Source organism: Frankia torreyi (assembly GCF_000948395.1).
Taxonomy (GTDB): domain Bacteria; phylum Actinomycetota; class Actinomycetes; order Frankiales; family Frankiaceae; genus Frankia; species Frankia torreyi.
This window is the reverse complement of record NZ_JYFN01000031.1, coordinates 1-88848: the sequence shown is the minus strand read 5'-3', so window position 1 is coordinate 88848 and position 88848 is coordinate 1. Positions and strand designations below refer to the sequence as shown.

At 72.4% G+C, this 88848-nt stretch carries 77 protein-coding genes and 11 pseudogenes; 38 read left to right on the top strand and 50 right to left on the bottom strand.

Features of this window, described 5'->3' with window-relative positions; translation table 11 throughout:
* From FF36_RS19095 to FF36_RS19085, 3 genes and pseudogenes are all read right to left on the bottom strand, one after another.
* Positions 1 to 296: pseudogene (locus FF36_RS19095) on the bottom strand (helix-turn-helix domain-containing protein); the annotation flags it as partial.
* A gap of 83 nt (positions 297 to 379) precedes the next feature.
* Positions 380 to 2458 (bottom strand): tannase/feruloyl esterase family alpha/beta hydrolase, encoded by a 2079-nt coding sequence (locus FF36_RS19090; RefSeq protein ID WP_044886469.1) that lies wholly within the window; start codon positions 2456 to 2458, stop codon positions 380 to 382.
* Between the two features lie 120 nt (positions 2459 to 2578).
* Complete coding sequence (locus tag FF36_RS19085; protein ID WP_242419147.1) at positions 2579 to 3640, bottom strand: Lrp/AsnC family transcriptional regulator; 1062 nt, start codon at positions 3638 to 3640, stop codon at positions 2579 to 2581.
* Between the two features lie 222 nt (positions 3641 to 3862).
* Here FF36_RS19085 and FF36_RS19080 point away from each other — a divergent pair, with 222 nt between their 5' ends.
* The gene (locus tag FF36_RS19080) at positions 3863 to 5308 is read left to right on the top strand and encodes an MFS transporter (RefSeq protein ID WP_044886486.1); all 1446 of its coding nucleotides are present in this window, start codon (positions 3863 to 3865) and stop codon (positions 5306 to 5308) included.
* A 114-nt stretch (positions 5309 to 5422) separates the two neighbouring features.
* Here the strand turns inward: FF36_RS19080 and FF36_RS19075 are convergent, their stop codons facing one another.
* On the bottom strand, positions 5423 to 6025 hold the full coding sequence (locus FF36_RS19075; protein ID WP_044886467.1) for a Maf family protein: 603 nt from the start codon (positions 6023 to 6025) through the stop codon (positions 5423 to 5425).
* Positions 6026 to 6380: 355 nt separating this feature from the next.
* Here FF36_RS19075 and hpnH point away from each other — a divergent pair.
* A pseudogene (gene hpnH / locus FF36_RS19070) lies at positions 6381 to 7311 on the top strand (adenosyl-hopene transferase HpnH); the annotation flags it as partial.
* 1 nt (position 7312) lies between these two features.
* Here hpnH and FF36_RS36400 read toward each other — a convergent pair.
* A partial coding sequence (locus FF36_RS36400; RefSeq protein WP_206778464.1) for a hypothetical protein occupies positions 7313 to 7525 on the bottom strand: 213 nt, incomplete at its 3' end.
* 299 nt (positions 7526 to 7824) lie between these two features.
* Between FF36_RS36400 and FF36_RS19065 the strand changes: the two genes are divergently transcribed.
* The 8 genes and pseudogenes from FF36_RS19065 (at position 7825) to FF36_RS19035 (ending at position 16977) form a co-directional block, all read left to right on the top strand.
* Positions 7825 to 10734: a branched-chain amino acid ABC transporter permease/ATP-binding protein gene (locus tag FF36_RS19065; RefSeq protein ID WP_044886485.1), complete on the top strand. Its 2910-nt coding sequence runs from the start codon at positions 7825 to 7827 to the stop codon at positions 10732 to 10734.
* Positions 10731 to 11495, top strand: coding sequence for an ABC transporter ATP-binding protein (locus tag FF36_RS19060; protein WP_044886465.1), 765 nt, complete (start codon positions 10731 to 10733; stop codon positions 11493 to 11495). Before FF36_RS19065 ends, FF36_RS19060 begins: the two co-directional genes overlap by 4 nt.
* A gap of 150 nt (positions 11496 to 11645) precedes the next feature.
* Positions 11646 to 12456, top strand: a pseudogene (locus FF36_RS38385) (AMP-binding protein); the annotation flags it as partial.
* A gap of 1 nt (position 12457) precedes the next feature.
* Positions 12458 to 13146 (top strand): class I adenylate-forming enzyme family protein (locus FF36_RS38380; protein WP_242422620.1); only part of this gene is annotated, 689 nt, incomplete at its 5' end.
* A gap of 194 nt (positions 13147 to 13340) precedes the next feature.
* The gene (locus FF36_RS19050) at positions 13341 to 14135 is read left to right on the top strand and encodes an SDR family oxidoreductase (RefSeq protein ID WP_044886463.1); all 795 of its coding nucleotides are present in this window, start codon (positions 13341 to 13343) and stop codon (positions 14133 to 14135) included.
* 60 nt (positions 14136 to 14195) lie between these two features.
* Entirely contained in the window at positions 14196 to 15383 is a 1188-nt protein-coding gene (locus tag FF36_RS19045; RefSeq protein ID WP_044886462.1) for a cytochrome P450, read from the top strand.
* The gene (locus FF36_RS19040; protein ID WP_044886461.1) at positions 15380 to 15604 is read left to right on the top strand and encodes a ferredoxin; all 225 of its coding nucleotides are present in this window, start codon (positions 15380 to 15382) and stop codon (positions 15602 to 15604) included. The genes FF36_RS19045 and FF36_RS19040 overlap by 4 nt, the downstream gene beginning before the upstream one ends.
* Before the next feature lie 161 nt (positions 15605 to 15765).
* Entirely contained in the window at positions 15766 to 16977 is a 1212-nt protein-coding gene (locus tag FF36_RS19035) for an ABC transporter substrate-binding protein (protein WP_236705780.1), read from the top strand.
* Between the two features lie 481 nt (positions 16978 to 17458).
* On the opposite strand, the gene FF36_RS19030 is transcribed toward FF36_RS19035, so the two are convergent.
* The 3 genes from FF36_RS19030 to FF36_RS19020 form a co-directional block, all read right to left on the bottom strand.
* Positions 17459 to 17869, bottom strand: coding sequence for an arsenate reductase ArsC (locus FF36_RS19030; protein WP_044886459.1), 411 nt, complete (start codon positions 17867 to 17869; stop codon positions 17459 to 17461).
* The gene (locus FF36_RS19025) at positions 17866 to 18564 is read right to left on the bottom strand and encodes an aquaporin (protein ID WP_236705801.1); all 699 of its coding nucleotides are present in this window, start codon (positions 18562 to 18564) and stop codon (positions 17866 to 17868) included. The genes FF36_RS19030 and FF36_RS19025 overlap by 4 nt, the downstream gene beginning before the upstream one ends.
* 74 nt (positions 18565 to 18638) lie before the next feature.
* Positions 18639 to 19166 carry an ArsI/CadI family heavy metal resistance metalloenzyme gene (locus FF36_RS19020; RefSeq protein ID WP_044886484.1) on the bottom strand — a complete coding sequence of 176 codons (528 nt, stop codon included), beginning with the start codon at positions 19164 to 19166 and terminating at the stop codon, positions 18639 to 18641.
* A 100-nt stretch (positions 19167 to 19266) separates the two neighbouring features.
* Here FF36_RS19020 and FF36_RS19015 point away from each other — a divergent pair, with 100 nt between their 5' ends.
* Positions 19267 to 19707: an ArsR/SmtB family transcription factor gene (locus tag FF36_RS19015; RefSeq protein ID WP_044886483.1), complete on the top strand. Its 441-nt coding sequence runs from the start codon at positions 19267 to 19269 to the stop codon at positions 19705 to 19707.
* A gap of 691 nt (positions 19708 to 20398) precedes the next feature.
* On the opposite strand, the gene FF36_RS19010 is transcribed toward FF36_RS19015, so the two are convergent.
* The 3 genes from FF36_RS19010 to FF36_RS19000 form a co-directional block, all read right to left on the bottom strand.
* Positions 20399 to 20827, bottom strand: a complete 429-nt coding sequence (locus FF36_RS19010; RefSeq protein WP_044886457.1) for a MaoC/PaaZ C-terminal domain-containing protein — start codon at positions 20825 to 20827, stop codon at positions 20399 to 20401.
* A complete protein-coding gene (locus FF36_RS19005; RefSeq protein WP_044886456.1) occupies positions 20824 to 21336 on the bottom strand; it encodes an FAS1-like dehydratase domain-containing protein in 513 nt (170 codons plus the stop codon). Before FF36_RS19005 ends, FF36_RS19010 begins: the two co-directional genes overlap by 4 nt.
* A 202-nt stretch (positions 21337 to 21538) precedes the next feature.
* Complete coding sequence (locus FF36_RS19000) at positions 21539 to 22615, bottom strand: phosphotransferase family protein (protein WP_044886455.1); 1077 nt, start codon at positions 22613 to 22615, stop codon at positions 21539 to 21541.
* An 89-nt stretch (positions 22616 to 22704) separates the two neighbouring features.
* Here FF36_RS19000 and FF36_RS18995 point away from each other — a divergent pair.
* From FF36_RS18995 to FF36_RS18975, 6 genes and pseudogenes are all read left to right on the top strand, one after another.
* A pseudogene (locus FF36_RS18995) lies at positions 22705 to 23613 on the top strand (TIGR03857 family LLM class F420-dependent oxidoreductase); the annotation flags it as partial.
* A 1-nt stretch (position 23614) separates the two neighbouring features.
* Positions 23615 to 23802, top strand: a pseudogene (locus FF36_RS38375) (TIGR03857 family LLM class F420-dependent oxidoreductase); the annotation flags it as partial.
* 149 nt (positions 23803 to 23951) lie between these two features.
* A complete protein-coding gene (locus tag FF36_RS18990; RefSeq protein ID WP_044886482.1) occupies positions 23952 to 25397 on the top strand; it encodes an aldehyde dehydrogenase in 1446 nt (481 codons plus the stop codon).
* Positions 25398 to 25539: 142 nt separating this feature from the next.
* Positions 25540 to 26667, top strand: a complete 1128-nt coding sequence (locus tag FF36_RS18985; protein ID WP_044886453.1) for an NDMA-dependent alcohol dehydrogenase — start codon at positions 25540 to 25542, stop codon at positions 26665 to 26667.
* A 157-nt stretch (positions 26668 to 26824) separates the two neighbouring features.
* A complete protein-coding gene (locus tag FF36_RS18980) occupies positions 26825 to 28087 on the top strand; it encodes a cytochrome P450 (RefSeq protein WP_044886452.1) in 1263 nt (420 codons plus the stop codon).
* Positions 28088 to 28133: 46 nt separating this feature from the next.
* Positions 28134 to 28742: a nuclear transport factor 2-like protein gene (locus FF36_RS18975; protein WP_044886451.1), complete on the top strand. Its 609-nt coding sequence runs from the start codon at positions 28134 to 28136 to the stop codon at positions 28740 to 28742.
* Between the two features lie 153 nt (positions 28743 to 28895).
* Here FF36_RS18975 and FF36_RS18970 read toward each other — a convergent pair whose 3' ends face one another.
* From FF36_RS18970 to FF36_RS18935, 8 genes are all read right to left on the bottom strand, one after another.
* Positions 28896 to 29363 carry a cupin domain-containing protein gene (locus tag FF36_RS18970; protein WP_044886450.1) on the bottom strand — a complete coding sequence of 156 codons (468 nt, stop codon included), beginning with the start codon at positions 29361 to 29363 and terminating at the stop codon, positions 28896 to 28898.
* A gap of 400 nt (positions 29364 to 29763) precedes the next feature.
* Positions 29764 to 30510, bottom strand: coding sequence for a class I SAM-dependent methyltransferase (locus FF36_RS18965; protein ID WP_044886449.1), 747 nt, complete (start codon positions 30508 to 30510; stop codon positions 29764 to 29766).
* Positions 30511 to 30632: 122 nt separating this feature from the next.
* The gene (locus FF36_RS18960) at positions 30633 to 31562 is read right to left on the bottom strand and encodes a PaaI family thioesterase (protein WP_044886448.1); all 930 of its coding nucleotides are present in this window, start codon (positions 31560 to 31562) and stop codon (positions 30633 to 30635) included.
* A 7-nt stretch (positions 31563 to 31569) separates the two neighbouring features.
* A complete protein-coding gene (locus FF36_RS18955; protein ID WP_044886447.1) occupies positions 31570 to 32769 on the bottom strand; it encodes an acyl-CoA dehydrogenase family protein in 1200 nt (399 codons plus the stop codon).
* Positions 32770 to 32846: 77 nt separating this feature from the next.
* Positions 32847 to 33953, bottom strand: coding sequence for a CaiB/BaiF CoA transferase family protein (locus tag FF36_RS18950; protein WP_044886446.1), 1107 nt, complete (start codon positions 33951 to 33953; stop codon positions 32847 to 32849).
* Between the two features lie 313 nt (positions 33954 to 34266).
* Complete coding sequence (locus tag FF36_RS18945; RefSeq protein ID WP_082122044.1) at positions 34267 to 35874, bottom strand: flavin-containing monooxygenase; 1608 nt, start codon at positions 35872 to 35874, stop codon at positions 34267 to 34269.
* A 217-nt stretch (positions 35875 to 36091) separates the two neighbouring features.
* On the bottom strand, positions 36092 to 36502 hold the full coding sequence (locus FF36_RS18940; RefSeq protein ID WP_044886445.1) for a VOC family protein: 411 nt from the start codon (positions 36500 to 36502) through the stop codon (positions 36092 to 36094).
* 5 nt (positions 36503 to 36507) lie between these two features.
* Entirely contained in the window at positions 36508 to 36975 is a 468-nt protein-coding gene (locus FF36_RS18935; RefSeq protein WP_044886444.1) for a helix-turn-helix transcriptional regulator, read from the bottom strand.
* A 340-nt stretch (positions 36976 to 37315) separates the two neighbouring features.
* Here FF36_RS18935 and FF36_RS18930 point away from each other — a divergent pair, with 340 nt between their 5' ends.
* Both FF36_RS18930 and FF36_RS18925 read left to right on the top strand, forming a co-directional pair.
* The gene (locus tag FF36_RS18930) at positions 37316 to 37765 is read left to right on the top strand and encodes a nuclear transport factor 2 family protein (protein ID WP_044886443.1); all 450 of its coding nucleotides are present in this window, start codon (positions 37316 to 37318) and stop codon (positions 37763 to 37765) included.
* Between the two features lie 222 nt (positions 37766 to 37987).
* Positions 37988 to 39403, top strand: coding sequence for an FAD-dependent oxidoreductase (locus tag FF36_RS18925; protein WP_044886442.1), 1416 nt, complete (start codon positions 37988 to 37990; stop codon positions 39401 to 39403).
* Positions 39404 to 39516: 113 nt separating this feature from the next.
* Here FF36_RS18925 and FF36_RS18920 read toward each other — a convergent pair whose 3' ends face one another.
* Positions 39517 to 40740 (bottom strand): ABC transporter substrate-binding protein, encoded by a 1224-nt coding sequence (locus FF36_RS18920; RefSeq protein WP_044886441.1) that lies wholly within the window; start codon positions 40738 to 40740, stop codon positions 39517 to 39519.
* Positions 40741 to 41603: 863 nt separating this feature from the next.
* Between FF36_RS18920 and FF36_RS18915 the strand changes: the two genes are divergently transcribed.
* Positions 41604 to 43250 carry a class I adenylate-forming enzyme family protein gene (locus tag FF36_RS18915; protein ID WP_044886440.1) on the top strand — a complete coding sequence of 549 codons (1647 nt, stop codon included), beginning with the start codon at positions 41604 to 41606 and terminating at the stop codon, positions 43248 to 43250.
* 293 nt (positions 43251 to 43543) lie between these two features.
* Here the strand turns inward: FF36_RS18915 and FF36_RS18910 are convergent, their stop codons facing one another.
* The 12 genes and pseudogenes from FF36_RS18910 to FF36_RS18860 all read right to left on the bottom strand — a co-directional run bounded on the left by FF36_RS18910 (position 43544) and on the right by FF36_RS18860 (position 54371).
* Positions 43544 to 45253, bottom strand: a complete 1710-nt coding sequence (locus FF36_RS18910; protein ID WP_044886439.1) for a bifunctional 3-(3-hydroxy-phenyl)propionate/3-hydroxycinnamic acid hydroxylase — start codon at positions 45251 to 45253, stop codon at positions 43544 to 43546.
* A gap of 108 nt (positions 45254 to 45361) precedes the next feature.
* Positions 45362 to 45559: a ferredoxin gene (locus FF36_RS18905; RefSeq protein WP_011604543.1), complete on the bottom strand. Its 198-nt coding sequence runs from the start codon at positions 45557 to 45559 to the stop codon at positions 45362 to 45364.
* Positions 45560 to 45632: 73 nt separating this feature from the next.
* A pseudogene (locus tag FF36_RS18900) lies at positions 45633 to 46324 on the bottom strand (enoyl-CoA hydratase/isomerase family protein); the annotation flags it as partial.
* Position 46325: 1 nt separating this feature from the next.
* Positions 46326 to 46412, bottom strand: a pseudogene (locus FF36_RS40050) (enoyl-CoA hydratase/isomerase family protein); the annotation flags it as partial.
* 68 nt (positions 46413 to 46480) lie between these two features.
* Positions 46481 to 47110, bottom strand: a complete 630-nt coding sequence (locus tag FF36_RS18895) for a cysteine hydrolase family protein (protein ID WP_044886437.1) — start codon at positions 47108 to 47110, stop codon at positions 46481 to 46483.
* Between the two features lie 31 nt (positions 47111 to 47141).
* Positions 47142 to 48740 carry a class I adenylate-forming enzyme family protein gene (locus FF36_RS18890; RefSeq protein ID WP_242419136.1) on the bottom strand — a complete coding sequence of 533 codons (1599 nt, stop codon included), beginning with the start codon at positions 48738 to 48740 and terminating at the stop codon, positions 47142 to 47144.
* Entirely contained in the window at positions 48737 to 50281 is a 1545-nt protein-coding gene (locus tag FF36_RS18885; protein ID WP_044886436.1) for a class I adenylate-forming enzyme family protein, read from the bottom strand. Before FF36_RS18885 ends, FF36_RS18890 begins: the two co-directional genes overlap by 4 nt.
* Before the next feature lie 149 nt (positions 50282 to 50430).
* On the bottom strand, positions 50431 to 50955 hold the full coding sequence (locus tag FF36_RS18880; protein WP_044886435.1) for an aromatic-ring-hydroxylating dioxygenase subunit beta: 525 nt from the start codon (positions 50953 to 50955) through the stop codon (positions 50431 to 50433).
* A gap of 59 nt (positions 50956 to 51014) precedes the next feature.
* Entirely contained in the window at positions 51015 to 52325 is a 1311-nt protein-coding gene (locus tag FF36_RS18875) for an aromatic ring-hydroxylating oxygenase subunit alpha (protein ID WP_044886434.1), read from the bottom strand.
* A complete protein-coding gene (locus tag FF36_RS18870; RefSeq protein WP_052681217.1) occupies positions 52322 to 52933 on the bottom strand; it encodes a Zn-ribbon domain-containing OB-fold protein in 612 nt (203 codons plus the stop codon). The genes FF36_RS18875 and FF36_RS18870 overlap by 4 nt, the downstream gene beginning before the upstream one ends.
* Positions 52930 to 54048, bottom strand: coding sequence for a thiolase family protein (locus tag FF36_RS18865; protein WP_236705783.1), 1119 nt, complete (start codon positions 54046 to 54048; stop codon positions 52930 to 52932). The genes FF36_RS18870 and FF36_RS18865 overlap by 4 nt, the downstream gene beginning before the upstream one ends.
* Before the next feature lie 47 nt (positions 54049 to 54095).
* Positions 54096 to 54371, bottom strand: coding sequence for a hypothetical protein (locus tag FF36_RS18860; RefSeq protein ID WP_044886432.1), 276 nt, complete (start codon positions 54369 to 54371; stop codon positions 54096 to 54098).
* Positions 54372 to 54620: 249 nt separating this feature from the next.
* Here FF36_RS18860 and FF36_RS18855 point away from each other — a divergent pair, with 249 nt between their 5' ends.
* The 7 genes from FF36_RS18855 (at position 54621) to FF36_RS18825 (ending at position 63162) form a co-directional block, all read left to right on the top strand.
* A complete protein-coding gene (locus FF36_RS18855) occupies positions 54621 to 55181 on the top strand; it encodes a VOC family protein (protein WP_044886431.1) in 561 nt (186 codons plus the stop codon).
* 56 nt (positions 55182 to 55237) lie between these two features.
* Positions 55238 to 56131: an alpha/beta fold hydrolase gene (locus FF36_RS18850; RefSeq protein ID WP_044886430.1), complete on the top strand. Its 894-nt coding sequence runs from the start codon at positions 55238 to 55240 to the stop codon at positions 56129 to 56131.
* Positions 56128 to 56934, top strand: coding sequence for a 2-oxo-hept-4-ene-1,7-dioate hydratase (gene hpaH / locus FF36_RS18845; protein ID WP_044886429.1), 807 nt, complete (start codon positions 56128 to 56130; stop codon positions 56932 to 56934). Before FF36_RS18850 ends, hpaH begins: the two co-directional genes overlap by 4 nt.
* Positions 56935 to 56979: 45 nt before the next feature.
* A complete protein-coding gene (locus FF36_RS18840) occupies positions 56980 to 57915 on the top strand; it encodes an aldolase/citrate lyase family protein (protein ID WP_052681216.1) in 936 nt (311 codons plus the stop codon).
* Complete coding sequence (locus FF36_RS18835) at positions 57912 to 59375, top strand: aldehyde dehydrogenase (protein WP_044886428.1); 1464 nt, start codon at positions 57912 to 57914, stop codon at positions 59373 to 59375. The genes FF36_RS18840 and FF36_RS18835 overlap by 4 nt, the downstream gene beginning before the upstream one ends.
* A 12-nt stretch (positions 59376 to 59387) precedes the next feature.
* Complete coding sequence (locus FF36_RS18830; RefSeq protein WP_044886427.1) at positions 59388 to 60677, top strand: CaiB/BaiF CoA transferase family protein; 1290 nt, start codon at positions 59388 to 59390, stop codon at positions 60675 to 60677.
* A gap of 1012 nt (positions 60678 to 61689) precedes the next feature.
* Positions 61690 to 63162: an HNH endonuclease signature motif containing protein gene (locus tag FF36_RS18825; RefSeq protein ID WP_044886426.1), complete on the top strand. Its 1473-nt coding sequence runs from the start codon at positions 61690 to 61692 to the stop codon at positions 63160 to 63162.
* Between the two features lie 143 nt (positions 63163 to 63305).
* Here FF36_RS18825 and FF36_RS18820 read toward each other — a convergent pair.
* The 3 genes and pseudogenes from FF36_RS18820 to FF36_RS18815 form a co-directional block, all read right to left on the bottom strand.
* A pseudogene (locus FF36_RS18820) lies at positions 63306 to 64262 on the bottom strand (acyl-CoA dehydrogenase family protein); the annotation flags it as partial.
* A 1-nt stretch (position 64263) separates the two neighbouring features.
* Positions 64264 to 64475: acyl-CoA dehydrogenase family protein (locus FF36_RS38370; RefSeq protein WP_242422618.1), on the bottom strand; the 212-nt coding region annotated here is incomplete at its 3' end.
* Positions 64476 to 64565: 90 nt separating this feature from the next.
* Complete coding sequence (locus tag FF36_RS18815) at positions 64566 to 65204, bottom strand: MaoC family dehydratase (protein ID WP_082122038.1); 639 nt, start codon at positions 65202 to 65204, stop codon at positions 64566 to 64568.
* A 146-nt stretch (positions 65205 to 65350) separates the two neighbouring features.
* On the opposite strand from FF36_RS18815, the pseudogene FF36_RS18810 reads away from it, so the two are divergent.
* The 5 genes and pseudogenes from FF36_RS18810 to FF36_RS18795 all read left to right on the top strand — a co-directional run.
* Positions 65351 to 66466: pseudogene (locus FF36_RS18810) on the top strand (acyl-CoA dehydrogenase family protein); the annotation flags it as partial.
* A 1-nt stretch (position 66467) separates the two neighbouring features.
* On the top strand, positions 66468 to 66523 hold a 56-nt coding region (locus tag FF36_RS40045; RefSeq protein ID WP_277912951.1), incomplete at its 5' end, for a hypothetical protein.
* Positions 66524 to 66571: 48 nt separating this feature from the next.
* A complete protein-coding gene (locus FF36_RS18805; protein ID WP_044886423.1) occupies positions 66572 to 67612 on the top strand; it encodes an acyl-CoA dehydrogenase family protein in 1041 nt (346 codons plus the stop codon).
* Positions 67613 to 67706: 94 nt separating this feature from the next.
* Entirely contained in the window at positions 67707 to 68852 is a 1146-nt protein-coding gene (locus tag FF36_RS18800; protein WP_044886422.1) for an acetyl-CoA acetyltransferase, read from the top strand.
* A 6-nt stretch (positions 68853 to 68858) separates the two neighbouring features.
* Entirely contained in the window at positions 68859 to 70379 is a 1521-nt protein-coding gene (locus FF36_RS18795; protein ID WP_173667268.1) for a class I adenylate-forming enzyme family protein, read from the top strand.
* 11 nt (positions 70380 to 70390) lie between these two features.
* Here the strand turns inward: FF36_RS18795 and FF36_RS18790 are convergent.
* The 5 genes and pseudogenes from FF36_RS18790 to FF36_RS18775 all read right to left on the bottom strand — a co-directional run.
* Positions 70391 to 71023: pseudogene (locus FF36_RS18790) on the bottom strand (SDR family NAD(P)-dependent oxidoreductase); the annotation flags it as partial.
* Position 71024: 1 nt separating this feature from the next.
* The coding region (locus tag FF36_RS38365; RefSeq protein ID WP_242422616.1) for an SDR family NAD(P)-dependent oxidoreductase at positions 71025 to 71317 on the bottom strand (293 nt) is incomplete at its 3' end.
* A gap of 54 nt (positions 71318 to 71371) precedes the next feature.
* Positions 71372 to 71803: a Zn-ribbon domain-containing OB-fold protein gene (locus FF36_RS18785; protein ID WP_044886420.1), complete on the bottom strand. Its 432-nt coding sequence runs from the start codon at positions 71801 to 71803 to the stop codon at positions 71372 to 71374.
* Positions 71804 to 71848: 45 nt separating this feature from the next.
* Positions 71849 to 72766: an enoyl-CoA hydratase/isomerase family protein gene (locus FF36_RS18780; RefSeq protein WP_242422614.1), complete on the bottom strand. Its 918-nt coding sequence runs from the start codon at positions 72764 to 72766 to the stop codon at positions 71849 to 71851.
* 235 nt (positions 72767 to 73001) lie between these two features.
* A complete protein-coding gene (locus tag FF36_RS18775; RefSeq protein WP_044886419.1) occupies positions 73002 to 73775 on the bottom strand; it encodes an SDR family NAD(P)-dependent oxidoreductase in 774 nt (257 codons plus the stop codon).
* Positions 73776 to 74324: 549 nt separating this feature from the next.
* Between FF36_RS18775 and FF36_RS18770 the strand changes: the two genes are divergently transcribed.
* Positions 74325 to 75242 (top strand): LLM class F420-dependent oxidoreductase, encoded by a 918-nt coding sequence (locus FF36_RS18770; protein WP_044886418.1) that lies wholly within the window; start codon positions 74325 to 74327, stop codon positions 75240 to 75242.
* Positions 75243 to 75528: 286 nt separating this feature from the next.
* Entirely contained in the window at positions 75529 to 76281 is a 753-nt protein-coding gene (locus FF36_RS18765; protein ID WP_044886417.1) for a TetR/AcrR family transcriptional regulator, read from the top strand.
* A gap of 114 nt (positions 76282 to 76395) precedes the next feature.
* On the opposite strand, the gene FF36_RS18760 is transcribed toward FF36_RS18765, so the two are convergent.
* Together FF36_RS18760 and FF36_RS18755 are read right to left on the bottom strand one after the other, a co-directional pair.
* Positions 76396 to 76779, bottom strand: coding sequence for a limonene-1,2-epoxide hydrolase family protein (locus FF36_RS18760; protein ID WP_044886416.1), 384 nt, complete (start codon positions 76777 to 76779; stop codon positions 76396 to 76398).
* A gap of 62 nt (positions 76780 to 76841) precedes the next feature.
* Positions 76842 to 77429: a flavin reductase family protein gene (locus FF36_RS18755; RefSeq protein WP_044886415.1), complete on the bottom strand. Its 588-nt coding sequence runs from the start codon at positions 77427 to 77429 to the stop codon at positions 76842 to 76844.
* Between the two features lie 376 nt (positions 77430 to 77805).
* Between FF36_RS18755 and FF36_RS18750 the strand changes: the two genes are divergently transcribed.
* On the top strand, positions 77806 to 78825 hold the full coding sequence (locus tag FF36_RS18750; RefSeq protein WP_242419131.1) for an HpcH/HpaI aldolase/citrate lyase family protein: 1020 nt from the start codon (positions 77806 to 77808) through the stop codon (positions 78823 to 78825).
* A gap of 75 nt (positions 78826 to 78900) precedes the next feature.
* Here FF36_RS18750 and FF36_RS18745 read toward each other — a convergent pair whose 3' ends face one another.
* Positions 78901 to 80268, bottom strand: coding sequence for a TetR/AcrR family transcriptional regulator (locus FF36_RS18745; protein ID WP_044886414.1), 1368 nt, complete (start codon positions 80266 to 80268; stop codon positions 78901 to 78903).
* A gap of 370 nt (positions 80269 to 80638) precedes the next feature.
* On the opposite strand from FF36_RS18745, the gene FF36_RS18740 reads away from it, so the two are divergent.
* Both FF36_RS18740 and FF36_RS18735 read left to right on the top strand, forming a co-directional pair.
* Positions 80639 to 81613, top strand: a complete 975-nt coding sequence (locus tag FF36_RS18740) for an NADP-dependent oxidoreductase (protein ID WP_044886413.1) — start codon at positions 80639 to 80641, stop codon at positions 81611 to 81613.
* Between the two features lie 235 nt (positions 81614 to 81848).
* Positions 81849 to 82721, top strand: coding sequence for an LLM class F420-dependent oxidoreductase (locus tag FF36_RS18735; RefSeq protein WP_044886412.1), 873 nt, complete (start codon positions 81849 to 81851; stop codon positions 82719 to 82721).
* 26 nt (positions 82722 to 82747) lie between these two features.
* Here the strand turns inward: FF36_RS18735 and FF36_RS18730 are convergent, their stop codons facing one another.
* On the bottom strand, positions 82748 to 83701 hold the full coding sequence (locus FF36_RS18730; RefSeq protein WP_044886411.1) for an NAD(P)H-dependent flavin oxidoreductase: 954 nt from the start codon (positions 83699 to 83701) through the stop codon (positions 82748 to 82750).
* Positions 83702 to 83836: 135 nt separating this feature from the next.
* On the opposite strand from FF36_RS18730, the gene FF36_RS18725 reads away from it, so the two are divergent.
* Positions 83837 to 84085, top strand: coding sequence for a hypothetical protein (locus FF36_RS18725; protein WP_044886410.1), 249 nt, complete (start codon positions 83837 to 83839; stop codon positions 84083 to 84085).
* 74 nt (positions 84086 to 84159) lie between these two features.
* Here FF36_RS18725 and FF36_RS18720 read toward each other — a convergent pair whose 3' ends face one another.
* The 6 genes and pseudogenes from FF36_RS18720 to FF36_RS38355 form a co-directional block, all read right to left on the bottom strand.
* A complete protein-coding gene (locus FF36_RS18720) occupies positions 84160 to 85230 on the bottom strand; it encodes an NAD(+)/NADH kinase (protein ID WP_242422613.1) in 1071 nt (356 codons plus the stop codon).
* 83 nt (positions 85231 to 85313) lie between these two features.
* A partial coding sequence (locus FF36_RS18715) for a GNAT family N-acetyltransferase (protein ID WP_242419130.1) occupies positions 85314 to 85806 on the bottom strand: 493 nt, incomplete at its 3' end.
* A 275-nt stretch (positions 85807 to 86081) separates the two neighbouring features.
* The gene (locus FF36_RS18705) at positions 86082 to 86588 is read right to left on the bottom strand and encodes a glutamine amidotransferase-related protein (protein ID WP_242419148.1); all 507 of its coding nucleotides are present in this window, start codon (positions 86586 to 86588) and stop codon (positions 86082 to 86084) included.
* A 202-nt stretch (positions 86589 to 86790) separates the two neighbouring features.
* A pseudogene (locus FF36_RS40925) lies at positions 86791 to 87075 on the bottom strand (transposase); the annotation flags it as partial.
* A gap of 1 nt (position 87076) precedes the next feature.
* Positions 87077 to 87855, bottom strand: a 779-nt coding sequence (locus FF36_RS38360) for a transposase (RefSeq protein ID WP_242422623.1), incomplete at its 3' end; no start/stop codon positions are given.
* Between the two features lie 40 nt (positions 87856 to 87895).
* The coding region (locus FF36_RS38355) for a transposase (protein WP_277912950.1) at positions 87896 to 88755 on the bottom strand (860 nt) is incomplete at its 3' end.
* Positions 88756 to 88848 lie beyond the last annotated feature (93 nt).

Genomic DNA, 88848 nt, shown 5'->3' with positions numbered 1-88848 from the left:
GTCACCGGCGAGGGCACCGGGGGCTGTTCCCGCTGCCTGCGCCCGACCGTGGCCCAGATGTCGCCGCTGGTCTCGGCGAACCGCTTGGCGACCAGCCGCAGCGTCTCACCCGAGACACCCAGCCGTGCCGCGATCACCTCGACAGGATCAACCTCGCCGGTCGAGGTGTCCAACGCGAGCAGCACCTGCGCCCGCCTGATCATCGAGGCCGGATGCACACCCGTGGTGGTGACCCGAACCAACGCTTCACGATCGGCCGCGGTCAAGGTGACCGGCCGCTTCTTCTGTGACGGCATGACTTGTCCTGACCGGCAGAGGGGACGAGGAAGATCTGCCAACACCAGCCTGCCACACCCCAGAACTAAACAGCGACGGTCTACTAGCGCACGATGATGCGGGCCGAGGCCAGATTGGGGATGCGGCGCGAGGTGGCGGCGACGTCACCGTCGCGGTGGGATTCGACGAGGGCGGTGGCGAAGTAGGTGCCGGGCGCGTCGTAGGCGTGCGTCGTGGTCACGGTCACCTCGGCCTGTGAGCCGTCGAGGTCCTCCGTGCGCGGGAAGCTGCCCTGCCCGTCGAAGTCCCACCGGAGGCCGATGATCGTGCCGGCGCCGGGCGGCGTCTCGGCGTGGGCGGACAGCGTGACCGCCTCGCCCACCGCGACCTCGGCGCGGGAGCCGCCGTTCGCCGTCACCGACACGACCGGCTGGATGCCGCGGCGCTCCTTGGCCGTCGCCGGCAGGACGATCGCGCCGTCGCGGTAGTCGTACTCGGTGTCCACCGGTTCGACGCCGTTCTCCACCCAGTCGATCAGGTCCGCCAGGGACTGCTCGATGATCGGCTGGTAGTCCACCAGGTAGGTGGTGTTCGCCCGGCCCGGCACCGAGGCGGCCATGTTCGGCGGCACGTGCTCGGCGTTCTCGGTCCAGCGCAGCCGGAACTTCGTGCGGGCCAGCTCGACGCCGTACTCGCGTTCGATGTTCGCCTTGAAGCCCAGGCCCTGCGGCGGCCAGAGCGACGAATCGTGCGTGTGGTGGACCCACAGCAGCTTGCCCTCGATGCGGCCGGTGTGCTTGACGCCCATGAACGGCGACATCTCCGGTAGTTCGTACTGCTGGTAGAGGGGCTGGCCGTCGACCCGCAGGAAGTCGTATTCCGGTTCCCACGGGAGGAGGTGGTGGCGGTAGTAGTAGCAGTAGGCGAGGAAGGCGTGGTTGTCGACCCGGATCCGGTCGCCCGGCTCGACCCCGGTGAAACGCAGGTTCGCGGCCTCGCCGTCGCTGTCGACGAGCAGGACGTCCCGGTGCCCGTTGAGGACGTAGAGCTTGCGTCCGGCGGCTGCGCCGCTGGTCAGTTCGACGCCGGCCCCGAGGATGTAGCCGGTGGGAACCTCGTCGAGCTGCACCGCCATCGGGATGTGCCACATGTTGTTCATGGCCGCGAACAGCGCCGCCAGCGCGCGCACCTGGCCCAGCTCCGCCGTCTGCAGCGTCGGGTCCTCGAGCAGGTCCTTCGCGTACAGGACGCGCCTGACGGTCGTGTCCAGCTCGATCAGGTCGTCGCGCACGAGCTCGGGCTGGTCGAACCCGACATGACCGGGCCTGGTCCAGAAGTTCTCCCAGTATTCCGGATAGTCGGCCTGCAGGCGCGTGGCCATCGACGACCACAGCCACATCTGTCCCATCGGCTGGGCGATGAAGGACTCGTCGCCGCGCGGATAGCCGATCCGGTAGACGTTCGCGAGTTCCTCGCGCTGATGGGTGTTCAGGCCGGCGAACGGATCGCCGCTGCCGCCCGGCCACATCGCGTCGATCACGTCGTGGATCTTGTCTCCGAGGACGCGCTGGACGTTGAACATGGAGCTGAAATTGGGCGTGCCGTTGCGCAGTAGTCGCAGGTCGCCGTAGTCGCCGTCCTGGGCGTCGCCCATGTAGGGCAGGGCCGCGTCCCACACGTCGGGCGCGTAGGCCAGGCACAGCGGCGAGCGCCGCGCGCCCCCGCTGCCGCCGTACACGTAGGCGTAGGCGGTCGGCGCGCCGTAGATCTGGGCGGCCACGAACTTGGCGAACCGGGCCGACTCGGCGGCGGCCCGGTAACCGTAGATCGTCGGATCGGGGCCGGCCTTCGGATCCATGACGTCGCCGATGTGACCCATGTTGGACTCGACGGCGTAGCCGCCCATCCGGAAAATCATCTCCAGCCCGCCGGTGACCTGGCCCAGCGGGCCGGTGTTGACATTCTCGTGGCCGGCGTTGGCGCCTTCCAGCGGCTGGAAAAGGCGGCCCTGCCATCTCGCTGCGGGCGGATAGCACAAGGCGAACCGGGTGCTCGTTCCCTCGAAACCGCCGTGGATATAACGATGCTCGACGGGCTCGCTGCGCTGCTCGTCCTCGTCGATGTACGGCACCCCGAAGAAGCTGTCGGTCACAACGTAGGAATCGAGTCCAAGGGACGTCATCGAACTTCCTTTCACGCCTGAGTCACCCACATCGGCGAAGCTGACCAGGGGTTGACAGTAGAGTGACGCAGACCACAAGTCAACGGCGTTCACCGTGGGGCTGGTTGGCAGGACGAGCGCTCAGGCGGGCGAGTCGGTGCGGCGGGCGTCGCGGTGGGTGCCGCGGTGGGGGCCCGCGCCCTTGAGGGTGCGGTGGATGGGGGCGGTCTCGAGGCGGCGGATGCCGGGGATCGCGGCGACCGGGCCCGTCAGGTAACGGTAGAGGGCGCCGGCGTCGCGGCAGACGACCGCCGCGTACAGGTTCGCCGTGCCCGTGGTCGCCCCGGCGAACGCCACCTCCTCGTGCTCGGCGAGCGCGGCACCGACCTCGGCGAGCCGGGCCGGCTCGACCTCCAGCCACAACGATGCCTGCAGGTGCCCCAGCAGCGTGGCGTGATCGAAGTCCAGGTCGTAGTAGAGCGCGCCGGACGACCGCAGCTCCGCCAGCCTGCGCCGCACCGTCGTCTGTGACCACCCGGTGGCCGTGGCCAGCTCGGCCGCCGAGGTCCGGCCGTCCATGGCGAGCGCGTCGAACAGCCGCTGATCGTCGCGGCTGAGCCGGACGGGGGCCTCGGTGATCTCGGTGATCTCGGTGGTCTCGGTGGTCTCGGTCGAGCGGCGCGCTGGCGCGTCGGGCGGGGCGAGCGCCGCGGTCTCGGCCGGCCCGAGTGGCCCGGTACGGGTCAGCGGGCTGAGGTCGCGGCCGAAGAAGACGTGCAGCAGCGCGTGCGCGGACACCTGCACGACCCGGGGGGTGCGCGGGAGCTGCTGCAACAGCAGCGTGTCGTCCTGGCCGGGGGCGGCGCCCTGCACGATGCAGGAGATCTCCGTGCCGCCGGAGATCAGGCTCACCCACCGGGTGTCGGTGCGCCGGGCCAGCGCCTCCCCGACGGACGCCGCCGCGTCCGGGGTGCACCGCACCCGCACGAGCCACGCGGTCAGCCCGACGCGCAACGGGTCGACCAGGCCCAGCACGCGCAGCGTCCCCGCGCCGCGCAGCCGGGCGTAGCGGCGGGCCACCGTCTGGTCGGAGACGCCCAGCACCTCGCCGATCCGCGCGAACGGTGCCCGGCCGTCGATCTGGAGGGCATGCATGATCCGCCGGTCGAGCCGGTCCAGATCGTCTCCCGAAGACCACGACACGTCGGATTCCACCCATGGAGGCTAGCCGCTGTCGGATTCCGCCGCACCGGCGCCGATGGCTGGGGTTCGGGCCCGGCCCGGTGGACGGTGGCACCACGGATCGACCGGCTGTCCGGCCGCCGCTGCTCGACCGGCTGTCCGGCCGCCGGTGCTCGGCGCCCCGCGGTCGGACGACGTCACGGCCGCCACCCGGCCCTCGCCCCCGGAACGGAGTTCCCCGACATGCGCAAATGGCTGCCCCTCACGGCGATCTGCCTGGGCGCCTTCATCCTGCTGGTCGACGTCACCATCGTGAACGTCGCCCTGCCCCGGATGGCGGACGACCTGCACGCGTCCTTCACCTCCCTGCAATGGGTGATCGACATCTACGCCCTCGCCCTGGCCGCCCTGCTGCTGGCCGTCGGCTCGCTGGCCGACCTGTTCGGCCACCGCCGGCTGTATGTGGCCGGGCTCGTCGTCTTCGCGGCCGCGTCCCTGGCGTGCTCGCTCGCACCGAACGCCGCCGTGCTCATCACCGCCCGCGCGGTGCAGGGCGTCGGCGGTGCCGCGATGTTCGCGACCTCCGCCGCGCTGGTCGCCGCCACCTACCACGGTCGGGACCGCGGGGTGGCCTTCGGCGTGTGGGGCGCGGTCAACGGCGCCGCCGCCGCGGCCGGGCCGATCGCCGGCGGACTGCTCACCGAGGGCCTCGGCTGGCAGGCGATCTTCCTGGTGAACCTGCCGATCGCGGTCGTCGCGATGATCCTGACCCTGCGGGTGCTGCCGGCCGGGTCCCGCAAAGCCGGCCGCCTCGACCTGCCCGGTGCGATCGCCTTCACCCTGGCTGCGGCTGCTGTGACGTACGCGCTGATCCGAGGCGGCGAACAGGGCTGGGACGACCGGCTGGCCGTGGCCGCGTTCGTCGTCGCCGGGCTCGCCGCCGTCGGCTTCCTCGTCGCCGAACGGCTGACCGCCCGCCCCATGCTGGACCTGGCGCTGCTGCGGCGGCCGTCCTTCGCGGGTCTGCTGACCGGGGCGTTGCTGTTCCAGCTGGCGGCGTTCGGCGGCCTGGTCTACGTCTCGCTGTGGCTGCAGAACGTCCTCGGCCTCAGCCCCGTGCGCGGCGGCCTGGCGCTGATGCCGCTGGCCGGGACGGCATTCGTGGTCGCCGCCGTCGCGGGTCGCCACACCCACCGGTTCGCGCCGCGCCTGCCGATCGGGGTAGGGCTGCTCTGCGTCGCCGCGGGCTCGGCGCTGCTGCGGCTGTTCGTGGGGACCGGCTCCGGCCAGTCCGCGCTGTTCGCGGGCCTCGCCGTGGTGGGCGTCGGCGTCGGCCTGACCACGCCGGTGCTGGTCTCCGCCGCGGTCGAGTCGGTGCCGCCGCGGCAGGCAGGCATGGCCGGCGGTGCCGTCAACACCTTCCGCCAGCTCGGCATGACCCTGGGCATCGCGCTGTTCGGAGCCGTCTTCTCGGCGCGGCTGCGGGCGGCACCGTCGGTCCGGGCGGGCTACGCCGCCGGCATCGACCGGGTCGCACTGTGGGCGGCGGTCGCGGCCCTGGTCGGCGCCGTGGTCGTCCTGACCTCCGTCCGCCGCGGTCCGCACGCCGAGCCCGACCCGGCGCCGGGCGCGACTGCGAGCGCGGATGCGGCCGGCAGCGCGGCGACGGCCGTGAGCGCGCGCACGTAGAACGCCGCATGGCGTGGCGTGGCGCGGTTCCGCGGAACATCCATCGCCGGTCCCGGTCCCGGTGCCTGCCCGCGCAACGCTGTGCTCGCGCAACGCTGTGCTCGGCGGTGGGGCTCAGGGACGGTTGGCGGCAGGGGCGGGGACGGCGGTGCCGGCGGCGGTGAGCAGGTCACGGACGACGGCGGTCGGCAGGCCGATAACGGTGTCGAGGGCGCCGTCGACGGTGGTGACGAACGCGGCGGCGCCGCCCTGGATGGCGTAGGCGCCGGCGGCGTCCATCGGCTCGCCGGTGGCGACGTAGGCGGCGAGCTCGGCGTCGGGGACGTCGCGCATCGTCACCGCGGTGACGGCCGCGCGGCCGCGGATGGTGCCACTCGCCGCGTCGAGGACGACGACGCCGGTGACGACCCGGTGGGTCCGCCCGCGCAGGCTGCGCAGCATGGCGAGGGCCTCGGCGGGGGAGGCGGGCTTGCCGAGGATCCGGCCGTCGACCTCGACGACGGTGTCGCTGCCGAGGATGAGGTCCTCGGGGCGCAGCGCGGCGACGGCGCGGGCCTTGCGCTCGGCGAGCTCGACGGTCAGCTCGGGGGCCGTCGCGGTCGTCGTGGACTCGTCGACGCCGCTGACGACCACCTCGAAGGACACGCCGAGCCGGGCCAGCAGCTCGCGCCGCCGCGGTGACCCGGAAGCGAGCACGATGCGCCGGTTCGCCGTCATGTGGGCAGCGTAGCCAGCGCGGGCCACGGCCGGACCAGGCCCGGCGAGTTTGCGTTCCGGCGCGCCGGCGTCGTCCTGCGGCGAGCTTTCAGGGTGCGGTGGACAAGCACATTCGACCAGGCGTCGAACGCGGAGCCGAACGAGCACCCGGCGGCCCGGCGGACCTCCTGACCGGGCTATTCGTCGATTGACCCTTTCGGGTGTGGGCGGGCTGGGTTGGGTCGTACCTCGTCGGTTACATAACTCTCACCGGTACTCGGCCGCGAACCGGATGGATTGTGGACCTAGACTGGTCCCGGCAGGGCACTGCTCCACCCACCCGGCGAGATCGAGATCAACCACCAGGAGGGTGAAAATGGCCATTCCAGCGCGTCAGGCGATCAGAGTCGGAGCCTATCTCGCGAAGCAGAAGATTCTGCGGCGCGAGAAGTTCCCCATCACCCTTGAACTGGAACCGCTGTTCGCGTGCAACCTGGCCTGTGAGGGCTGCGGCAAGATCCAGCATCCGGCGGACGTGCTGAAACAGCGCATGCCGGTCGAGCAGGCGCTGGCCGCGGTCGACGAGTGCGGCGCCCCCGTGGTGTGCCTGGCGGGCGGTGAACCGCTGATGCACCCGCAGGTCGAGAAGATCGTCGAGGGCCTGGTCAAGCGCAAGAAGTTCGTCTACCTGTGCACGAACGCGCTGCTCATCCCGAAGAAGATCGACAAGCTCACCCCGTCGCCGTACCTGTCCTTCGCGGTGCACATCGACGGCCTGGAGGAACGTCACGACGAGATCGTGGCGAAGAAGGGTGTGTTCGCCCAGGCCGTGGACAACATCAAGGAGGCCCAGCGGCGGGGTTTCCGGGTGACCACCAACACGACCTTCTTCAACACCGACACGCCGCAGAACGTCATCGACGTCCTGAACTTCCTCAACAACGACCTCAACGTCGACGGGATGATGCTCTCCCCGGCGTACGCCTACGAGAAGGCCCCCGACCAGGAGAACTTCCTGGGTGTCCAGGAAACCCGGGAGCTTTTCCGGAAGGCGTTCGCGGAAGGCCGCCGGAAGGGCTGGCGACTCAACCACTCGCCGCTCTACCTGGACTTCCTCGAGGGCAAGCTGGACTTCCCGTGCACCGCGTGGGGAATCCCGTCCTACTCCCTGTACGGCTGGCAGAAGCCCTGCTACCTGATGGGCGACGGCTACGCCGAGTCCTACCAGGAGCTGCTCGACACCACCGACTGGGACTCCTACGGCCGCGGCAAGGACCCGCGCTGCGCGAACTGCATGGCGCACTGCGNCCACGAGCCGACGGCCCTCGCGGCGACGTTGGGCTCCCTGCGCGAGACGATCCGCGCCGCCGCGCGCTGATCGCCGCCGGACGCGGACGGCCCGGTATCCCGCCCCGGGCGGCTCCCTGTCCGCACCCCCGACGGCTCGGCATCCCGGGCCGTCGGGGCCTGGCCGGTCACGCGGCGGCGCCGAACGACCGGCCGTTCTAACTCTTCCGTCACCTGCTCCGCCGCACCCGACGCGTCGCCGTCGCGCCGCCCTCGCCGGGGGCCTCGATGCCCCTGCGAGCAGGTCGGACACCCGCTGCAACAGAAGAACGCGCCAAGCCTCTGGTCGACAGACAATCTGACGGTATGATTCCGGCCACACGATCGAGTGGGCGGTCTGGTCGTTCGGGTGGGCATCCGACCGGGCGGGCCGTCCGGCCCCTGTGGTGGGTTCGGTCTGAGGCAGAATCTGACGGGAGTGTCGGAATGATCTTCCGAGGTGTGCGTTCCCGGTCGGCAGGGTGGCCGATCGCATGAACGACCTCTTACCCTTTGTGATCATCGGCCTGGTTTCCGGTTCCGTCTACGGGCTGGCGGCCACGGGCCTGGTGCTCACCTACAAGACATCCGGGATCTTCAACCTTGCGCACGGGGCGGTCGCCACGACCGCCGCCTACACCTTCTACTTCTTACGGGTCCAACACGACCTCCCCTGGGGATTCGCCGCACTGCTGAGCGTCGGCGTCGTAGGACCCGCCCTCGGACTTCTGCTCGAGTTGATGGCACGCCGCCTCGCCGAAGTCCGGGTCGTCTACAAGATCGTTGCAACCATCGGCATCATCCTGGCCGTCCAGGGCTTCTTCACCGCCCGCTACGGCGCCCAGAGCCAGACCTTCCCGACGTTCCTGCCGACCGGCTCGGCGTTCACGCTGTCCGGGACGGTCGTCACCTGGGACCAGATCATCATCACGGCCATCGCGCTGGTCGCCACCGCGGGGCTGTACCTGTTCTTCCGCTTCGCCCGCCTGGGCCTGGCGATGCGCGGCGTCGTCGACGATCCGGAGCTGCTCGACTCCGCCGGCACCAACCCGGTGGCGGTGCGCCGCTGGTCGTGGGTGATCGGCAGCACGTTCGCCTGCCTCGCCGGCGTTCTGCTCGCCCCCAGCCTGAGCCTGGACGCCCTGCTGCTGACGCTGCTCGTCGTGCAGGCGTTCGGCGCCGCCGCGCTCGGCTACTTCTCCAGCCTGCCGCTGACCTACGGCGGCGGCCTCGTGGTCGGCGTGCTCGCCTCCATCCTCACCAAGTACGGCGCGGTCACCCACCCGAACGCGCTGCTGACCGGGCTGCCGCCGAGCACCCCGTTCCTCGTGCTGTTCGCGGTCCTGCTCCTCACCCCGCGCCGGCGGCTGGTCGACCGGCGCCTGTCGGCCCGGCTGCTGGTCACCGACACCTGGCGGGCGCCGGCCCGCATCCAGGCCAGCGGTGCCGTCGTGCTCGCGGCGCTCGCCGTCGCCGTGCCGTTCCTCGTCGGCAGCGCGCGCGTCCCGACCTACACCGACGCGCTGCTGAAGGTCATCCTCTTCCTCTCCCTCGGCCTGCTGGTGCGCACCTCGGGCCAGGTGTCGCTGGCCCATGCCGCGTTCGCCGCGATCGGCGCCGCCGCCATGGGGCACTTCACCACCGGCCTCGGCCTGCCCTGGCTGGTCGCGCTGCTGCTCGCGGGCCTCGTCGCCATCCCGGTCGGCGCGATCATCGCGATCCCGGCGATCCGGCTGTCCGGGGTGTTCCTGGCCCTGGCCACCTTCGGCTTCGGCATCGCGCTGGAGCAGATGGGCTACCCGCTGAAGATCCTGTTCGGGTCCAGCACGTCGGGCGTGCGGGTGCCCCGCCCCGGCCTGTCGGCCTTCGAGAGCGACCGCGGGTACTACTACCTTGTCCTGATCTTCGTCGTACTGGTCGCGGCCCTGGTGGTGGGCGTGCACCGCAGCCGGCTCGGGCGCCTGCTGCGCGGCCTGAGCGACTCGCCGACGGCGCTGGCCACCCACGGCGCGAGCGTGAACACCACCCGGGTGCTCGTGTTCTGCCTGTCCGCCTTCGTCGCCGCGATCTACGGCGGCCTCTACGGCGGGTCGGTCTCGGCCGTCACCGGGTCGTCGTTCTCCTCGTTCTCTTCGCTGGTGATCCTCGCCGTCCTGGTGATCAGCCTCGGCGGGGAGCCGTGGTACGCCTTCCTCGCCGCGGCGGGCATGGTTCTGCCCAGCGCCTACATCACCAACGAGAACACCACCAACTGGCTGAACTTCCTGTTCGGCGTCTCCGCCATCGCGGTGTCGCTGAGCGGGGGGCCGCCGCGCAACGTCGCGCTGCGCCGGCTGGCCGACCGCCTCGGCGGCCGGCCAGCCGAGGCCGCGACGGCCACGGCGGCCGGGAGCGCACCGGCCGGCGAGCCGGGCGCCACGCCGCCGGTCGGCGCGGACGAGCTGCCCGTCGACGTGCTGCCCCTCGACGCGACCGCGGCGGCCGAGGTGGCGGCGATCTCCATCGAGCGGCCCGAGGCGGTCGCCGCCGCGCCGGACAGCGGCATCCAGGTGGAGAAGGTCAGCGTCCGCTTCGGTGGCAACCTCGCCGTCGACAGCTTCTCGCTGATCGCCCCCCAGGGCCGGGTCACCGGGCTGATCGGGCCCAACGGCGCCGGCAAGACCACGACGTTCAACGCCTGCTCCGGACTGGTCCGCCCCAGCAGCGGGCGGGTACGGCTGCACGGCTCGGACGTGTCGCGCCTCGCCCCGTCGGCGCGGGCCCGCGGCGGCCTCGGCCGGACGTTCCAACGGATGGAACTGTTCGACTCGATGTCGGTGCGGGAGAACATCGTGCTCGGCCGGGAGGCGTCCATGGCCGGGGTCCGGCCCTGGCGGCACCTCGCCGGGACCCGCTCGCAGCGCAAGGTCGTCGCCGACGCGGTCGAACGCGCCGCGGCCACCTGCGGGATCACCGATCTGCTGGACCGGCCCGTCGGCATCCTGTCGACCGGGGAGCGCCGGCTGGTCGAGCTCGCCCGCTGCCTGGCCGGCCCGTTCGACATGCTCCTGCTCGACGAGCCGTCGTCCGGCCTGAACCGGCTGGAGACCGCCCGCTTCGGTGAGGTGCTCGCCGAGGTGATCCGCCAGGGCGACGTCGGCGTCCTGCTCATCGAGCACGACATGGCGCTGGTGATGGAGGTCTGCCACTACATCTACGTCCTCGACTTCGGCGTCCCGATCTTCGAGGGGACACCCGCCGAGGTCGCCGCGAGCGACGCCGTGCGCGCCGCCTACCTCGGCTCCGAGGCGCCCTCCGGCGACCAGTCCGACCAGTCCGACCAGTCCGAGCCGGCCGGCCAGTCCGAGCCGGCCGAGCCGGCGGCGGCGTCGCGCCAGACCGTGTCCCAGGAGGTGAGCTCATGACCGTCACCGAGACCCGCCCGGAGGGCGAGGGTGCCGCCGCCCCGTCGGCGACTCCGGTGCTGGAGGTCCGCGGGCTGGACGCCGGCTACGGCTCGTCGGCCGTGCTGCACGACGTCTCGCTGACCGTGCCGCGCGGCAGCGTGGTCGCGCTGCTCGGGCCGAACGGCGCGGGCAAGACGACGCTGCTGCGGGTGGCCTCGGGCCTGCTGCGCCCGACCCGCGGCGAGGTGATCCTCGACGGGCGGGACGTCACCCGGGCCCGGCCCTACCAGCGGGCCCGGGGCGGGCTGTGCCACATCCCGGAAGGCCGGGGCGTCTACCCGTCGCTCACCGTGCGGGAGAACCTCGTCCTGCACACCTGGAAACGCAACGTCGACGACGCGGTCGAGCGCGCGGTCGCGAACTTCCCGATCCTCGGCAGCAAGCTGTCCCAGCCGGCCGGCGAACTCTCCGGCGGCCAGCAGCAGATGCTCGCGGTGATGCGCGCCTACCTCGACGAACCCGCCGTCGTGCTGGTCGACGAGGTGTCGATGGGGCTCGCCCCGGTCATCGTCGACCAGATCTACGAGTTCCTCGACCGGATCGCCCAGGCCGGAACGTCGCTGCTGCTCGTCGAGCAGTACGTCCACCGCGCCCTCGCCGCGGCCGACCGGGTCTGCGTGCTGACCAAGGGGCGGATCGTGTTCGACGGACGCCCCGAGGACGTCGCCGAGGAGGTCTTCGAGCACTACCTGGGCGTCGCCCCGAACCACGGCGGATGACGAGCGACACCGGCACCGATCGGGAAGCCGGCACCGACCGGGGAGCCGGCACCGATCGCAGAGAGGAGTGGCAGCCGTGACGACGTCCGCAGCGGCCGTGATACCCATCGACGACCTCACCTTCTGGGAGGTGTGCGACCGGCGGGCCCNGCTCACCCCGGACCGGTTGATGATTGTTGACGAGCGGGATCGCCGGATCACCTTCGGCGAGTTCCGCGACCGGGCCGAACGGGTGGCCGCCGGTCTGCACCAGCTCGGGATCGGCCCGGGATCCCGGGTGACCTGGCAGTTGCCGACCAGGATCGAGACCCTGCTGGTGTGCCTGGCGCTCGCCCGCCTCGGCGCCCACCAGAACCCGGTGATCCCGGCGGTGCGGGGCCGGGAGGTCGGCTTCGCGCTGCGCCAGACCGGCGCCGAGTGGGTCGTGCTGCCCGGCACCTGGAACGGGTTCGACTACGTCGAGATGGTCTCCGGGCTCGACTGGTCGGACGCCCCCCGGCCGCGGATCGTCGTCGTCGGTGTCGACGACCTGCCCGACGGCGACCCGGCGATCCTGCCGGCGGCGCCGACCGATCCGCGCGAGGCCCGCTGGACCTTCTACACCAGCGGTACGACGTCCGAGCCCAAGGGCGTGCTGCACTCGGACGAGTCGTTGATGTGGGGCGGGCGGGGCTACGCCGAGCGGATGCGGCTCGACGCCGACACGGTGTTCGCGATGCAGTTCGCCATCGCGCACATCGGCGGGCCGAACCTGTTCTGCTTCATGTTCTCCGTCGGGATCCGCACCCTGTCCGTCGAGCGGTTCGACCCGTCGTCGCTGGCGGAGCTGTTCCGCCGGCACCGGGTGAACCTGTGCGGCGGCAGCGTCGCGTTCGGGGAGCTGCTGCTGCGCGAGCAGCGCCGGCGCGGGGCCGGCCGCCTGCTGCCGGACCTGCGCCAGCTCGGCGGCGGCGCCGGCCCCNCCCCCCCGGCGATGTTCGACCAGATCACCGCCGAGCTCGAGGTGACCTACATCCCCGCCTACGGGATGACCGAGGTCCCGATGATCGCCGTCGGCTACCCCGACGACGACGTCGAGCTGCGCCGGGGGACCGACGGGGCGCCCGTGCGCGGCATCGAGATCCGGGCCGCCCGTCTCGACGGCACCGTCGCCGACCCGGGGGAGGAGGGCGAGCTGCAGATCCGCGGACCCCAGGTCTGCGCCGGCTACCGGGATCCGGCGCAGACCGCGGAGGCGTTCGTCGACGGCTGGTTACGCACCGGAGACCTGGGGCTGGTCCGCCCGGACGGCCGGATCAAGCTCACCGGCCGGATCAAGGACATCATCATCCGCAAGGGCGAGAACATCTCCGCGCGGGAGGTCGAGGACCTGCTGGGCACGCACCCGCTGGTCGCCCGGGTCGCCGTGGTCGGCCTGCCCGACGACGAACGCGGCGAGCGGGTCTGCGCGGTGGTGGAGCGGGTGCCCGGCCAGCCCGACCTGGACTTCGCCGAGATGCAACGCCACCTGCTCGCCGCGGGGCTGGGCCGCTACAAGCTGCCCGAGCAGCTCGAGCTCACCGACGAGCTGCCCACCCAGGGCTCGATGCTCAAGATCTCCAAAGCGGCGGTCCGTCGCGAGCTGCTCGCCCGCGCCGGGGCCGGTACCTGAGAGACGCGCGGCGCCGGCCTGTACGCGGGCCGGCGCCGCGTTGCTGTGCACCTGGCCGGATAGTGCGGGTCATCTGACGAATACGTCACCTGAAAAGGGCACTCAAATGCGCTTCTCCGTATAAGTTTCCTCACCCGGAGAGATGTGGCATGCTTCACGAATCTGGCAGCGTGTAGACGTCCGGGGAGGTCGCTGTGGATCTCGGGATCGCGGATCGGGTCGCGGTGGTGTCCGGCGGCAGCCGCGGCATCGGGCGCGCGGTCGCCGAACTGCTGGCGGCCGAGGGGGTGCGGGTCGTCGTGACCGCCCGCGGCGCCGAGGCGGTCGGCGAGGTCGTGGAGACGATCCGCAAGAACGGCGGCGTCGCGCACGGCGTGGCGGCGGACATGACGGTCGCCGAGGAGATCGAGCGGGTCGTGGCCGAGGCCCGGGAGCACTTCGGGCCGCCGGACATCGCGGTCAGCAACGTCCACGGCCCCGGCCCCGGCGACTTCTTCGACCTCACCGGGGACGACTTCGCCCGCGCCTTCCGGGAGATGACCCTCAGCGTCATCCACCTCACCCGGCTGGTCGCGCCCGCGATGCGGGAACGCGGCTGGGGGCGGCTGGTCAACATCGGCTCAGGCGCGGCCAAGGAGCCGCCGCCCGAGCTCAAGCACATCCTCGCCAACACCGTGCGGGCCTCGGTGGTGACGCTCAACCGCTCGCTGGCCAACGAGTTCGGCCGCGACGGCGTCACCGTCAACACCATCGGCACCGGCTTCATCGCCACCGACCGCATGTGGGACTACGTCGGCGGCGTCGGGGCGCAGCGCGGCCTCGCGCCCGCCGACATGATGACCCAGTTCAGCACCGGCATCCCCGTCGGCCGCCCGGGCCGCCCGGAGGAGATCGCCGCCGTCGTGGCCTTCCTCTGCTCGGCCTGGGCCGGCTACGTCACCGGGCAGCTCATCCCGGTCGACGGCGGAGCGCTGCGCTCGGCGTTCTGAGCGGCCCCGGCGGACCAGCGGACCAGCGGACCAATGGATCAACGGACCCAGGGAGGCCACATGTCGGCCGGCGAAGCCCAGCCCTTCACCTTCGAGGACCTGCCCGTCCGCGACGACCGGGACGCCGCGTGGCGGCTCATCCGCGAACGCGGGGGAATCGTCCAGCTCGAACCCGACATCGCGCTCACCGATCACGCCCTCGTCGAGGCCGCGTTCCGCAATCCGGCGGTGTTCTCCTCCCGGCAGGCCTTCGACAGCCTCGGCAGCCCGCTCCCGCTGGTCCCGATCGCGTTCGACCCGCCGGAGCACGCCCGTTACCGGCACATCCTGCAGCCCTTCTTCAGCCCGCGCAGCATCAGGCCGTTGGAACCGGAGTTACGCCGCCAGCTCGCCGAGCTCATCGCGCCGCTGCCGGCGCGCCGCGAATGCGACTTCGTGGCCGACGTCGCGTCGGTCTTCCCGGTGCAGGCCTTCCTGACCTTCTTCGGTCTCCCGCTGGACATGCGCGACCAGTTCGTCGCCTGGAAGGACGCGATCCTCGCATTGAGCGACCCGTCCGGGGCGATCAGCACCGACGAGGCCGACCTGCGCCACGCCGGCGAGCTGTTCACCTACCTGTCCGAGCTGGTGGCCGCCCGCCGCGGCGTTCCCGGCCCGGACGTGCTCAGCGAGCTGCTCTGCCTCGACGGTGACGACGCGCTCACCGACGCCGAGGTGATCGGCCTGTGCTTCCTGTTCGTCCTCGCCGGCCTCGACACGGTGACCGACGCCCTGGGCTTCGGGATGGAACGCCTCGCCCGCAACCCCGACCGCCGCCAGGAGATCGTCGACGATCCCGCCCTCGTCCCCGCCGCCGTGGAGGAGCTGCTCCGCCTCGACCCGCCGGCGCCGTTCGTGCCGCGGATCACCACCGCGGCGACCGAACTCGGCGGGCGCACGCTGCCCGCCGGCACCCGGGTCACCGCCTACATCGCCGCGTGCAACCGCGACGAGGCGCGCTACCCCGATCCGTACGGGATCGACTTCCACCGCGGCGACAACCCGCACGCCAGCTTCGGCGTCGGCGTGCACCGCTGCCTCGGCTCCCACCTCGCCCGCCTCGAGATGCGCCTGGTCTACGAGGAGTGGCACCGTCTCATCCCGCACTACGACATCGCGCCCGGGTTCGCGCCGACGGTGAAGTTTCCCCGCGGCACCGTCGGCCTGGAGGCCCTTCCCCTCGTCCTCACCCCGGGCGCGGCGCGGTGAGGGTCACGATCGACCGCGACCTGTGCGTCGGGCACGGGTTGTGCTACATGCTCGCCCCCGACGTCTTCCACGACGACGACGAGGGCTACGGCCAGGTGACGGACGACGGCCCGGTCGCCGCCGACCGCGTCGAGGGCGCCCGGCGCGCCGCCGGATCGTGCCCCGAACGCGCGATCACCCTCATCACCGCCACCGCCACCGCCACCGCCACCGCCGACTGACCGCGTCGCGACCGGCTGCGGCGCCCGCGGACCGTCGACGTTCCCGTCCGCGGCATCCCTGTTTCTTCCCTCATGCCCATGGCGTGGGGGGAGGTGCTGGATACGACAACCCGTTGAAGAAGAAGGGCACCTGTGTGAAGCGCCAGATATTACGACCGGCCGTGTGTCTCGTGGCCCTGGTCCTCGCGGTCGCCGCGTGCGGCAGCTCCGGCAGCTCCGGTGGCAGCTCGGGCGGGTCCGGGGGCGGCGCCTCGGCGGCTCCGGCGGCCCCGAAGTCGCCGGCACCGACCGGCAGCCCGCTGGTCATCGGCACGGTGGGCCAGTTCAGCGGCTTCGCCGGCGTGATCTCCAAGGCGACGGCGGACGCCGTGCAGGCCTGGGCGCAGTGGACCAACGACCGGGGCGGGATCAACGGGCACCCGGTCAAGGTCGTCGTCCGCGACGACGCCAACGACCCGGCCAAGTCCCTGGCCGCCGTCAAGGGCATGGTCGAGAACGACCACGTGATCGCGCTCGTCGGCACGCACGAGTCCGGGCTGGAGTCGTCCTGGCAGAAGTACATCGACGACAAGAAGATTCCGGTGATCGGCGGCTCGGCCACCGCGGCGCTGTGGCTGACCGATCCGAACTTCTTCCCGACCTCCGACACTGCCGTCAACTACGTCGTGTCCGAGGTGAACGCCGCCAAGATCGCCGGTAAGAAGAAGCTCGGCATGGTCGTCTGCGCCGAGGTCCCCGCCTGCGCGCAGGGACTCACGCTCGCCGGCGGCATCGCTACGAAGCTCGGGCTGCAGTTCGCCTCCGGCCTGGCGATCTCGTCGTCGTCGCCCAACTACACCTCCCAGTGCCTCAACATGCGCTCGGCCGGGGTGGACTCGATCATCCTCAACAGCTCGGGTGAGGTCAGCGAGCGCTTCGTCGCGGACTGCGCGAAGCAGAACTACCGGCCGCAGCTGATCTCCCCGGGGCAGAGCTTCCTCGACAAGCTGCTGGACAACGCCAACTACAACGGCGCCTACATCGCGAACGACTCGTTCAACTGGTTCGGTGGCGCGCCGGAGTCGGCGGACTTCCTGCAGGCGATGAAGACCTACAAGTCGAGCACCCCGCTGAACGCCAGCGCCAGCGCCGGCTGGGCCGCGGGGGTCACCTTCGGCAAGGCAGCCGCGAAGATCGGGCCCAGCCCGACCTCCGCCGACATCTACACCGGGCTCTACGCCCTGCCCGCGAACAACACCCTCGGTGGTCTGATCCCGCCGACGACCTACACCAAGGACAAGCCGGCGACCTCCACCCCGTGCGGCTGGTACGGCGTGATCAAGAACGGCAAGCTCACCGCTCCCCACGGCGCAAGCGCCATCTGCGTCGGGTAGCGGCTGTGTCGGGTAGCGGCTGCGACAAGTAGCGGCTGTGTCGAGTAGCGGCTGTGTCGAGTAGCGGCCGCGACGAGCCCGTGCCGGCGGGAGTGCCCCGCCGGCACGGGCTCTCGTTCGTCAGCCCCCTCCCGGCGGCGCGTGCCGGACGCTGCATAGTCGTTGTGTCAGATTTGTTGCCGCTAGGCGGCAGGGGTCGAGGGACGTCGGCCCGCTCCGCCGGCCGCGGAAGGCGACGGCTCCCGGCCCGTTCGCCCGCCGAGGCATCACGGTGGTAGCGGGATCGCGCTGGCGCGGCGGGCGCCCTGGCGGGGCCGGCTTCGCAGGGTGACGGCGTCGGTGGAAATGTGAGATGAGCCGGCGCGGCTCGGAATCTGGTGACAGATCTGTTAGAAATGGAAGGGGTCGGTGGCTAATCGGCCCGCGGGCCGCGGCTGCCATCCGGGTACAGCGCCGCGGCCCGCTCATCGCTTCGCCTCGGTCAGGTGCCGGCGGGGAGCAACTCGGCCAGGAGTCGGTCGACGCGGGCGCGGATCTCGTCGCGGATGGGGCGCACGGCGTCGATGCCCTGGCCGGCGGGGTCGTCGAGTTTCCAGTCCTCGTAGCGCTTGCCCGGGAAGATCGGGCAGGCGTCGCCGCAGCCCATGGTGATGACGACGTCGGAGGCCTCGACCGCGTCGACGGTGAGGATCTTCGGGGCCTGCTCGGTGAGGTCGATGCCGACCTCGGCCATGGCCGCGACGGCGGCGGGGTTGATCTGGTCGGCGGGCGCGGAGCCGGCCGAGCGGACCTCGACGCGGTCGCCGGCGAGGTGGGTGAGCCAGCCGGCGGCCATCTGGGAGCGGCCGGCGTTGTGGACGCAGACGAACAACACCGACGGTCTCGCGGTCATCGAAGTGTGCTCCGTTCGCGGGATGGGTGTGGCGCGTCGGCCTGCCGACGCGGGTCGCTCACGAGGCGCCCCGGCGCGACCGTGGGCGGGTAGAACAGCCGGACCAGCCCGTAGCCGACCGCCCCGCCGACCACCTGGACGGCGATGAACGCCGGGGCGGAGGCGGGGGCGATGCCGGCGAAGCTGTCGGAGAACATCCGCCCGACGGTGATCGCCGGGTTCGCGAAGCTCGTCGAGCTGGTGAACCAGTACGCCGCGCCGATGTAGGCGCCGACCGCCGCCGGGGCCCGCTCGGCCCGGTCGGACCGGGCCAGCGCGAAGATCAGCAGGATCAGTCCGGCGGTGGCCACGACCTCGGCAAGCAGATGCGCCCCCGACGCCCGGTGGTGCGAGGCGATCGACACCGCCGACCGGTCGAACATCAGGTTCGCCAGCACCGCCCCCGCGACACAGCCGGCGACCTGCGCGGGCAGGTAGGCGGCGGCGTCGCGCCACGACAGGCCGCCGAACGCGGCGTCGACGAGGCTGACCACCGGGTTGAAGTGCGCCCCGGACACCGGGCCGACCATGAGGATGATCGCGAACAGGCCGGCGGCGGTCGCCGCGGCGTTCTCCACCAGCTCCAACCCGACCTGGTCGGGGCTGAGCTGGACCGCGGCGATCCCCGACCCGACGACCAGGGCGGCCAGCAGCATGCTGCCCACCGCCTCGGCGGCCAGCCGCCGCGCCAGCGCCGGCCGACCACCCGACTCACTGTCCGCCACGGGGTTCAGCGGGCGCCGGCGGGCGCCGGTTCGGCGCCCTCGACGCCGGCGGGGTCCGACGTCGGGCCGCAGTCCACCCCCGGTCCGCAGGCGCAGGCCGACCCCGGGCCGCCGCCCGGTTCCACCATCCGCAGCGTCGGCATCGACCCATCGACGACGTCGGAGAGCACCGTGTAGACCTCCCACGGCGCACCGTCGGGATCATCGACCCACACCTTGTCCTGTACCGCGTAGCAGCAGGCGGTGTTCTCCTCGACCGCGGTCTCCAGCCCGGCCCCCGCCAGCCGGGTCGTCGCGGCGGTGACCTCCTCGGTGGATTCGACCTCGACGCCGAGATGGTTCAGTGCTCCCGCGACCCCGCTGCCGCGGGCGTCCGGGTTCTCGATCAGCACCAGCTTCAACGGCGGCACGTCGACCGCGAAGTTCGCATACCCCGGCCGACGCTTCGCCGGCGCCACCCCGAACAGCTTCGAGTAGAACTCCACCGCCGCGTCCACATCGGACACGTTCAACGCCAACTGCACCCGCGCCATCCCGACCACCTCGCTTACATCGACACTCGTCTATGCCTGCCGGACGGAGCATGCCCACGGACATAGACCACTGTCAATCTCTCGTGGCATGCTGGTCCCCATGGCCACGACCTCGATGCCCGCCCCCGCCACGGCGTCCACCGGCCGGCCCGACGAGGCCGGCGGCGACCCGGCCGGTGCGCTCGGGGCCTGCTGCACCCCGCTGGCCGCCGCGCCCCTGTCCGCGCACGACGCCGACCAGCTCGCCGCCGTGCTGAAGGCCATCGCGGTCCCCGCCCGGCTGCGACTGCTGTCGATGATCTACGCCCGCGACGGCGGCGAAGCCTGCGTCTGCGAACTCACCGAGCCCCTCGGACTGACCCAGCCGACCGTCAGCCACCATCTGAAGGTCCTCGTCGACGCCGGCCTGATCAGCCGGGACAAGCGCGGCGTCTGGGCCTACTACCGGCCGGTGCCCGGCGCCCTCGCCGCTCTCGGCACCCTGTTCAACCCGCGGCCGCCCGCCGCCGGCCCGCCCGCCGAGAGCTGCGCGCAGTGCTAGCCGATCAGACGCGGTCCCGACCCGACGAGGCACGTAACTGGTCTGTAGCTCGGCGCGCCCGGTCCGAGCGGATCCCGTCCGGTTCCGGCTCCGCGGAATCTGCATGACCGTGTCACCTGCTCGCGGCGGCGGCGGCGATCGCGGAGCGTGGCGGCGACGGATGGGTGTTCGGGGTGGATGCGTGGGAGAGCGACCACCGTGGTCCCTGTGGCCGGTTTGGCGTCCGCTATGTCCATAGCAAATATGTCCATAGCAAAGAACCACGGGACGCCGGCCCCTCGCACACCCCCGCTCTCACCCCCCTCGATCGTCACCGTCAGTAACTAGGCGGCTGGGGCTCGGCCCGGGCTCCGGCGAACAGCCGCGCGGGCGGGGGACTGGGGCGCGGTTCCGCGGAACACCATGATCCAAAAGCCGAAGCCGAAGGTCGGGGTCCGGGTGCGTGGTGCGGTTCGGGGGAACATCTTGATCGTCAGTGGGGGTCGCGGGTGGAAGGTGGATCCGCGGTCCGGCTGTCGCCCTGATGCCGGACCGCGGATCCCCGGCCGCGCCCGTCGCCGAGGTCGGCTGACTCTCGGAGCAGGCGCCACCGAGTCTTGGGGTAACGCCACCCGGCTGATCCCGGCCGATCCCGGCCGGGATGGGAGCGGCCCAGCGTCGAGCGGTCGATCCTGCGGGCCGGCGTCCGCCGTCAGTGCGGGAGCAGGAACTCCGCGGCGCCGGCGATGGCCACGCCGCCGGTCTGACGCGCGCAGCTCAGGTCCACCGAGACCAGCCGGCCCTCGGGCTGCTCCTCGATGGCCGTGACCACCCCGGAGCAGGTCAGCACGTCGTCCGGCCAGACCTGCTCGCGGAAGCGGACGTGGAAACGGCGCACGTTCTCCGCGCCCAGCCAGTCGGTGGCGAAGGTGGCCAGCAGGGCCGCCTGGTGCATCCCCTGGGAGAACACCGACGGGTAGCCGGCGCGCTGGGCGAACGTGTCGTCGTAGTGCATCGGGTTGAGGTCGCCCGACGCCCCCGAGTAGCGCACGAACATCTGCCGGGTGAGCGGGCCGAACGCGCGCGGCTCGGGGGAGGAACCCACCGCGAGGTCGGCGAGGGTGGTGCCAGGGGCCGTCATGCCTTCTCCTCGGTAACCGGCGCCGGCTGCGCGGCCGCCGCCGACTCCGCGGTCTTGGCTGGTTCCGCGGACTTGGCCGGTTCCGCGGACTTGGTGGCCTTCGCGGTCTCGATGTAGGTCGCGCGGCCCTCGGCGACCAGGGTGCCCGCCTCGTCGCGGAACTCGGTGACGATGACGGCGAACTTCATGGTGCCCCCGCGCCGGCCCGGCTTCTCGTAGCGCTCGGCGAGGCGCTCGGCGGCGTAGAGGGTCTGCCCGGCGCGTGGCGGCGGCCCGTGGAAGATGTACTCCTGCTCGCCGTGCAGCAGCCGGCGGCGGTCGAACCCGTGCGGCACGCGGGCACCCTCGGGCGCCCAGCGGTTGGCGTTGATCAGAAACGTCGGCGGGACCACGGCGTCCGGGTGCTGGTATTCCGGCGCCTCGGACTGCATGGCGAGGGCGAACTCACGGATCTTGCCGCGTTCGATCGGGAACTCCCACGCGGCGCCCGCCTCGCTGGGTGCGCTCATCACTGCTCCGTCGGGTCGTCGGTCGAGGTGGTCAGGCGGTGCGCCCGGGGTCGCGATCTGGTCGGCCCGTCGCCGGGCGGCGGCGCCGTGCTGCGTGCTGCCTGCCGCGCCACCGTGACGTGCTGCACGCTAGCAGGAGGCAGAGCAACTTTCTAACGCTGCTGTCATGTCTCTGCGGGCGGCCGTCCCCGGGTGGCGCTGCTCAGGCGGCGACGCGGTCGAGGCCGCGACGGATCATCCTGATGGTGCGGCGGGCGTAGGCGGAGGCGACCCGTTCCGGCAGCCCGCCGCTCGTCATCAGCAGCACGCCGAGGCGGCTGTTGATCAGCGTCATCACGGTGGCGGCGAGCAGTTCGTAGTAGTCGATGTGCTCCACCGGCCGGCCGGACAGCTCCTGGTAGCGGGCGATGATCGCGGCCCGGTCGGGCACGCCCTCCAGGCGGGTCAGCCGCTGTGCCTCGCAGAGGAAGTCCTCGAACATCAGCCACCAGCCGAGGTCGATGCCGGGCGGGCCGACGGTGGCCGTCTCCCAGTCGAACATCGCCCGCACGGACAGGTCGGCACCGAAGCTGATGTTGCCGACCCGGGCGTCGCCCCACACGATGCCGGCGGACGGATCGTCGGGGCGCTCGCGCAGCAGGTGGTCCACGGCGGCGGCGACGGTCTCGGGCTCCCAGCGCAGGCTCGGCCCCGCCCAGGTGTGCCAGTCGCGCAGCGCCGCCAGGTAGCGGTCGAGCGCGGTGCCGGTGCCCGCGGGCGTCAGGAACTCGAAGCCGTCGCGCACGTCGATGCGGTGCAGCGCGACCAGGGAGGCCAGCGCGTTGTCGTGCATCAGGGTCCGCTGCGCCGGGCTGAGATCGACCGTCCAGCCCTCGGCGTGCCAGCTCGGGACGTCGCCGGGCACCCGGCCGTCGACCCGGCCCATCAGGTAGAACGGCGAGCCCAGCACGGTGGGATCCGACTCGATGTACCAGATGGTCGGCACCGGCACGCCCGGGTGGGGGGCGAGCGCCTGCATGATCCGCGCCTGGCGGACCGCGTCGGGGGTCACGAAGAGCTGGTGGCCGGTGGGCTCGATGCGCAGCACGAGGTCCTCGCCGCGGCGCGGGCCGTCCGGCGGGGTCCAGGCCAGGTGCAGGTAGAGGGTCTCGTTGGAATAGCCGGCCTTCGGCGAGGTCAGGGGCGAGATCTCCACGTCGGTGGCACCGTGCCGGTCCCGCAGCCACCCCCGCAGGACCTCCCGGGTCGCCTCGAGATCCCGTCGTGCCGTGGTGGCCATCCTGACTCCTTCCGCCCGCGTGCCCCGGTTGCCGACCGCCCGGACCGGCTGATCGCCCAAATACTAGACACGGATGTCAGAATAGGGGCATGACGACGAACAGGGACCGCGATCTGACCGGTGCTGCCCGGGTGGCGGACCGCCTCGGCGCCTACGTCCTGCCCGGCCGGGTCGCGGATCCGCGGCCCGCGATCGGCCAGGCGCAGACCGCCGAGCACCTCGGGCTCGGCACCGTGTGGCTCAGCGAGCGGTGGGGGACGAAGGACTTCGGCGTGCTCGCGGGCGCCATCGGCCAGGCCACCAGCCGGGTGCGCATCGCCTCGGGCATCACCCACTTCCTCGTGCGCCACCCCGTCGTGCTGGCCTCCACCGCGATGACGGCCCAGGCGCTCAGCGGCGGGCGCCTGACGCTGGGCTTCGGGCGTTCGGTCGGCCCGATGTGGAAGGCCGTGGGCCTGCCGGCGATGACCAACCAGGTGCTCGTCGACTCCGCCGACATGCTGCGCCGGCTGTGCCGGGGGGAGAAGGTCTCCTACGACGGTCCCGCCGGGCGCTTCCCGGTCATGCGCCTGGGTGACCTGCCCGACGTCGCGCCGCCGGAGCTGGTGTTCGCCGCGATCGGCCCGAAGAGCCTCGCGCTCGCCGGGGCGCACTTCGACGGCGCGCTGCTGCACCCCTTCCTCACCCCGGAGGCCGTCGCCCGCTCGGTGGCGATCGTGCGCAAGTCCGCGGCCGAGGCGGGGCGCGATCCGTCGACAGTGAAGGTCTACGCCACCGTCGTGGTCGCCCCCGACCTCACGCCCGAGGAGGAGACGGCCGTGGTCGGTGCCCGCGCGGTGACCTACTTCCAGATCCCGGGCTTCGGCGAGCGGCTGGCCGGGGTGAACGAGTGGGGCGTCGAGCCGCTGGCGGCGCTGCGCTCCCACCCGCTGATGGCCGGCCTGCGCGGGTCCGCCGACAACGTCTTCACCCGCCACCAGCTCCTCGACGTCGCCGGCNCCCTGCCCCCGTCGTGGCTGACCGACGCCGCCGCGGTGGGCTCCGCGGGCGAGTGCGCCGCCCGCCTCGACGACTACCTCGACGCCGGCGCCGACGAGTTGGTCCTGCACGGGTCCACCCCGGAGCTGCTCGGCCCGGTCCTGCAGCACTTCGCCGCGCGAACCCCGGCGAACACGGCCGGTGCGTAGTCCGCGCGGGTACTGTTTGCACATCGGTGACATGAACGCCAGAATTAAGTGATCATACGGTCGGGCGGGAGCCCGGGCGTCGTCCTCCTCGGGCCGGTCCGGTCGTGGCCCGGCCGCCCGACCTGATCATCAGTGGGAAAGAGACCTCCTTGTACACCCACGAGAATCTCTTCATCGGTGGCTGGGTGCCGCCGGCCTCGTCCCGGGTGATCGACGTGTTCTCCCCGGCGACCGAGGAGCCGATCGGGCGCGTGCCGAGCGCCTCGATCGCCGACGTCGACGCGGCGGTGGCCGCCGCCCGCGGCGCCTTCGACGCCGGCCCCTGGCCGGCTCTCGACCCGGCCGAGCGCGCGCAGATCGTCGGCCGGCTCGGCAAGGCGATCCGGGCGCGCGCGGAGGAGTTCGCCGATCTCATCTCCGCGGAGGTCGGCTCGCCGCGGGCGTGGTCGACCATCGGTCAGGTCGGGATCGCCACCGCCGTGTTCGCCACCTACAGCGGCATCGGGCGCAGCCACGAGTGGGAGACGACCCGCAAGGGCGGCTTCGGCGGCCCGGTGCGGGTGCGGCAGGTGCCCGTCGGCGTGGTCGGCGCGATCGTGCCGTGGAACGCGCCGCTGTTCGTCGCCGCGCTCAAGCTCGCCCCGGCCCTGCTGGCCGGCTGCACCGTCGTGCTCAAGCCGGCCCCCCAGACCCCCCTGCACACCTACCTGCTCGCCGAGGCGGCCGAGGCGGCGGGCCTGCCCCCGGGCGTGCTGTCCATCGTTCCCGGCGAGGCCGCGGCCAGCGAGCATCTCGTTCGCCACCCCGGCGTCGACAAGATCAGCTTCACCGGGTCGACGGCCATCGGCCGCCACATCGGCGAGCTGTGCGCGCGCGACCTGCGCCGCTGCACACTGGAGCTCGGCGGCAAGTCGGCGGCGATCCTGCTGCCCGACGTCGACCTCGGCGCGGGCACGGTCGAGGCGATCGTCGGCGGGGCGATGTCCAACGGCGGGCAGATCTGCGTCTCCCAGACCCGCGTGCTCGCCCCCCGCGACCGCTACGACGAGGTCGTCGACGCGCTCGGCACCCGCATCGGTGCGCTGCGGGTCGGCGACCCGAGCGACCCCGCCACCGAGGTCGGCCCGCTGATCTCCAGCCAGGCCCGCGAGCGGGTCGAGGGCTATCTGAGCTCCGCCGAGGCCGACGGCGCCCGCCTGGTCACCGGCGGCGGCCGGCCCAAGGGCCTCGACCGCGGCTGGTACGTCGAGCCGACCCTGTTCGCCGGCGTGGACAACGGCATGCGCGTCGCCCGCGAGGAGATCTTCGGCCCGGTCATGGTCGTGATTCCCTACGACGGCGTCGACGACGCGGTGCGCATCGCCAACGACTCCGACTACGGCCTGGCGGGCGCGGTGTGGACGACCGACATCGCCGCGGGGGAGGCGGTCGCCGGCCGCATCCGCGCCGGCGGCGTCGGGGTGAACTCCAGCGCCGGCATGGACCTCGGCAGCCCGTTCGGCGGGTTCAAGCAGTCCGGCATCGGCCGCGAGGGCGGTCCGGAGGGACTGGCGGCCTACACCGAGTACCAGTCGATCATCCTGCCGGCGGGGTGACCCCCCGGCGGCCCGACCGGCCGCCCCCCAGCACCGAACCACCGGCCAGCACCGAACCACCGGCCAGCACCGGACCACCGACCAGTACCGGACCCACCGACCAGCATCGGACTGCCGGTAGCGACGAGAGGACCACACGACAGTGCAGACCAAGGCCGCGGTGCTCTGGGAGCCGAACGCCCCGTGGGCGGTCGAGACGATCGAGCTCGACCCGCCCAAGCACGACGAGGTGCTGGTCGAACTCCACGCCTCGGGCATCTGCCACTCCGACGAGCACCTCGTCACCCGCGACATGCCGTTCCGCATCCCGTGCATCGGCGGGCACGAGGGCGCCGGGGTCGTGCGCGAGGTCGGTGCGCACGTGTCCTGGCTGAAGCCCGGTGACCACGTCGTGTTCGGGTTCATGCCGTCGTGCGGGCGCTGCCCGTCCTGCTCGACCGGCCACCAGAGCCTGTGCGACCTCGGCGCCAAGCTCTACAGCGGGCGGCACATCTCCGACGACGGCTACCGCCACCACGCCAAGGGCGAGGACATCTCCACCGCCTGCCTGATCGGGTCGTTCGCCCACCACACGGTGGTCAACGAGGCCAGCGTCATCAAGATCGACAACCACTACCCGCTGGACCGGGCCTGCCTGCTGGGCTGCGGGTTCGTCACCGGCTGGGGCTCGGCGGTCTACGCCGCCCAGGTCCGCCCCGGCGACGCCGTGGTCGTCGCCGGGGTCGGCGGCATCGGCGGCGCGGCCATCCAGGGCGCGAAGCTCGCCGGTGCCAAGGTGATCGTCGCGATCGAGCCGGTCGAGACGAAGAAGGACAAGGTCCTCGAGCTCGGCGCCACCCACGTCGCGACCTCCTGGCAGGAGGCCCCCGCCGTCGTCGCGGAGGCGACCTGGGACCGCGGCGCCGACGTGTTCATCTGCGCGATGGGCGTCGGGGACGGCAAGCTGGTCAAGAAGGCCCTGCGGATGACGGCCAAGCGGGGCACGCTTGTCGTCACCAACATCCACCCGGCGACGGAGACGTCCATCGACGTGAACCTGATGGACCTGACGCTGACCGAGAAGCGCATCATCGGCACGCTCTACGGCTCGGGCAACCCGCGCGCCGACATCCCCAAGCTGCTGGAGCTGTCCAGCGTCGGCCAGGTCGACCTCGACGTGATGGTGTCGCGGACCTACCCCCTCGACGACATCAACGACGCGTTCGACGACCTGCGCGCGGGCACGAACCTGCGGGGCGTGCTGCGCTACCCGGCCGCCGACGCCGCCTGATCCGGCACCCGCCTCACCGCCCCCTCGAGCTCGCCGCCCCCCCAGCTCGCCGCCACTCAAGCTCGCCGCCCCAGCTCGCCGCCACCCGTCCGAACGACCACCGGAGCGCGCCGCATCCGTCCCGCGGTGCCGCCGCACAGCACGAGGAGAACCGGCCATGAGCCTGATCGCTGACGTCGACCTGGACGATCTCGACTGGTGGACCCGGCCCGCGGCCGAACGCGACGCCTACTTCGCGAGCGTGCGCGCGTCCGGGGAACGCCCGTACTTCCCCGAACTCGACCTCGCCGGCAACGTCCGGGGCCGCGGCTTCTACGCGGTGACCCGCTACGCCGACGTGATGGAGGTCAGCCGCCGGCCGGAGGACTTCTGCTCCGGGCAGGGCACCAACATCTTCGACCAGCCGTTGGACCTGCGGGAGTTCTTCGGCTCCATCATCGCGATGGACAACCCGCAGCACGCCCGGCAGCGTCGGATCATCTCCCGCGGGTTCACCGCGAAGAACCTGGAGGCGCTGCGCGCCAACGTCGGCGAGGTGACCCGGGAGGTCCTCGGGACGGTGGCGGAGAAGGGCGAGTGTGACTTCGTCACCGAGGTCGCCGCGCTGATCCCGCTGCGCATCGTCAACGACATGATGGGCATCCCGCGCAGCCAGGAGCAGTTCATCTTCGAGTCGACGAACAAGCTGCTCGGCGCCAGCGACCCCGAGTACGTCCCGGACCAGAGCCCGCGTGGGGTCGCGAAGAACCTGTCCCGGGTCGGCGACGACTTCGCCGAACTGCTGCGCGAGCTCGCCGCCGACCGGCTGAAGAACCCCGGCGACGACCTCATCAGCCTCCTCGTCGCCGCCGAGGGCGACAACCTCACGGCGCAGGAGCTCGCCTCCTTCTTCATCCTGCTGGTCGGCGCCGGCAACGAGACCACCCGCAACGCCATCGCGCACGGCCTGCTCGCGCTCACCCAGAACCCCGACCAGCGGGCGCTGTGGGCCGCCGACATCGACGGCGTCACGCCGACGGCCGTCGACGAGGTCGTCCGCTGGGCGTCGCCGGTGCTGCACATGCGCCGCACCGTCACCGCCGACGGGGTGCGCCTCGGCGACCAGGAGTTCCGCGAGGGCGACAAGCTCGTGCTGTGGTACCGCTCGGCGAACCAGGACGAGTCGGTGTTCCCCGACGGCACCCGGTTCGACGTGCGCCGCGACCTCACCCCGCCGCACCTCGGTTTCGGCGCCCCCGGCCCGCACTTCTGCCTGGGCGCGCACCTCGCCCGCCTCGAACTGGCCGTGGTGTTCAAGGCGCTGTTCGAGTACCTTCCTGACATTCACGCCGTCGAGGAGCCGCAGTTCCTGCGGACGAACTTCCTCCACGGCATCAAGCACCTCAAGGCCGCCTACACCCCGACCACGGTCCGCGCCTGACCGCCCTCGAGGCGCCTGCAATGCCACCCACACCCCTGGAGGCCGCGTGAGCCATTCCCGCGAAGAAGTGGAAGCAGCATTCAAGAACTACTACTTACTCGGGCCGGTCGCCGAGGATTGGAAGCGCTGGGCACACGAGTGCTTCACCGAGGACGCCTGGTACAAGGACCACTACTGGGGCACCTTCAACGGCCAGGACGAGATCGAGGAGTACCTCGACGTCACCATGTCCTGGTCGCCGGGCACCTACACGCCGATGATCTGGTACAAGATCGACGGTGACACGGTGGTCTGGAAGGGCATCAACTGGGCCGACAACTACAAGGTGCCCGGCGGCCCCAAGGTCGGCGCCGAGTCGATCCAGATTCTGGAGTACGCCGGCAACGGGCAGTTCAAGTCCGAGGAGGACTACTGGATTGCCTACGAGATGAAGCGTTTCGGCAAGTGGTACGCCGAGTTCGGCCAGCCGTACACGCCCGGCGACATCAAGCTGACCCGCGACGACTGGGGCACCTGGGTCGACTGGGCCCGCCCCGAGCCCGGCCACGTGCCGCGCCCGTCGTGGGTGGACCGCCCGGGCCTGAAGCCGACGTTCAACGTCAAGGAGATCGGCTTCGGCGTGCGTAACCCGACGATCGACGACCCGATCGAATAGCCCGCCCCCGGCCGGGGCACCGTCCTGCGGTGCCCCGGCCGTCGCGCGGGCGGACCAGGGCATCGCGGTCTGGGCCATGGCCGGCCGGGGCACGGCGAACCGTCCGGGTCACGGCATGGCGCGCGGGCGGGACTGTCCGCGGCGCGGGTCCGGTCAGTCCGCGGGGAGCACGCTCAGCCCGGCCGACCACAGCGGCAGCGGCGGCGGCGGGCAGGGATGCTCGACGATCCCACGTTCGGCGAGGTACATGCGCCAGGCGGCCTTGTCCAGGAACGGGTGCCCGACGCCCATGATCACCCCGTACATCTCGCAGCCCTCGGGCCCGGCCTCCCAGGGGCCGAAGGTGTCGCCGTACTCCAGCATGATGTGCGAACCGGGGCCGCAGACATGCGTGCCGTCCGAGACCTGCCCGCGGGTGACGAAAATCGAGTGATCCCCATGATGTCCGTGCCGAGGCGTGATCGCGCCGGGATCCCACTTGTTGTAGAAACACACGTAGCGCGGCGAAAGCTGGATCCATGCCTCCTGGATCCGCGCGATCCGCCCGTCCGGATACTCCAACCGGGTCACGTCGAACCAGTGCGCGTCATCCAGGAATTTGACAATCGGTCCACCGTGCATCGCCCGACCCCGCTTTCCGCGGCAACAATGTCGAATGTGTTCGCATATTAGCGCGTGGTATTGTTCGCGACCAGGGATCCGGTCATCCGCCCGCCTGTCCGTGCCGTAGTCGGGCGCAGCGCGTCATGACCGCCGCTCCGACGGGGAGGGGCCCGTAGCAGTGACAGGCCGGCGGGTCAGGGCCGTCCCCGAGGTCGTCGTCGAGAACCATGGGTCGACGGTAGAACAACACATCCCGGATGTCGAACACATGTTCGTACGCTGTGAGCGGAGACGACACAGGAACCACGGCGGTGGAAGCCGGCGGGATAGGCGGACGTGGCCGGGACATGGCCGGGATGTGGCCGTCCGTCATGCGGCCGTAGGAGGGGTCGGTGTCCGGGTCGCGGCCGGGCAACGGTCAGGTGCCGGCTCGGGTGGCGCGGACCTGGAGACGGACGTAGTCGACGACGGGTTCCGGGAGGCGGGCGGTGATCGCGTCGACGAAGGCCACCCGCTCATCCTCGGGGAGGAAGTCGAGGTGTGCGCCCAGCATCACCGTCGCCAGGAAGCTGCTGAGCTGCTCGCCCTGTTCGAGTCGGGCGGGATCTGGCGTCAGGGTCACCTCGAGGTCGGTGAATTCCGCGGCGAGCAGGCGGCGTGTGGTGTCCTCGACGCCGGCGAAGTTCCAGATCCGGGGCGCGTCCGGCAGCACCTCGTTGATGGCGTGGACGATGCTCGCGACGTTGCCCTGGCCGCCGCATTCGAAGGCGAGCTGGGCCCCGGGCCGCATGACCGCGGCCAGATTCCTGAAGACCGTGTCGTGATCGGGCAGCCAGTGGAAGGCGGCGACGCTGACGACGGCGTCGACCGAGGTGTGGACGGGCAGCGGCTTCAGCAGATCGGCCTGGATCACCTCGACGCGGTCGAGGCGGTCGGCGAGACGGGCCCGTAGCTGGCCGAGCATGGCGGCGGAGCCGTCCAGGGCGATCACGCGCCCGTCGGGCAGCAGGTCGAGCAGGGCGCTGGTGTCGCGCCCGGTGCCGCAACCGGCATCGAGGACCGTCTCGGCGCCGGTCAGGGTGAGTCGGCCGAGCGTCTTCTTACCCCAGAACAGGTGGGGGAGAGGCAACGAATCGTAGGTGCGGGCGTCCCACTCGCGAGGCATGGCCCAACAGTAGCCAGAACGTCACGAACGGTCGACGTGCCGCAGCGTCGGGCATGGCCACAGCAGCCCCGCCGCGCCGCGCCCGGCGCCGATGGATGCACCGGGCGGCGGCGAGGTCGGGGTCAGAACACCGGGGTGCCGCGCTCGCGGGTGATGGTGGCCAGGGTCGCGGGTTTGCCGGACGGACCCGCCGTCGTCACCCGGTAGAGCGAGACCGTGCGGCCGCGGTGGACGAGCTCGGCGGTGGCGGTGACCTCGGCGGCGAGGTCGGCCGGGCGCAGGTAGTTCACCCGGATCGCCGTCGTGCGCTCCGGCACCGCCGGGTCGGCGAGCGCCTCGGTGGCGAGCTCGGCGGCGCAGAACAGTATGCCGCCGTGCACCGTGCCGCCGCCGTTCTCGAACGCCGGGTTGGCGGGCAGGAGGAACCGGCCCAGGTCACCGTCGCGCACGGGGCCGGCGATGGCCGCGTCCCCGGCGTCGGCCCGGGTGAGGGCCGCCAGCAGCGAGTGGTGCGCGGCCGGCGGCAGCATCTGCGGCTCGCCGTCGAGGTAACCCGCGGCCGTGCCCGGGATGCTGACGAAGCGGCAGCGGCCGATGCCGACGGCGATCAGCCGGCCGGCGTCGTCGCGGACCTCGCAGCGGGCCGTCCCGCCGGCGGGATCCCGTCCGAGCAGCTCGGCGCTGGCCGTCAGCAGCCCGCCGGACCACGGCGGGGGGCCGACGACGTCGACGGAGAGCTCGGCGGTGACCGAGTGGGAGTTCTCCGGCCGGGCGTCGTAGACCTCCATCCCGATCGCGGAGTCCACCAGGACGCCGAGCGAACCGATCGTCGCGACGCCGTCGGGCCCGTCGAGCCACGGGCCAAGCTGCATCGTGACGCGCACGCCGCGCTCGTCGCGGATCACCTGGCTCAGCCGGAAGCGGCTTTCGGCGTACTCCCGTGCCGGCAGGGCGACCCCGACCGGGGCGAGCTGCGCGGATTCGGCGCGGGCCGCCGGGACGAGGCCGCCCGCGGACGCGTCGGCGGGCAGCGAGGTTCCGGTCTCGGTCATGCGCGCGTCACCGGAGCAGCTCGCGGGCAATGATCATCTTCTGGACCTCGGAGGCGCCCTCGCCGAGGCGCTTGACCCGCAGGTCGCGGAACCAGCGCTCCAGCGGCATCTCCTTGGACAGGCCGAGCGCGCCGAACATCTGCACGCAGCGGTCCAGGACCCGGTAGGCGGCCTCGGTGCCGTACATCTTGCACACCGACGCGTCGACCCGCACATCCTTGCCGAGGTCGGCGTTCCAGGCCGCCTGGTACATCAGCAGACGGGCGGCGCGCAGCTCCACCTCGCTGTCGGCGATCATCCACTGGATGCCCTGCTTGTCGGCCAGCCGGGAGCCGAAGACCTCGCGCTGCTTGACCCAGTCGATCGCCATCCCCAGCGCCTGCTGGGCGATGCCGATCGGGCCGGCGGCGTAGGCGATGCGCCCGGAGACCAGGAACTGCGAGGCGAGCCGGAAGCCCTGCCCCTCCTCGCCGATCCGGTTGGCCACCGGGATCCGGACGTTGTCGAAGTGCAGCTCGTACGGCGCGTAGGAGGTCATCACGTCGATCGGGAACTTGGTCAGCCCCTCGACGTCGTTGGGCAGGATGAAGCAGGTGATCCCGTCGCGGCGGCCCGGCTCGCCGGTGCGCGCGTAGAGCACCCCCCAGGCCGCGGAACCGGCGTGGGTCGTCCACATCTTGGTGCCGTTGATGACGTAGTGGTCGCCGTCGCGCTCGGCGCGGCAGCGGATCGCCCGCGCCGGGTCGGAGCCGCCGGACGGCTCGCTGATCGCGGTGAACGCCCGGCCCGCCTTACCCTCGATGATGGGACGGGCGTACGTCTCGAACTGCTCCTGGGTCGCGGAGAACATCACCGTCGGCGGATTGCCGCCGAACGCCCCGCAGGCCGGGAAGAACGCGCCCATCCGGCACTTCGCCGCCTCTTCGGCGACGACGACCTGGCCGAGCACGCTCAGCCCGGCACCGCCGAACTCCGCCGGCGTCTGCAGCGCCCACAGGTCAGCCGCGCGGGCCTTGGCCTGCAGTGGCTTCAGCAGCTCGGGCGGCAGGCCGGCCGCGTCGTGGGGGAGCGTGTCCTCCAGCGGGCGGACCTCGGTCTCCATGAACCGGCGCACCGTGTCGGCGAGCATCCGGAACTCGTCCGGGAGCTCCCAGGCGCCGGTGGGGAACGTGTCGGAGCCGCTGGACGGCGCTGCCGTTACGGACACGGCGCCTCCTTCGTTGTCTGGTCGAGATCGAGGTCTGAGGTCGAGATCGAGATCGGGCTCGGGGGCGTGGCGGGGGATCAGGTCCACCCGGCCAGGACCTCGGCCACGGTGACCGCGGCGCGCGGCGGAACCCGTGGCGCGGCGGGGACGCTGCGCGAGAACCGCGGCGCGGGGGCGGGTTGGGTCACGCCGGCCACGTCGATCAGGATCTCCCGGGCGGCCATGTGCGGGTGCGCGGTGGCCTCGTCGAAGTCCAGCACCGGGGTGACGCAGGCGTCGAGGGGATCGAACACAGCCGCCCACTCGTCGCGGGTGCGCCCGGCGAAGGCCTTGGTGAACGCCTCGCGCAGCTCCGGCCAGCGGGCCCGGTCGTCCTGGCCGGGCAGCGCGGCCGGGTCGAGGCCGAGGCCGGTGACGAACGTGGTGTAGAAGCGGGGTTCGAGCGCGCCGACGGCCATGTAGCGCCCGTCGGCGGTCTCGTAGACATCGTAGAACGGCGCGCCGGTGTCGAGGCGGTTGGAGCCGCGCTCGTCGTTCCAGCGGCCACGCCCGCGCAGCCCCCAGACCATGTGCGCGAGCAGGCTCGCGCCGTCGACGATGGCGGCGTCGATGACCTGGCCGCGCCCGGAGCGTTCCCGCTCGACCAGCGCGGCGAGGACACCCACCACCAGGTAGGTGGAGCCGCCGCCGAAGTCACCGACCAGGTTCAGCGGCGGCACCGGCGGCTCGCCGGCGCGGCCGACCGCGTTGAGCACGCCGGTGATCGACAGGTAGTTGATGTCGTGGCCGACCCGGTCCGCCAGCGGTCCCTGCTGGCCCCAGCCGGTCATCCGCCCGTAGACCAGCCGCGGGTTGCGCCGCGCGCAGTCCTCCGGGCCGAGGCCGAGGCGCTCGGTGACGCCGGGGCGGAAGCCTTCGATCAGCACGTCGGCGCCGGCGATCAGGTCCAGCACGCCGTCGCGGGCGACGGGGTCGCCCAGGTCGGCTTCGACGAGGCGGCGCCCGCGCTGCACCGGCTCGGCCGGCACCCCCGGCGCCGGCACGGAACCCGGCCGGGCCACCCGGACCACGTCCGCGCCCAGGTCGGCGAGCATCATCGCCGCGTGCGGGCCGGGGCCGATCCCGGCGAGCTCGACAACCCGGATGCCGGCGAGTGGGCCCGCGGCGCTCGTCCCTTCGGGCAACGCCCGTCCCTCCTCCTGGTTCCCGCCGTGCGCGACTGGCGGGATCGTCGCCGGCGGCCTTCGCCGGCCAGCTGGGTGTCCAGAGCGGCTCGACAGAGCTCATCTGACACTCTGTTTATAGCATCAGCGGCCCGCTGCAGGCATTTTATGATCTTCAATGGGGTGTGGTTCTGGCATCGCCGTCGACGACCAGGGCGCAGCCGGTTCCGGCTCGCTACGCGCGGTCCGAGGCTCATGCGTCGGCGGCGCCTGTGCAGGGGAGAACACCCGGCCGGGTCCTGTCCGGGTCCTGTCCGGGTCCTGAGCGGCCGCGCTAGGCGCTGAGCGTGAACCCGGTGTAGCCGTCGGCGGCGACGGCGGCGCAGCGCTTGTGGTAACGGCCGACCCCGCCGACGTACGGCATGAACACCCGTGGCCGGCCCGGGATGTTGGCTCCCAGGTACCAGGAGTTCGCCTGCGGGTAGAGCGTGCGCGCGGCGGCGGCGTTGACGTCGGCCACCCAGTCGTCCTCGGCGGCGGGGTCCGCCTCGATCGTGGTCAGGCGGTGGGCGTCGAGGTAGGCCAGGCAGTCGCCGATCCAGTCGACGTGCTGCTCCAGGGAGACGAACGCGTTGGAGATCACCGAGGGGCTCCCGGGGCCTGCCACGACGAACAGGTTCGGGAACCCGCTCATCCCCAGCCCCAGGTAGGTGCGCGGCCCGTGGGCCCAGTGGTCGGCGAGGCGGCGCCCGCCGCGGCCGCGGACGTCCATCGCCAGCAGCGCCCCGGTCATCGCGTGGAAGCCGGTGGCGTAGACGAGGATGTCCAGCTCGTGCACCCGCCCGCCGGCCCGCACCCCGGTCTCGGTGATCTCGGTGATCGGGTCGCGGCGGACGTCGACGAGGGTGACGTTGTCGCGGTTGAACGTGTCGTAGTAGTCGGTGTCGACGCAGATCCGCTTGGTGCCGATCGGGTGGTCCGTCGGCGTCAGCGTCGCGGCGACCTCGGGATCGCGCACGATCTGGCGGATCTTGTCCCGGACGTAGTCCGCGGCGAGGTCGTTGGCCGCCGGGTCGAAGATGAGATCGTCGAAGGCGGCCATGTACTCGAAGCCGCCCAGCCCCCAGCGCGCCGAGAACTCCCGGTCGCGTTCCTCCGCCGAGGCGGTGAGGGCATGGACGCGGTTCTGGCGCAGGAGCATCCCGCCGAACGACCGCCGGGCCCGTTCGCGGTACTCGCCGTAGTGCGCCTTGCGCTCGCGGGCCAGCTCCGGGTCCAGCGGCACGTTCAGCCCCTGGACGCTGAAGTTCGCGCTGCGCTGGAACACGGTCAGGTGGTCCGCGACCTGGGCGATGAGCGGGATGCACTGGATGCCCGAGGCGCCGGTGCCGACGACCCCCACCCGCTGGCCGGCCAGGTCGACGTCCTCGGCCGGCCAGGTCGCGGTGTGCAGGACACGCCCGGCGAAGCGGTCGGCCCCCGGGAGGTCGGGGACGTTCGGCACGGACAGGCAGCCGGTCGCCATCACGCAGAACCGGGCGCGCACCCGCTGGCCCCGGTCGGTCGTGACCAGCCAGCGCCCGTCGCCCTCGTCGAACGTCACCGACGTGATCCGGGTGGCGAACACGATGTCGCGGCGCAGGTCGAACCGGTCGGCCACGTGCCGGGCGTAGGCGAGCATCTCCGGCTGTTCGGGGAAGCGCCGGCTCCACTCCCAGTCCTGCTGGAGCTCCTCGGAGAACGAGTAGGAGTACTCCAGGCTCTCGATGTCGCAGCGGGCGCCCGGGTAACGGTTCCAGTACCACGTGCCGCCGACGTCGTCGGCCGCGTCGTAGGCCCGCACCCGCAGCCCCTGCCCGCGCAGGCGGTGCACCGCGTACATGCCGGCGAAGCCCGCGCCGACGATCAGGACATCGAGATCCTCGAGGTCGCCGGTGAGCATGAGCCGCACGCTAGCCCGAATCTGACGCTCGCGTCAACATGCTCCACCCGCGTCAGCCGCAGGGAAAAGGGCCAGGATGGGCGCCTTCCGGTTGTGGTCGACTACGGAGCATCTGACCTCCTGTTCATGGATCTGGTGCCGACGTGGGTCGCGAGATGCTCGCCGGTGCGGGTGGAGCGGGCATCGCCGTTCGCGACGGCGGGGGGCCGCGGGTCGCTCAGCGGACCTCGTTGATGCGGATCAGGTTGCCGGCGGGGTCGCGCAGGGCGCAGTCGCGAACCCCGAACGGCTGCACGGTCGGTTCCTGGACGATCTCGGCGCCGCTGGCCTGCAGCCGGGTGAAGGTGTCGTCGAGGTCGGCGGTGGCCAGGATGATGCGGGCGTAACTACCCTTCGCCATCATCTCGACGATGGTGCGGCGCTCGTCGTCGGTGATGCCGGGGTCGGCGGCCGGCGGCTCCAGGACGATGCACATGTCGGGCTGCTTGGCGGGGCCGACCGTGATCCAGCGCCTTCCCCCGTAGCCGACGTCGTTGCGGACCTCGAAATCGAGGGTGTCGCGGTAGAAGGCCAGCGAGGCGTCCGCGTCGGTGTGCGGGAGGAAGGTCGTATGAATGGTGAGATCCATGGTGGTCAGGCTAGGCGCGGCTCGGTGACCTGCGCTTCTCGATTCCTGACGGGTCTGGTGACCTGTTTCGCCACGCACGACGGCATTCCCGCCGTGGTGTGCCCCGCCGCACGCCGGTACACGCTCGGCGCCACCCCGACCAGCTCGGTGAAGCGGCTGCTGAAGGTGCCCAGCGACGAGCAGCCGACCGCGAAGCAGACCTCGGTGACGCTGAGGTCGCCGCAGCGCAGCAGCGCCATCGCCCGCTCGATCCGCCGCGTCATCAGGTAGCCGTACGGCGACTCTCCATAGGCAAGTCGGAACTCGCGGCTGAGGTGCCCGGCCGACATGTGCACGCCGCGGGCGAGCGCCTCGACGCTCAGCGGACGGGCGTACTCCCGGTCGATCCGGTCGCGAACACGGCGCAGCCGCGCAAGGTGGCGCAGCCGCGCACGGTCGCGCGGCTGCTGTGCCGTGGCGGTTCTGCTGGTCACCTGCGAGATCGTCTCATGTCACATCGGGCCCGCCCGGCCCCGGCGCACCCGCCCCGCCGGCGGCCACCGCGTCATCAATAAGCACATACAGGTAGACGTAGCCAGTGCTCTGTTGGCAACATGAGCAGCGTCTCAGCGTCTCAGCGGCCGAACGGACCTCAGTACCCGGCCCGATGCCGCAGAGGCGCGCTCCTGACCAAGCAGGCACGCCGAGGCCCACAACTCGCCTCTGGTCGCGGCGCCGGCGGCACCCTCGGTTCCGCGGCGGTCTTCGGCCACCTCACCGACCGGCCGGGCCTGACCCGCGTCCCTGCTCCCGCCAGTCCGATCGGAGATCCACATGGACAATGCTGAGCTGCGGACCCGCGTCGGCGCCGCCCACCTGCTGGCGTCCTACACGTACTTCGCCGACTCCGGCCGGCTCGGGCCGCTGGTGGACCTCTTCCTGCCCGACGCGGTGTTCCGGATCGACGACGACACCAACGTCGGCCGGGACGCGATCGAAGCCTACTTCCGCAGCGCGGGGGAGAGCTTCCGCTCCGTCGACATCCTCCCGGGCCGCCACCACCTCAGCTCGGTCTACATCGACCCCCACCCGGAGGGCGGCGCCGCCACGTACGCCTGCTTCCAGTTCGTCGGCGTCCGCGGGGCGGACCACTGGGGCACCTACCGCGACGAGGTCGTCGAGGTCGACGGCACGTGGCGGTTCGCCCGCCGCCGTGTGACGGTCGAGGGCTTCGCCGTGGACTCGCCGCTGGTGCCCGCCGGCCGCCGGGCGCCGGGTGCGTGACCCCGACGCGCCGACACCCGATGCGCCGACACCCGATGCGCCGACATCCGACGCGCCGACACTCGGCGGTTCGAGCCGATCGGTCGACCCGCCGGGCGGTGTCATCGGAGGATCGTGCCTGTGATCCCGTCCAGTGGGACGCGTCGGCCGGTCGAGGGCGTGTCCGTGCGGTCGCCCGGTAGGGATCCGGCCGGGTAGCCGTCCGTCAGAAGGAGTCGCCGTATGGCCGATGATGCCGTGAACGCCCCCCTGACCGTCGCCGTGATCGGCTCCGGTCCGGCGGGCTTCTACACCGCGGGGGCGTTGCTGGAGCAGTCCGCCGTTCCGGTCCGCGTGGACCTCTACGAGCGGCTGGCCACGCCGTGGGGCCTGGTGCGGGCCGGGGTGGCGCCGGACCATCCGAAGATCAAGGCGGTGTCGTCGGTGTACGCGGCGACTGCGGCCGACACACGCTTCCGCTTCTTCGGCAACGTCGAGGTGGGTCGGCACGTCTCCCGTGAGGAGCTGGTCGAGCGCTACGACGCGGTGGTGTACACGGTCGGCGCGCAGGGCGAGCGGCGGCTGGGGATTCCGGGCGAGGACCTGCCGGGCAGCGTGTCCGCGGTGGACGTGGTGGGCTGGTACAACGGTCATCCCGACTTCGCCGACCGGGCGCCCGACCTGTCCGGCCGGCGCGCGGTGGTGATCGGGGCGGGCAACGTCGCGCTCGACGTGGCGCGGATCCTGTGCTCCCCGGTCGAGCGGCTGGCCGCGACCGACATCGCCGACCACGCCCTCGACGCCCTGCGCGCCAGCGCCATCGAACAGGTCGTGGTGGTGGGTCGCCGCGGGCCGGCGCAGGCGGCGTTCACCACCGCCGAGCTGCGCGAGCTGCCGGAGTTCACCGGGGCGCCGGTGGACGTCGACCCCGCGGAGGTCGCCGAGCAGCCCGGCGAGGAGAAGCTGTCCCGGCTGATCCGACGCAACCTGGCCGTGCTGCGCGACTACGCCGCGGCCCTGCCGTCGCAGCCGTCGCCGACGTCGCAGCCGGCGCCGGCGGGGACGCGGCGGATGGCGCTGCGGTTCCTGCGCTCCCCGGTGGAGATCCGCGGGGAGGGCAGGGTGGCCGAGGTGGTGTTCGCCCGCAACCGGCTGGAGGTGGACGCCGAGGGCTGGGTCAGCGCCGTCGACACCGGCGAGCGGGAGGTGTTCCCGGCCGACCTGGTGGTGCGGGCGGTGGGCTACAAGGGCCTGCCACTGGCCGGCCTGCCGTTCGACGAGCGCCGCGGGATCATCCCCAACGACGCCGGGCGGGTCGCCGGGGCGGACCGTGAGTACGTGGCCGGCTGGATCAAGCGCGGTCCGACCGGGATCATCGGGACGAACCGCAAGTGTGCCGTCGAGACGGTCGCCACGCTGCTCGCCGACGTCGCCGAGGGCCGGCTGGCGCGCCACCCGCGGGCCGGCGGCGTCGACCCGGTCGGCGAGGGCGAGTCCTGGCTGCGCGAGCGCCAGCCCGACCTGGTGACGGAGGCCGGCTGGCGGCTCATCGACGCGGCGGAGCGGGCGTCCGGCGAGCCGGCGGGCCGGCCGCGGGTGAAGCTGACCACGCTCGACGCGCTCGTCGACACCGCGCTCACCCGCACCCTGACCGTCTGATCGTCTGATCGTCTGATCGGCGACCGGGTGACCTGGCACCCGGCTCCGGTCCCGCGGTACGGCGGCGGGACCGGAGCCGGGGCGGAGCGGTCAGCGGCGGATCGCCGCCGGGATCAGTTCTCCACGCAGACGGGCTTGTCCCCCTTGGGGGTCGTCAGCTTGCCGCCCACGACCTTGGCGTACCAGTTGCAGGCGCCGACCTTGTTGGGCTGGCCCTTCGCGAACGTCAGCGGCGGCGACCACTCGCCGAGGGACTGGCCGTTCAGCGCGTACAGCCCGTCGAGGATCTCGGCGCTGGTGGGCGTCGCCGAGACGTTCTTCGCCGCGGCGGCGAAGAACAGCCCCGCCTGCCACCCGCGGCTGGCGAAGCCGTCCGGGTCGTTCTTGGTGTACTGCTTCAGTGCGGCGGTGAAGTCGGCCAGGTAGGGCTTGTCCCCGAACCACAGCGGGGCCCCGGAGGTCAGCCATGCGCCCTCGCTGGCCGGCTGGATGAGGTTCGGCTGGAACACGCCGCCGGAGAAGACGTACGTCGGCTGGTAGCGCTGCGTCGAGCAGTCCTTGATGAGCCGCGCGGTGACCTGCGCGGGCACGTTCGTGATGACGGCCTTCACGCCCGCGCTGCGCAGCGACAGGCACTGCGAGGTGTAGTTCGGCGCCGAGGCCGACGCGGTCTGCACACCCGCCGAGGAGATCCCGAGGCGGGCGGAGATGCCGGAGATCAGACCGTTCGCCTCCGCGCACGCGGCCTGCTCGGCGCAGACGATGGTGCCGAACTTCGGCGAGCCGGCGAGCTTCACGCTGTACACCTCACCGGTGAGGTACTCGAGCGAGTTGGACGTCGCGGCGAAGAACATCGGCGACTTGCCGTACTGGGCCGTCGTGGTGATCCCGCCGATGACGGGGATGTTGTGCTGCTCGACGTAGCTGCGCCAGGAGCCGTCGGTGGCGCCGGCGAAGTTGCCGACGAGGGCGAGGACCTTGTCCTGCTCGACGAGCTGGTGGACGGCGGCGATCGACTTCGTCGGGTCGCCCTGGTCGTCCCGGCTGATCACCTCGACCGGGTGGCCGGCGATGCCGCCGTGCGCGTTGACCCACTTCGACCAGGCGACGAGGGCGTCGAGCCCGCGCTGGTTCTGCGGGCCGAAGGCGCCGCTGTACAGGCCGACGTTACCGATCTTCAACGGTGTTCCGGTGGGTGCCGCCGTGGCGGCGGCGGCGGGTGGGGCATCGGCCTTCGCCCCGCCATCGCTGCTGCCCCCGCAGGCCGACACGGTGAGTAATAAAGCGGCGAAGGCTGCGATACAGCCGGACAGGGTCCGTCGTCGCCTCGATGCCATCGGTGTATCCCCTTGTCAGGTGTGCTCGACCGGCGGAGCCGACGCAAGGTCGTCAGTGCGGCCGGTCGATCGCCGTGATGATTTGTCAATGCGGGCGGGATGGCGGTTGCCAGTTCGTGTGGAGACCCGGAATCCCGCCGATCCGCCCGCAGGAGCCGCATCTTCCCGCTTGGATGTTCTGACGTCAATGTCACATCCGGGAGGGGTCACGGCGGCGTCCTGGCCGGGGCGCCGCCGTGCGTACGGGGTCTGCCGGGCGGCGGCCGGTGGAACGCACGCGCCCGGCTAACCAGGGGGACAGGTGCCGTCACCAGGCATATCGAACGCCGGGCCGGCATCGGCCCGGGCGGCTCACCCGACCGTGCGGCGCGTCGGACCGCACGACTGCGCGGCGACGCCGGAAGGCGGCCCGGGGCCGGGAATGACTGCGTATAATCTTTCCGTTCTGGCGGCGGTGTTTCGCATTTCGCGACGCGCTAATCCCGGTAGCGGGTATCGTGAGCCGCTTCCTCGGTCCGGTGGCGCTGCTTGGCGCGGCTCGGCGTGGGGCGCCCTCGGCGCGAAGGCGGCAGGCGAATCGTCGTCGCGGAACGGAAATCGGCCGGAGCCCGGAAATATGCCCCTTTCGGCCCTTCGTGCCCCCGAACACCGCCATCTTTCGATCACTGAGAGTGACTTTCGCGGTGGCGGTGCGGGCGGCGTCGGCAGGCCCGGCGGCCGCCGGGGTGTCGAGCGGGTCCGCGACGGTTCCGGAACTTCCCTGATTCTTCTGATTGCTGTAGACACAGTGTCAGATGCTGCGGTGGTGCGGCGTCTCGCGGGCTGTGCCGCGAGGGGTCCGGACGGGTGGGGAGGCCAGGTCGATGAGCTCTGCTGACGCGTCGCTGCGGCAGTGGTGGGAGCTGGTGGAGTGGCGGGCCGCGGCAACGCCCGACCTGCCGATGCTGGTGGACAACCACGACCGCCGGATCAGCTTCGGCGAGTTCCGCGAGCTGGCCCTGCGGGTGGCCGCAGGCTTGGCCGCGACCGGGGTCGGCGCCGGCACCCAGGTGAGCTGGCAGTTGCCGACCACCATCGAGAGCGCGGTGCTGATGAGCGCGCTGTCCCGCCTGGGCGCGGTGCAGAACCCGATCATCCCGCTGCTGCGCGAGGCCGAGGTCGACTTCATCGTCGAGCAGCTCGGCACGACCCTGCTGATCGTCCCGGCGGTGTTCCGCGGCTACGACTACCGGCCGATGGCCGAGGCCATCGCGGCCCGGCGCGGCCTGCGCACGATGGTCTGCGATCCCTACCTGCCGCCGGACCCGGCGACGGCGCGGCTGACCGGCCCGCCGGTGGACACGGACTGGTTCGCCGACTTCCCGCTGCCGCTCGGGGACCCCGCGACCCTGCCGCCGCCGCCACCCCCGCCCACCGGCGACGCCGACGCCGACGTGCGCTGGGTGTTCTACTCGTCGGGCACCACGGGCTTCCCCAAGGGGGCGCGCCACACCGACGCCTCCGTCATCGCCGGGTCGAACTCGATGGTGTCCCAGCTCGGGTTCGACGAGACCGACGTCGCCTCGATCGCCTTCCCGATCGCCCACATCGGCGGGTCGAGCGTGCTGTCGCTGGGCCTGCGGACGGCCTGCAAGGTCGTGCTCGTCGACATCTTCGACCCCCGCACGGCCCCGCTGGCGCTGGCGCGGCACGGCTCGACGATGCTCGGCAGCGCCGCGCCGCACTTCCACGCCTACTTCAACGCGCAGGCCGCCTTCAACGCCCAGCGCGCCGACGGCCCGGAGCCGCTGTTCGCCCGGCTGCGGTTCTTCATGGCCGGCGGGGCGCCGAGCGAGCCCGGCATGCACGACCGCGCCATCGCGGAGCTCGGCGGCGACGGCCTGATGAACGGCTGGGGCCTGACCGAGTTCCCGATGGCCGGCTACCCGTCGCCCGGCGATCCGCCCGAGCGGCTGCGCACCGCAGCGGGCCGCCCGGGCCCCGGCGTGCGGATCAGCGTCCGCGACCCCGACGGCACGGAGGTTCCGCGGGGCCAGGAGGGCGAGCTGTGCATCGCCGGCCCGCAACTGTTCGCCGGCTACGTCGACGCCTCCCTCGACGCCGAGGCCTTCACCCCCGACGGCTACTTCCACACCGGTGACCTGGGCATCCACCATCCCGAGGGCTGGATCTATATCACCGGGCGGCTCAAGGACGTCATCGTCCGCAACGCCGAGAACATCTCCGCGCTGGAGGTGGAGAACGTCCTGCTGACCCATCCCGGCATCGCCGAGGTGGCCGTCGTCGGGCTGCCCGACCCGCGCACCGGCGAGCGGTGCGCCGCGTTCGTGGTGCAGGCCGAGGGCGCGGGCCCGCTCACCCTGCCCGACCTGGCCGCCTTCTGCCGCGAGAAGGGCCTGGCCGTCTACAAGACGCCCGAGCGGCTGGAGCTCCTCGACACCATCCCCCGCAACGCGATGGGCAAGGCGCTGAAGAAGCAGCTACGCGAGTCCGTCACCGCCAGCGCCTGACCTCTCGGATCCGCGTCCCGCCCGCGGATTCCGCTGCGAAGGTGCGGGCGGTGACCCGGGTCGCCGAACCCGCCACCGAGGAGCTGTGGCTGACCCGTGCCCGACGCTGCTCGGCCGGTCAGGTGGAACGGCTCGTCCGCCCCACCAGCAGCGCCACTCCGGCCGGTAGCGGCACCTCGGCCGGCGACGCTACGGATACCCAGGAGCGATCGGCTCGGTCGTCGGTCATGGTCGTCGACGGTTCGGCCGCGGTCGCCTCGTGGGGAGGTGACCGCGGCCGGAAGGCGTCCGGGTCAGGAACGCGGGCTGGCCGTGGGTGGGGAGACCGGGCCCGTGGCGTCGCCGAGGGCGGCGGGCGGCACTCCCAGCAGAGAACGAAGCCGCCGCGTCGTGGCCTCCAACTCCGCGGCCGGGCAGACCGCCAGCACGTACCGGTCCGGGCGCAGGATGATGATCTCGTCGGCGGGGCGGCCCAGGCGCAGGTCCCGGAACGCTCCGTCGATGTCGCGGACCAGCAGTGTCCCGGTCGCCGGCTCCGCGTTCGCGGTGGCGGCGGTCGCCGTCGCGGCGCTGTCCTCCGCGGGTGCGCCGCGCCGGGCGGTGCGGGCCGGATCGACCCGGATGGTCAGCGCGCCCAACGCCCGCCAGAACGCCAGACCCTCCGCGGACAGCGTGGCCGCCGGGTCGCGCCCGATGCCGATGACGGCGAAGGACGGCCCGACGACATCGTCGAGCTTCATCCGCAGCCGGTCGGCGGTCTCCACCGACGGCTGGCCGAACATGCGGCCCACCGGGGAGTTCTTGTCCGGGGCGGCCGGGGCCAGGACCGCGCCCTCGGTGTAGCGGGGCAGCGGCTTGTACTTCATCTGCAGGATGTAGTCCCGAGCCCCGGGGATGCGCTGGACGCCGACGAAGAACGCGTCGCGCACCCGTTCGGTGAACCGGTTGCGCGGCTCGTACATCGCGCCGACCCGGGTGGCGAAGGAGACCATGGTCTCGGCGTGGGCGCGCCGCTCGGCGTCGTAGCTGTCGAGGAGGCGTTCGTCGGCGCGGCCGGCGAGCACCGCGGCGAGCTTCCAGCCGAGGTTCGTCGCGTCCCGGATCCCGGAGTTCATCCCCTGGCCGAAGAACGGCGGCTGCAGGTGGGCGGCGTCGCCGGCGAGGAACACCGGGCCGACCCGGAAGGTGGTGGCGATGCGGGAGTGGTGCCAGTAGATCCGCCGCCGGGAGATCCGCGGCATCGGCGTGTCCTGGTAGTGCCGCGCGAGCAGACCGAGCACGACCTCGTCGGTCACCATCCGCTCGTCGGTCTCGTCGGGCAGCAGCTTGAACTCGAAGCGGCGGTGCCCGTAGGGCAGCGGGATCGTCATCGACGGGCGGACCGGGTCGCAGTGCACCGCCGAGTAGGGCGCGTCGAGCTGGTCGTCGGAGACGTCGACCACGAGCCACTTCGACGGGTTCGTCTCGCCCACGAGCTCGACGCCCACACTGCGGCGCACGAAGCTGCGCCCGCCGTCGGCGCCGACGAGGTAGCGGGCGCTGACCGTGACGTCCTCGCCGTCGCGGGTGCCGGTCAGCACGACACCGTCGGCGGTGCGCTCCAGCCCGGTCACCTCAGTGTCGGTGAACAGCCGCACGCCGGGGAAGCGGTCGAGCCCACGGCGCAGCGTCGCCTCCATCAGCGGCTGGAAGAACAGGTTGCGCCGCGGCCAGCCGAACGGCTGCCCGCTCGGCCCCACGTGCGCGAGGACCTTGCCCTGCGAGTTGTGGTAGCGGATCGGCGCGTTCTGGATGCAGTCGGCGAGCACCTCGTGGACCAGGCCGACGGCCTGGAACGTCCTTAACGACTCGTCGTCCACGGCGACGGCCCGCGGATAGTCGATGACCCCGGACTCCCGGTCGAGCACCACGGTGCTGACCCCGTAGGTACCCAGCAGGTTGGCGAGCGTCACCCCGCACGGTCCCGCGCCGACGATCGCCACATCGGCCGATTCGCTGATCATTACCGTCTCCTCGTTCCCGCCCGGAGCCGATCGCGGTCGCGTGCGCCGTGGCGGCTCGGTCGCTGTCCTGCGGTGCTGTCCTGTGCTGTCCTGCCGCCCGTCGTAGCCTCAGTCGGCCAGGACGGAGATGGCCTGCTGGGGGCAGGCGGCGACGCCGCGGCGGGCGTCATCCTCGGCGCCCGCGGGCACGGCGACGTCGCCGTTGAGCGCGGTGAAGCCGTCGTCGTCGAGCGGATACAGCTCCGGGTTCACCAGGTAGCACTGGCCGTGGCCGGAGCACTCCTGCTGCTCCATGTGGATACGCATGCGTTGGTCGTCCTCGTCGGCTGGGATGGGAGGTCGTGCTGGGATGGGAGGTCGTGCCGGGGGATGGGGGCGGTCAGCGGAACCGGGGCTTGCGCTTCACGTTGGGCGGCACGGGGCTGCCGCCGCGGTTGCCGCGCTGGGTGTACGACAGCCCGGCGCGCTGGGCCAGCGACGGGGTCATGTCCAGGGACTCCCAGATCGCGCGGATGGTGCCCTGGATGGCCTCCGGGCGGCGCGCGGCGATCTCGGCGGCGAGCTGCGCGGCCCGCGGCCAGAGCTGCTCGCGGGGCACCACCTCGGTGACGATACCCAGCCGCAGGGCCGTCTCGGCGGTGAGTCGCTCGTCGTTGCCGAGCAGCGCCCAGCGCAGCACGTCGCCGAGGGGGATGTTGCGGGCCAGCATCCCGATCGGCTCCAGCGCGGAGACGAGGCCGCCGTTGGCGTGCGGGTCGAAGAAGGTGGCGTCCTCGGAGCAGATGATGATGTCCGACTCGTTCAGGAAGTACATGGCGCCGCCGGCGGCGATGCCGTGCACCGCGGTGATCACCGGCTTCCAGACGAACTGCTTGCGCGGGCCGAGGCGGACCCCGGGGTCCTCCTGGTTCCACAGGTTCTGGTCGTTCCACCAGGGGCCCTCCTGGATGTCCAGCCCGGTGCAGAACGCGCGCTCGCCGGCGGCGCGCAGGACGGCGACGCGCACGTCGTCGTCGTCGCGGACCTCGTGCCAGACCGCCTCCATCTCCAGCGTCATCGTCTCCGTGAAGGNGTTGAGCCGTTCGGGGCGGTTGAGGGTGATGGTCGCGACGTGGTCGTCGACCTCGTAGAGGACGGTCGTGAGGTCCTTGAGCGGCATGAATGTTCCTCGGGAGTGGGCGAGCCGGCTGGGCGGGGCTGGATCTGGTGGGGGAGTGGTCCGGGGGATCAGGCGCTGGCGTCCCAGACGCCGGCGCCCGCCTTCAGCTCGGCCACGACGTCGTCGACGGTCGTGATCCTCGTGACCATGGCCAGGAAGTTGTCGAGCATGAACCGGTGGGTCTCGGCGGAGGCGCCCGCGGTGGCATCCTCGGGCAGCACCACGTGGTAGCCGCGGTTGACCGCCTCCAGCGCGAGCCCCGGGATCGCGACGTTCGTCGACACGCCCGCGACGACCACGACCCGGGTGTCGGTCAGTCGCAGCATCGCGTCGAGGTCGGTGCCGTAGAACGCGGTGAGTCCCGTTGCGCGACTGCTGACCAGGTCGCCCTCGCGGGGGGTCACCGGTTCGGGGACCTCGACGTCCACGCTGCCGGCGATCATCGTCCGGCGCTTGATGGCCATCGCGGACAGCGCCGAGTTCGCACGCAGGCCGACCAGGTCGGGCCGGTGTTCGATGATGGCGTGCACCACCGGCAGGCCGGCGGCGCGGAACGCCTCCGCGAGCGCGCCGATGCGGGCGCCGACGCCCCGCGACTCGGCCTGCTCGGCGAGCGCGGGTAGCCGGCTCACCGCCGGATCCACGATGCCGCGTTGGAACTCGCTGATGACCAGCGCCGGCCGGCCGATGATGAGCATGCTGATCGTCCTCTGCTGTCAGACTCTGTTGTCAGACGCCGATGCGCCGGCGCAGGTCGGGCAGGGCGACCTTGCCCATCGCGTTGCGCGGCAACGCCTCGACGATCTCGAGCCGCTCCGGGAGCTTGCGCTTGTTCAGGCCGCCGGCGAGCAGGTGCTCGCAGAGCTGGGACAGCGTCGGCGGCGCGGCGGCGTCCGCGGGTACGACCACGGCGCAGACCCGTTCGCCCGTCACCGGATCCGGCACGCCGAGCACCGCCACGTCGGCGACCCCGGGATGCCCGGCCAGCGGCTCGGCGACCTCCCGGGCGGAGATGTTCTCCATGTTCCGGATGATCACCTCCTTGAGTCGGCCGGTGACGGTGAGGTAGGACCGCTCGTCGACGAAGCCGAGATCGCCGGTGCGGAAGAAGCCGTCGGCGTCGAACGCGTCGGCGTCGAGGGCGGCGTCGACGTAGCCGAGCATGAGCTGCGGGCCGCGGACCCGGATCTCTCCGGACTCCCCGGGGTCGGCGCGCGATCCGTCGGGGCGCACGACGACGACCTCGGCGCCCTCGCCGGGCGGACCCTCGGTGCTCGCGTGGTCGGCGTCGGCGTCGTCCGCCCGCCCCCAGCAGACGTAGGGGCATTCGGTCATCCCGTAGCCCGAGACGACGCCCACCCCGCCGAGGGTGTCGCGGACCTCGGCGTGCAGGCTCGCCGGGCGCGGGGAGCCGCCGCAGAGGAACACCCGCGCCCGGGGGAACAGCCGCGCGTCCGGGGTGGCGGCCTGGCGGGCCAGGTAGGCCCGGATGAACGGCACCCCGGACCCGACGATCGTCACGCCGTGGGCGGCCAGCAGGTCCGGCGTGCTCGCCGGGTCGAACACCTCCGCGGTCACCAGCGAGCTGCCGCAGCGCAGCGCCGTGAGGAGGTGGGCGAGCCCGCCGATGTGGGCGATCGGCGCCAGCACCGCGACCCGGTCGTCGGCCGTGACCGCCAGCGCGTCGCTGAACGTGGTGGACGCGGCGAGCAGCGCCCGGTCGGTGTGCCGGGCGCCCTTGGGGGCCGAGGTGGTGCCCGAGGTGTAGAGCAGCCAGCGCACCGGCGCCGCCGACGGCTGCCCGGACCCGTCCGCCGGGTCCGCCGGGTCCGGGGGGTCCGGGGGGAGACCGGCCGGGTCGGCGTCGGTCAGCTCGGCCACGTCGGTCAGCTCGGCCACGTCAACCACGTCGAGGCCCGGCACCTCGGCGGCGACGGCGCGGGCCATGGCGAGGTGGTCGAACCCGCGGAAGCTCGCCGGGACGATGAGCAGCCGGGTGCCGGCCTGCCGGGTGATGAACCCGACCTCGCGCTCCCGCAGCATCGTCACCAGCGGGTTCTGGACCGCGCCGAGCCGGCTGAGCGCCGCGGCGAGCACCATCGTCGAGATCCGGTTCGGCACCTGCCAGGAGACGACGTCGCCGCGGCCGATGCCGCGGGCCGCCAGCCCCGCGGCGAGCCGCTCGGCCCGGTCGCGGAACTGCGCGAACGTGACCCGATCTCCGCCCGCGTCCACCGCGAGCAGAGCGTCGGGTGTCAGCGCCGCCCGCGTCCGGGCGAGCTCCCACAGCGACGCCACCCCGGACGCGACCCCCGACGCCGGGCTCACGGGGATTCGGGCGCGGCGAGTTCCGCCCGTAGCTCCCGCTTGAGGATCTTGCCGGCCGGACCGAGGGGCATCTGGGTGCGGAACGCGAAGCCGCGTGGCTGCTTGTAGCCGGCGAGCTGCTCGCGGGAGAGGGTGCGTAGCTGCGCCTCCAGGTCCTCGGTGGTGATGTCGCCCTTGGGCACCACGACCGCGATCGGGGTCTCGCCCCACTCCGGGTGCGGGATGCCGACGACGGCCACCAGGTCGACGTTCGGGTGCGCGCCGAGCACCCGCTCGATCTCGGCCGGGTAGACGTTGAACCCGCCAGAAATGATCATGTCGGTCTTGCGGCCGGCGATGTGCAGGTAACCGCGTTCGTCGAGGCGGCCCAGGTCACCGGTCCACAGGCCGTCGGGCCGGAAGGTCTCGGCGTTGGCCTCGGGCCGGTTCCAGTAGCCGCGGGCGACCGAGTCGGCCTTGACGACGATCTCGCCGACCTCGCCCCGGGGCAGCTCCACGCCGTCTTCGCCGACGATGCGGATCTCCGCGTGCGGCGTCTCCCTGCCACACGAGCTGCGCAGCGCGTCGTCCCCGGCGAAGATCGCCCGGTGATCCTCGGGAGTGAGGATCGTGACCTGCCCGCCGGCCTCGGTGGAGCCGTAGCGCTGCTGCAGGTCGCAGCCGAGCTTGCGGGCCGCCTCCTCGGCGAGGCCGGGCGGGGCGGGCGCCGAGCCGTAGCTGATCCGTCGCAGACTGGACACGTCGATGCCGGGTCGGTTGTCGAGCTCGCGCAGCGTGCGGATCAGCATGGTGGGGATGAAGGTCGTCATCGTGACCTTCCACCGCTCGATCGTCTCCAGCACGGCGACGGGGTCGAAGCGGGGATGGATGACCATCGTCTGGCCCAGGTACATCCACGACAGCGTCCGGATCATCCCGCCCGCGGTGAAGAACGGGGTGGTCGCCAGGAACACGTCGTCATGGCGGGACTCGGTGGAGATCGTGGTGTCGAGCACCTGGGAGAGCAGGGTGCGGTGCTCGTGCACCACGGCCTTGGGACGACCGGTCGTCCCGCTGGTGTAGAGCAGCAGGTGGATGTCGCTGTCGGTGAGGTCCGCCGGGGTGGGGTCGGCGTCGCGGCCGGCGGCGAGTGCCTTGGCGTAGTTCACCCCGACCGAGTCCCCGCCGATCTCGATGACGGTGTCCAGGGCGGCCAGCGGCGCCCCCGGCCCGTCGACGTGGTCGGTGTGCACGATGGCCGCCCGCGCCCCGCTGTCGGACAGGACGTAGTCGACCTCCGGCCCGGAGAGCCGGATGTTGATCGGCACGAGCACCAGGCCCGCCTTGGCGAGCCCGTAGGTGATCTCCGGCCACTCCGGGGTGTTGCGCGCGCAGACGGCGACCCGGTCACCCTTGACCAGCCCCCGCCCGAGCAGGTAGGTCGCGATGCGGTTGGCGCGCTGGTCCAGCGACCGCCAGGACAGCTCCTCGTCCTCGTACACCACCGCGGCCTTGTCGGGGTAGCGGCGGGCATTGCGCCGGGCTATGTCGCCGATCAGCATCGTTCCTCGCAACTCGGGCGGGCGGAGCCGACCGGCGCCGACGCGAGGTCGGGCCGGCGGCGCCGGAATTCGGATCAGGAAGGGCGGCCCGGGATCGAACGGGCCGCCTCAGACCAAGGAGGGCCGTCTCAGATCAAGGACGGGCCGCCTCAGACCAGGAAGGACATCGTGGAGACGGGGCCGCCGGCGTTGACCAGGTGGACGGTCTTGGCGGCCAGCTTGAGGTCCCCGCCACGCGCCCGGATCCGGTACTCGTAGCGGCCGGCCCAGACGGTCAGATCGAACCGGTACTCGTAGATCACGAAGTTGCCGGCCACGGTCGTCGTGTCGGCGTCCTGGGCGACGACTTCCAGGTTCGTGATCAGCCGGCGCAGCACCGACGGCGGGGTCTGGGAGTGCCGGTTGCCGGAGTTGAGCTGCGCGATCCGGCTGCGGATCCGGCGGCGGTTGTCGTAGATGTAGGAGACGTTGACCTTCGGGTCGTGGTCGGGGTGCATCGGCACCCAGTACTTGGCGTCGTCGTCCCACAGCGCCTCCCACTCCGAGTACCGCGCCTCGTCGGCGAGGCGGGCCTCGGTGTAGATGAAGGAGGCCAGAGCTGGGTCGACGCCGGCGGCGGGCACGGCGCCGGCGGGCGCCGCGGCGGCGGCGCCGAGGCTGGTGAGGTCAGACATGGTGGGCGGGCTCCCTGCTGCGATGGCGGACGGCTGCCTGGGGCGGTGGACGTCCCCGGTCAGGCGTCGGGGGCGGTGGTGGTCCCGGTGAGCACCTGCGACCAGTGCTTCCACCAGCCGCGCTGCGGCGTCTCGGCCGACTTGTCGTGGTTGACGATGCCGGTCTCGTCGGTGATGTCGGACTCCTCGCCGCGGCGCAGCACGACCCACTCGGGCGAGCCCGCCGCGAGGCCGAGCTGGTTGCGGGCGCCGATCTCGCCGTCGTCGGCGATGAGGAACCCGGCCGGCCCCATGGCACCCTCGCTGCGGCGCAGGGTCTTCTCGTTGACCTCGTCCGCGCCCGGGATGAGGGCGGGCGTGGTGTAGGCGATCGCCCGGCCCGGTCCCAGCGGCTCCACCGTCATGATGTTCATCTCGGCGAGGAACAGGTTCGGGAAGATCAGCGTGTGCGGGGGGCCGACGACGAACGCCCGGTGGGTGTCCTCGGCTCCGCGCGCCTCCTCCATGGCGGCCACGTAGTTCGGCAGCTTCTCCCGGCGGATCCGGCCGAACCAGATGAACTCCTCGTCGAGGCGGCTGTACTCCTTGGCGTAGTCGATCTCGGAGTGGCCGTTGCCGAGGTCGCGGACGTACACCTCGACCTTGGACGGGACGTGGGAGACCTTCGCCGGCTTCACCGCGTCGTACACGGAGGCGTGGGTGAACAGCGCGTGGTAGCCGTCCACGTTGTTCTCCATGACCATCTTCCAGTTGCAGCGCATGTCGTGCTTCATCCAGCCGGCGCGCAGGTTCAGCTCGCCGGTGGGGGACAGCGCCAGCAGCCGGTCGAGGGCGACCGTCGAGTTGCCCAGATGCTCGCGCAGGGTGATCGCCGGCGGGTTCAGCGAGGCGAAGACGAAGCCGCCGTAGCTGTCGACGGCCGCGGCCGGCGCGAGCCCCATGGCGTCGCGCACCTCATGGAAACTCGACCCGTAGCCGTCGCGCATCGGCACGCCGGTGAGGTGGCCGTCGTTGCTGAACGTCCAGCCGTGGTACGGGCAGCGGAACGACGAGCTGTTGCCGGCGTCGGCGTTGCACAGCCGGTTGCCGCGGTGCGTGCAGCGGTTGGCCAGGACCCGGACCTCGCCGTCCTTGCCCCGCACGACGATCCACGGCTCGCCGGCGATGCGGCGGGTGACGTAGTCGCCCGGCTCGGGGACCTCGCTGTCGTGGGCGACGAACACCCAGCCGTTGCGGAAGATTCGGTCCATCTCCTGGTCGTACACCTCCTGGGAGGTGTACACGGAGCCGTGAACGCGGTCCGGTTCGACGAGCGCGGCGACGTCCACCTTGCCGACACCGACAGGCGCCGACGTGTCCAACTCGGTCATTGTGAGACCTCCGTCTCGGATGGAACTGGTGCGGGGGCGGTGCCGGTTGCCCTGGGCGAGTCGGGGGTGGCGGCGTCGGAGGGTTCGGAGGGGTCGGAGGGGTCGGGGAGTTCGGAGGGTTCGGAGGTACTGAGGGCTGCGGCAGGCACCGCCACCCCGCCGACGATCCGAAAGCCGACGGTGACGGGCCGGCCGATCGCGGGCGCGGACCCGGTGGCGGTCAGCGTGGTCATGATCAGTCGATGCCCGCTGGTGAGCTCGACATCCAGGACGGGGTAGGGCTCGGTGACCCGGACCAGGCCCGGCTCCCGCCGGTGCACGAGGGTCACCGCATGCACGGTGCCGGCGCGCTCGACCGGGCGCCAGCGGATGTCGGTGGCACCACAGCCGTCGCAGGCCCGCTGCTCCAGTTCGAGGGCCAGCCCGCAGGCCGCGCAGAACGGCAGCGTCAGCTCGCCCGCGGCGGCGCCGGCGTAGAGCGGGGCGAGCGACCCGCCGGCCAGCGGCGCCAGCGCCGCGTCGACCAGCCAGTCCCCGGCGTCCGGCGCATCCGGCGCGTCCGGCGCGGCGAGCGCGGCGGGGAGGGCGGCGTCGGTGCTCGGGTTCATCGGGACGGCTCCAGGTCGAGGATCAGGCAGGCGTGGTGGTCGACCCGGCCGCCGATGCCGCCGACGAGGGCGGTGCTCGCCCCGGGCACCTGGCGTGCCCCGCCGGCGCCGCGCAACTGGACCACGGCCTCGGCCAGCGGCGTCATCCCCTGCAGGTAGAACCCGGAGAGCTGGCCGCCGCCGGTGTTGACCGGCAGGTCGCCGCCGGGGGCGGTGGCGCCGGAACGGACCACCTTGCCCGCCTGCCCGGGCTCGACCAGGCCGTACTCCTCCAGCAGCAGCAGGGTCACCACGCTGAACGGGTCGTAGAGCTCGATGACGTCAAGGTCGGCGCGGGTGAGCCCGGCCATCGCCAGCGCGCCGTCGACGGCGGCCCGGCCGCCGCCGAACCATGACTCGCCCGGGGCACGTCGCCGGCGCATCGGGTGGGCCTGGCCCATCCCGCGTACGTGGATGCGCGGGGCCGGGCCGGGCGTGGCCGCGCCGCTGACGACGAGGGCGACCGCGCCGTTGACCGGCCGGGCGCAGTCGAGCACGCGCAGCGGGGTGGAGATCATCCGGCTGGCGAAGTAGCCCTCGGCGTCCAGCGGCTTGCGCACCACCGCGTCCGGGTTGCCCAGCGCCCAGGCGCGGGTCGACACGGCCACGGCGCACAGGTCCTCGGGGTCGCCGCCGGACACCGCGAAGTAGCGCGAGGCGAGCAGGGCGTAGGTGGGGACCGAGCCGAGCACGCCGCTGGCCCGCTCCAGCCCGCGGGCCCCGTCATTGCCGCCGCTGTGGGCGTAGGTCGACCCCGACGTGCCGCCCGCGCGCAGCGGCGCGTCGGCGAAGACGCAGACGACGGTGCTGGCCAGGCCCGCCCGGATGGCGAGCACCGCCCGCTGGATCATCGCGACCGCGGTGGCGCCCTTGATCTCCACGTGCTCGAGCAGGCGCAGGTCGCCCAGGCCGCCCTGGCGGGCCAGCGCGACCCCCAGCCGGTCGGGGCGGACCCCCTGGCTGGAGTTGACGAGCAGGCCGTCGACGTCACGGGCGGTGAGCCCCGCGTCGGCGAGCGCACTCGCGACGGCCTCGATGGCGAGATCGACGGGCACGCCGCCGGCCGAAAGCGACATGGATGTCAGACCGAGGCCGACAACCGCGGGCTCGAGGGGCGGGGCCATCAGCTCTGGGCTCCCGGGCCCGCCAGCGCGGAGTGCCGCACGGGACTGCGCTCCTCCCGGTAGGCGCCCACCCGGAGCCAGTCCAGGCGATCTTCGGGCGCGGCCAGGCACAGGCTCGCCAGCTCGATCGGAGACAGCAGGATCGACGCGCCGGTCTCGACGTCCTCGACCAGCAGGCGGGGGGAGTTTCCGCGGCGGTCCACCGAAACCCGCACGGCGGCGAACTCGTTGGCCAGCTCGGCGGACTCCAGGCCGTCGTGGCGCGGCCGGCTCACCGGTGCCCCTCTCGGTCCGGCCGCCCGCCGGTGGCGGCACCGGTGACGGACGGACGCGCTCCGGGGGATCTGGTGGAGGCGGGACGGTTCATGGCCCTAGGGTATACTCACTGTCAGAAACGGTGCTGGACTCACGCTCGATCCCGCCGCCCGCGGCCTGGGTGTCCGCCGGACCGGGTCGTGGCCCCGCTGCGGGATCCTGCCTGCCCGCCGAGGACAAGCGTTCCCGTCGACCCCGAGGGATGGATCATGGCTGCTCCCCCGCCCGCTCAGCTCACCCACGTCGGTCTGTACGTCAACGACGTCGACCGCATGGTCAACTTCTACTCGGAGCTACTCGGCCTGCTCGTCATCGACCAGGGCGACTTCCTGGGCCGCCGGCTGACCTTCCTCAGCCGCCGCGCCGACGAGCACCACCAGCTCGTGCTCGTCTCCGGCCGTAAGGTCCCCGAGGGTGAGATCGCGCTGCTCAGCCAGGTCTCCTTCCGCCTCACCGACGACGACCTCACCTCGCTGCGCTGGTTCCACGACAAGGCCCTGGAACTCGGCGCGACCGGCATGGAGGGTCGTAACCACGGCAACAGTTGGAGCATCTACTTCCTGGACCCGGAAGGGAACCGGTTGGAGCTCTATACCCCGACGCCGTGGTACGTCAGCCAGCCCTGGCGGGTGGCGCTGGACCTGGCCGACACCGACGAGGTGATCCGGGAGAAGACCCAGGCTCTCATCGAGGAGACGGCGACCTGGTCGCCGGTGGAGACGTGGAGCGCGTCGGTGGCGCAGCGCCTGCGCGCCGCCGAGAACGACTGATCGCTCAGCGCCCGACGAGTCATCCCGACCCGACCAACGAGGATCGTGAGCAGCGCATGACCGACGAGGTCCCGTACCGCAGCATCTGGACCTACCTGCGGGACGTGCCGTTCCGCCAGGACTGGATCGACATCGACGGGGTGTCCACCCGCTACGTCGAGGCCGGTTCCCCCGACGCCCCGGCCGTGCTCATGCTGCACGGCACCGGGGGGCACTGGGAGACCTTCGCGCCGACCATCGGCCCGCTGAGCAAGCACTTCCGCTGCATCGCGGTGGACATGGTCGGCAACGGCTTCTCCAGCAAGCCGGACTACGACTACGAGATCGCCGTCTACGAGCGCCACCTGCTCGGCCTGCTCGACGCGCTCGGCGTGCAGACCACGTACATCATCGGCATGTCGCTGGGCGCGTGGGTCGCCGCCCGGCTCGCCATCGACGAGCCGGACCGGGTCCGCAAGCTGATCCTGATGTCGCCCGCGGGTCTCATCGCGACCGCGTCGAACATGGCCCGCATCCGGGCCGAGCGCACCGCCGCGGTGGACAACCCCACCTGGGAGTCCACCAAGGCGATGTTCAACCACCTGATCGCCGACGAGGCCAACCGGCTGCCCGACGTCATCGCCCTGCGCCAGGCGATCTACCGGCTGCCGGAGACGCGCAAGGTCATCGACCACGTGCTGATCCTGCAGGACCCCGACGCCCGCGAGCGCAACCTCATCCCGCCGGACCAGTGGTCGCGCATCGCCGCCCCGACGCTCGTCGTCGCCTCCGGCAAGGACTTCGGCGAGTACCAGAACACCGCCCGCCAGGTCGCCCGGCTGATCCCGGACTCGCAGGTCCTGGAGATGCCCGAGGTCAAGCACTGGCCGCACTTCGAGGACCCGGAGCTGTTCAACCCGGCGGCGCTGGCGTTCCTGCTGGGCGGGCAGAACGAGTCCGAGAACGCATGACGCTCGATCCCGAACTCGTCGAGGACGCCGCCGCGCGCCTCGACGAGGCCGAGCGCACGCTGACCCCGATCCCGCAGTTGTCCCTGCAGTACCCGGACATGACGATCGAGGACGCCTACGCCGTCCAGCGCGCCTGGACCGAACGCAAGCTGGCCGCCGGCCGCGAGCTGCGCGGGCGCAAGATCGGCCTGACGTCGCGGGCGATGCAGCAGGCCGTCTCGATCACCGAGCCGGACTACGGCGCGATCTACGACGACATGTTCTTCGACGACTCCGGGGTCGTGCCCGCGGGCCGGTTCATCCGCCCGCGGGTCGAGGTCGAGCTCGCCTTCGTGCTCGCCGAGCCGCTGTCCGGTCCGGGGGTCACGATCTACGACGTGCTCGACGCCACCCGTTACGTCACCCCGGCGCTGGAGATCCTCGATGCCCGGGTGCAGATGAGCGACCCGGCGACCGGGCACCTGCGCACCATCGTCGACACCATCTCCGACAATGCCGCCGACGCGGGGATCGTGCTCGGCGGACGCGCTGTGCGTCCCGACGAGGTGGACCTACGCTGGGTGTCGGCGCTGCTGTACCGCAACGAGACGATCGAGGAGTCCGGGGTTGCCGCGGCGGTGCTGAACCATCCGGCGAACGGCGTCGCGTGGCTGGCGAACAAGCTCGCCCCGTACAAGGTGGGTCTCGACCCGGGCCAGGTGATTCTGGCAGGCTCGTTCACCCGGCCGGTGTTCGCCCGCTCGGGCGACACCTTCCACGCCGACTACGGCCCGCTGGGCGCGATCACCTGCCGCTTCGCCTGAGCGGGCGGGGCGAGGAGAGGTTCTGCTGATGTGTGGAGCACTGCGATGACGGCCGGCGCGGCGGGGACCGCGGGCGTGACCAGCGGGGCCTTCCGGCGCCGGCTGCGCGACCCCCGGCCGGCGATCGGCATGTGGGTGGCCACCGGCAATCCCTACAACGCCGAGATCTGCGCCGGGGGCGGCCTGGACTGGCTGCTCATCGACGGTGAGCACGCCCCGAACGACGTGCGCAGCTTCCTCGCCCAGCTCCAGGCGGTCGCGCCGTACCCGGTCGCCCCGGTCGTGCGCCCCCCGACCGACGACCCTGTGATCATCAAGCAGCTCCTCGACATCGGCGCCGAGAACCTGCTGCTGCCGATGGTGGAGTCCGCCGAGCAGGCCGCGGCGATCGTCGCGGCCACTCGCTACCCACCCGCCGGCATCCGCGGCGTCGGCAGCGCGTTCGCCCGGGTGTCCCGGTGGACCCGGGTCGAGGGCTACCTGCACCACGCCAACGACGAGATCTGCGTGATGGTCCAGATCGAGTCCGCGGCCGGGCTCGCCGAGTGCGCGGCGATCGCCGCCGTCGACGGTGTCGACGGGGTCTTCTTCGGCCCCGCGGACCTCGCCGCCTCCCTCGGGCATCTGGGCCGCCCCGACCACCCCGACGTCGTCGAGGCGATCACATCGGCGGTCGCGGTGGTCAACGCGGCGGGCAAGGCGGCCGGGGTGAACGCGTTCGCCGAGCCGCTGGCGCGGCGCTATCTCTCCCTCGGCGTCAGGTTCATCCTGGTGGGGGCGGACGTGACCCTGCTGGCGCGCGGCAGCGAGGAGCTGGCCGCGCGCTACCGCGACGTCGCGGAGAAGAGCGACCCCACCCTGCGCTCGGGCCCCACGTCGCCCGCCGGCTCGGCACCACCCTCCCCGTCAGGCTCAACCCCCACCTCAGGCTCAGTCCCTGCCTCAGGCCCAACCCCGAACTCAGGGAGCGCGACGCTGTGACCACCACGGTAACGATGCGCATCGGCGCCGAGCGGCGCGCGGGCACGACGACCTTCGACTCGATCGACCCCTACACCGGCGAGCCGTGGGCGACGGTCGCCGAGGCGAGTCGCGCGGACGTCGACGACGCGGTCGCCGCCGCACGGGCGGCCTTCGACGGCGGGGAGTGGAGCAAGCTGTCGGGCCGGGAGCGGGGCCGGCTGATGCGCCGCCTCGCGGCCGTCATCGAAGAGCACGCCGACGAGCTCGGTCTCGCCGAGACCCGCGACAACGGCAAGCTGCTGCGCGAGATGGGCGGGCAGGTTCGCAGCCTGTCCGCCTGGTACGAGTACTACGCAGGCCTGGCCGACAAGATCGACGGCCGGGTCGTCGACACCGGCCGCCCGGACTACTTTGGCTTCGTCACCCGCGAGCCGATCGGTGTCGTCGGCGCGGTGCTGCCGTGGAACTCCCCGCTGCTGCTGCTCACCTTCAAGATCGCTCCAGCGTTGGCGGCGGGCTGCACGATCGTGGCGAAGCCGTCCGAGCAGGCCCCGGTGTCGATCCTGAAGTTCGCCGACCTGTTCGAGGAGGCTGGGTTCCCGCCCGGCGTGTTCAACACCGTCAGCGGCGCCTCCCGCGAGGTGGGGGAGTGGCTCGTCGGCCATCCGGGCGTCGACCGGGTCTCGTTCACCGGCTCGGAGATCACCGGTGCGGCGGTCGCCGCCGCGGCGGCGAAGCACCTCGCCCCGGTCACCCTCGAGCTCGGCGGCAAGTCGGCGAACATCGTCTTCCCTGACGCGGACCTGGCTGCCGCCTCCAACGGCCTGATCGCCGGCATCTTCGCCGCCGCCGGTCAGACCTGCATCGCGGGTTCGCGGGCGCTCGTGCACGCCGACGTCTACGAGGAGGTCGTCGCCCGAGTGGCCGAGCGGGCCGCCCGCATCCGTCTCGGTGATCCGAAGGACCCCGAGACCGAGATGGGCCCGATCTGCTTCCCCGGCCAGCACGAGAAGATCCGCCGGTTTGTCGCGCAGGCCAAGGAGCAGGGCGCCGACATCGTCGGCGGTGGCGGCGACGGCGGACTCGGCGGGCTGTTCTTCGAGCCGACCATCGTCGCGAACGTCACCAACGACGCCATGGTCTGCCAGGAGGAGATCTTCGGCCCGGTGCTGAGCGTGCTGCGATTCTCGTCCGAGGAGGAGGCGATCGCCATCGCCAACGACTCGCGCTACGGCCTCGCCGCCGGCATCTGGACCGCCGACATCCGCCGGGCCTTCCGGATGACCAAGGCGCTGCGGGTTGGCACCGTGTGGGTCAACGCCTACCGGACGCTGAACTACGCGATGCCCTTCGGCGGGATCAAGAGCAGTGGGTTCGGCCGCGAGAACGGCACCGAGGGGCTGCACGAGTACCTGCAGGAGAAGGCCGTCTGGATCGAGACGACGGGTGCCACCCGCGACCCGTTCGTCCTCGGCTGAGGGGCGCTCGCAGTGACCGAGACCCCCGACCCCACCGCGCCGCCTGATGTCACCGCGCTGCCCGATGCTGCAGCCGTCCCGGCACCGAGGCGGGCCGCATCGCCGGCGGGTGGCCTGGCGGCTGGCAAACCCCTGGCGGGAATCACCGTCGTCTCCATCGAGCAGGCGGTGGCGGCCCCGTTCGCCACCCGCCAGCTTGCCGATCTCGGGGCGCGAGTGATCAAGATCGAGCGGCCGGGCGCGGGGGACTTCGCTCGCGGCTATGACGAGACCGTCAAGGGTCTGGCCAGCTACTTCGTCTGGTTGAATCGGGCGAAGGAGTCGCTGACCCTCGACCTCAAGCATCCCGAGGCCCGCGAGGTGCTGGCCGGCCTGCTGGCCGGGGCCGACGTCTTCGTGCAGAACCTCGCCCCCGGCGCCGCGGCCCGCCTGGGCCTCGACGCGGCGACACTGCGGGCCCGCGATCCACGGATGATCGTCTGCGACGTCTCCGGCTACGGCTCGGCCGGCCCGCTGCGCGACAAGAAGGCCTACGACCTGCTGATCCAGTGCGAGACCGGACTGTTGTCGGTCACCGGCGCGCCAGACGCGCCGGCCAAGGTCGGCATCTCCGTGGCCGACATCTCCGCCGGCATGTACGCCTACACCGCGGTCCTCACCGCGCTGTTCATGCGGGAGCGCACGGGGGAGGGCGCCGCCCTCGAGGTGTCGCTGTTCGACTCGCTCACCGAGTGGATGGCCCAGCCGATGTACTACGCCATGTACACTGGCGTCCCCCCGGCCCGCACCGGCACCAGCCACGCCTCGATCGCCCCCTACGGCGGCTTCCGGACCGGCGACGGCGGCAGCGTGCAGCTCGGCGTGCAGAACGAGCGGGAGTGGCGGCGGTTCTGCGAGGAGGTGCTGCGTCGGCCCGAGTTGCTGGCCGACCCCCGCTACGCGACGAATGCGGGCCGTGTCCGCCACCGCGCCGCGCTGACCGCCGACGTCGAGGCGGCCCTCGCCGAGGTCACCACCGAGCAGACTCTCGCCCGGCTGGACGAGGCGGGCATCGCCAACGGCCGGATCAACACCATCGGCGACCTGCTCGCCCACCCCCAGCTCGACGTGGGCGACCGCTGGCGGGAGGTGGACTCGCCGGTCGGCCCGCTGCGCGCGGTGCGCCCGCCCGTCCGCATCGGCGGGGTGGACCCGGTGATGGGCGCCGTGCCCGCCGTCGGCGAACACACCGACGCGCTGCTCGCCGAGCTCGGCTACGACCCCGCCGACACGGCCCGCCTGCGCGCCGCCGGTGCCGTCTGACCCGCCGGTGCGGTCCTGAGTCGCTCGGCGAGCCGCGACCGTGGTCGCGTTCGCCGGGCGGTGACCTGTCAACGCCGTCCTGACGCACTCAGCCGTCCCGGCGTGCTGCGCGGCGGCTGCGTCAGCGCCGGCTGGCCCGCTACGCTGCCCGCTNGTGTAGTCCGACGGAGAACTCGACGGTCCGTCGGCGCCGTCCTCGACTTGACCGTGCCGATCTCGCTGGCCTGATGCGTCGCTGGTGCCTTCTGCAGCCCCGCGCGGAGGCCCGGCCCGGGCGGGGCCGTGGTGTGCCTGGGCGTGACCAGGGCCGTCTGGGGCGAACTCGGCCTTGGCACGAATACTCGCCGCTGTGCTCGTCTGGTCGCTGGCCAATTCTTTCTCACCACCTTTGGGATGGCGCCGCCCCTTCTCCTGCGGCCGGGCGCGTTCTTTTCGTCGTCGAGATCCCACCACGTTACTGGGAAGCGAGAGGCAATTGCTGGCGCGGCATGTCGCTCACTGAAGAGTGCGCGTCGTGGTGGCGTTCCTGAGATATCGGAGCACGCTCGCGCCCGCTTCGTCAAGTCCGGCGGCGTCGACTCCGTCGCCTCTAGCAGAAGTACGGGAGAAATCAAGCGGCGACGGCGGCGGGCGACGCTTCTGGTCCATCGCTGCACGCGTTCCCGGTGGCCGCCGGGGCGTCCGTGTCCGGGCGCCGCGGTCGCGACGATCGGTCCGCACCGTCGCTGAGGATCGCACCAGTCGGCGGATCTCGCCAGCTCGCAGGCCCTTGCCAGCACGGCTCGGGGCGGGGCCGTCACCGTTTCCCGTTCCTGGCAAGCCGGACTGCCGCAGGGGTTCCTCGGGGCCGGCGGTGTCGCGCGGCGGCCAGGTCGGCAGGCTCGCGCGAGCGTGCCGAAGCGTGATTCTAGGTTGTGTCACCGTGTCGGTCCTCGTCGCGAACATTTCTCAAGATGATTACAGATACGAACATACGTTCGACATCAGGGTGTTGGTCGCCTAGGCTTCTCGCATGGTCTCGAATCCCGAGTCTCCGAGCCGGTTTCATGTGCTGGTCGATGCATTGGCCGTGACGTCCACGCAGATAGATGCAATGGTCGACGGTCCGGTGTGGTCGCTGTCCGACGCGGGTCTGCTGGAATTTCTGCAGGATTGTTCCGCCGTGTTGACGAGGCTGGCAGCATTTCGCCTTCAGATTGTCGCCGAGGTGCACGGCCGTGGGTTGGCGCGACGCGTGGGTGCGAGCGGCACCGTGGCGTTGCTGCGCGAACGCCTGCGGGTCCGCGCGGCGGATGCCAACCGTCTGGTCGATGTCGCGGTGGCCGTGGACGGTCCCTTGGCGGCGACGGGGAAGCGGCTGGCGGCGGGGGAGATCAGTGTGGAGCAGGCGCAGGTGATTGTGGCGGGTATGCGCTCGCTGCCGGCCACGGCCACCGTAGACGTGCGGCGGCGGGCTGAGGCGTTTCTCCTGCGCCAGGCCGACGAGTTCGACCCGACTGCCCTGGCTCGCCTGGCCCGCCACCTCCGCGAGACCCTGGCCTGGGCGGATGCCAGCCCCGGTGGCGATCCGCCAGATCCGGCTCCCGACAGTGGCAGCGAGGGTGGTGACTCTGCTCGCGGTGAGCCTGGTGACGGTGGAGCTGGCAGTGACGGCGGGGGTGACGGTCAGCCCGGTGGCCCCGACGATGCCGAGGCCGCGGGAGGGGGTGCTGAGGTCGCGGGAGGGGAGGACCCTGCGGGGCGACGGAAGCTGTGGATCTCCGAGTTGCCGGACGGGATGACTCGGATCAGCGGCGAGCTCGATCCCGAGGCGGCAGCCCTGCTCCGCACCGCGCTGGACCCCCTCGCGGCGCCACGCCCGGCCGTCGACGGTGCGCTCGACCCGCGTAGCCCCGCCCGGCGGCGCGCCGACGCCCTTGTCGACCTGCTTACCCGTACCCTCGACGCCGCCGTGCTGCCCGTCGGCGGCGGCGTCCGCCCGCACCTGGCCGTGACGGTCCCCTGGTTGACACTCCTCGGCCGCTCTGGTGTGCCGGCGACGACCGTTTGGGGGCAGCCCCTGCCCCGCGCGGTCCTACGCCGCCTGGCCTGCGACGCCTCGGTCAGCCGCATCATCCTCGACCCCGCCGGTGTCCCCCTCGACGTCGGTCGATCCCAGCGCACCGTCACCGCCGACATCCGCCGAGCGCTGGTCGCCCGCGACAACGGCTGCGCTTTCCCACACTGCGATCGCCCGGCGGGGTGGACCGAGGCGCACCACATTCGACACTGGATCGACGGGGGTCACACCTCGTTGGACAACTGCGTGCTGCTCTGTGGCCATCACCACCGGGTCATCCACCACCAGGGTTGGACCGTTCGGCTCGGCCCCGACCGACGCCCCGAATTCCTGCCCCCGGCCTGGATCGATGCCAGCCGCAGCCCGCGCCGAAACCCCTACGCACGTCACCCGCACGACCTGCTCTACGGCATCGCCGCCGGATGAAGCTCGACATGCGCAGCCCATACCGTTCCCGGGGGCTTGGCGGCAGCCGGGGCACTGCCGGCCGTCGCGGGCGTGCGGGATCGTGGCGCCGAGAGATCCCGCCCGCCCGCCGACGGTGTGAGCCGTCCGCCGCGCTTCGGCCGTCAGCGCAGCGGGTTGGGACGCTGGACGAGCTGGCGGGCGATCACGTTGCGCTGGATTTCGTTGGTTCCCTCGCCGACGATCATGAGAGGGGCGTCACGGAAGTAGCGCTCGACGTCGAACTCGGTCGAATAGCCGTAGCCGCCATGGATGCGGATGGCGTCGAGCGTCACCGTCGCCGCCATCTCGGAGGCGAACAGCTTCGCCATGCCGGCCTCCATGTCGGCGCGGGCGCCGGAGTCGAACACCTCGGCCGCGTGCAGGATGAGCTGGCGGGCGGCGAGGATCTTCGTCCCCATGTCCGCCAGGTAGTTGCCGATCGACTGGTGCTCCCAGATCGGCTTGCCGAAGGTCTCGCGCTCCTGGGCGTAGCGAAGCGCGTCGTCGAAGGCAGCGCGCGCGACCCCGAGGGCGCGCGAGGCGACCTGGATCCGGCCGACCTCCAGCCCGGCCATCATCTGGTTGAAGCCCTTGCCGGTCACGCCGCCGAGGACGGCGTCGGCGGGCGCCCGGTACCCGTCGAAGTGCAGCTCGCAGCTCTCGATGCCCTTGTAGCCCAGCTTGGGCAGGTCCCGAGAGACGGTGAAGCCCGGACCGTGCTCGACGAGCAGGATGCTGATGCCGCGATGCGCCGGCTTCGCCGCGGGGTCGGTCTTGCACAGCAGTGCGATCAGCCCCGACCGTCGGGCGTTGCTGATCCACGTCTTGGTGCCGTCGACCACCCAACCGTCGCCGTCGGGCCGGGCGACGGTGCGCAGGGCCTGCAGGTCCGAGCCGCCACCGGGCTCGGTGAGCGCCATGGTGGCGCGCAGCTCTCCGGTGGCCATCCGGGGCAGGTACTTCTCCCGCTGCTCCTGGGTGCCGAAGCGCAGGATCAGCTTGGAGACGACGGAATGGCCGCCGAACGCGCCGGCAAGGCTCATCCAGCCGCGCGACAGCTCCTCGGTCACCCGGGCATANCAGGACGTCGACACGCCGAACTCGCCGTAGGGCTCCGGGATCGCGAGACCGTAGACCCCCATCTCCTTCATCTGCTCGATGAGGTCCTCGGGGTAGGTGTTGGTGTGGTCGAGCTCCTGCGCGACAGGACGGACCTTCTCGTCGACGAAGGTCGCGACCAGGCGGACGATCTGCTCTTCCTCAGGGCTCAGACGGGTGGTCACACTCGACACTGCGGTCTCCTCGCCATCCGCTGGCCGCGGCGCGTCGGCCGGGCCTGGATGGTCTCGCGGGGTGGTCGGGGCGGGATGGGGGCAGGCGGGTCAGCGCGCGGCCGGGGAATCGGGCAGGGGCGGCAGCGCCGGCGGCTTCGGGCCATGACCGCGGCGGTAGGCCAGCAGCGTCCGGCGGAAACTGATCACCTCGTCGCCGTCCTGGTTGTAGCCGTGGGTGCGAACCTCCACCACTCCGACGTCGGGCCGGGACTTGCTCGGCCGCAGTCCGAGCACGATCGAGCGGGAGTAGACCGTGTCGCCCTCGAAGACCGGGTGGGGAAGGCGCACTTCGTCCCAGCCCAGGTTGGCCATCACGTTCTGCGAGACGTCGATGACGCTCTGGCCGGTGACGAGGGCGAGAGTGAGGGTCGAGTTCACCAGCGTGCGGCCGAATCCCGTCTGCGCGGCATAGTGCTGGTCGAAGTGCAGGCGGGCGGTGTTCTGGGTGAGCAGTGTGAACCAGGTGTTGTCGGTCGCGGTGATCGTCCGACCGAGGGGATGGTCGTAGACGTCGCCCACCGCGAAGTCCTCGAAGTAGCGCCCCTCCCAGCCGCGCCGCGCAACGAGCGGGGGCGTCGCCGCGCCCGTCGCGCCGTTGCGGGCGGGTGTTTCGCTGCCGGACTGCGGGCGGATGGCGTCCCCGCTGGTGGCGGGGCTGCTCGTCGGCGGGTTGGTCGGTGTGGTCATCGGTCGATCATCGGTCCTCCGGCTCGGGGGCGGCGCCCGCGCCCCGTGTCGAGCCCTGTTCGCGAGCGGGCGCCCGGGCCTCCTGGTAAAGCTAGTATCTGACAAGGGCGTCACGAGATGCCAGGCGGTGGGACGGAGGCCGACGAATGGACCTTGACTTCTCGAAGGAGCAGGTCGAGTTCCGTGAGCAGGTGCGAACCTGGCTCGAGGAGAACGCCCCCCGGGAGATCCGCCCCGAGATGGGCCCGGCGATGCGTGAGTATGATCTCGCCTGGCAGCGCACCCAGTGGGAGGGCGGCTGGGCGGGTATCTCCTGGCCGCAGGAGTACGGCGGCCGTGGGCTTTCCCTGCTGCAGCAGCTGATCTGGTTCGAGGAGTATGGGCGCGCCGGGCTGCCGGGCATCGATGCCTGCTTCGTCGGCCTCAGCCACGCCGGGCCGACCCTGATGACGCGCGCGACCGAGGAGCAGAAGGCCTATCACCTACCCCGCATCCTGCGCGGGGAGGTGATCTGGTGCCAGGGGTTCTCCGAGCCGGACGCCGGTTCCGACCTCGCCGCGCTGCGCACGAGGGCCCGCATCGAGGGCGACGAGCTCGTCGTGTCCGGGCAGAAGATCTGGACCAGCTTCGCCACCCTCGCGGACTGGCAGGAGTTGCTGGTCCGCACCGACCCCGAAGGGTCGCGTCACCACGGCATCTCCTGGGTGATCTGTGACATGCACACCCCAGGCATCGAGGTGCGCGGGATCGAGACGATCGAGGGCGGCGCAGAGTTCTGCGAGGTCTTCTACGACGACGTCCGCATCCCGTTGGAAAACGTTGTCGGCGGGCTGAACAACGGCTGGAGTGTGGCGATGTCCACACTGTCGTTCGAGCGCGGCACCGCCTTCACCGCCAACCAGGTCCGCCTCGCCAGCACCGTGGAGAAGCTCATCGACCTGGCGAAGGAGCGCACCGGCCCCGACGGGCGGCGCCCGGCGATCGCCGACGACGAGATCGCGCGACGCCTCGCGACCGCGCGCGCCGAGGTCGCGTCGCTGCGCGCCATGACCTACGCCGGCATCTCCCGCAACATGCACCGCGACCAGCCCGGGCCCGAGGGGTCGATGGTCAAGCTGTTCTACTCCGACATCGCCAAGAAGGTGTACCGGCTGGCGTTCGACCTGCTCGGCGCGGACGCCCTGCGGTTCGTCTCGCGCTGGGAGCCGGGCGGCTGGTCCGGCAACTACCTGTACTCGTACTCGGTGTCCATCGGCGGGGGGNCGTCCGAGGTCCAGCGCAACATCATCGGTGATCGGGTGCTCGGTCTGCCGCGCTGAAGCTCACCGATCCCCCAGCAGCCATCGAAACACCCTGAGGAGCGCACCGTGGACCTGCTACCCACGCCGGGCCAGATGGAGATAGCCTCCCTCGCCGCCGACTTCTTCGGCAACGAGCTGCCGATCTCGGTCATCCGGGAGCGGCGCGACGAGCCCGTGGTCGTGGACCGGCGGGTCTGGTCGGAGAGCGCGGAGCTGGGCCTGTTCGGCCTGGGCATCGCCGAGGAGCTCGGTGGCGCCGGGTGTGAGCTGGCCGAGGAGACGCTGCTGTTCCGGGAGATGGGCCGCCGACTGGTGCCGGGGCCGTTCCTGCCGACCGTGCTGGGCGCCCGCGTCGCGGCGCTGGCCGGCCAGCACGAGACGGCGTCGGCGATCCTGTCCGGGAAGGCGGCGGTGGGCCTGGCCCTGCGCCGCGGCCCGGACGGGTTCGAGGCCGCCACCACCCCCTCGACCCTGGACGGGCGGTTCCAGCTCCTCGACGCGGCCGACTCCCGCTACGTCCTGCTGCTCGACCCCGCGGGTGCCGCGCTGGTCGAGACCGCCGCGCTGACCGATGTGCACTCCGAGCCGGCGATCGACCCGGGCATCCGGCTGGCCGAGGCGCGCGCGGAGGCGGTGCCGATCATCGCCTGGGTGAGCACGCAGGAGGAGCCGATCCGCCTGCGTGCGCTCGTGCTGACGGCGGCGATGAGCGTCGGGATCGCCGAGGCGACCCGCGACCTGTCCACCGAGCACGCCAAGGTACGGGTGCAGTTCGGCCGGCCCATCGGGGTCAACCAGGCGATCAAGCACGCCTGCGCGGACATGGCGGTGCGGGCCGAGGCCGCGCTGTCGCAGGTGCTGTTCGCGGCGATCTGCGTCCAGGACGGGCGGGCCGACGCCGAGTTCCAGGCGCTGGCCGCCAAGAGCGTCGCCGGCCGCTACGCCGTCGAGAACGCCTCCGCCACCATCCAGGTGCACGGCGGCATGGGCTACACCTTCGAGCACGACTCGCACCTGTTCCTGAAGCGGGCGCACGTCCTGGAGCACCTGCTCGGCGAGCCCGCCGACCATCTCGCGCGCCTGGTCGCCCAGCCGGCGGCGCAGTAGCCGGCCCCTGCCGGCACCCGATCGGAGGACACATGACTCGACCGCCGTCCCGCCCGACCCTCCTGCGCCCCTGTCTGCCCGCGGGGGCCGGGCGATGAGCCGACGGGTCGCCATCGCCGGGGTCGCCTTGTCGGACGTGGGCCGCACCGACGGCTCCACCCCGTACGCGCTGATCGCCCAGGCCAGCCGCCGCGCGCTCGCGGACGCCGGGCTCGGGCCGGGTGACGTCGACGGGCTCGCGTCGACCTCGCTCGGGACGCTGGCGCCGATCGACGTCGCCGAGTATCTGGGCCTGCGCCCCCGCTGGATCGACTCCACCACCGTCGGCGGGGCGTCGTGGGAGGTCATGGCCGCCCACGCCGCCGATGCGATCTCCGCCGGGCATGCGGACGTGGTGCTGCTCACCTATGGCTCGACGGCCCGTTCCGACCTGCGTAAGCGGTTGCGCACGGCGAGCCTGAACTGGGGCAGCCGCGGCCCGCAGTCGTGGGAGGCCCCCTACGGCCACACCCTGATCTCCAAGTACGCCATGGCCGCCCGTCGGCACATGCACGAGTTCGGCACGACGATCGAGCAGCTCGCCGAGATCGCGGTCTCCGCCCGCTACAACGCCGGCCCGAACCCGGAGGCGTACTACCGCGACCCGATCACGATCGACGATGTGCTGTCCGGGTCGATGATCGCTGACCCGTTCACCAAGCTGCACTGCTGTATCCGCTCGGACGGCGGCGCCGCGGCGGTGCTCGTCGCCGAGGACCGCATCGCCGACCTGCCGCGTCCGCCGGTGTGGGTCCTCGGCACGGGCGAGTGCGTGACGCACGTGTCGACCAGCCAGTGGGAGGACGTGACCACCGGTCCCGCGGCCGTCTCCGGGCCGCTGGCGTTCTCCCGGGCCGGGGTGAGCCCGGAGGACATCGACGTCTGTGAGCTCTACGACGCGTTCACGTACATGCTGATGGTCACCCTGGAGGACCTCGGCTTCTGCAAGAAGGGCGAGGGCGGCCCGTTCGTCGCGGACGGGCGGCTGCGCCTTGGCGGGGCACTGCCGACCAACACCGACGGTGGTGGCCTGTCGGCGTGCCATCCCGGGCAGCGCGGCCTGTTCCTCATCGTCGAGGCGGTGCGCCAGCTACGCGGCGAGGCCGAGGGCCGGCAGGTGCCGGACGCCCGGCTGGCCTGCGTCAGCGGCACCGGCGGCTGGCTCTGCTCGTCGGGGACCGTCATCCTCGGGCGGGACTAGCCCGGCGTGGGCGGCTCCCCGCCGCTGGGCGCACCCGACTCGTACGCGACGGTCGGGGTGGCGCTGGACGCCGCCGCCGAGCGGTTCGGTGAGCGGGAGGCCTACGTCGGGCCCGACGGGCGGATCAGCTTCGCCGCATGGGCGGCGGCCGCCGACGCACTGGCCGGGGCGCTCGCCGCGCGGGGGATCGGCCCGGGGGACGTCGTCGCGCTGATGCTGCCCTCGTCGATCGACTACGCCATCTGCTACGCGGCGGCGGCCCGGCTGGGAGCGGTCACCACCGGGCTGAACACGCGCCTGGGTTCCCGGGAGGTGACGGGGATCCTCGACCGGTGCCGGCCCGCGCTGGTGATCGTCGACAGGGACGCGGGCCTGCCGGCGGTGCCGGCGGGGCTGCCCGTGCTGGCGCGGTCCGAGCTCGCGGCGCTGCGGCGCCACCCCGGGCTCGGCCGCGACCGCCCGGCCGTGGCGCCGGCGGACCCGGTGGTGATCATCTGGACGTCCGGGACGACCGGGCTGCCCAAGGGGGCCTGGTTCGACCACCGCAACCTCGCCGCCGCCGTCGCCTCCGCGGGGGTGATGAGCCGGCCGTTCGACCGCCGGCTCGTCGCGACGCCCTTCGCGCACGCCGGGTACATGGCGAAGATCGTCGACCAGCTCGCCTGGGGCACCACCATGGTGATCAGCCCGGTGCCCTGGTCGGCAGCGGGGATGGCGGACATCCTGCGTGACGAGCGGATCACCGTCGCCGGCGCCGTGCCCACCCAGTGGGCCAAGCTGCTGGAGCTGCCCGACGCCGAGCGGACCGTGCGCGCGGTCGCGACGCTGCGTCTGGGGCTCGCCGCGACCGCGCCCGCCGCGCCCGAGCTGGTGGAGCGGGTCGTCACCCGGCTGGGGGTGCCCCTCGTCGTCCGCTACGCCATGACCGAGTCGCCGAGCATCTGCGGCACCGAGCCGGACGACCCGCCGGACGTGCAGTTTCGCACGGTGGGCCGGCCCCAGACCGGTATCGAGATCGCGCTGCGCGACGACGCCGGGCGCGACGTCGCGACCGGCGAGGTCGGCCGGGTCTGGGTCCGCGGCGACACGGTGATGCGCGGCTACTGGAACGACGCCGACCAGACCGCGGCGGTGCTGCGCGGCGACGGCTGGCTCATCAGCGGCGACTTCGGGGCGCTCGACGCCGACGGCAACCTGCGGCTGCGCGGGCGGGCCAGCGACCTCTACATCCGCGGCGGGTACAACGTGTACCCGCTGGAGGTGGAGAACGTGCTGGCGGAGCATCCCCGAGTGCGGCGCGCGGCGGTCATCGGCGCGCCGGCCCCGGTGATCGGCGAGATCGGGGTCGCCTTCGTCGAGCCGGCCGACCCCGCGAGCCCGCCGGATCTTGCCGAGCTGCGGGCCTGGGTGCGGGGACGGCTGGCCGACTACAAGGCGCCGGACCGCCTCGAGGTCGTCGAGGCGCTGCCGCTGACCAGCATGCTCAAGGTGGACACCGCCGCCCTGCGCACGCTGGCCGCGGGCTGAGCTGGGCGCACTCAGCCGCCGAGGCGCAGGCCGGGGGCGCGGGTGCGGAAGATGTCGGTGGCGAACAGGGGGCCGAGCTTGGTGGCGTCCCAGCGCTTGCCGCCGTTGTTCACCACGGCCTGCTCGTGCCAGCCGCCCATGAGCTGGATGCGCTCGCCGATGGCCTTGATGACCTGGCCGCTGACGTGGCCGGCCTCGTCGCTGGCGAGCCAGGCGACGACCGGGCTGCACAGCGACGGGTCCTTGGGGTCGAACTCGTCCTCGGGCCGCTCGTCGGGCTCCAGCGGCTTCGCCTGGCCGGGCATGGTGCCCGACAGCCGGGTCAGGCCGCCCGGGCCGATCGCGTTCACGGTCACGCCGATGCTCGCCAGCTCCAGCGACAGCGTCAGGGTCAGCCCGACGATGCCGGCCTTCGCCGCGCTGTAGTTCGTCTGGCCGAAGTGGCCGGACAGGCCCGCGCCGGAGGTCGTGTTGATGATCCGGCCGTAGACCTTGCCGCTGTCGGCGGCCTTGGCCGCGGCCCGCCAGCGCTTCGCGACCGCCCGGCTGACCAGCCAGGTGCCGCGTAGGTGCACCCGCAGGACCAGGTCGAAGTCGGCCGTGCTCATGTTCCACACGGCCTTGTCGCGCACGATGCCGGCGTTNTTGACGACGATGTCGAGGCGGCCGAACTCGTCGAAGGCCCGGGCGACGCTGGCCTCGACCTGCTCCTCGTCGCCGACGTCCCCGAAGTCCGCCACGGCGGTGCCGCCGCGCTTTTCGATGATCTTCACGACCTCCTCGGCATCACGGCCGCGGCCCTCGCCGCTGACCGTGCTGCCGAGGTCGTTGACGATGACGGTCGCGCCGTGCTTGGCGAGTTCGAGCGCGTGGCCACGGCCGATGCCGTGGCCGGCGCCGGTCACCAGTGCGATCTTGCCGTCGAGCAGGCCTGCCATACGAACTCCCTGGGTGGGTAGCTGGAACGGGTGTGTCGCGGGAACGGGGCGAGCTCAGCCGCCGGCGGCCGGGTCGGCGGGGCGGAAGACCGGCGCGGTGATCTCGTCGGTCAGCTCGCGGTAGGCGACCGTCAGCGGCATGCCGATGTGCAGGTCCGCCGGGTCGGCGTCGATGATGTTCGTCATCACCCGCGGCCCTTCCACCAGGTCGACCAGGGCCGCCACGTAGGGGATCCGCTCGGCGAACGGGTGCAGGTCGTTCACGAACACCGTCGAGTAGGTGTAGAGGGTCGCCTGCCCGCTGGCGTCCTCCCAGGACACGTCCTCGCTCCAGCAGAACGGGCAGAACGGGCGGGGGTAGTGGTGCGCCCGCCCACAGGACGCGCAGCGGGCGATCAGGAAGCGGCCCTGGCGGGCGGCGTCCCAGAAGGGCCGGTTCTCGTCCTCGATGGTCGGCAGGTCGACCCGGGGTGCGCCGGTCGCCATGGGTGTCCTCCTCGGATCAGTGGCCGCGGTTCGCGTGGCCGCGGATCAGTAGCCGCGGTACTCGGGGGAGCGGCGCTGGACGAACGCGGTCACGCCCTCGGTCGAGTCGTGGGCGTGCGACTGCAGCTCCTGGGCCATGCCCTCGGCCAGGAAGGCGGCGGCCCGGTCGACATCCGGGGACTCGTTGAACAGCCGCTTGGTCAGCGCGATGGCGCTCGTCGCGGCGCCGGCGAGGCGCTCGGCGAACCCGGCGGCGGTGGCGGCGAGCTCCTCGGCGGGCACGACCCGGTTGACCAGGCCGAGGGTGAGTGCCTCGCTCGCGGGCAGCTTCTCGCCGAAGAACGCCAGCTCCTTGGCCTTCTGCATGCCGATGCGCCGCGGCAGCAGGTAGGCGCCACCGGCGTCGACGACCAGGCCGCGCAGCACGAACGACTCGACGAAGACCGCGTTCTCCGCGGCCACGACGAGGTCGCTGGCGTACGCCAGGTGCGCGCCGAGGCCGGCCGCCGGCCCCTGGACGACGGCGATGACCGGCTTGCCGCAGTCGAGGACCGAGGACACCAGCCGCTGCGCACCGGTCATGATGCGCCGCATGGCGTCGGTGACCCGCTTCTCGGCGCCCTGCGCCCGGCTCGCCGCGATCCCGGTGACGTCGGCGCCGGAGCAGAAGTGCCGCCCGTTCGAGGCGAGCACCACCACCCGGACCTCGGGGTCGGCGTCGGCCTGGGCGAGCAGATCGATGATGACGTCGCGCATCGCCGGCTGGATCGCGTTCGCGGCCTCCGGCCGGTTCAGGGTGATCGTCGCGATCCCCCCCTCGACCGTGTGCAGCACGGTGGTCCCGAGCGGGCCCGCCGGGGCGGACACGCCCTGGACAGACGCGGCGGGGCCGGACACGCCCTGACCTGACGCGGCGGGGCCTGACGCGGCGGGGACGGTGGCGGCGCTGCCCGGCGCGCTCATCGGACCTGCCGCCGCGGTGCGGCGGGTGCTGATGGCATGGATGGCTCCTGTTCGTCGGTGCTCAGCAGGGATCCCGCCCCGCCGTGCCCGCTTGCGGACCCGTCGGCGACGGGTCCGGCACTCCCTGATCGGGCGATCCCGGCTTGGGTGATCCTTGATCTGACAGTGATGTCCACTGTCCCCTCGTGGCGTGCTCCCCGGTGGCGTGTGCCCCGGTGGGTGGCGACCGGCACGCTCAGCCCTCGCCGGCGGCGGCGTCGCCGTTGGCGCTGAAGCCGCCGTCGGCCGTCACCGTCGCACCGGTGACGAAGGCGGCCTCGTCGGAGGCGAGCCACGCGGCCGTGTACGCGATGTCCATCGGGTTGCCGATGCGGGTGAGCCGTCCGCCGCCGGTGAGCGCCCCGGAGTCACCCGGCGAGCTCACGACCCGCCCGACGACGATGGTGTTGGAGCGGATGCCGTCGGCGGCGCCCTCGACGGCCAGCGTACGGCTCAGGGCGTTGACGCCGCCCTTGGCCGCGGCATAGGCGCCGAACCCGGTGAACCCGGCGATGGACTGGCCCGAGGAGACGTTCACGATCGCCGCCCCGTCGGCCTCGCGCAGGTACGGCCAGGCGTACTTCGACGCCCAGAACACGTTGCCCGTCAGGGTGCCCAGCAGGATGTGGTTCCACTCCTCGGTCGTGTAGTCGGCGATCTTCTTGATCGTCGAGGCGACGGCGTCGGTCGGGGCGGCGTTGTTCACCAGCGTGCTCAGCGCGCCGAAGCGCGCGGCCACCGCGTCGATCGTGGCGTGCACGCTGGTCTCGTCGGTGACGTCGAGGGGGAAGAACTCCGCCTCGCCGCCGGCGGCGCGGATGCGCGCGACGACCTTCTCACCCTTGGCGACGGTGCGGCCGGTCACGGCCACGCGCGCCCCCTCGGCGGCGAACAGTTCCGCCATGGAGCGGCCGATGCCGCGGGTCGATCCGGACACGAGCACGGTCTTGCCCGCGAGGCGGGTACCCATCGTTGTGGCTTCCTTCCCTGACCTCGCCGTCGGGCTCCCCGCGGCCGCGGGGTCCGGCGGCGGGCCGCGGGGACAGGACGAGATCGGGCGGCCCGGGCGGCGGGCCGCGCTTCCCGCCGTCGGGCGGGCGTCTCGGCAGCGGCCCGCGGCGCCGACACTTGTGACGTGGCTGTCAGAACAGCATAGTGGGTATGGCTGCCCATCCGCCTCCGGAAGCACCCGCGCCGGGCGGCGGCTGGTGCGCAGGGGCCGCGCAGGCGGCCCGAAGCCACGCCGGAGGTGACGCGCACCGGTGCCGTGGCGGCCTGCACCCCCCGACCCCCGTCGGGCGACCCGTGTCAGAACAGCCTGCATCCGCGCGCCCGTCGCCGCCGGTTCCCGCCCGGCGGCGGGCGGACCGGGGGACTGCCCGGTTCCCGGCGGATGACGACCCGTGGGACTGCCCGGTTCCCTGCGAGCGACGACCCGTGGGACCGCCAGGTCCCCGGCAGATGACGAGTGAGCCTGCGGGACCGCCCGGTCCCCGGCAGGCAACGACGGAAGGTGTCCATGCGCCTGAACCTGATGTTCCCGATGCGCGCGGTGAAGCACTACGACCGCTGGATCGGGGACGGAGACCTGGCCGAGGTCGGCCGGCTGGTGGAGGAGGCCGGGTTCGACGCGGTCTCGATGAGCGAGCATCCGATCCCCGACGACGCCTGGCTCGGCAATGGCGGGCACCACGCGTTCGACCCGTTCGTCTCGCTGAGCTTCCTGGCCGCGGCGACGACCCGGCTGCGGGTGATGACCTACGTCGCGGTCGCCGGCTACCGCAGCCCGTACCTGCTGGCGAAGTCCGCGGCGAGCCTGGACCGGCTCAGCGGCGGGCGACTCACCCTGGGCGTCGCCGCGGGCTACCTGAAGACCGAGTTCGCCGCGCTCGGCGCCGACTTCGCCCAGCGCGGGCGCCTGCTGGACGCGGCCATCCCGGCGATGCGGGCCGTGTGGACGGGCCGCAGCGTCGACCGGGACGACCCGACGTTCCCGCTGCACGGGCACACCTCGCTGCCCGGCCCGGCGCAGGCCGGCGGCCCGCCGATCTGGATCGGCGGCAACAGCAACGCGGCGCGGCGGCGCGCGGTCACCCTTGCCGACGGCTGGATGCCGATGGGGCAGTCCGTCGCCGTCGCGAAGATCACCAAGACGCCGCCGATGGAGGACGTGGCGGCCCTGGCCGAGGCCGTGCGCGGGGTGCAGGACCGGCGCGCCGAGGCCGGGGCGGCCCCGCTGGACGTGTCGTTCGTGCCCTACGAGGCCGAGCTCCTGCCGGACGTCGACGCCTTCACCCGCGCGGTCGCGGCGTCCTACCGGGCGTACGAGGATGCCGGCGTCACGTGGATCACCATCGAGCCGACCAGCCGCAGCCTGGCCGCCTTCCGAGAGGACATCGAGCGGATCGGCACCGCCCTCGCCGCCCTGGTCCGCTAGCCTCGCCGCCGGCCCGCGATGGTCGACAGCCGCCCGCGGGTGACGGACGGCGGCCGAGGGCGGGTCCGGCCCGCGGGGCGAGGGGATCGCCGTCCGAGGGGATCGCCGTCCGAGGGGATCGCCGTCCGTACGATGGAGGCCTGGCCATGGTGACGAACGGTGCGACGCCGGCATCACGGCCAGGCCGGCGGCGCCGGTGGGTGGCTGCCGGGGTCCGACGAAGGGGATTCGAGACGGTGGAGGTCCGCGTGCCGGTGCGTGCGGGGTCCGGCCCCGGGGCGGCGGCGTGACACCTCCGGTGGACGCGGGCGGCAACAGCCGGATCCGCCCGGTGGAGGTGGCAGCCGGAAATGATCGGGTCCGCCCGGTGGACGAGACGGCCGGGAACGGTCGGGTCCCCCCGGTCGACCCGGCCGGGAACGGGCGGTTGTCCGCGACCCTGGCGATGCGGCGCCGCGCGATGGCGGCGGACCTCATCGAGCAGGCCGCGCTGGAGCTGTTCACCACCCGGCCGATGGACGAGGTCACCGTCGAGCAGATCGCGGCCGCCGCCGGGGTGTCGGTGCGCAGCTTCTACCGGTACTACCCGGGCAAGGAGATGATCCTCACCGCGCTGCCGGTCCGCCTCGCGACGGCGATCGCCGAGGAGACCGCCCGCCGCCCGCCGGCGGAGGCGCCGTTCGCGGCGCTGCGTAACGCCGTCGACGCGCTGACCGGGGAGACCAACGACTACCTGCGCCGTTGGCAGCGCGCCATGGCCCACAGCTACGGCAACGAGCGGGTGCAGCAGCTCGTCGTCACCGTCACCAGTCCGATGCTCACCGAGGCCCTCGCCGGGCGGGCGGGGCTCGCCACGGACGATCTGTGGCCGGAGCTGGCCGGGATCAGCGCTGCCACCGCGCTCGTCGTCGGTGCCCGCCGCTGGGCGGCGCGCCGGGGGAGCCTGCGGGCGCACCTGATGGAGGCGCTCGACCTGCTCGGCGGCGGACTGGGCCCCGGACCGGCCCCGGACGTCACCGGGACGCCCGGTCGCGGCTAGAAAGCGGAGCCTGGCGGCCGGCCTGTGCCCCCCGGGACGACGAATCCCCGCGTACCGGACGCCTCGACGGCCGTACGCGGGGATCGCGTCCGCGCCCGGGCGCGGGAAGTCGTGTCAGGCGGGCGCGAGGGCCTGCTCCAGCTCCTTGATGTCGTAGTAGTCGCGGATGACGGAGATCAGGCCGTCGGCGTCGAACGTGAACACCCCGCACCAGTGCAGGACGACGGACCGTCCGCCCATGGTGAGGCTGTCGAGCCGTTCGGTGAAGACCACGGAGTCGGTCGAGGCCACCGTGACCAGCTCGTACTGGAACGCCGAGTAGAGGGCAGCCTGACGGTCGAACTCCGCGCGGATGGCCGGACGTCCGACGACCGCCGGCTGCCACGCGCTCACGTGGTAGCGGGCGGTCGTGGCGACGAGGGCGGCCGCCGCGTCGTAGTCCCGTTCGACCAGCCGGTCGAGGAACTGGCGGACCAGAAGCTCGTGCTTGTCGCTCACTCACACTCCCGTGATGGGGTCGATGGGGGCGGTGGCCCGGCGGCGAGGCCGGGCCCGGGGCGTCAGGACTTCGCCTGCTCGCGGTACTTGCGCGCGCTTTCGAGCTGAGGGTGGTGGTTGCGGTCGTACTGCTCGATCCACTCCTTGGGCAGGGCGCCCCACGCCGGGCCGACGCGCAGCCGCTCGCCGTCGTGAAGCTGTTCCGCGGCGACGACGTCGGCGACGAACAGTGTGCTCTCGTCGATGTCGAGGGAGTGCACGACCCGTCCCTCGACGTAGCTGAGCGCGTCGAGCAGGATCGGGGTGCCGGTGACGCCCGGCTTCGTCCGGAACTGGCTGATCTTGTCCCCGTCGCGGCCGGAGCTTCCGCCCAGGCCCATGAGGATGTCGAGGGAGATCGCGAACTGCTCCTCCGGAGTCGCCGCCAGCAGGTGCATGGCGAAGACGCCGGACTCGAGGACCAGGTCGTGGGTCAGGTTGTACTTCGTGAGGCTGATCGTCACGCGCGGCGCCTCGGGCACGATGCTCGCGGCGCCGGCCGACAGCGACATCAGGCCGTTCGCCCGGCCGTTCAGAATGGTGGTGACCGCCACGGGGAACGGCCGCAGCCCGTTCAGCGTCGAAGCGGCTGCCTTCAGGTCCAACGTCATCGGGACTCCTCGCGTGAAGCCGGCACGGGGGCCGGACGGACATGGCTGCCGCAGGGACCGTCATCCGGTTGCCCGCCGGCCGCTCCAGGCGGAACGTCGTGAACGGCGGCCGCGCCGCCCCGTCCGGCAACGGGGGCGGCGTGACCTGCCATACGTGGCACGTTATGCCACATCTGGCATGATCTGCAAGGGGTCGGTGTCCGTGTCTGACGGCTCGTACATGTGGTTCGGCGCGAGCCGGATGGGCGCGAGTCTGGTCGGGGGCGGCTGTCGACCGTCCGGAGCGGCCGGCGAACCGGGCGGAAATGTATCGTGCGTCTGACGAACACGTCACGGCCGTGGGTGGCCGGCGCGCCAGGTCCGAGGGAGTGATGAGGTGTCGGGACACCCGACGGGGCAGCACGACGAGGGGCGGATCACGGGCAGCGCCGACGGCGGCCCCGCGGGTCCGGGGGACAACGGCCCCGCGGGTCCGGATGACGGCGGCCCCGCGGGGCCGGGGGACGACGGGCCGGGCGGGGGCGCGGGTCGCTGCCGGGCGATCCTGTCGGTGCCCGCGACGGAGGAGAAGCGGATCCTGCGCGCCTTCGACCGGGGCGCCGACGAGCTCGTCTTCGATCTCGAGGACGCGGTGGCGCCGCAGCGCAAGGACGACGCCCGCGCGCTGCTGGCCGGTGTGCTCGCCGAGATCCTCGCGAGGCCCCGGGCGGGCGGGGCCGGGGTGTCCGTGCGGGTGAACGCGATCCGGTCGCCGTGGTGCCATCTCGACATCGCGGCCTGCGTGGCGGCCGGCGACGGGCCGCTGTCTCTCGTCATCCCCAAGGTGTCGGACGCGGGCGATCTCGCCTTCGTCGAGCGGCTGCTCGACGGGATCATCGCGGCCACGGGGCGCACGGCACCCGTGCGGGTGCAGGCGCTGATCGAGAACGCCGAGGGCCTGTCCCGGGTGGCGGAGATCGCCGCGCACGGCGGCCGGCTGGAGGGCCTGATCCTCGGGTACGCCGACCTCGGCGCGTCGCTGGGCCGGGCCCCGAGCACACCGCCGCAGCGCTGGCTGTACGTCCAGGACCAGGTGCTCACCGCCGCGCGCGCCCACGGCCTGCGGGCCATCGACGGGCCCTACCTCGGCACCGCGGACGACGCCGGGCTGCGCGCGGCCGCCGAGCATGCCCGCGAGCTGGGCTACGACGGCAAGTGGGTCATCCACCCGGCGCAGATCGGCACCGTACGGGAGACGTTCACCGCCGGGCCCGAGGAGGTCGCCCGCGCCCGGGCGGTGCTCGCGGCGCTGGCGGACGCGCATCGTCGCGGCGCCGGCGCGGTCGGTCTCGACGGCGAGATGATCGACGAGGCGCTGGCCGTCGCCGCTCGCCGCGTGCTCGCCCGTGCGCGGTAGTGGCTGCGCGGTAGTGGCTGCCTGCGCGGTGGTGGCTGCGCGGTAGTGCCGGCGGGGTAGTGCCGGCGGGGTGCGTCAGGCTGCGGCGTGGCCGATCGGTCGGCCGTTGAGCAGGCCCCGCTCGATGACGGTGCCCAGCAGTGCGGCGGCCTCGTCGGGGGTCTTCGGCGGGGCCATGTTGACGGCGGTGTCCGGCAGCCGTTCGAGCAGGCAGAAGAACACCAGGCCGGCCACGTCGAGGTCGAGGGGATAGGTCCGCTCCACCTGCTCGAGCAGGGCCGCGTAGTCGGCCCACATCTCGTGCCCCACCTGGCGGCGCACCACGTCCAGGCGCGGGTCCTGCGGCGCCGACTCGATCCAGGTCCGGGTGACCCCGACGTAGCGCAGGTGGAACGCGACGAAGTCGGCGAGCCAGCCGCGCAACCGGCCGAGACCCTCCGGGCCGAGCGTGATGCCGCGGATCTCGACGCCGAGGCGGGTGCTGACCGCCGACGCCTCGGCGCTCAGCGCCAGCAGCAGGTCCAGCTTCTCGTCGAAGTACTTGTAGAAGGTGCCGCGGGCCAGGCCGGCCGTCGCGACGATGTCGTCGACGAACGAGAGGTGGTAGCCGCGCTCGGCGAAGCACTGGATGCCGGCGTCGAGGATCTGCCGGACGGTCGCCGACGCCCGCGGGCTCAGGGACGCGAACCGCTCGGTCACCTCGGGCACCGGCGGGGACGGGACCGCGGCCAGCGGGGGGCGGCGCACCGGGCGGACAGCGTGCGCGGACCCGACCGGCTCGGCTCCGAGCTGCGCGAAGGCGCTGGCCGGGGTGTGCGGGAACAGGATGAGCTGGAGTACGACGGCGAGGTTGTCGACGAGCGCCTCGGCCGGCTGCCCGTCCCCGAATCCGCTGTGCCGGAAGTAGTTGAACCGGTTCACCAGGGTGGTGAGCGTCATCGCGGCGTCGACGGGATCGATGCCCTCGACCTGCGAGGAGACCAGGCGTTCGGCGATCCGGTCGTAGTACGACTCCAGAAAGCCGCTGATCATCGGCCGGACCGACGTCCGCGGCGAGTCGACGTTCGCCCACTGCACGAACATCGTGGCGTACTTGTCGTAGACCCAGGCCCACTCGCCGAGCCACCAGTGCAGGTTGTCGAAGCCGAGAGCGGTGGGCCCGAGTGGACCGATCCGGCGCACGACCCGCATGAGGGCGCCGCCGCACTCGTTGAGCAACTCGACGAAAATCGTCTCCTTGCTCTCGAAGTACTGGTAGAGGGTGGCGCGCGAGACACCGGCCGCGGTGGCGATCTCGTCGACCGACGTCCCGTGGAAGCCCTGCGACTCGAACAGGTCCAGCGCTGCCGTCACGATGCGCGCACGAGTGCGGGTGCCGCGCGCGCCGACCACGGGGCTGGTCGGACCGTAGCTGGCCCGTCGGAGGATCTCGTTCTCGGACATCTATGTCAGAGTATGCGATCCGCTCCGGTGTGGTAGTGGCACCTACCCGGCTGGGCGAGTCGGGCTCGCGACGACGACGGGCCACCGGAATGCCGGGTATCGAGGGCTGGCAGGGGACTTGCGTCGAGCCCGGCCGATCATCTCGATAGTGAAGTCTGTTGAGTTACAGGAATACATCGTGTCAGAAACTTGAAATATGGCGGACGGTCTCCGCTCCGCCGAGCCCGGTCGGGTGCGGAGCGGGGGCGACGCGCGCCGGCCGCGCCGGTTCCCGCCGCCCCGGCCCCGGACCGGCGAGGATGCGACCCGGCGCCGAGGGGCACGGAGGGAGCGGGACCAGAATGAGGGCATGGACAACGAGGATGCTCGCATGAAGGCGATGAGTTTCGCGGAGACCGGCGGCCCCGAGGTCCTCCACCTGGTCGACGTGCCGCAGCCGCACGCGGGGCCGGGGCAGATCCGGATCGCGGTGCGGGCGGCCGGGGTGAACCCGGTCGACTGGAAGATCCGCAACGGCTCGACCCTGCGCACCATACCCGTGCCGCTGCCGCACATCCCGGGCCTGGAGGCCGCGGGTGTGGTCGACGAGGTCGGCGCCGGTGTCGAGGGTGTGTCGGTCGGTGACGAGGTGTTCGGTGCGGCGCAGAACGCCTCCGCCGAGTACGCCGTGCTCGACGAGTGGGCGCCGAAGCCGCCCCAGCTGACCTGGGCGCAGGCCGCCGGCCTGGCGATGGCCGTCGAGACCGCCGCGCGCGGCCTCGACCTGCTCGGCATCACCGCCGGCGAGGAGTCGGGGGCCGGCCTGGAGCTGGGGGCCGGTCAGGAGTCGGCGGCCGGGTCGGAGTCGGCCGGGACGACGCTGCTGGTCAACGGCGCGGCCGGCGGCGTCGGGCTCGCCGCCGTGCAGCTCGCGCAGGCGCGTGGGGCGCGGGTGATCGGCACCGCCAGCCGGGACAACCAGGAGTACCTGCGCTCGCTCGGCGCGGCGGCGACGGACTACGGCCCGGGTCTGGTCGACCGGGTCCGCTCGCTGGCCCCGGACGGGGTCGACGCCGCCCTCGCGGTGTCGGGCGCGGGTGCGCTGCCGGATCTGATCACGCTGACCGGCAGCCCGGACCGGGTGGTGTCCATCGGTGACGTCACCGCGGCGGAGCACGGCGTCCGGTTCACCACCGGGGCGGAGGGGCGGGCCTTCTACTCGCTGCGGGAGGCGGCGACGCTCGCGGCCGCGGGCCGGCTCACCATGCCGGTCGCCCGAGCCCTGCCGCTCGCCGAGCTCGGCGAGGCGCACCGGATCAGCGAGGCGGGCCACGTGCGCGGGAAGCTCGTCGTCGTCCTCGACTGAGCTCGGCGCCGGGCCGGTTCCGGCGCAGACCGCCCGGGGCGGGGCTGCGTCGCGAACGGCGGTAGGGTCGTAAACGGAGGATCCTCCAGTACTCCGAGATCTCCAGTTTCCGAGATCTCCCAGTACTCCAGTACTCCAGGACTCTCCAGTACTGCGTGGATCCTCCAGTACTCCTCCGCCCCACCCCGCGCGCCGCACGCGCCGGGACCGGTCCCATCCGACGGGAAGGACGGCCATGGAAATCGGGCTGCACGTCTCCGACTTCACCTGGTCCGGCGGGCCGCAGACCATCGCGCAGGACCTCACGCGCGTCGCGGTCGCGGCCGAGGACGCGGGCTTCGCGAAGCTCAGCGTCATGGACCACGTCTGGCAGATCGGCATGATCGGCCCGCCCGAGCACGACATGCTCGAGGCGTACACGACGCTCGGCTACCTGGCCGCGCGCACGACCCGCATCGAGCTGCTCGCCTGGGTGACCGCGGTCGTCTACCGGGAGCCCGGCCTGCTCGCGAAGCTCGTGACCACGCTGGACGTGCTGTCCGAGGGTCGGGCCTGGCTCGGCATCGGCGCCGCCTGGAACGAGCCGGAGGCGCGCGGTCTCGGCCTGCCGTTCCCCCCGACCGCCGAGCGTTTCGAGCGTCTCGAGGAGGCGCTGGAGATCATTCTGCAGATGTGGAGCGGCAAGGACGCCCCTTACAGCGGCCGGCACTACCAGCTCGAGCGCACCCTCAACGTGCCGGCGCCGCTGCGCCGGCCGCACCCGCCGATCCTCATCGGCGGCAGCGGCGAGAAGAAGACCCTGCGCCTGGTCGCGCGCTACGCACAGGCCTGCAACCTGTTCGCCGGTCCCGACGTCGAGCACAAGCTCGACGTGCTGCGCGCGCACTGCCAGGACGTCGGGCGCGACTACGACGAGATCGAGAAGACGGTGATCGGCCCGCTCGACCCCGGGCCCGGCGGTGAGAAGATCGACGCCCTGCTCGCGGAGATCCAGCGGCTGGCCGGGCTTGGCGTCACCCACTACCACGGATCGGTGCCGGACGTGGACACGCTGCGTCCGCTGGAGCTGCTCGGCGAGCGCCTCATCCCGGCGGCCGCCGGGCTCTGAGCCCAGGCGGTCAGGCGTCGAGGCGGTCAGGCGTCGAGGCGGGCGCGGGCGTCGTCGAGCGCGGCGCGGGCGCCCGCCCACGTCTGGCCGATGATGTCGGCGACCGCCTCGACCCGCCCGATCCGGCCGGCCACCTGGCCCGTGTTTGCCATGCTGGCGGCTAGGTCGCCGGTGAAGTAGAGCGTCGGGATGCCGTCGAGGCCCACGTCGGAGCGGCCCGCGGCCAGGGCCCGCTCGGCGGTGGGGGTGCGCAGAACCCGCATGGTCGGCAGCCCCCGCACCGACAGCATCACGGTGGCGGTCTCGTCCGCGCCGACGACCGCGTTCTTGAGGTTGTCGTGGATCGGCGACTCCGCGGACGTCAGCATCCGCGTGCCCATCTGCACGCCCTGGGCGCCGAGGACGAGCGCCGCGGCCATCGACGGCCCGTCGCAGATCCCCCCGGCGGCGATGATCGGCAGGTCGACCCGGGAGGCGACCAGGGGCAGCAGGACGAGCGTCGACGCGGCCTGGGGGTTCTTGAACCCGCCGCCCTCGACGCCCTCGACGATCACCCCGTCGACGCCCGCGTCCGCGGCCTTGAGCGCGTTGCGCAGGCTGCCGACGACGTGGAACACGGTCATCCCGGCGTCCCGCAGCCGCCCGGTCATCACCCTGGGGTCGCCGGCGGAGGTGATCACGGTGCGGATGCCGGCGTCGGCGAGCACGTCGACGGTGGACGGGTCGTTGCGCGCGGCCAGCGCGATGTTGGCCGCGACCGGCGCGTCGGTGAGGTCGCGGACCCGCTTGAGGTCCTCGCGGCCCTGCGTCGAGGTCGTCTCGATGACGCCGAGCGCGCCGGCGTTCGACACGGCCGCGGCGAGCTGGGCCCCGGCGATGTAGGTCATCGGCGCCTGGACGATGGGGATCCGCACGCCGAGCAGCGCGGCGAGCCCCGCGGGGGAGCGGATCGGGGTGGTTGGTTCTCCGTCGACGGGCATGAGGCGACTCCCGGGGCGCGCAGGGCTGCCGAAATGGGCCAGATCGCAAATAGGTCGAATGGTAGGCCTGCGGGTTCCCACGCTCGACCGGTTGCCCGGGGTGGAGGCGGGGCGATCCGGGGTACTGATCGAGACATGTTCAGGTGGTTGCAGCGGGTGTCCGGTCGGGGCCGTGGCCGGGCGGCGGACAGCTCGGCATGGAATCCGACCGGCTGGTGGTGGTGCCTCGATCACGGGCGGGCGGAGAACCCGCCGGACGCGCCGGGACATCGTCGCCTCGGTCCCTACGACAGCGCCGAGCAGGCCGCCCACTGGCGGCAGCGGTTGGACGAGCGCAACGAGGCCTGGGACGAGTCCGACCGCCGCTGGACCGCCGGCCGCTGACCCGACCCGCCCGCTGACCCGACCCGCCCGCTGACCCGACCCGCCCGCTGACCCGACCCGACGGGGCCGGCGGGTCAGGTCGGGCCGGCCCGGGGGCCGTCGACCTCGGCGGAGCCGGCGAGGCGCAGCTTGCGGGCGGCCCGCTCGTAGAAGGTTGTCCGGCCGAGGCGGACGACCCCCGCCGCGCCGGGCCGCGGGTGCAGTTCGACCGTCGCGCCGGCCTCCAGGTAGTCGTGCACCCGGCCGTCGACCTCGACGGCGAGGCGGGCGCTGCCGGGCAGCACGTCGAGGGCGAGGGCGTCCCGCACGGACAGCACCACCCCACGGTTGAACGCCGAGTGCGGCGCGGCCGGGGTGACCAGCAGCGCCTCCACGGACGGGCTGACGATCGGCCCGCCGGCCGAGAAGCTGTATGCCGTCGAGCCCGCCGGGGTCGACACGACGACGGCGTCGGCGGCATAGCGGACGAAGGGCCGGCCGTCGACCCGCAGCGCCACCGCCGCGCTGCCGCCGTACCCCGGCACCCGGACGACGGCGACATCGTTGAAGGCGCTCACGGTCGCCGCGCCGATCCGTGCGTCGACGGCGAGGCGCGGCTCCACCGTGTACTCGCCGCGGTCGATCGCCGACAGCGCCGCCGCCAGCTCCGGCACGTCGACCTCCGCGAGGAAGCCGAGCCGGCCCAGGTTCACCCCGAGCACGGGGGCCGTCCGCCCGTCGGCCAACCGCATCGCGCGCAGCATCGTCCCGTCCCCGCCGAGGCTGACCAGCAGGTCGCTACGCTCGGCCAACTCCTCGGCGGGCACCGCCACCGCGGTGCACCGAAGCCGCTCGATCTCGCCGTCGATGCCGAGCACGGTCACGTCCCGCTCCGCGGCCCAGTCGAGGACCGCCCCGACGGCCTCGGCCGAGTCCCGCCGCGGATGCAGCACCATCCCCACCGCCCGCACGACCCTCCCGCCCTCCACCCCACACTCGCCGTCCGACCCGTCCGACCCGTCCGACCCGTCCGACCCGCCGACCCGCCGACCCGCCGACCCGCCGACCCGCCGACCCGCCGACCCGCCGACCCGCCGACCCGCCGGTCCGCCGGTCTGCCGTCCCGTGCCCAACCGGTCGTGCCCAACGTCGTTCTGCTCACCCACAGTGTTCCGCTGGTTGTGCCCTCAGGGGGCGTCGGGCGCGTCCTCGGGCCGCCAGGGGCGTGGCTCGGCGGGGNGGGCGGGGNGCTCGTCGACCAGGGTCAGCCCGAACCAGCCGACGTCATGCCAGGCGCCGAGCTTGTGTCCCGCGTGAGGAAACACCCCGATGGGCCGGAAACCCGCCGCGGTGTGCAGCGCGACGCTCGCCGCGTTCGGAAGCGTGATGCACGCGTACAGGTTGAGGTAGCCCAGCGTTCGCACCTGCGCGATCAGCTCGTCGTACAGGCGGCGGCCGAGCCCGCGCCGGTGGTGCGCGGCGGCCAGGTAGACCGACGTGTCCACCGACCAGCGGTAGGACGCCCGCGTGCGGTGCGCGCTGGCGTAGGCGTAACCGACGATCTCCCCGTCGGCCTCGGCGACCAGCCACGGCCGGCGGGGAGAGGCGAGCATCCGCGCTTGGAGGTCCGCCCGCGTCGGGAGCTCCTCCTCGAAGGTCGCCGGCGATCCGGCGACGAACGGTGCGTAGACCGCCCGGATGCCCGCCGCGTCGGACGGGTGCGCTGCCCTGATGGTGACCATGTCCGCGGATCATCCCCCGCGCCGACGTCCGGCGGGGACAGCGCCGGCGCCGGTCACGGGGCCGTAACAGAGCTGCGGACCGCCAGCATCCCTGCGTGGTCGGTCGGGCACGGGATCGAGCCGAGGGCTGGGTACGGTTTGAGTCCGAAATGCCGTGCTCATCCCTCGGCATGGTCTGACCGCCGGGTGGCAGCGACGGCGGGCGCCTCCCCGTGGACGATCAACGCAGGGAGATGCAGGAGGTTGGTGGCGGTCGCGAGCGACGACGACCGTCATCAACCTCCAGCAATTCCTGGCCCCGCGCGCAGCGGGCTCGGCGCGGCGGCGCGGGCGGCTGGCGCGTCCGTGGATGGCAGTAGCTCGGTGAGCAGCTCGCGCAGGACCGTCAGGCCGTCCTCGCTGAGCACCGACTCCGGATGGAACTGCACCCCGGCGAACGCCGCCCCGCGCAGCGCGTGCACCGATCCGTCGGCACGGTCGAGGGCCAACCGGACCGGCCCATGAGCGGTGGCGAGCTCGCCGGTGCCGGCGATCGCGGTGAAGGTCGAGTAGAACCCGACCCGCCGCGGCCGGCCGAACAGGTCGATGGTGCGCGCGAGCCCCTGGTACGGGGCGTCGCGCCGGTGCAGCCGCAGCCCGAGCAGCCCGGCGAGCAACTGGTGGCCGAGGCAGACGCCGAGCAGCGGCCGCCGCGCCGCGAGCCGATCCGCGATCACCCGCCGCATGGTCGCCATCTTCGCGTCGGATGCGTCGTTGGGGTCGCCGGGTCCAGGCCCGGCCACCACCAGGTCGAACCCGGTGCCGACGGGGTCGTTACCGTCCGCACCGTGGTCGGGGTTGGGCGCCGGGTGCCCCGCCTCCGGGTGCCCTGCCTCCGGGTGCCCTGCCTCCGGGTGCTTTGCCGCCTGCTGCGACTCTGCTGCTTAATTCGGGGTTTGGGTTGCGAGTTGGTGGCTGAGGCGGGTGAGTCTGCTGGTGCGGGGNGTGAAGGCCGGTTGGTCGGGGTTCCCGTGGGCGTCGAGGCGGATGATGTTGACCGCGGTGGCGGAGAAGGCGTGTTGGAGGCGGGTCTTGGGCAGGCCGCGGTAGCGGGCGTTGCGCAGACCGGTGACGTCGAGGGCCTGGTTGATGGTGCCCTCGATCCCGGCGCGCAGGGCGTACCTGGTCTTCCAGGTGTCGGTGGCCTGCTCGGCGCGGGCGGCGGCGAGGGTCTCGTGGAGTTCTCGGGGGCGCAGGCTGAGGAAACGAGCGCCACGCGCGGAGGCGGTGNGTGAAGGCCGGTTGGTCGGGGTTCCCGTGGGCGTCGAGGCGGATGATGTTGACCGCGGTGGCGGAGAAGGCGTGTTGGAGGCGGGTCTTGGGCAGGCCGCGGTAGCGGGCGTTGCGCAGACCGGTGACGTCGAGGGCCTGGTTGATGGTGCCCTCGATCCCGGCGCGCAGGGCGTACCTGGTCTTCCAGGTGTCGGTGGCCTGCTCGGCGCGGGCGGCGGCGAGGGTCTCGTGGAGTTCTCGGGGGCGCAGGCTGAGGAAACGAGCGCCACGCGCGGAGGCGGTGCACGCCTTCTGAGTGAGGCAGGGGTGGCAGTCGGCGCGGGCGAACTGGACGACGATGGCGTCGCGGTCGTGCTGGCGGACGGGGTACCAGCCGGTGCTGGTGTGGCCTTGGGGGCAGCGGGCCTGGCGGGTTTTCCAGTCGATCCGGAACGCGGCCTTGTCGTAGCCGGTACCGGCTCTGGCCTGGGGTGAGTGGTCGAGAAGGGCGGGGGTGACCATGGTGATGCCGCGGGTGGCGGCGGTGTGGAGGAGGTCGGCGGAGGAGTAGCCGGCGTCGAGGTAGTGCTCGGCGGGGGCGAGGCCACGCTCGGCGAGGGCGGCTTGGACGGGCAGGGTGGCCTTCACGTCGGGGACACTCGCGGGGGTGGTGAGAACGTCCGTGATCAGCCGTAACGGCAACGCTTCGGCTTCGGCTTCGGCTTCGGCTTCGGCTTCGGCTTCGGTGGGAGGGTCGCAGGTTTCGGTGAGGTGGACCTTGTAGCCGCACCAGAACAGGTCGTCGCCCTTGGCCGCCCACCGCGCGTCGCGGTCNTANGGGGAGGCCAAGCGGCGATGTCCGGGCGGGACACCCTGCTGGTCGGCGTCCCGCTTCACGATCACCTCCCGTCCCCGGCTGTCGGTGGACAGGTAGTAGGTCTGCACCAGCATCTCCCGCAGGAACGCCACCGCGGGAATCTCCCGTAGCCAGCCCGGTGCGCCGGGGGCGGCGACCGCCCGGCACACCGCGAGCGCGTCTTGGCCGAACACCACCGCGAGACGGTCGCGGGCCGTCTTCGACGACGGCATCGTCCACCCGTTGACCCGCTCGCCGTAGCGGTGCGCCAACTCGTCGACGTTCAGGGTGTCGGCCAGCCAGTCCGGGGCCGCGACCGCGAGGGCCTCCAACGCCGCCCGCACACTCTCCCCGGCGAGCTCGGTCCGGTTCAGGTCCCGCACCGCGCTGATCACATGGGTGGAGTCGGTGCGCGCCCGGCCACCGGCGCCGATCAGGCCCCGCTCACGGCAGACCTCCACGAGCCGGTCGAAGACCACCCGTTCCAGGCCGTGGCCGGCCAGCCGGGCCCGGAACCGGGACAGCACCGTCGCGTCGAACCCGGTATCGGTCAGCTCCGCCCCGAGGGCGTACTTCCAGTCGATCGCGCGGACCGCCATCGCCGCGGCCTGCCGATCAGTCAGGTTCTCGGCGAACTGCAACACCGTGACCAGCGACAACACCGCCGGCGGCAGACCCGGCGCCCCACGGCGCCCGAACGCCCCGGTGAACGGCTCATCAACGAACACCTCGGCGAGACGATCCCGCAGCCGCATCGCCAACGTCCCCCGCGGGAACGCCGCCCGCGCGACCGCCACGGTCCGCGCCGGGATCTCCGGCAGCCCCTTCGGCTGCAACGACATGTCCCCCACCTCCCCCGGCCCGGGAGGCGACCCGGACCGCAGAGGAGATCATGCCGCACCCACGACACCCAGCCGAATTAAGCAGCAGAGTCT

What these genes read in the sequence shown, in the direction of transcription:
- FF36_RS18965 (WP_044886449.1), bottom strand. Translation starts at nt 30,510, where the DNA reads ATGCCTCGCGAGTGGGACGCCCGCACCTACGATTCGTTGCCTCTCCCC.
- FF36_RS18910 (WP_044886439.1), bottom strand. Translation starts at nt 45,253, where the DNA reads ATGATCAGCGAATCGGCCGATGTGGCGATCGTCGGCGCGGGACCGTGC.
- FF36_RS18870 (WP_052681217.1), bottom strand. Translation starts at nt 52,933, where the DNA reads ATGAACCCGAGCACCGACGCCGCCCTCCCCGCCGCGCTCGCCGCGCCG.
- FF36_RS18770 (WP_044886418.1), top strand. Translation starts at nt 74,325, where the DNA reads ATGCGCCTGAACCTGATGTTCCCGATGCGCGCGGTGAAGCACTACGAC.
- FF36_RS19080 (WP_044886486.1), top strand. Translation starts at nt 3,863, where the DNA reads ATGCGCAAATGGCTGCCCCTCACGGCGATCTGCCTGGGCGCCTTCATC.
- FF36_RS18735 (WP_044886412.1), top strand. Translation starts at nt 81,849, where the DNA reads ATGGAAATCGGGCTGCACGTCTCCGACTTCACCTGGTCCGGCGGGCCG.
- FF36_RS18740 (WP_044886413.1), top strand. Translation starts at nt 80,639, where the DNA reads ATGAAGGCGATGAGTTTCGCGGAGACCGGCGGCCCCGAGGTCCTCCAC.
- FF36_RS18925 (WP_044886442.1), top strand. Translation starts at nt 37,988, where the DNA reads ATGGCCGATGATGCCGTGAACGCCCCCCTGACCGTCGCCGTGATCGGC.
- FF36_RS18785 (WP_044886420.1), bottom strand. Translation starts at nt 71,803, where the DNA reads ATGGCGACCGGCGCACCCCGGGTCGACCTGCCGACCATCGAGGACGAG.
- FF36_RS18945 (WP_082122044.1), bottom strand. Translation starts at nt 35,874, where the DNA reads ATGCTCACCGGCGACCTCGAGGATCTCGATGTCCTGATCGTCGGCGCG.
- FF36_RS19025 (WP_236705801.1), bottom strand. Translation starts at nt 18,564, where the DNA reads ATGCTGCTGGCCGCCCTGGTCGTCGGGTCGGGGATCGCCGCGGTCCAG.
- FF36_RS18725 (WP_044886410.1), top strand. Translation starts at nt 83,837, where the DNA reads ATGTTCAGGTGGTTGCAGCGGGTGTCCGGTCGGGGCCGTGGCCGGGCG.
- FF36_RS18920 (WP_044886441.1), bottom strand. Translation starts at nt 40,740, where the DNA reads ATGGCATCGAGGCGACGACGGACCCTGTCCGGCTGTATCGCAGCCTTC.
- FF36_RS18895 (WP_044886437.1), bottom strand. Translation starts at nt 47,110, where the DNA reads ATGCTCATCATCGGCCGGCCGGCGCTGGTCATCAGCGAGTTCCAACGC.
- FF36_RS18730 (WP_044886411.1), bottom strand. Translation starts at nt 83,701, where the DNA reads ATGCCCGTCGACGGAGAACCAACCACCCCGATCCGCTCCCCCGCGGGG.
- FF36_RS19015 (WP_044886483.1), top strand. Translation starts at nt 19,267, where the DNA reads ATGGCCACGACCTCGATGCCCGCCCCCGCCACGGCGTCCACCGGCCGG.
- FF36_RS19020 (WP_044886484.1), bottom strand. Translation starts at nt 19,166, where the DNA reads ATGGCGCGGGTGCAGTTGGCGTTGAACGTGTCCGATGTGGACGCGGCG.
- FF36_RS18780 (WP_242422614.1), bottom strand. Translation starts at nt 72,766, where the DNA reads ATGAGCGCGCCGGGCAGCGCCGCCACCGTCCCCGCCGCGTCAGGCCCC.
- FF36_RS19075 (WP_044886467.1), bottom strand. Translation starts at nt 6,025, where the DNA reads ATGACGGCGAACCGGCGCATCGTGCTCGCTTCCGGGTCACCGCGGCGG.
- FF36_RS18980 (WP_044886452.1), top strand. Translation starts at nt 26,825, where the DNA reads ATGAGCCTGATCGCTGACGTCGACCTGGACGATCTCGACTGGTGGACC.
- FF36_RS18940 (WP_044886445.1), bottom strand. Translation starts at nt 36,502, where the DNA reads ATGGATCTCACCATTCATACGACCTTCCTCCCGCACACCGACGCGGAC.
- FF36_RS18905 (WP_011604543.1), bottom strand. Translation starts at nt 45,559, where the DNA reads ATGCGTATCCACATGGAGCAGCAGGAGTGCTCCGGCCACGGCCAGTGC.
- FF36_RS18850 (WP_044886430.1), top strand. Translation starts at nt 55,238, where the DNA reads ATGACCGACGAGGTCCCGTACCGCAGCATCTGGACCTACCTGCGGGAC.
- FF36_RS19005 (WP_044886456.1), bottom strand. Translation starts at nt 21,336, where the DNA reads ATGAGCGCACCCAGCGAGGCGGGCGCCGCGTGGGAGTTCCCGATCGAA.
- FF36_RS18775 (WP_044886419.1), bottom strand. Translation starts at nt 73,775, where the DNA reads ATGGGTACCCGCCTCGCGGGCAAGACCGTGCTCGTGTCCGGATCGACC.
- FF36_RS18825 (WP_044886426.1), top strand. Translation starts at nt 61,690, where the DNA reads ATGGTCTCGAATCCCGAGTCTCCGAGCCGGTTTCATGTGCTGGTCGAT.
- FF36_RS18865 (WP_236705783.1), bottom strand. Translation starts at nt 54,048, where the DNA reads ATGTCGCTTTCGGCCGGCGGCGTGCCCGTCGATCTCGCCATCGAGGCC.
- FF36_RS19000 (WP_044886455.1), bottom strand. Translation starts at nt 22,615, where the DNA reads ATGGCCACCACGGCACGACGGGATCTCGAGGCGACCCGGGAGGTCCTG.
- FF36_RS19065 (WP_044886485.1), top strand. Translation starts at nt 7,825, where the DNA reads ATGAACGACCTCTTACCCTTTGTGATCATCGGCCTGGTTTCCGGTTCC.
- FF36_RS19045 (WP_044886462.1), top strand. Translation starts at nt 14,196, where the DNA reads ATGTCGGCCGGCGAAGCCCAGCCCTTCACCTTCGAGGACCTGCCCGTC.
- FF36_RS18840 (WP_052681216.1), top strand. Translation starts at nt 56,980, where the DNA reads ATGACGGCCGGCGCGGCGGGGACCGCGGGCGTGACCAGCGGGGCCTTC.
- FF36_RS19010 (WP_044886457.1), bottom strand. Translation starts at nt 20,827, where the DNA reads ATGACGGCCCCTGGCACCACCCTCGCCGACCTCGCGGTGGGTTCCTCC.
- FF36_RS19060 (WP_044886465.1), top strand. Translation starts at nt 10,731, where the DNA reads ATGACCGTCACCGAGACCCGCCCGGAGGGCGAGGGTGCCGCCGCCCCG.
- FF36_RS19090 (WP_044886469.1), bottom strand. Translation starts at nt 2,458, where the DNA reads ATGACGTCCCTTGGACTCGATTCCTACGTTGTGACCGACAGCTTCTTC.
- FF36_RS18745 (WP_044886414.1), bottom strand. Translation starts at nt 80,268, where the DNA reads ATGTCCGAGAACGAGATCCTCCGACGGGCCAGCTACGGTCCGACCAGC.
- FF36_RS18815 (WP_082122038.1), bottom strand. Translation starts at nt 65,204, where the DNA reads ATGACCACACCGACCAACCCGCCGACGAGCAGCCCCGCCACCAGCGGG.
- FF36_RS18800 (WP_044886422.1), top strand. Translation starts at nt 67,707, where the DNA reads ATGAGCCGACGGGTCGCCATCGCCGGGGTCGCCTTGTCGGACGTGGGC.
- FF36_RS18960 (WP_044886448.1), bottom strand. Translation starts at nt 31,562, where the DNA reads ATGACCGAGACCGGAACCTCGCTGCCCGCCGACGCGTCCGCGGGCGGC.
- FF36_RS18880 (WP_044886435.1), bottom strand. Translation starts at nt 50,955, where the DNA reads ATGTCTGACCTCACCAGCCTCGGCGCCGCCGCCGCGGCGCCCGCCGGC.
- FF36_RS18930 (WP_044886443.1), top strand. Translation starts at nt 37,316, where the DNA reads ATGGACAATGCTGAGCTGCGGACCCGCGTCGGCGCCGCCCACCTGCTG.
- FF36_RS19030 (WP_044886459.1), bottom strand. Translation starts at nt 17,869, where the DNA reads ATGACCGCGAGACCGTCGGTGTTGTTCGTCTGCGTCCACAACGCCGGC.
- FF36_RS18875 (WP_044886434.1), bottom strand. Translation starts at nt 52,325, where the DNA reads ATGACCGAGTTGGACACGTCGGCGCCTGTCGGTGTCGGCAAGGTGGAC.
- FF36_RS18755 (WP_044886415.1), bottom strand. Translation starts at nt 77,429, where the DNA reads ATGACGTTGGACCTGAAGGCAGCCGCTTCGACGCTGAACGGGCTGCGG.
- FF36_RS18885 (WP_044886436.1), bottom strand. Translation starts at nt 50,281, where the DNA reads ATGCTGATCGGCGACATAGCCCGGCGCAATGCCCGCCGCTACCCCGAC.
- FF36_RS18970 (WP_044886450.1), bottom strand. Translation starts at nt 29,363, where the DNA reads ATGCACGGTGGACCGATTGTCAAATTCCTGGATGACGCGCACTGGTTC.
- hpaH (WP_044886429.1), top strand. Translation starts at nt 56,128, where the DNA reads ATGACGCTCGATCCCGAACTCGTCGAGGACGCCGCCGCGCGCCTCGAC.
- FF36_RS18855 (WP_044886431.1), top strand. Translation starts at nt 54,621, where the DNA reads ATGGCTGCTCCCCCGCCCGCTCAGCTCACCCACGTCGGTCTGTACGTC.
- FF36_RS18915 (WP_044886440.1), top strand. Translation starts at nt 41,604, where the DNA reads ATGAGCTCTGCTGACGCGTCGCTGCGGCAGTGGTGGGAGCTGGTGGAG.